This window comes from Pseudomonas sp. rhizo66, assembly GCF_031931925.1.
Taxonomy (GTDB): domain Bacteria; phylum Pseudomonadota; class Gammaproteobacteria; order Pseudomonadales; family Pseudomonadaceae; genus Aquipseudomonas.
In genome coordinates this window covers 225298-330351 of sequence record NZ_JAUJWZ010000005.1, presented here as the reverse complement: position 1 = coordinate 330351, position 105054 = coordinate 225298, and the positions used below count along the sequence as shown (strand labels likewise).

The 105054-nt window shown below is 59.3% G+C and carries 96 protein-coding genes, 4 tRNA genes and 1 pseudogene (1 of these 101 only partly in view); 47 read left to right on the top strand and 54 right to left on the bottom strand.

Annotated elements, in window-relative coordinates:
- Positions 1-104: 104 nt before the first annotated feature.
- The 6 genes from msrQ to QZR14_RS08860 all read right to left on the bottom strand — a co-directional run bounded on the left by msrQ (position 105) and on the right by QZR14_RS08860 (position 6092).
- On the bottom strand, positions 105-728 hold the full coding sequence (gene msrQ, locus QZR14_RS08885; protein ID WP_311996348.1) for a protein-methionine-sulfoxide reductase heme-binding subunit MsrQ: 624 nt from the start codon (positions 726-728) through the stop codon (positions 105-107).
- Complete coding sequence (gene msrP / locus QZR14_RS08880; RefSeq protein ID WP_311996347.1) at positions 728-1741, bottom strand: protein-methionine-sulfoxide reductase catalytic subunit MsrP; 1014 nt, start codon at positions 1739-1741, stop codon at positions 728-730. Before msrP ends, msrQ begins: the two co-directional genes overlap by 1 nt.
- 63 nt (positions 1742-1804) lie before the next feature.
- On the bottom strand, positions 1805-2662 hold the full coding sequence (gene pssA, locus QZR14_RS08875; protein WP_016983477.1) for a CDP-diacylglycerol--serine O-phosphatidyltransferase: 858 nt from the start codon (positions 2660-2662) through the stop codon (positions 1805-1807).
- Positions 2663-2808: 146 nt separating this feature from the next.
- Positions 2809-3825 carry a ketol-acid reductoisomerase gene (gene ilvC / locus QZR14_RS08870; protein ID WP_007909969.1) on the bottom strand — a complete coding sequence of 339 codons (1017 nt, stop codon included), beginning with the start codon at positions 3823-3825 and terminating at the stop codon, positions 2809-2811.
- 48 nt (positions 3826-3873) lie between these two features.
- The gene (ilvN, locus tag QZR14_RS08865; RefSeq protein WP_003205610.1) at positions 3874-4365 is read right to left on the bottom strand and encodes an acetolactate synthase small subunit; all 492 of its coding nucleotides are present in this window, start codon (positions 4363-4365) and stop codon (positions 3874-3876) included.
- Positions 4366-4367: 2 nt separating this feature from the next.
- Positions 4368-6092: an acetolactate synthase 3 large subunit gene (locus QZR14_RS08860; RefSeq protein WP_123449640.1), complete on the bottom strand. Its 1725-nt coding sequence runs from the start codon at positions 6090-6092 to the stop codon at positions 4368-4370.
- Between the two features lie 400 nt (positions 6093-6492).
- Between QZR14_RS08860 and QZR14_RS08855 the strand changes: the two genes are divergently transcribed.
- Positions 6493-6909 (top strand): DUF4124 domain-containing protein, encoded by a 417-nt coding sequence (locus tag QZR14_RS08855; protein ID WP_311996346.1) that lies wholly within the window; start codon positions 6493-6495, stop codon positions 6907-6909.
- Between the two features lie 105 nt (positions 6910-7014).
- On the opposite strand, the gene QZR14_RS08850 is transcribed toward QZR14_RS08855, so the two are convergent.
- The 3 genes from QZR14_RS08850 to mrcB are packed head-to-tail and all read right to left on the bottom strand — an operon-like array spanning position 7015 to position 10440.
- Positions 7015-7350, bottom strand: coding sequence for a YqcC family protein (locus QZR14_RS08850; RefSeq protein ID WP_311996345.1), 336 nt, complete (start codon positions 7348-7350; stop codon positions 7015-7017).
- Positions 7350-8099: a hypothetical protein gene (locus QZR14_RS08845; protein ID WP_250607111.1), complete on the bottom strand. Its 750-nt coding sequence runs from the start codon at positions 8097-8099 to the stop codon at positions 7350-7352. Before QZR14_RS08845 ends, QZR14_RS08850 begins: the two co-directional genes overlap by 1 nt.
- Positions 8100-8115: 16 nt before the next feature.
- Positions 8116-10440: a penicillin-binding protein 1B gene (gene mrcB, locus QZR14_RS08840; protein ID WP_311996344.1), complete on the bottom strand. Its 2325-nt coding sequence runs from the start codon at positions 10438-10440 to the stop codon at positions 8116-8118.
- 118 nt (positions 10441-10558) lie between these two features.
- On the opposite strand from mrcB, the gene QZR14_RS08835 reads away from it, so the two are divergent.
- From QZR14_RS08835 to QZR14_RS08820, 4 genes are all read left to right on the top strand, one after another.
- On the top strand, positions 10559-12115 hold the full coding sequence (locus tag QZR14_RS08835; protein ID WP_250607113.1) for a bifunctional aminoglycoside phosphotransferase/ATP-binding protein: 1557 nt from the start codon (positions 10559-10561) through the stop codon (positions 12113-12115).
- Positions 12116-12205: 90 nt separating this feature from the next.
- Positions 12206-12550, top strand: coding sequence for a pentapeptide repeat-containing protein (locus QZR14_RS08830; RefSeq protein ID WP_250607114.1), 345 nt, complete (start codon positions 12206-12208; stop codon positions 12548-12550).
- A gap of 285 nt (positions 12551-12835) precedes the next feature.
- A complete protein-coding gene (locus tag QZR14_RS08825; protein WP_003228231.1) occupies positions 12836-13108 on the top strand; it encodes a TfoX/Sxy family protein in 273 nt (90 codons plus the stop codon).
- A 16-nt stretch (positions 13109-13124) separates the two neighbouring features.
- Positions 13125-13913, top strand: a complete 789-nt coding sequence (locus QZR14_RS08820; protein ID WP_311996343.1) for a Crp/Fnr family transcriptional regulator — start codon at positions 13125-13127, stop codon at positions 13911-13913.
- Positions 13914-14154: 241 nt separating this feature from the next.
- On the opposite strand, the gene QZR14_RS08815 is transcribed toward QZR14_RS08820, so the two are convergent.
- From QZR14_RS08815 to QZR14_RS08800, 4 genes are read right to left on the bottom strand one after another with little or no spacing between them, the layout of a single operon-like run.
- Positions 14155-15006, bottom strand: a complete 852-nt coding sequence (locus QZR14_RS08815) for a ChaN family lipoprotein (RefSeq protein WP_311996342.1) — start codon at positions 15004-15006, stop codon at positions 14155-14157.
- Positions 15007-15027: 21 nt separating this feature from the next.
- Positions 15028-15795 carry a heme ABC transporter ATP-binding protein gene (locus QZR14_RS08810; protein ID WP_311996341.1) on the bottom strand — a complete coding sequence of 256 codons (768 nt, stop codon included), beginning with the start codon at positions 15793-15795 and terminating at the stop codon, positions 15028-15030.
- Entirely contained in the window at positions 15795-16832 is a 1038-nt protein-coding gene (locus QZR14_RS08805; protein ID WP_250607118.1) for a FecCD family ABC transporter permease, read from the bottom strand. Before QZR14_RS08805 ends, QZR14_RS08810 begins: the two co-directional genes overlap by 1 nt.
- Positions 16829-17701, bottom strand: a complete 873-nt coding sequence (locus QZR14_RS08800) for a heme/hemin ABC transporter substrate-binding protein (protein ID WP_250607119.1) — start codon at positions 17699-17701, stop codon at positions 16829-16831. Before QZR14_RS08800 ends, QZR14_RS08805 begins: the two co-directional genes overlap by 4 nt.
- Before the next feature lie 164 nt (positions 17702-17865).
- Here QZR14_RS08800 and QZR14_RS08795 point away from each other — a divergent pair, with 164 nt between their 5' ends.
- Positions 17866-18183: a Rieske (2Fe-2S) protein gene (locus QZR14_RS08795; protein ID WP_311996340.1), complete on the top strand. Its 318-nt coding sequence runs from the start codon at positions 17866-17868 to the stop codon at positions 18181-18183.
- Here the strand turns inward: QZR14_RS08795 and sfsA are convergent.
- Together sfsA and QZR14_RS08785 are read right to left on the bottom strand one after the other, a co-directional pair.
- Positions 18180-18893, bottom strand: a complete 714-nt coding sequence (sfsA, locus tag QZR14_RS08790; protein ID WP_311996339.1) for a DNA/RNA nuclease SfsA — start codon at positions 18891-18893, stop codon at positions 18180-18182. The genes QZR14_RS08795 and sfsA overlap by 4 nt on opposite strands.
- The gene (locus QZR14_RS08785) at positions 18893-20065 is read right to left on the bottom strand and encodes a pyridoxal phosphate-dependent aminotransferase (protein WP_311996338.1); all 1173 of its coding nucleotides are present in this window, start codon (positions 20063-20065) and stop codon (positions 18893-18895) included. The genes sfsA and QZR14_RS08785 overlap by 1 nt, the downstream gene beginning before the upstream one ends.
- Before the next feature lie 334 nt (positions 20066-20399).
- On the opposite strand from QZR14_RS08785, the gene dksA reads away from it, so the two are divergent.
- The 15 genes from dksA (at position 20400) to QZR14_RS08710 (ending at position 41053) form a co-directional block, all read left to right on the top strand.
- Positions 20400-20843: an RNA polymerase-binding protein DksA gene (dksA, locus tag QZR14_RS08780; protein WP_064118688.1), complete on the top strand. Its 444-nt coding sequence runs from the start codon at positions 20400-20402 to the stop codon at positions 20841-20843.
- 143 nt (positions 20844-20986) lie between these two features.
- Entirely contained in the window at positions 20987-21883 is an 897-nt protein-coding gene (gluQRS, locus tag QZR14_RS08775; protein ID WP_311996337.1) for a tRNA glutamyl-Q(34) synthetase GluQRS, read from the top strand.
- A gap of 77 nt (positions 21884-21960) precedes the next feature.
- On the top strand, positions 21961-22137 hold the full coding sequence (locus QZR14_RS08770; protein WP_003176118.1) for a hypothetical protein: 177 nt from the start codon (positions 21961-21963) through the stop codon (positions 22135-22137).
- Entirely contained in the window at positions 22121-25075 is a 2955-nt protein-coding gene (locus QZR14_RS08765; protein WP_250607124.1) for a sensor histidine kinase, read from the top strand. Before QZR14_RS08770 ends, QZR14_RS08765 begins: the two co-directional genes overlap by 17 nt.
- Positions 25076-25097: 22 nt before the next feature.
- Positions 25098-26534, top strand: coding sequence for a sigma-54-dependent transcriptional regulator (locus QZR14_RS08760; RefSeq protein ID WP_250607125.1), 1437 nt, complete (start codon positions 25098-25100; stop codon positions 26532-26534).
- 735 nt (positions 26535-27269) lie between these two features.
- Positions 27270-28670, top strand: a complete 1401-nt coding sequence (locus QZR14_RS08755; RefSeq protein WP_250607126.1) for a polynucleotide adenylyltransferase PcnB — start codon at positions 27270-27272, stop codon at positions 28668-28670.
- Between the two features lie 4 nt (positions 28671-28674).
- Positions 28675-29160: a 2-amino-4-hydroxy-6-hydroxymethyldihydropteridine diphosphokinase gene (gene folK / locus QZR14_RS08750; protein ID WP_250607127.1), complete on the top strand. Its 486-nt coding sequence runs from the start codon at positions 28675-28677 to the stop codon at positions 29158-29160.
- A 389-nt stretch (positions 29161-29549) separates the two neighbouring features.
- Positions 29550-30350, top strand: a complete 801-nt coding sequence (panB, locus tag QZR14_RS08745; protein WP_250607128.1) for a 3-methyl-2-oxobutanoate hydroxymethyltransferase — start codon at positions 29550-29552, stop codon at positions 30348-30350.
- Complete coding sequence (gene panC / locus QZR14_RS08740) at positions 30347-31207, top strand: pantoate--beta-alanine ligase (protein ID WP_250607129.1); 861 nt, start codon at positions 30347-30349, stop codon at positions 31205-31207. Before panB ends, panC begins: the two co-directional genes overlap by 4 nt.
- Before the next feature lie 379 nt (positions 31208-31586).
- Positions 31587-33251: a glucose-6-phosphate isomerase gene (pgi, locus tag QZR14_RS08735; protein WP_250607130.1), complete on the top strand. Its 1665-nt coding sequence runs from the start codon at positions 31587-31589 to the stop codon at positions 33249-33251.
- Positions 33252-33588: 337 nt separating this feature from the next.
- The gene (gene acs / locus QZR14_RS08730; protein ID WP_311996336.1) at positions 33589-35526 is read left to right on the top strand and encodes an acetate--CoA ligase; all 1938 of its coding nucleotides are present in this window, start codon (positions 33589-33591) and stop codon (positions 35524-35526) included.
- Positions 35527-35577: 51 nt separating this feature from the next.
- Positions 35578-36450, top strand: a complete 873-nt coding sequence (locus tag QZR14_RS08725; protein ID WP_311996335.1) for an oxygenase MpaB family protein — start codon at positions 35578-35580, stop codon at positions 36448-36450.
- 139 nt (positions 36451-36589) lie between these two features.
- Positions 36590-37606: a class I SAM-dependent rRNA methyltransferase gene (locus QZR14_RS08720; protein ID WP_311996334.1), complete on the top strand. Its 1017-nt coding sequence runs from the start codon at positions 36590-36592 to the stop codon at positions 37604-37606.
- A gap of 199 nt (positions 37607-37805) precedes the next feature.
- A complete protein-coding gene (locus QZR14_RS08715; protein WP_311996333.1) occupies positions 37806-40757 on the top strand; it encodes a DUF748 domain-containing protein in 2952 nt (983 codons plus the stop codon).
- The gene (locus QZR14_RS08710; RefSeq protein WP_311996332.1) at positions 40757-41053 is read left to right on the top strand and encodes a DUF2845 domain-containing protein; all 297 of its coding nucleotides are present in this window, start codon (positions 40757-40759) and stop codon (positions 41051-41053) included. The genes QZR14_RS08715 and QZR14_RS08710 overlap by 1 nt, the downstream gene beginning before the upstream one ends.
- A gap of 235 nt (positions 41054-41288) precedes the next feature.
- Here QZR14_RS08710 and QZR14_RS08705 read toward each other — a convergent pair whose 3' ends face one another.
- Both QZR14_RS08705 and QZR14_RS08700 read right to left on the bottom strand, forming a co-directional pair.
- On the bottom strand, positions 41289-41645 hold the full coding sequence (locus QZR14_RS08705) for a BON domain-containing protein (RefSeq protein ID WP_047600285.1): 357 nt from the start codon (positions 41643-41645) through the stop codon (positions 41289-41291).
- Between the two features lie 294 nt (positions 41646-41939).
- Positions 41940-42371 (bottom strand): pilin, encoded by a 432-nt coding sequence (locus tag QZR14_RS08700; RefSeq protein WP_250607137.1) that lies wholly within the window; start codon positions 42369-42371, stop codon positions 41940-41942.
- Between the two features lie 226 nt (positions 42372-42597).
- Here QZR14_RS08700 and pilB point away from each other — a divergent pair, with 226 nt between their 5' ends.
- From pilB to yacG, 5 genes are read left to right on the top strand one after another with little or no spacing between them, the layout of a single operon-like run.
- Complete coding sequence (pilB, locus tag QZR14_RS08695; RefSeq protein WP_250607138.1) at positions 42598-44298, top strand: type IV-A pilus assembly ATPase PilB; 1701 nt, start codon at positions 42598-42600, stop codon at positions 44296-44298.
- A 2-nt stretch (positions 44299-44300) separates the two neighbouring features.
- Positions 44301-45518, top strand: coding sequence for a type II secretion system F family protein (locus QZR14_RS08690; protein ID WP_311996331.1), 1218 nt, complete (start codon positions 44301-44303; stop codon positions 45516-45518).
- A gap of 1 nt (position 45519) precedes the next feature.
- The gene (locus QZR14_RS08685; protein ID WP_250607140.1) at positions 45520-46392 is read left to right on the top strand and encodes a prepilin peptidase; all 873 of its coding nucleotides are present in this window, start codon (positions 45520-45522) and stop codon (positions 46390-46392) included.
- The gene (gene coaE / locus QZR14_RS08680; protein WP_038369046.1) at positions 46389-47012 is read left to right on the top strand and encodes a dephospho-CoA kinase; all 624 of its coding nucleotides are present in this window, start codon (positions 46389-46391) and stop codon (positions 47010-47012) included. Before QZR14_RS08685 ends, coaE begins: the two co-directional genes overlap by 4 nt.
- Positions 47009-47209, top strand: coding sequence for a DNA gyrase inhibitor YacG (yacG, locus tag QZR14_RS08675; RefSeq protein ID WP_123464066.1), 201 nt, complete (start codon positions 47009-47011; stop codon positions 47207-47209). The genes coaE and yacG overlap by 4 nt, the downstream gene beginning before the upstream one ends.
- A gap of 6 nt (positions 47210-47215) precedes the next feature.
- On the opposite strand, the gene QZR14_RS08670 is transcribed toward yacG, so the two are convergent.
- The 3 genes from QZR14_RS08670 to QZR14_RS08660 form a co-directional block, all read right to left on the bottom strand.
- Entirely contained in the window at positions 47216-47431 is a 216-nt protein-coding gene (locus tag QZR14_RS08670) for a hypothetical protein (RefSeq protein ID WP_208939726.1), read from the bottom strand.
- A 65-nt stretch (positions 47432-47496) separates the two neighbouring features.
- Positions 47497-48186, bottom strand: a complete 690-nt coding sequence (locus tag QZR14_RS08665) for an energy-coupling factor ABC transporter permease (RefSeq protein WP_311996330.1) — start codon at positions 48184-48186, stop codon at positions 47497-47499.
- The gene (locus QZR14_RS08660; protein WP_311996329.1) at positions 48183-48650 is read right to left on the bottom strand and encodes an FAD/FMN-containing dehydrogenase; all 468 of its coding nucleotides are present in this window, start codon (positions 48648-48650) and stop codon (positions 48183-48185) included. The genes QZR14_RS08665 and QZR14_RS08660 overlap by 4 nt, the downstream gene beginning before the upstream one ends.
- Before the next feature lie 129 nt (positions 48651-48779).
- Between QZR14_RS08660 and QZR14_RS08655 the strand changes: the two genes are divergently transcribed.
- The 5 genes from QZR14_RS08655 to QZR14_RS08635 all read left to right on the top strand — a co-directional run bounded on the left by QZR14_RS08655 (position 48780) and on the right by QZR14_RS08635 (position 52211).
- Complete coding sequence (locus QZR14_RS08655) at positions 48780-49406, top strand: DUF1780 domain-containing protein (RefSeq protein WP_007909887.1); 627 nt, start codon at positions 48780-48782, stop codon at positions 49404-49406.
- Positions 49403-49930: an MOSC domain-containing protein gene (locus QZR14_RS08650; RefSeq protein WP_311996328.1), complete on the top strand. Its 528-nt coding sequence runs from the start codon at positions 49403-49405 to the stop codon at positions 49928-49930. Before QZR14_RS08655 ends, QZR14_RS08650 begins: the two co-directional genes overlap by 4 nt.
- Positions 49931-49981: 51 nt before the next feature.
- Positions 49982-50155: a DUF3094 domain-containing protein gene (locus tag QZR14_RS08645; RefSeq protein ID WP_250607144.1), complete on the top strand. Its 174-nt coding sequence runs from the start codon at positions 49982-49984 to the stop codon at positions 50153-50155.
- Between the two features lie 63 nt (positions 50156-50218).
- Positions 50219-51517, top strand: coding sequence for an NAD(P)/FAD-dependent oxidoreductase (locus QZR14_RS08640; RefSeq protein WP_311996327.1), 1299 nt, complete (start codon positions 50219-50221; stop codon positions 51515-51517).
- Between the two features lie 286 nt (positions 51518-51803).
- Positions 51804-52211, top strand: a complete 408-nt coding sequence (locus QZR14_RS08635; RefSeq protein WP_311996326.1) for an HvfA family oxazolone/thioamide-modified RiPP metallophore — start codon at positions 51804-51806, stop codon at positions 52209-52211.
- Between the two features lie 60 nt (positions 52212-52271).
- Here the strand turns inward: QZR14_RS08635 and QZR14_RS28025 are convergent, their stop codons facing one another.
- From QZR14_RS28025 to rluD, 9 genes and pseudogenes are all read right to left on the bottom strand, one after another.
- Positions 52272-53135 carry a methyl-accepting chemotaxis protein gene (locus QZR14_RS28025; protein WP_371044025.1) on the bottom strand — a complete coding sequence of 288 codons (864 nt, stop codon included), beginning with the start codon at positions 53133-53135 and terminating at the stop codon, positions 52272-52274.
- A pseudogene (locus QZR14_RS28020) lies at positions 53127-53897 on the bottom strand (MCP four helix bundle domain-containing protein); the annotation flags it as partial. The gene QZR14_RS28025 and the pseudogene QZR14_RS28020, both read right to left, overlap by 9 nt.
- Positions 53898-54061: 164 nt before the next feature.
- A tRNA-Pro gene (locus tag QZR14_RS08625) sits at positions 54062-54138 on the bottom strand.
- A gap of 97 nt (positions 54139-54235) precedes the next feature.
- A tRNA-Lys gene (locus QZR14_RS08620) sits at positions 54236-54311 on the bottom strand.
- Between the two features lie 5 nt (positions 54312-54316).
- Positions 54317-54393, bottom strand: a tRNA-Pro gene (locus QZR14_RS08615).
- Between the two features lie 9 nt (positions 54394-54402).
- Positions 54403-54478 (bottom strand) — tRNA-Asn (locus QZR14_RS08610).
- Positions 54479-54776: 298 nt separating this feature from the next.
- The gene (gene clpB / locus QZR14_RS08605; RefSeq protein ID WP_250607148.1) at positions 54777-57341 is read right to left on the bottom strand and encodes an ATP-dependent chaperone ClpB; all 2565 of its coding nucleotides are present in this window, start codon (positions 57339-57341) and stop codon (positions 54777-54779) included.
- Positions 57342-57472: 131 nt separating this feature from the next.
- Complete coding sequence (gene pgeF, locus QZR14_RS08600; RefSeq protein ID WP_311996324.1) at positions 57473-58195, bottom strand: peptidoglycan editing factor PgeF; 723 nt, start codon at positions 58193-58195, stop codon at positions 57473-57475.
- Complete coding sequence (rluD, locus tag QZR14_RS08595) at positions 58192-59154, bottom strand: 23S rRNA pseudouridine(1911/1915/1917) synthase RluD (RefSeq protein WP_250607150.1); 963 nt, start codon at positions 59152-59154, stop codon at positions 58192-58194. Before rluD ends, pgeF begins: the two co-directional genes overlap by 4 nt.
- Positions 59155-59305: 151 nt before the next feature.
- On the opposite strand from rluD, the gene QZR14_RS08590 reads away from it, so the two are divergent.
- The 4 genes from QZR14_RS08590 to QZR14_RS08575 all read left to right on the top strand — a co-directional run bounded on the left by QZR14_RS08590 (position 59306) and on the right by QZR14_RS08575 (position 63613).
- Complete coding sequence (locus QZR14_RS08590; protein ID WP_007909854.1) at positions 59306-60322, top strand: outer membrane protein assembly factor BamD; 1017 nt, start codon at positions 59306-59308, stop codon at positions 60320-60322.
- A 126-nt stretch (positions 60323-60448) separates the two neighbouring features.
- Positions 60449-60691 carry a PP0621 family protein gene (locus QZR14_RS08585; RefSeq protein WP_093434843.1) on the top strand — a complete coding sequence of 81 codons (243 nt, stop codon included), beginning with the start codon at positions 60449-60451 and terminating at the stop codon, positions 60689-60691.
- The gene (locus QZR14_RS08580; protein ID WP_250607151.1) at positions 60681-62270 is read left to right on the top strand and encodes a sensor histidine kinase; all 1590 of its coding nucleotides are present in this window, start codon (positions 60681-60683) and stop codon (positions 62268-62270) included. The genes QZR14_RS08585 and QZR14_RS08580 overlap by 11 nt, the downstream gene beginning before the upstream one ends.
- Complete coding sequence (locus QZR14_RS08575) at positions 62267-63613, top strand: sigma-54-dependent transcriptional regulator (protein ID WP_311996323.1); 1347 nt, start codon at positions 62267-62269, stop codon at positions 63611-63613. The genes QZR14_RS08580 and QZR14_RS08575 overlap by 4 nt, the downstream gene beginning before the upstream one ends.
- A 115-nt stretch (positions 63614-63728) precedes the next feature.
- On the opposite strand, the gene thiO is transcribed toward QZR14_RS08575, so the two are convergent.
- Genes thiO through QZR14_RS08540 form a run of 7 tightly spaced genes read right to left on the bottom strand, consistent with a single transcriptional unit; the run spans position 63729 to position 70499 of the window.
- A complete protein-coding gene (gene thiO, locus QZR14_RS08570; protein WP_311996322.1) occupies positions 63729-64829 on the bottom strand; it encodes a glycine oxidase ThiO in 1101 nt (366 codons plus the stop codon).
- Positions 64830-64886: 57 nt separating this feature from the next.
- On the bottom strand, positions 64887-65288 hold the full coding sequence (locus QZR14_RS08565) for a type IV pilin protein (protein WP_311996321.1): 402 nt from the start codon (positions 65286-65288) through the stop codon (positions 64887-64889).
- A gap of 15 nt (positions 65289-65303) precedes the next feature.
- Complete coding sequence (locus QZR14_RS08560; RefSeq protein ID WP_311996320.1) at positions 65304-68393, bottom strand: pilus assembly protein; 3090 nt, start codon at positions 68391-68393, stop codon at positions 65304-65306.
- Positions 68380-68859 carry a pilus assembly PilX family protein gene (locus tag QZR14_RS08555; protein WP_311996319.1) on the bottom strand — a complete coding sequence of 160 codons (480 nt, stop codon included), beginning with the start codon at positions 68857-68859 and terminating at the stop codon, positions 68380-68382. Before QZR14_RS08555 ends, QZR14_RS08560 begins: the two co-directional genes overlap by 14 nt.
- 10 nt (positions 68860-68869) lie before the next feature.
- Entirely contained in the window at positions 68870-69583 is a 714-nt protein-coding gene (locus QZR14_RS08550) for a PilW family protein (protein ID WP_311996318.1), read from the bottom strand.
- Positions 69580-70029, bottom strand: coding sequence for a type IV pilus modification protein PilV (gene pilV, locus QZR14_RS08545; protein WP_250607158.1), 450 nt, complete (start codon positions 70027-70029; stop codon positions 69580-69582). The genes QZR14_RS08550 and pilV overlap by 4 nt, the downstream gene beginning before the upstream one ends.
- Positions 70026-70499, bottom strand: coding sequence for a GspH/FimT family pseudopilin (locus QZR14_RS08540; protein WP_194934833.1), 474 nt, complete (start codon positions 70497-70499; stop codon positions 70026-70028). Before QZR14_RS08540 ends, pilV begins: the two co-directional genes overlap by 4 nt.
- 130 nt (positions 70500-70629) lie before the next feature.
- Here QZR14_RS08540 and QZR14_RS08535 point away from each other — a divergent pair, with 130 nt between their 5' ends.
- Positions 70630-71184 carry a GspH/FimT family pseudopilin gene (locus QZR14_RS08535; RefSeq protein ID WP_311996317.1) on the top strand — a complete coding sequence of 185 codons (555 nt, stop codon included), beginning with the start codon at positions 70630-70632 and terminating at the stop codon, positions 71182-71184.
- Here QZR14_RS08535 and ispH read toward each other — a convergent pair.
- The 6 genes from ispH to murJ form a co-directional block, all read right to left on the bottom strand.
- The gene (gene ispH, locus QZR14_RS08530) at positions 71156-72100 is read right to left on the bottom strand and encodes a 4-hydroxy-3-methylbut-2-enyl diphosphate reductase (protein WP_250607160.1); all 945 of its coding nucleotides are present in this window, start codon (positions 72098-72100) and stop codon (positions 71156-71158) included. The genes QZR14_RS08535 and ispH overlap by 29 nt on opposite strands.
- A 74-nt stretch (positions 72101-72174) precedes the next feature.
- Positions 72175-72612 (bottom strand): FKBP-type peptidyl-prolyl cis-trans isomerase, encoded by a 438-nt coding sequence (gene fkpB / locus QZR14_RS08525; RefSeq protein WP_250607201.1) that lies wholly within the window; start codon positions 72610-72612, stop codon positions 72175-72177.
- Positions 72613-72619: 7 nt separating this feature from the next.
- The gene (gene lspA, locus QZR14_RS08520; RefSeq protein WP_250607161.1) at positions 72620-73132 is read right to left on the bottom strand and encodes a signal peptidase II; all 513 of its coding nucleotides are present in this window, start codon (positions 73130-73132) and stop codon (positions 72620-72622) included.
- Positions 73125-75956 (bottom strand): isoleucine--tRNA ligase, encoded by a 2832-nt coding sequence (gene ileS, locus QZR14_RS08515; protein WP_311996316.1) that lies wholly within the window; start codon positions 75954-75956, stop codon positions 73125-73127. Before ileS ends, lspA begins: the two co-directional genes overlap by 8 nt.
- Positions 75957-75969: 13 nt before the next feature.
- Positions 75970-76908 carry a bifunctional riboflavin kinase/FAD synthetase gene (ribF, locus tag QZR14_RS08510; protein ID WP_042561145.1) on the bottom strand — a complete coding sequence of 313 codons (939 nt, stop codon included), beginning with the start codon at positions 76906-76908 and terminating at the stop codon, positions 75970-75972.
- Between the two features lie 129 nt (positions 76909-77037).
- Positions 77038-78576, bottom strand: coding sequence for a murein biosynthesis integral membrane protein MurJ (gene murJ, locus QZR14_RS08505; RefSeq protein WP_311996315.1), 1539 nt, complete (start codon positions 78574-78576; stop codon positions 77038-77040).
- Between the two features lie 252 nt (positions 78577-78828).
- Between murJ and rpsT the strand changes: the two genes are divergently transcribed.
- Positions 78829-79101: a 30S ribosomal protein S20 gene (gene rpsT, locus QZR14_RS08500; protein ID WP_003228351.1), complete on the top strand. Its 273-nt coding sequence runs from the start codon at positions 78829-78831 to the stop codon at positions 79099-79101.
- A gap of 180 nt (positions 79102-79281) precedes the next feature.
- Here the strand turns inward: rpsT and QZR14_RS08495 are convergent, their stop codons facing one another.
- The 5 genes from QZR14_RS08495 to rplU form a co-directional block, all read right to left on the bottom strand.
- A complete protein-coding gene (locus QZR14_RS08495) occupies positions 79282-79749 on the bottom strand; it encodes a CreA family protein (RefSeq protein WP_007909822.1) in 468 nt (155 codons plus the stop codon).
- A 10-nt stretch (positions 79750-79759) separates the two neighbouring features.
- Positions 79760-80878: a glutamate 5-kinase gene (gene proB, locus QZR14_RS08490; RefSeq protein ID WP_311996314.1), complete on the bottom strand. Its 1119-nt coding sequence runs from the start codon at positions 80876-80878 to the stop codon at positions 79760-79762.
- Between the two features lie 220 nt (positions 80879-81098).
- Positions 81099-82322, bottom strand: coding sequence for an Obg family GTPase CgtA (gene cgtA, locus QZR14_RS08485; RefSeq protein ID WP_122599737.1), 1224 nt, complete (start codon positions 82320-82322; stop codon positions 81099-81101).
- A 193-nt stretch (positions 82323-82515) separates the two neighbouring features.
- Positions 82516-82773: a 50S ribosomal protein L27 gene (gene rpmA, locus QZR14_RS08480; RefSeq protein WP_007909818.1), complete on the bottom strand. Its 258-nt coding sequence runs from the start codon at positions 82771-82773 to the stop codon at positions 82516-82518.
- Between the two features lie 34 nt (positions 82774-82807).
- On the bottom strand, positions 82808-83122 hold the full coding sequence (gene rplU, locus QZR14_RS08475) for a 50S ribosomal protein L21 (protein WP_007950961.1): 315 nt from the start codon (positions 83120-83122) through the stop codon (positions 82808-82810).
- Between the two features lie 239 nt (positions 83123-83361).
- Between rplU and QZR14_RS08470 the strand changes: the two genes are divergently transcribed.
- The 3 genes from QZR14_RS08470 (at position 83362) to QZR14_RS08460 (ending at position 85283) form a co-directional block, all read left to right on the top strand.
- A complete protein-coding gene (locus QZR14_RS08470; RefSeq protein WP_093434797.1) occupies positions 83362-84330 on the top strand; it encodes a polyprenyl synthetase family protein in 969 nt (322 codons plus the stop codon).
- Positions 84331-84477: 147 nt separating this feature from the next.
- The gene (locus QZR14_RS08465) at positions 84478-84819 is read left to right on the top strand and encodes a zinc ribbon domain-containing protein YjdM (RefSeq protein ID WP_016986200.1); all 342 of its coding nucleotides are present in this window, start codon (positions 84478-84480) and stop codon (positions 84817-84819) included.
- Between the two features lie 206 nt (positions 84820-85025).
- Positions 85026-85283 carry a PA4570 family protein gene (locus tag QZR14_RS08460; protein ID WP_250607165.1) on the top strand — a complete coding sequence of 86 codons (258 nt, stop codon included), beginning with the start codon at positions 85026-85028 and terminating at the stop codon, positions 85281-85283.
- Between the two features lie 131 nt (positions 85284-85414).
- On the opposite strand, the gene QZR14_RS08455 is transcribed toward QZR14_RS08460, so the two are convergent.
- The 3 genes from QZR14_RS08455 to QZR14_RS08445 all read right to left on the bottom strand — a co-directional run bounded on the left by QZR14_RS08455 (position 85415) and on the right by QZR14_RS08445 (position 87120).
- The gene (locus QZR14_RS08455) at positions 85415-86032 is read right to left on the bottom strand and encodes an FKBP-type peptidyl-prolyl cis-trans isomerase (RefSeq protein WP_039761705.1); all 618 of its coding nucleotides are present in this window, start codon (positions 86030-86032) and stop codon (positions 85415-85417) included.
- A 122-nt stretch (positions 86033-86154) separates the two neighbouring features.
- Positions 86155-86457 (bottom strand): DUF6482 family protein, encoded by a 303-nt coding sequence (locus QZR14_RS08450; protein WP_311996313.1) that lies wholly within the window; start codon positions 86455-86457, stop codon positions 86155-86157.
- A gap of 174 nt (positions 86458-86631) precedes the next feature.
- The gene (locus QZR14_RS08445) at positions 86632-87120 is read right to left on the bottom strand and encodes a TIGR00645 family protein (protein ID WP_016773116.1); all 489 of its coding nucleotides are present in this window, start codon (positions 87118-87120) and stop codon (positions 86632-86634) included.
- A gap of 161 nt (positions 87121-87281) precedes the next feature.
- Here QZR14_RS08445 and QZR14_RS08440 point away from each other — a divergent pair, with 161 nt between their 5' ends.
- A complete protein-coding gene (locus QZR14_RS08440; protein ID WP_311996312.1) occupies positions 87282-89111 on the top strand; it encodes a hypothetical protein in 1830 nt (609 codons plus the stop codon).
- A gap of 36 nt (positions 89112-89147) precedes the next feature.
- Here the strand turns inward: QZR14_RS08440 and QZR14_RS08435 are convergent, their stop codons facing one another.
- A complete protein-coding gene (locus tag QZR14_RS08435) occupies positions 89148-89462 on the bottom strand; it encodes a PA4575 family protein (protein WP_007909799.1) in 315 nt (104 codons plus the stop codon).
- Between the two features lie 312 nt (positions 89463-89774).
- Positions 89775-92213, bottom strand: coding sequence for a Lon protease family protein (locus QZR14_RS08430; RefSeq protein ID WP_095048709.1), 2439 nt, complete (start codon positions 92211-92213; stop codon positions 89775-89777).
- A gap of 277 nt (positions 92214-92490) precedes the next feature.
- Between QZR14_RS08430 and QZR14_RS08425 the strand changes: the two genes are divergently transcribed.
- From QZR14_RS08425 to QZR14_RS08410, 4 genes are all read left to right on the top strand, one after another.
- Positions 92491-92979: a DUF3015 domain-containing protein gene (locus QZR14_RS08425; protein WP_007909797.1), complete on the top strand. Its 489-nt coding sequence runs from the start codon at positions 92491-92493 to the stop codon at positions 92977-92979.
- 94 nt (positions 92980-93073) lie between these two features.
- Positions 93074-94927: an Lnb N-terminal periplasmic domain-containing protein gene (locus QZR14_RS08420; RefSeq protein ID WP_311996311.1), complete on the top strand. Its 1854-nt coding sequence runs from the start codon at positions 93074-93076 to the stop codon at positions 94925-94927.
- Positions 94928-95082: 155 nt separating this feature from the next.
- Positions 95083-95439: a hypothetical protein gene (locus QZR14_RS08415; RefSeq protein WP_034153839.1), complete on the top strand. Its 357-nt coding sequence runs from the start codon at positions 95083-95085 to the stop codon at positions 95437-95439.
- 70 nt (positions 95440-95509) lie between these two features.
- The gene (locus tag QZR14_RS08410; RefSeq protein WP_250607170.1) at positions 95510-96004 is read left to right on the top strand and encodes a GreA/GreB family elongation factor; all 495 of its coding nucleotides are present in this window, start codon (positions 95510-95512) and stop codon (positions 96002-96004) included.
- Here the strand turns inward: QZR14_RS08410 and gdhA are convergent.
- Together gdhA and ettA are read right to left on the bottom strand one after the other, a co-directional pair.
- Complete coding sequence (gene gdhA / locus QZR14_RS08405; RefSeq protein ID WP_311996310.1) at positions 96001-97338, bottom strand: NADP-specific glutamate dehydrogenase; 1338 nt, start codon at positions 97336-97338, stop codon at positions 96001-96003. The two genes, QZR14_RS08410 and gdhA, sit on opposite strands and share 4 nt — an antisense overlap.
- A 368-nt stretch (positions 97339-97706) precedes the next feature.
- Positions 97707-99371 carry an energy-dependent translational throttle protein EttA gene (ettA, locus tag QZR14_RS08400; RefSeq protein ID WP_025108770.1) on the bottom strand — a complete coding sequence of 555 codons (1665 nt, stop codon included), beginning with the start codon at positions 99369-99371 and terminating at the stop codon, positions 97707-97709.
- Between the two features lie 425 nt (positions 99372-99796).
- Between ettA and morA the strand changes: the two genes are divergently transcribed.
- Entirely contained in the window at positions 99797-103645 is a 3849-nt protein-coding gene (gene morA / locus QZR14_RS08395) for a cyclic di-GMP receptor MorA (RefSeq protein ID WP_250607172.1), read from the top strand.
- A gap of 252 nt (positions 103646-103897) precedes the next feature.
- A protein-coding gene (gene glyA / locus QZR14_RS08390; protein WP_123463984.1) for a serine hydroxymethyltransferase crosses the window boundary here: on the top strand, positions 103898-105054 show its 5' portion. It continues 97 nt past the right edge of the window; the window shows 1157 of its 1254 coding nt (coding positions 1-1157); the start codon lies at positions 103898-103900; its stop codon lies beyond the right edge, outside the window.

The following is a 105054-nucleotide window of genomic DNA, read 5'->3' as shown; positions in this document are numbered from 1 at the left end:
TTGCTATCGAAACCTACGCAACTCATTGAATCTCAAGGAGTTTTCCGTTTCGACTGCGCCGGAAGTGGGGCGAATTATAGACATCCTGAATCTGCCGTCAACCGTTAATTTCGCTTTTCTCGCAAAACCTGCTTTTTAGCCAACAAACGCGGAATCCGACGCATCACTGGCGGAATACGCAGCACCAGAAGCACCGCGCCTACAAAGGCATAGATCGCCCACTCCTCCAGATCAGCGCGCACGATCCACAACATATGCAGCAACCCCAGCCCCAGAATCACGTACACCAACCGATGCAGCTTCTTCCAGCGCGAACCTAAACGACGCTGACTGTAGCGATTTGACGTCACCGCCAGCGCCAGCAGTCCAAGAAAACCCAATGCCCCCACTATTATGTAGGGCCGCTTGCGTAACTCGACCGCCAGTTGCGACCAATCGAAGCCGAGAATAAATGCCATATAGCTGCACAGGTGCAAAACCACATACGCAAAACACCAGAGGCCCAGCTGTCGGCGCACTGCAATCCACCCTGCCCACCCGGTTAGCTTTTGCATCGGTGTCATGCTCAGGGTGATCAACAACAACACCAACGTTCCCAAGCCCAGCCGATCCACCAGCACTTTGCCAGGATCAGGCCCGAGCAAATCCCCGAGCGCCTGGTACAACCACAGCATCGGCCAGACTGCCGCCGCAATGAAAACGCCTATACGCCAATACGGGAATCGCATCAGTAGTTCTTCCGCAAATCCAGCCCTGTATATAAAGAAGCGACTTCATCCGAGTAGCCGTTGAACATCTGCGTATCCCGCACATTTGGCTTGAACAGACTGTTTGGCAATCGCCGCTCCCGCGCTTGGGTCCAGCGCGGGTGATCAACCGTCGGGTTCACGTTCGCGTAGAAGCCGTACTCATCCGCAGCAATGCTTTGCCAGGTTGTCTTCGGCTGCTCGCTGACCAGACTGATACGGACGATGGACTTAACGCTCTTGAAGCCATACTTCCACGGCACCACCAAGCGCAGAGGTGCGCCGTTCTGATTCGTCAGCTCGCGGCCATACATGCCCACCGCCAGAATCGCTAAAGGATTCATTGCTTCATCCAGTCGCAAGCCTTCTACATAAGGCCAATCGATCAGGGCAAACCCGGAACGCTGGCCGGGCATGCTCTTGGGATCCTGCAAGGTTTCAAAACGGATGTATTTGGCCTTGGACGTTGGCTCCACCTGCTTGAGCAGCGCTGAGATTGGAAAGCCGATCCACGGAATGACCATCGACCACGCCTCGACACAGCGCAAACGATAGATACGCTCTTCCAGTTGGTACGGCTTCATGAAGTCTTCCAGCGCATAGCGTCCTGGCTTACCGACCTCCCCGTCCACCACGACACTCCACGGTTCGGTTTTCAGCGAGCCGGCATTTGCCGCTGGATCGCCCTTGTTGGTACCGAACTCGTAGAAGTTGTTGTAGTGAGTGGCGTCCTTATAAGGCGTGATCGCCTCATCCTTGACGTTGACGGCGCCCCATTTAGTAGAAGGAAGTTTCTCGGCGAACCATGCGGGAGCCTTGCCCGGCTCGACATCGGCATACCGCGCCGCATCGTCGGCGTTGGCCCAGCGCGGCAGGCTACTGACGGCGATACCGGCAGCAGTGGCCCCCAGCAATTGGCGGCGAGAGAGATAAATGGATTCAGGCGTAACATCCGACTCGTGGCAGTCGGACGCTTTGGGGACTTTGATCAACATGGCAACTCCGCAGCTTTGGAGGACAGATGCACCCATAGACTGCGGAGTATGCGGGAAATTACATCACTCGGCTTTTTTGTGCCGACGAAGATGCAACAGGTACTGAACCGGACCGGATGCCGCGTAAGCGAGGAATACCAGCAGCAGAATGCGCGGTGGATCGCTGAACACCACGGCGAACACCAACACCACCGCAAGGATGGCCACGAACGGCACGCGCCCTTTCAGATCCAGCTCTTTGAAGCTGTTGTACTTGATGTTGCTGACCATCAGCATGCCGGCAGCCGCCACCATCAACGCGACCAGGAACGACATCTTCGAACCCTGAATCCCGTAATCGCTGAATGCCCAGACAATCCCTGCCACCACACCAGCAGCCGCCGGACTGGCCAGACCAATGAAATAGCGCTTGTCCGCCGTACCGACCTGGGTGTTGAAACGCGCCAGACGCAACGCTGCGCCTGCCACATAGATAAAGGCGACCATCCAGCCAACCTTGCCCATGTCGCCCAATGCCCAACCAAAGGCCAGTAACGCCGGCGCGACACCGAAAGCAACCATGTCCGACAGCGAGTCGTACTCGGCACCGAAGGCACTTTGCGTATTGGTCATGCGCGCGACACGGCCGTCGAGACCATCGAGCACCATGGCGACAAAAATCGCGATCGCGGCGAACGCGAAATACTTGCTCGCGTTCGCCGAATCGCCGGCGCTCAACGCGGCCTGGGCGCTCATCGAGTTGATGATGGAGTAAAACCCTGCGAACAGGTTCGCAGTGGTGAACAGATTCGGCAGCAGATAGATACCACGATGCCGGACTTTACGACCTTCTGCGTCGTGCCCTTCCTCGATGTGTTCATCGATGGGCAGCAGGCTTTCGGCGTCAGAAGCCTTGTTCGGCTCTTCGGGACGTTCGCTCATGGACATTACCTTGCAACGGTTTGGAGAAAATTCGACAGAGGCTTGAGGACGACAGTTCGGCCACAAACGATGCAGCTTTATACCAGAACCACCGCCTCAAACGAAAAAACGCGGCCGAGGCCGCGTTTTTTCGTACAAGGGACGACTTAGTTTTTGGCTTTGTCGACGATCTTGTTGGCACCGATCCACGGCATCATGGAGCGCAGTTGCTCGCCGATGACTTCGATACCGTGAGCGGCGTTGTTACGACGCTTGGCGGTCATCGAAGGGTAGCCGGTTGCGCCTTCGCTGATGAACATTTTGGCGTATTCACCGTCCTGAATACGTTTCAGGGCGTTGCGCATGGCCTGACGGGATTCGGCGTTGATGACTTCCGGGCCGGTCACGTACTCGCCGTACTCGGCGTTGTTGGAGATCGAGTAGTTCATGTTGGCGATACCGCCTTCGTACATGAGGTCAACGATCAGCTTCAGTTCGTGCAAGCACTCGAAGTAGGCCATTTCTGGCGCGTAGCCAGCTTCAACCAGGGTTTCGAAACCGGCTTTTACCAGCTCAACAGTACCGCCACACAGAACGGCTTGTTCGCCGAACAGGTCGGTTTCGGTCTCGTCCTTGAAGGTGGTTTCGATGATGCCGGTACGACCGCCACCAACGCCAGCAGCGTAGGACAGTGCAACGTTTTTGGCGTTGCCCGAGGCGTCCTGGTAGATCGCGATCAGGTCAGGGATACCGCCGCCCTTCACGAACTCGGAACGTACGGTGTGGCCCGGGGCTTTCGGCGCGATCATGATCACGTCGAGGTCGGCACGCGGAACAACCTGGTTGTAGTGAATCGCGAAGCCGTGGGAGAAGGCCAGGGTGGCGCCTTTCTTGATGTTCGGCTCGATTTCGTTCTTGTACAGCGAGGACTGGAACTCGTCCGGGGTCAGGATCATGACCAGGTCGGCAGCCGCAACAGCGGAAGCAACGTCGGTCACTTTCAGGCCGTGAGCTTCAGCTTTGGCAACGGTAGCCGAACCTTTACGCAGACCAACGGTAACGTCGACACCGGAGTCTTTCAGGTTGCACGCTTGGGCGTGGCCCTGGGAACCGTAACCGATGATGGCAACTTTCTTGCCCTGGATGATCGACAGGTCGCAGTCTTTATCGTAGAAAACTTTCATGAATTTCCCCTATATATCCAGGCCGTTCAGGCCATTCGCTAATTTGGTTTAGATGCTGAGTACTTTGTCGCCGCGGGCAATGCCGGTCACGCCGCTACGGACGGTTTCCAGAATCGATGCGGTGCCGATGGACTGAATGAAGCTGTCGAGCTTGTCGCTGGTACCGGTCAACTGAACGGTATACACGCTGGCACTGACATCGACGATCTGTCCACGGTAAATATCGGTGGTGCGTTTGATCTCGGCGCGCTGGGCGCCAGTGGCCTTGACCTTGACCAGCATCAGTTCGCGCTCGATGTGAGCACTTTCCGAGAGGTCCACCAGCTTGACCACTTCGATCAGCTTGTTCAGGTTTTTGGTGATCTGCTCGATGATTTCATCGTGGCCAACGGTGGTCAGCGTCAGACGCGACAGGGTCGGGTCTTCGGTCGGGGCCACGGTCAGGCTTTCGATGTTGTAGTTGCGCTGCGAGAACAGGCCGACTACGCGAGACAAAGCGCCGGGTTCGTTTTCCAGAAGCAAGGAAATAATGTGCCGCATGATTAAGTACGCTCCGTCTTGCTCAGCCACATATCGCGCATCGAGCCGTCTTTGATCTGCATCGGATAGACGTGCTCGCTGGTGTCGACCGAAATATCGATCACGACCAGGCGATCCTTCATGGCGAACGCTTCTGCCATCTTCGACTTCAAATCTTTCGATTCGGTGATGCGTACGCCAACGTGGCCGTAGGCTTCAGCCAACTTGACGAAGTCAGGCAGCGATTCCATGTAGGAGTGCGAGTGACGGCTGCCGTAGCTCATGTCCTGCCACTGACGAACCATCCCCAGAACACCGTTGTTCAGGATGACGATTTTTACTGGCAAGCCATATTGCAGGCAGGTCGACAGTTCCTGGATGTTCATCTGGATACTGCCTTCGCCGGTGACGCAGGCAACGTCGTCATCCGGGAAGCTCAACTTGATGCCCATGGCCGCCGGGAAACCGAAGCCCATGGTGCCCAGACCACCGGAGTTGATCCAGCGATTCGGCTTGTTGAACGTGTAGTACTGCGCAGCGAACATCTGGTGCTGGCCCACATCGGAAGTGATAAAGGCATCGCCCTTGGTCACTTCGCAGAGGGTTTCGATCACGGTCTGCGGTTTGATCATGCTGCCGTCGCCCTTTTCATAAGGGAACAGGCCGCGATCACCGCGCCACTCATCAACCTGCTTCCACCAACTGGCCACGGACTCCTTGTTCGGGGTCTCGCCGATTTCCTTGAGGATCGCAACCATTTCGGTCAGGACGCTCTCGACCGGACCCACGATTGGCACGTCAGCCTTGATGGTCTTGGAAATCGAAGCCGGGTCGATGTCGATGTGAATGATCTTGGCATTCGGGCAGAACTTCGCCGCGCCGTTGATCACGCGATCGTCGAAACGCGCGCCAACCGCGAGGATCACGTCAGCATGGTGCATCGCCAGGTTGGCGGTGTAGCTGCCATGCATGCCGAGCATGCCGATGAACTGACGATCAGTACCCGGGAAACCGCCCAGGCCCATCAGCGTGTTGGTCACGGGCAGGTTGAGCATCTTCGCCAGTTCGGTCAGCGGTGCGGAACCGTTGCCGAGGATTACGCCGCCACCCGAATAGAGCACTGGACGCTTGGCCGCCAGGAGCATTTCTGCCGCCTTGCGGATTTGCCCGGAGTGACCGCGAACGGCCGGGCTGTAGGAACGCAGCTTGGCTTTCTTCGGGAAGATGTATTCGAACTTCTCGGCCGGGTTGGTCATGTCTTTCGGGATATCGACCACGACCGGGCCCGGACGACCGGATTGCGCCAGGTAGAAGGCCTTCTTCATGACTTCCGGGATTTCCGAGGCGTGCTTGATCATGAAGCTGTGCTTCACGATCGGCCGGGAGATACCGATCATGTCGGTTTCCTGGAACGCGTCGGTGCCGACCATGGTGCTTGGCACCTGACCGGAAATGATCACCATCGGAATCGAATCCATATAGGCCGTGGCGATACCGGTGATGGCGTTTGTGGCGCCTGGACCGGAAGTCACCAATACCACGCCGGCTTTACCGGTGGCACGGGCGTAGCCGTCAGCCATATGGGTTGCCGCTTGTTCGTGACGAACCAGGATGTGAGTCACTTCCGGTTCTTTGAACAGGGCATCGTAAACATGCAGGAGAGCACCACCCGGGTACCCGTAGATATATTTGACGCCTTCGTCACGCAAAAAGCGGACGAGCATCTCACCGCCAGATAAAAGCTCCACGTTGTTCACCTCTAAAACGCCAGAATACCGCCCACGAAAAATGGGACGGGTCTTAATAGGTTTACTTCTCGGCAGAGCATGAGCGACGGTGGTCGCCGACTACGTCAGCACTGACTGAGCAAGTATTGGGATCGTCCCAAGTGTTGCGGGCCTTTCCCACCCAGCGCGAGGTAACGCGTTGCGGGTGTAACAGGTCGGCGCGGATGTGCGCCTCATGATCTACCGAGTGGGTCTGCTTCTGGCAGTCCCTCTACAGCGGACTTTGGATTCTTCTGTTTCGCCCTCTCCAAGTCAAGCCGTCTATGTGGTTAATTGTGGGTAAGCACATGAGAACGCAAGAAAAAACCTGAAAACCGCTACTCTGTTAGTGTCAATTGCGCACTTTTGCCAAGGATTCAGCATGCGAACGCTCCTTCTTACTCTGCTGATCGGCCTCAGCCCCTGGTGTTCGGCCGCTCAAATTTACAAATGGGTCGATGCCCAAGGTGTCACGCACTTCGATGCGCACCCGCCACAAGGTCAGCCGGCCACCACGGTGCAAACGCCCTCCTCGCCCGCGCCGAAACCTGCAGCGATGCCTGGCAGCGGCGCACTGGGCGATCAGAAAGCTATCGACGACAAGGTGAAGAAACAGGTAGCCGAGCAGCAGGCGCAGCTCAAGGCGTTTTGCGAGCAGGCACGGACGAACCTTGCGCAATTGCAAAACAATCCGCGTCTGAGGGAGGAAGTGGAGGGACAGTTGCGGAGGCTGGATGATGCCCAGCGACAGGAACGCATTGTCGAGGCGCAGAAACAGATAGCCGAGAATTGCCAATAGGCATCTGCAGGACTGTGGGAGCTGTCGAGTGAAACGAGGCTGCGCTCTTTTGACTTCAAAGATCAAAAGAGCGCAGCCTTCGGCAACTCCTACACAGAATCGGTACTAGCGCGAGGCAGTGATCAGCAGGTCAAACTCTTTGAGCAGCACCTGAAGCTGACGATCCTTGCCACCCAGATTGCGCTGGGCGAAGACCATTTCTGCCATTTCCTGAATACCCGAGGCACTCGGCAACGGCAGATCCTGCTCAAGAATCATCTTCATGCGTGGCAGGAAGATCCATTGCAGCCATTGCTCGAAGTCGAGCGTATCGACCGAAAACGGCTCGACACTGTTCAACGCTTCCGCCGACGGCTGCACTTCGTCCCACCAGCCTTGCGTACGCAGTTCACGCTCGATCAGCAATAGCTGGTCGGCGATTTGCGGGAAACGGGCATCCATCACAGCGAAACCCTGGCCTTCTGACGGGCCTGAGCGGCGCCGGCGGAATCGCCTTGTTTCTCGCGGGACTGGGCGATGATTTCCCACAGGTTGGCTTGCAGGTCCGGGCGGCCGTTGGCCATGGTCAGCGCACGACGGGCGAACTGCTCGGCTTGCGGCGCGTCACCTTGAGCCATGCGCACCTGCGCCAGACGATAAAGCACTTGCGGCTCACGTGGCGCGACACGCTGGGCACGCTCCAGGCTGGACGACGCACCGTTCAGGTCGCCACCGGCCTGTTGCTGTTGCGCGGTGGTCAACAAAGCGAGGACCGGACCGTCCAGTTGCTCATCGGCCGACAGACCGCCGCCACTGCTGGCCGAAGGAATGCCGCTCGGCGTCGATGGCATGCTGTAGCTGCCGGAGTTGATCGGTGCCGACTCAACTGCCGAAGGGTTGTAAGGCCCCGGAGTAATGCCGCCGGACGCCGGACCCGGCACGATTGGCGAAGTACTGATCGGCGCGGAAGTCGTCGCGCCGCCACCCGGCACCATCACCACCACGCCAGTGTCACCTTGCGGAATCGCCTGAGTCTGGCCCTGCGCAGGACGCTTGACCGTCGTTTGACGGAAACCGCCATTGGCCGAAATACGTTCGCTGTTGGACACCGCAGTACCGGAATCGACCACCGGGATCGAACCACGTTGTACGGTAGAGCAGCCGCTGAGCAAAGCCACGGCGGTCACCGCTGGAATCAACCACTTGTTCACTTGAAACCCTCTTTGCTTAATTCATCCAGCCCTTGACCCAATCCATCACCGACTCGCCGGAGGCAGGCGTTTCGCCCGCACACGCGGCGCCGGGTGGCGGTTCGCTGCCGCGAATATACGGCATCTGCACCGCCCCTGGGCAGTTGGCATCGGAGCCCTGCCCGGTACGCGAATCGACCCATGCCTGCACGACGTTGTCCGGTTGCGGCATGTCCAGCGGCAGCGGATCGGCCTTGCGCATGAAACTGGTCCAGACCTGCAGCGCACCGGTGGCACCGGTGAAGGGTGTCTTGCCGTTGTCATCACGACCCAGCCAGACCACCGCCAGCAGATCCTGGCTGAAACCGGCAAACCAGCTGTCACGGGAATCGTTACTGGTACCGGTCTTGCCCGCCAGCGTCAGAGTCTTGGGCAACACGTTATAAACCGAGCTGCCGGTACCTTCACGCATCACGCGCTGCATGGCGTTCTGGATCAGATAGATGGACGCCGGATCGAAACGCTGCTCGATCTGGAACGGATAACGCTTGAGCGGTTCGCCCTCGGCTGTCAGTACGCTGCGAATGCCGCGCATCGGCGTATTGAAACCACCATTGGCCAGCGTCTGGTACATGGTCGCCACTTCGATCGGCGTCATGCCGCCGGCACCGAGCAACATCGATGGAAATGCCGGAAATTCGCGAGTCACACCCAGACGACCCAAGGTCTTGAGCACATTCGGCACGCCCACCTCCAGACCCAGTCGCGAAGTCGACAGGTTGTAGGAATGTGCCAGCCCCTGATAGAGGAACACAGTGCCGTGGGAGCGGCGATCGTAGTTCTGCGGCTTCCACACCTGACCGTTCCCGCCTTTGACCGACAAAGGGTCGTCCGACAGCCAACTGGTCAGGGTGTACTGGCTCGGTTTCTCCAGTGCGGTCAGATACACCGCCGGCTTGATCAACGAGCCGATCGGGCGCACGGCATCCAGCGCACGGTTGAACCCGGCATAACTGGCCTGACGGCTGCCGATCATCGCCTGGACTTCGCCGGTTTCCGGATTGGTCACGACCATCGCCGCTTCCACATCATCAGAACCTTTGCGCCCGGCCAGACGTTTGAAGGTGTCGTTGACCGACGCTTCAGCCTTCATCTGCAGGATCGGGTCGAAACTGGTGAAGATGCGCAGGCCTTCTTCGGTCAAGTCTTCGTCGCGGTAATCTTCACGCAACTGGCGTTTGACCAGATCGATAAAGCCCGGGAAGGAACTGTCGGCGAGCTTGCCGCGCGTGGTCACACCCAATGGCATTTTCTTCGCCGCTTCGACCTGTTCGGCCGTCGCCACGCCCTGCTGCTCAAGCACGTCGAGCACCAGGTTACGCCGCTCCAGCGCACGCTCCGGGTTGCGACGCGGGTTGTAGTAGGACGGGCCTTTGACCATACCTACCAGCATCGCCACCTGATGCAGTTTCAGCTCGGACAATGGCTGACCGAAGAAGAACTGGCTGGCCAGACCGAAACCGTGCACCGCACGCTGACCGTCCTGCCCGACAAAGACTTCGTTGAGGTAGGCCTCAAGGATTTCCTTTTTGTCGTAATGCAGTTCCAGCAGCATCGCCATCATCGCTTCGGTGAGCTTGCGGGTCAGGCTGCGTTCGTTGGTCAGGTAGAAGTTTTTCACCAATTGCTGGGTCAGCGTACTGCCGCCCTGCGTCATCTTGCCGCCCGAGGTGTTGACCCAGATAGCCCGGGCAATCGACTTCGGCGACACGCCCCAGTGGCTGTAGTAATCGCGATCCTCAACAGCGACCAGGGTTTCGAGCAGATACGGTGGCACCTGATCGAGCTTGATCAGAATGCGGTCTTCGAGGTTCTTCGGATAAATACCGCCGATCATCAGCGGCTCGAGGCGCACCACGGACAATTTCGAACCGTTGGTCGCCGACAGCTCAGCCACATAATCGCCAGAGAAACGCACGCGCACCGGCTGCGGTTTCTCCAGGCCTTCATAGAACTGGAAGCCACGAGTGTTCAGATCGACGGTATTGCCGTTCACCGCTGCGGCACCGGGGCCATTGCTCACGGCTTCGCGGCGATAGCCGAGGGCATCGAGCTCGGTAAGGAAATCGTCCTTGCTGAGCTTTTGTCCGACGAACAGCTCGAGCGGGCGCGCGTAAACCTTGGCCGGGATGGTCCAGCGCTTGCCGGAGAACTTCTCCTGCACCACGGCATCGAGGTAAACGGCGAAGCCGGCCAGCACGACAAGGCCGACCAGACTGAGTTTAATGGCCCAGCTCAACCATGGGCTGAGGCCCTTGGAGGGTGGTTTTTTCTTGGTACGGGGAGATCGAGTTCGAGTCATGGCGGCGGATTATACGCACTTTATTCATCCTCAACAGGAGCGCTCCGAGGTTTGCGTCAGGCTGGCGAGCGGCCATAATGGCCACCTCGAATTTCCCCCAGTCTCTGAAGGATCGCCCGTGAGCCAGTCACTGATCGCTGCCCTGCAAAACCCGGCCCTCTACCCGCACCCTGTCGAAGGGTTTCAGGTCATCGAAACCCATATCTCGTGGGTGATCCTCACCGGTCCCTTCGCTTATAAAGTGAAGAAGCCGGTCAATTTCGGCTTCCTCGACTTCACCGGCCTTGAGTCGCGCGCACATTTCTGCGCGGAAGAGCTGCGTTTGAACCAGCGTCTGACCGATGATTTGTATCTGGAAGTGTTGCCAGTCACCGGCAGCGTTGAAGCACCGCAACTGGGTGGCGAAGGTCCGGCCATCGAATACGTACTGAAAATGCGCCAGTTCCCGCAGAGCGGTTTGCTCAGCACCTTGCAAGCCAACGGCGAGCTGACGACTCAGCACATCGACGAGATGGCCGAGCAGATCGCACGCTTCCACCTCAGCGCGCCAAAAGTCCCGGCCGAACACGATGCCGGCACCCCGGACAGTGTGATGGCGCCGGTCTCGCAAAATTTCGAACAGATCCTGCCGTTCCTCAGCGACAAAAACGATTTGCTGCAACTCGAAGCATTGAAAGCCTGGGCCGAAAGCAGCTTCGAACGTCTCAAGCCGCTGTTCGCCAAGCGCAAGAGCGAAGGTTTCACCCGTGAATGCCACGGCGATATCCACTTGGGCAACGCCACCGTCATCGACGGCAAAGTGGTGATCTTCGACTGCATCGAGTTCAACGAACCGTTCCGCTTCACCGACGTCTGGGCCGACACCGGGTTCCTCGCGATGGACCTGGAAGACCGTGGCCTGAAATCCCTGGCGCGCCGCTTCATCAGCCAGTACCTGGAACTGACCGGCGACTATCAAGGCCTGGAAGTGCTCAACTTCTATAAAGCCTACCGCGCCCTGGTACGCGCCAAGGTTGCCCTGTTCAGCATGCCGGCGGACGCGACCCCGGTGCAGCGCGCCACCACCCTGCGCCAGTACCGCAACTACGCCAACCTGGCCGAAAGCTACAGCACCATTCCATCGCGCTTCATGGCAATCACCCACGGCGTTTCCGCTGTCGGCAAGAGCCACGTGGCCATGCGTCTGGTCGAAGCACTGGGCGCGATCCGCCTGCGCTCGGATGTCGAGCGCAAGCGCCTGTTCGGTGAGCAAACCGTCGCCAACGACGTGCAGGCCGGCATTTACAGTGCCGACGCCAGCGCTGCGACCTATGCACGCCTGCATGAAATCGCCGAAGTGATCCTGCACGCTGGTTTCCCGGTGGTGATCGACGCGACTTACCTCAAACGCGAGCAACGCGACAACGCGGCGACCGTCGCCGAAGCCACCGGCACGCCATTCCTGATCCTCGACTGCAACGCACCACAAGCGGTGATCGAGAGCTGGCTGGCGATCCGTCAGGCCGACCAAAAGGATCCGTCCGACGCCACCCTGGCCGTGATCGAAGCGCAACAGGCCAATCGTGAAGCGCTGACGCCGGAAGAAATCCTGCGCAGCAAACGCGTACAGACCAATGAATCCGGCACGCTGGACACCGTGGTTGCGCAGATCCGTCAGCGCCTGCCAGGCCTGTAAGAAACTATTTCGGCCGTGAAGCCCTCGCTTGCTTCACGGCCGTCAAATAGTGGCACTATACTGGCGTCATAAAACCAACGGTGATATGACATGAGCCAGCCGAAACTTCTCGACACCCCGCTGTATGCCTTGCTGCACAAAGACGACATCGCAGGCTTTAACAAAGAACGCCCACAGGATGGCCCAATCGACATGGTCGGCGGTGATTTCCGTGGTCTGGATTTGCGTGAACTGAATGCCGATGGCGTGGATTTCCGGGACGCGTACTTCCGTTCCGCCGATTTGCGTGGCATCGATTTCCGCAACGCGTCGCTGGAAGGCGCGAGCCTGGCGCACGCACAGATTTCCGGGGCGTACTTCCCGCCGGAGCTGAGTGCTGACGAGATTCTGATGTCGATGAATTTCGGTACGCGCCTGCGTTATCGCACTCGCTGACAGTTCTTTTGCCTCTCTGACACAACGCCCCCCTCCTGTGGGGCTTGCCCGCGAAGGCGGAGTGTCAGTGACCCTGATCGTGAAAGTCATACCGCTTTCGCGAGCAGGCTCGCTCCCACATTTGCTATGTGTTCTCTCCCGCCTTTCTGCCTTCGCAGGCCTTTCAAGCGCCCTTTCTTAGAAGCGTTTGCGTTGAATCCGACCAAACAACCACGCTTTTCCTACTGATGGCTACACTCCTGAGAAGCTCGCCAACGCACCATTCGGCCGTCGCAAGGAGGCTTGATGAATGATGAACTGCAACACCTGAAGAATCTTGGCAAGACGTCGGCGCAATGGCTGCATGCCGTGGGCATCCACAGCGCCTCGGACTTGCGTCGCCTGGGCGCGGTGGACGCCTACCGGGCCGTGCGCACCCGCGGTTTTCGCGCATCGAAGGTGTTGTTGTATGCGATCGAGGGCGCACTGATGGATGTGCACTGGAATGACATCCCCGCCGAACGCAAAGACGCCCTGAACAAACAGCTCGAAGCCATTTCCTCGCGCCACAAGAATTGAACGGGCACAGACCGTCATGTATTTACTGGGGGAACAATCGGCCTGGGCCGATGCCTTGATCAACCGTTTGCAGAGCTTGCCCGCCCTGTGGCTGCGCGATTTGACGCCTTGCGGGCCGGTGCTGGAACTGCAAGCGGCGGATGATTTGCTGGCGCAGTTACCTGCCGACCAGTTGTTTCTGCTCAATGAAGGGGTGATCAACGGCTGTCTCGGCGCCCGTCCGCTGTTTTATTGGCAGGACGGCGATTTGATCGGCCTTCAGCGAGGTGAGGACTGGGCCGATTGCCGGTTGTGCAGTGACGGTACGTTACTGCTGACGCCCTATCGGCGCCGTGAGGTTTTCCAGCATGTGTATGCCGACGCGCATCGGGCGGACCAGTTTCTGGAGTATCTGCTGGGGCAGATGGCAATCCTCGCCCATGCCGTCGCGGAACTGAAACCGCGCGAGTTTCGCAGCACCAATGGCTTCAAACGGGTCGAGGCGGGTGAAACCCTGATCAACCAGGGGGACGCAGCTGATCACGTGTTCGTGATCATCGACGGGCATGCCGAAGCGTTTGTCGACGGGCATAAGGTGGGAGATGTGGCCAAGGACGAAATCTTCGGGGCGATGGCCGTGTTTACCGGCGAGCCGCGCAATGCCACGGTAATCGCCCGCGAACCGAGCACGGTGATGCTGATTCCCGGTGATCAATTTTTAAGCATGACACGCACCAATCCGAAGATAGCCCACAGCCTCATCGAGAGCATGGCGCGGCGGATCGGCCAGTTGAATCGGCAGATCACGCAAATGACGCTCGACTGAACGCCGAGATTAAAAGCCTTTGTTTGCGGGGCGTGCCGGCCATTTTCCAGGCGATTTCACAGAAATAGGAAATCAATGGTTGACGCGGTAATGAGAATCGCTATGATTATCACAACTGGTCGCGAGATCAGTCGATATTCTGAAAAGCCCTTGGTTCGGACTCTCAGATTATCTCCTCATCAGGCTAATCACGGTTATTTGACCCGGTTTTTACCGGGTCTTTTTTTTGCCTGTGAAAAAGTCATTTGCCGAACTGTTTACGCATCTGCTCGCAGTAATCCTGCTTTGGCATGGCAGGCGTGTACCAAACGTAGTCGGCCATCGCAGCAGTCACTTCGGCGCCCTGCTCTGCCAGCATCAGCACGGTGGGTGCCTGGACGGCGCCCAGATCCACAACATGCAGCGGCACGCCAACATCTTTACGCGCATGCCACGCACCGGCCAACAGGATTGAAGGTGAAGGCGCCACCAACAGACGCTCTGCCATGCGCCGATCACGTTGTTGCTGAACGGCCAGCATCGCCGGCATCTGTGATTCGGGCAGCAGGCCACAGTGGGAATCGCTGATCTGCTCCAGCAAAACGGCTTTCACGGATTCCGTATTGCTGCGCGTCCCCTTTAACACCGGCGGATCGCGATAGAAGGTGCGGATTTCAGCGCTATCCAGATTCGCCGCCAGCAGTGGATACGGCTGAGTCAGCGCGAAGCGGACAATCGGCCCATAGAGATTCCAGTCCCAGCCGTCCTCCCAGGCCAATGCGCCGGGCACGTCCGCGGGCAGCGTAGTCGCCTGGCGCAATTGATCAACCCGAGGCTGCTGATCCGGTGTGAGCATTTCCAGTAGCAGACTGCCCTGCGGCCGCTGCCCAGCGAGCGAGCGCAACAGCCACAATTGCGCGGTGTGATGATCGGCGTTGTCATGCTGCTCACCGATGATCAGCCGCTCAGGCTCGGCAAGACGCGTCAGTAACTGCTGCGCCGTCAGCACCTGACCGCTGGCCAGGTCGCGAATCTCGCCACTGATCGGCGGTGGCGCCGCAACATGCTGACACCCCGCAAGCAACATCACCGCCAACAGCAACACCCCACGCATGCCATCACCTCAATGATCCTGTCAGCGGGCGATGATCAACGGATGCCCGCGCTCCGGGTGCGGCTGCACCAACACTTCGAGACCGAACACGGCCTGGAGTGTTTCCGGACGCAAAACCTGCTGCGGTGTATCCAGCGCCACCGGGCGCCCGCCTTCCAGCAGCAGAATGCGATCACAATAACGCGCCGCCAGATTCAGATCATGCAGGATCACCAACACCGCCGCGCCACGATCGGCAAACTCGCGCACGGCCTGCAACGTGGTGTGCTGATGCAGCGGATCAAGCATCGACGTCGGTTCATCCAGCAGCAACGTTTGCCCAGCCTGTCCCGGCCAGAGTTGCGCGAGCACCCGCGCCAGATGCACACGCTGACGCTCGCCCCCGGACAGCGCCAAATAGCTGCGACCGCTCAAGTGCCCGGCATCCGCCGCCGCCAACGCCGCCGCGATGATTTCCTCATCCCGCACCTGCCCGCTGTGCCAAGGCAAGCGGCTCATGCCGACCACTTCTTCAACGCGAAAAGCAAAATCCAGGGTCGACACCTGAGGCAACACCGCCAGTCGTTGCGCGCGCTGCGGGCCAGTCCAGTGGCTCAACGCTTGGCCGTCGAGCAAAACCCCGCCCGCGCTCGCTGCCAGCTCACCGCACAAGGCACCCAGCAAGGTACTTTTACCCGCACCGTTCGGCCCGAGCACACCGAGCACTTCACCCGGTTCGAGCTGCAACGAGACATCGCTGAGCACAGCCTTGCGCCCCCGATGGATGTGCAGATTCTGCGCACGCAACATCAGGCACGCCCTCGCAGCAGCAAATAAAGGAAGAACGGCGCGCCGATAAATGCGGTAACAATGCCGATCGGCAACTCTGCCGGCGCCAGCGCCAAACGCGCGACCAGATCAGCCAGCAGCAACAGGCTGCCCCCCGCCAGAACCGAGGCCGGTAGCAACACTTTGTGATCCGGCCCGGCCAGCAAACGCACCAGATGCGGCACCACCAGCCCGACAAAACCGATCATCCCGGCTGCCGCCACTGCCGCGCCGACACCCAGCGCTGTGCAAAACACCAATTCACGCTTGAGCCGTTCGACATCAATCCCCAAATGCCCGGCCTCGGATTCCCCGAGCAACAAGGCATTCAGCGCCTTGGCCCGACGTGGTAACCACATCGAGACAGCGGCGCTGATGATCAGTAATGGCCACAAGCGCGCGTAACTGGCGCCATTGAGGCTGCCGAGGTTCCAGAAGGTCAGCGTACGCAGCGTTGCGTCATCTGCCAGATAAGTGAACAGGCCCACCGCCGAACTGGCCAGCGCCGTCAGCGCGATGCCCGCCAGTAACATGGTCGCAACATGGGTCTGGCCATTGCGACGGCCAAGTCGATAGACCAGCGCCGTCACGCCGAGGCCGCCGAGAAACGCACAGACCGACAGCAGATACGGCCCGAACCATTCCGGCAAACCACCGAAGAATGAACCGCCGACAATCGCGATCGCTGCGCCCAATGCCGCGCCGCTGGAAACTCCCACCAGGCCCGGATCCGCCAGTGGATTGCGAAACAGGCCCTGCATCGCCACACCGGACAACGCCAGCACGCCGCCAACGGCCAGTCCCAGCAACGTTCGAGGCAAACGAATCTGCCCGAGAATCAGCTCCGCCTGCTCCAGACCGTCCGCCGCCAGCGGCACACCGAGCATACGCAATGCTGCACGCAAGGTGTCGAACAGCGGCAGGCTGACCGGCCCGAGTGCCAGCGACAGCCAGATCGCCAGTAAACACAGGAGCGTCAGGCCAATAAACAAGGCACGGGGTTTTACCAAGGTGGTCATTGGCCGCTCTTGGCCGGGTAGAAACCGTCAGTCAGGCTTTTCAGCGCCGCAGGCAAACGTGGCCCAAGCCCGCCGACCAGCAAAGTCGGATCGAGCTCCTGCACCCGCCCGGCCTTGGCCGCGCGGCTTGAATTGAGAATCGGGTTTTCCTTGAACAGCGCTGCTTTCGCCGCTTCACCGGTCAAGGCACGGTCGGCGAACACCAGCACTTGCGGATCGAGGCTGGCGAGGGATTCCACGGAAAAAGGCTTGTAACCTGTGTGCGTCGCCAGGTTATGCCCACCGGCCTGTCGCAGCAGCCAGTCGGCGGCAGTGTCCTTGCCGGCGATCAACGGTTTGCCCCCGGCATGGCCGAGCAACAGCAACACGCCCGGCGCCTTTTGTTTGCTCTGCACTTGTACAACCCGAGCCTTCTGCGCATCGAGTTGCTGTTGATAACTTTGCAGCAACTGCGCAGCTTGCGGTTCGGCACCCAGTAACCGGCCCAAGTGAGTCACGGTTTTCTGAAGCGTCGGCAGATCCGGCTGCGCCGAGAACAACGCCACCTGAACCTTGGCCGCTTTGACTTGCGCCAGCACCGGTGGCGGGCCCATTTCTTCGGTGCCAATCAAGATATCCGGACGCAGACTGAGGATGCCCTCAGCCGAAAGACTGCGCTGATAACCAATGCTTGGCAGCGCCTTCAGCGACTCCGGATGCTGGCTGGTGGTGTCGACGCCAACCAGTTTCGACTCGCCACCCAACGCACTCACCCACTCCGACAGCGCACCGCCAGCACTGACCCAACGTTGCGGCAAATCAGCCGCTGCAGCCTGGTGGCTGACCAGAAGTCCGACACACAGCATGGCAACGCGGGTACTCAGGCGCATACACAGCATCCTTGAACAGGTTTTCCCGGGCGTCCGGCTGACAAGCCAAGTATCCTCGACGTCTGCCTGCCGCCCTGCGGACGAAGGCCGCCATTTGATAATTGTTTGCATTTAAACGTCAAGCTCGGACATATCCAGACACGAGCGGACACTAGAGGATAGCCATGAAGTTTCTCTGCGCCGGCGCCGAACTCGCCGAAGCCGCCAGCCGTGGTTTTGAAGTCAACGGGGAAAAGCTGTTCGCCGTGCGCCGCAACGGGCAGGCATTTGTCTATTTCAACCGCTGCCCACACCGTGGAGTGGGCCTGGAATGGCAAACCGACCAGTTTCTCGACCCGAGCAACAGCCTGATCCAGTGCGCCACCCACGGCGCACTCTTTCTGATCGAGGACGGTGAATGCGTCGCCGGGCCTTGCGCCGGGCAGTCACTGACCGCCATTCCTTGCCGGGAAGATGCCCAAGGCCTGTGGATCGATGTTTAACCGTTGAGCAACACGTCGAGACGCCGGTCGATGACCATCTCTTTATGGTCCAGCCGCACGCCGTACGCCAGAACCTCAACACCACAAGCCACCGCTTCAAGAAGCGCATCGGCGTAGGCCGAATCGATTTCCTTCGCCGGCCGCACCGCTTCAATCCCGGTCAGATTGACGCAATACAACTGCACCGCCCGAATCCCGTCCCGCGCCAGATGCGCCAACTCCCGCAGATGCTTGGCACCGCGCTGGGTCACCGCATCGGGAAACGCCGCCACCGCAGTGCCATCGAAACCCAGCGTGACACTTTTCACTTCCACGTACGCCGGACCATTCGGGTACTCGAGGCGAAAATCGATGCGGCTCTTTTCCTGCCCGTACGCCACTTCGCGCTTCAACGCGGTAAATCCGTTTAACTCGGTGATGACGCCCGCCTGCAGTGCTTCTTCGACCAAGCCGTTGGCCCGCCCGGTATTTACACAAAACAAGCGGCCCTGCGGGGTTTCACCAATTTCCCAGGTGCCGGGCAACTTGCGTTTCGGGTCGTTGGAGCGACTGAACCACACCTGCCCGCCTTCAACCTGGCAGTTGAGCATCGAACCAGTGTTCGGACAGTGAATGGTCAGCAACTCGCCGCTAACGGTTTCGATATCGGCGAGAAAACGCTTGTAGCGGCGGATCAGACGCGCTTCTTCAAGTTCTGGATAAAAGCGCATCAGCCTTGCCAGCTCTTCAAGCCGCGGGCGATTCGCTCCACCGCTTCCTGTAAGCGAGGGAGGTTTTGGGTGTAGGCAAAACGCACATGATGGCTGGCCTGATAACGACCGAAATCCAGACCCGGGGTGAAGGCAACGTGTTCGGTTTCGAGGAAATGTCGGCAGAACGCGAAGGCATCGCCGCCGAACTGGCTGATATCGGCGTAAAGATAGAAGGCGCCTTCAGGCTCCACGGCGATGTTGAAACCCAACTCGCGCAACGCCGGCAAAAGGAAATCACGACGACGAGCAAATTCGGCGCGGCGCTCTTCCAGAATGGCGATGGTGTCCGGTTCGAAACACGCCAACGCCGCATATTGCGCCATGCTCGGTGCGCTGATGTAGAGGTTCTGCGCCAGTTTTTCCAGCTCACTGACGGCGGCGTCCGGCGCCACCAGCCAGCCAAGCCGCCAGCCGGTCATGCCGAAATACTTGGAGAAACTGTTCAGTACAAAAGCGCTGTCATCGACCTCCAGCACGCTGGCGGCATCGGTGCCGTAGGTAAGGCCGTGGTAGATCTCGTCTACCACCAGATGCCCGTGTTTAGCCTTGATGGCTGTGGATAACGCGGCCAGTTCGTCGCGGGTCAGGAGGGTGCCGGTCGGGTTGGCTGGTGAAGCGACCAGTGCACCGACGCTGTCATGATCCCAGTGGCGCTCGACCAGATCCGGGGTCAGTTGATAGCGCACCTCCGGCCCTACAGGAACAAGCTGCGCCGCACCTTCCACCAGACGCAGGAAGTGTCGGTTGCATGGGTAGCCGGGATCCGCCAATAGCCAGTGCTTGCCGGGATCGACCAGCAACGCGCTGGCCAGCAGCAGCGCACCGGAACCGCCCGGCGTGATCAGAATCCGCCGTGGATCGATGTTCAAGCCGTAGCGCGATTGATAAAAACCGGAAATCGCCTCGCGCAGCTCAGGAATGCCGCGTGCAGCGGTGTAACGGGTCTTGCCCGCCGTCAGCGCAGCCTGCCCGGCACGGATGATCGGTTCGGCCGTGGTGAAGTCAGGTTCACCGATCTCCAGATGGATGACATCGTGGCCTTCAGCCTGTAATTCATTGGCCCGCGCCAGCAGCGCCATCACATGGAACGGTTCGATCGCACGACTGCGCGCACTGTAGGGCTGAGCCATTGGTTTTCCTTCGGCAGGGAAAAAGAGACGATTCTACCCATCTGCCGGAACGAGCGAGAACCCGCAGCGGTCACAGCCTCAAGAACGCTGGACTGTAACGATACGCACGTACGCTCCAGGATTGACTAAAATCAGTGATTGAACAGGTCTTCAACACCACCAGACACGGCTTGCCAAACATTTGCAAGCGCCACCCGCCGGGGCCTCGACATCCGGGAGTAGCGCAGGCCGAATTGATCTGGTAAGTTCGCCCGCTTGCAGCCGCAGGGCCGGCAGGTGTCGGTGATGGAGCAATCCTGCGCAATGGATTACAAGAGTAGAGGCGGTCCATTTCATGCCCACCCAAGCAAAGCAACAGCAGCAAACGACGATCAGCGGTTTCGAACCTTACGTTCCGAAGGCCGGTGAAGAGTACATGGGCGCCCCGATGCGAGCGCACTTCACCAAGATCCTGAACAAGTGGAAACAGGACTTGATGCAGGAAGTCGACCGTACTGTTGACCACATGAAAGACGAAGCGGCCAACTTCCCTGACCCGGCCGACCGTGCCAGTCAGGAAGAAGAATTCGCCCTCGAGCTGCGCGCCCGCGACCGCGAGCGCAAGTTGATCAAGAAGATCGACAAGACGCTGGAGCTGATTCAGGACGAAGAATACGGCTGGTGCGAGTCCTGCGGCATCGAGATCGGCGTCAAGCGCCTCGAAGCCCGTCCTACCGCGGATCTGTGCATCGACTGCAAGACCCTGGCGGAAATCAAGGAAAAGCAGGTCGGCAAGTAATCTCGACCTGAACGAAAAACGGAGCGTGCGAACGCTCCGTTTTTGTTTCTGCATTTTGCCTTTTGCCCTTGCCTTTTGTAGGAGTGAGCCTGCTCACTCCTACAGGTTGACCTGCGTATAGCCTGAAAAGTAGTTTCGTTTCCATGACTGCCAAAACATCCCCCGCCTACATCGGCCGCTTCGCCCCGACGCCCAGTGGCCACTTGCACTTCGGTTCGCTGGTCGCCGCCCTTGCCTCTTACCTCGACGCGCGCTCGGTCGGTGGTCGCTGGCTGGTGCGCATGGAAGACCTTGATCCGCCCCGCGAAGAGCCCGGTGCGCAAGCGGCGATCCTGAAGGCGCTGGAAAGTTATGGCTTCGAATGGGACGGCGACATGGTGCGCCAGAGCGATCGGCATGATGCCTATGCTGACGTGCTCAACAGTCTGTTCAATCACGGCCTCGCTTACGCCTGCACCTGTTCGCGCAAACAGCTCGAAGCGTACAACGGTATTTATCCGGGCCTGTGCCGCAATGCCGGCCACGACCAGCGGGACGCTGCGATTCGACTGCGCGTACCCGAACTGGAATACCACTTCATCGACCGCGTGCAGGGCGAATATCGCCAGCATCTGGGCCGCGACGTCGGCGATTTCGTGATCCGCCGACGCGACGGCCTCTATGCCTATCAACTCGCCGTGGTGCTGGATGACGCCTGGCAAGGTATCACCGACATCGTGCGCGGTGCCGACCTGCTCGACTCGACGCCGCGCCAGCTCTATCTGCAAGAGTTGCTGGGCTTGCGCCAGCCGCGCTATCTGCACCTGCCGCTGATTACTCAACCGGACGGCAACAAGCTCGGCAAGTCCTATCGCTCGCCGCCGCTGGAGGCCGATCAAGCGACACCGTTGCTGCTGCGAGCCCTGCGTGCACTGGGGCAAAACCCTAGCGCCGAACTGGCCCATGCGTCACCGCAAGAATTACTCAAGTGGGGCAGCACGCACTGGGATGCCACGAAGATCCCGCGCACACTGACCCTGCCCGAGGCGCAACTGCTATGACGGCACTTGCAGTCGTGCGCCCATCCGTTACCATCGCCGCACGTTTTCGGGCACGCGCATAAAAAAGAGAGGCCGGGATGTACATCTATCGCTTGGTCCTGCTTTTAGTCGTGGGGATCTATCTGTTTTCCCCCGCCATCATGGATTGGTGGATCGACGCTACGGGCGCCTGGTATCGCCCCTATCTGCTTTGGCTGATCCTCATAGTCGTGACCTTCATCCTGCAGAGCCAAAAAGATGCCGATGAGCTTTAGCCTGACCCAGATGATCCTGATCAGCGCCGCGTACCTGGCGGTGCTGTTCGGCGTTGCCTGGATCAGCGAACGGGGCATGATCCCGCGGGCGATCATTCGCCACCCGCTGACCTACACGTTGTCGCTGGGGGTTTACGCCAGTGCGTGGGCGTTTTACGGCACGGTCGGCCTCGCCTATCAGTACGGCTACGGCTTTCTTTCCAGTTACCTCGGCGTGTCCGGCGCGTTTCTGCTGGCGCCGGTGCTGCTCTATCCGATCCTGAAAATCACCCGCACCTATCAACTGTCGTCGCTGGCCGATCTGTTCGCGTTCCGCTTTCGCAGCACTTGGGCCGGCGCGCTGACCACGATTTTCATGCTGATCGGGGTTTTACCGCTGTTGGCGCTGCAGATTCAGGCGGTGGCCGACTCCATTGGCATTCTGACCGGCGAGCCGGTCCAGAGCCGCGTGGCGTTGGCGTTCTGTGCGCTGATCATTCTGTTCACGATTTTCTTCGGCTCCCGGCATATCGCCACGCGTGAGAAGCACGAGGGATTGGTGTTCGCGATTGCCTTCGAATCGGTGATCAAACTGATCGCCCTCGGTGGCGTCGGCCTTTACGCGCTGTACGGTGTGTTCGACGGCCCGCAGCAACTTGAACTATGGCTGCTGCAAAACCAGACCGCCCTCGCCGCTTTGCACACGCCGTTGCAGGAAGGCCCCTGGCGCACGCTTCTGCTGGTGTTTTTCGCCTCGGCGATCGTGATGCCACACATGTATCACATGACCTTTACCGAAAACCTCAACCCGCGCTCGCTGGTCAGTGCGAGCTGGGGCTTGCCGCTGTTCCTGCTGCTGATGAGCCTGGCAGTGCCGCTGATTCTCTGGGCCGGCCTCAAACTCGGCGCCACAACCAATCCGGAATACTTCACCCTCGGCATCGGCATCGCCGCCAACAGCAAACCGCTGGCGTTACTCGCGTATGTCGGCGGTTTATCGGCGGCCAGCGGTCTGATCATCGTCACCACCCTGGCGCTGTCGGGCATGGCGCTGAACCACCTGGTCTTGCCGCTCTACCAGCCGCCAGCCGAAGGCAACATCTACCGCTGGCTGAAGTGGACCCGTCGGGCGCTGATCGTTGCGATCATCATGGCCGGTTTCGGCTTCTACCTGATGCTCGGCGCCGAACAGGATCTGGCCAACCTCGGCATCGTCGCGTTTGTTGCGACCCTGCAATTCCTGCCCGGCGTGTTGTCGGTGCTGTACTGGCCGACCGCCAACCGTCGCGGTTTTATTGCCGGGCTGCTGGCAGGGATTCTGGTCTGGGTAGTCACCATGCTGCTGCCGTTGGTCGGCAATCTGCAGGGTTTCTACATCCCGCTGCTGAACATGATTTACGTGCTCGATGACACCAGTTGGCACATGGCGGCCATTGCTTCGCTCGCCGCCAACGTGTTGATGTTCACCCTGATCTCGCTGTTCACCAACGCCAGTCCCGAAGAAGCCAGCGCTGCCGAAGCTTGCGCGGTGGATAACGTCCGTCGTCCGCAGCGCCGTGAGCTGCACGCCGCTTCGCCACAGGAATTCGCCACACAACTGGCGAAACCGCTGGGTGCCAAGGCTGCACAGAAAGAAGTCGAGCAAGCCCTGCGTGACCTTTATCTGCCGTTCGACGAGCGCCGCCCGTATGCACTGCGCCGTTTGCGTGACCGCATCGAAGCCAACCTCTCCGGCCTGATGGGCCCGAGCGTGGCGCAGGACATGGTGGAAACCTTTCTGCCGTACAAGGCTGGCGGCGAAAACTATGTGACCGAAGACATTCACTTCATTGAAAGCCGTCTCGAGGATTACCACTCGCGTCTCACAGGTCTGGCTGCCGAGCTCGATGCTCTGCGCCGTTATCACCGCCAGACCTTGCAGGAACTGCCGATGGGCGTCTGCTCGCTGGCCAAGGATCAAGAGATCCTGATGTGGAACAAGGCCATGGAAGAACTCACCGGGATCGCCGCGCAACGCGTGGTTGGTTCGCGCCTGAGTACCATCGGCGAGCCGTGGAAGGAATTGCTGCAGGGCTTCATCAACCTTCCCGACGAACATTTGCACAAACAGCACCTGGCCCTCGACGGCCAGACGCGCTGGCTCAACCTGCACAAGGCGGCGATTGACGAGCCGCTGGCACCGGGTAACAGCGGCCTGGTGCTGCTGGTCGAAGATTTGACCGAAACGCAGATGCTCGAAGACAAACTGGTGCACTCCGAGCGTCTGGCCAGCATCGGTCGTCTCGCCGCCGGCGTAGCCCATGAAATCGGCAACCCGATCACCGGCATCGCCTGTCTGGCGCAAAACCTGCGCGAAGAACGTGAAGATGACGGCGAACTGACGGAAATCAGCGGACAGATTCTCGAACAGACCAAACGTGTATCACGCATCGTCCAGTCGCTGATGAGCTTCGCCCACGCCGGCAGCCATCAACACAGCGACGAGCCCGTTTGTCTGGCAGAGGTCGCTCAAGATGCGATTGGCCTGCTGGCGCTGAACCGACGCAATTTCGAAGTGCAGTTCTACAACCTCTGCGATCCCGATCACTGGGTCGAAGGCGACCCGCAGCGACTCGCCCAGGTATTGATCAATTTGCTCTCCAACGCCCGCGACGCCTCGCCGCCGCACAGTGCGGTACGGGTCAAGAGCGAAGCCGGCGAACACACGGTCGATCTGATCGTCGAAGACGAAGGCAGCGGTATTCCGAAGAACATCATGGACCGATTGTTCGAACCCTTCTTCACCACCAAGGATCCTGGCGAAGGCACCGGTCTGGGCCTTGCACTGGTCTATTCCATCGTTGAAGAGCATTATGGACAAATCACCATCGACAGCCCGGCTGATGTACAAAGCCAACGCGGCACCCGTATCCGGGTGACCTTACCGCGTCATGTCGAAGCGACGTCCGCTGTGAACTGAGACCGTCGAGAGTATCGAATCAATGCCGCACATTTTGATCGTCGAAGACGAAACAATTATCCGCTCCGCCTTGCGCCGCCTGCTGGAACGCAACCAGTACCAGGTCAGCGAAGCCGGTTCAGTGCAGGAAGCACAAGAACGCTTCACCATTCCTGCGTTCGATCTGATCGTCAGCGATCTGCGTTTGCCGGGCGCGCCGGGCACCGAGCTGATCAAGCTGGGCCAGGGCACGCCGGTGCTGATCATGACCAGTTACGCCAGCCTGCGCTCGGCGGTCGACTCGATGAAGATGGGCGCGGTGGACTACATCGCCAAGCCTTTCGACCACGATGAAATGCTTCAGGCTGTGGCGCGAATCCTGCGTGATCGCCAATCAGCACCGGCTGCCGGCGAAGCGGTTGCCAGCAAACCGGCCAATGGCAACGGCAAATCTGCCGTCGACAACAGCAACGGCGAGATCGGCATCATCGGCTCCTGCCCACCGATGCAGGACCTGTACAGCAAGATCCGCAAAGTTGCGCCGACCGATTCCAATGTGTTGATCCAGGGCGAGTCCGGCACCGGTAAAGAACTGGTGGCCCGCGCCCTGCACAACCTGTCGAAACGCGCCAAGGCGCCGATGATTTCGGTGAACTGCGCAGCCATTCCGGAAAGCCTGATCGAGTCGGAACTGTTCGGCCACGAGAAAGGTGCGTTCACCGGCGCCAGCGCCGGGCGTGCCGGTCTGGTCGAAGCAGCGGATGGCGGCACGTTGTTCCTCGACGAAATCGGTGAGTTGCCACTGGAAGCTCAGGCCCGCCTGCTGCGCGTGTTGCAGGAAGGCGAGATTCGCCGGGTCGGTTCGGTGCAGTCGCAGAAAGTCGATGTGCGCCTGATCGCGGCGACTCACCGGGACCTGAAGAGCCTGGCGAAAATCGGCCAGTTCCGTGAAGACCTTTATTATCGTCTGCACGTGATCGCGTTAAAACTGCCGGCCCTGCGCGAGCGCGGCGCTGACGTCAACGAGATCGCCAATGCGTTTCTCGCTCGCCAAAGTGCGCGCATCAACCGTACCGACCTGAAATTTGCCGCCGATGCCGAACAGGCGATCCGGCATTATTCCTGGCCGGGTAACGTGCGTGAACTGGAGAACGCGGTCGAGCGCGCAGTGATTCTGAGCGAAAGCCCGGAGATTTCCGCCGACCTGCTGGGCATCGACATCGAGCTGAGCGATCTGGAAGACGACGAATTCATCGGTCTGCCCCCGCAAACAGCGGGTAACGCCAGCAACAGCAGCCATGAGCCGACCGAAGACTTGTCACTGGAAGACTACTTCCAGCACTTCGTGCTCGAGCATCAGGACCACATGACCGAGACCGAACTGGCGCGCAAACTGGGCGTCAGCCGTAAATGTCTGTGGGAACGCCGTCAGCGTCTGGGCATCCCACGGCGCAAGACCGGGGTCGCCAGCGAAAGCTGAACGTTACCTGTGGAGCGTGCGGGTAACGCTTGAGGATGTGAAAAAACTGTTACCTCAGTCCTTTCACGTAACAGAAGCCGGGGTTATCGGTAACGAAACCCCGGCTTTTTTTCGCGCCGAGCAAACGGTTATATCGACCTAACCCCTTGTTTTATTGGACTTCACAAAAGTTGGCACGCCCCCTGCTATATGTTTGGTACAAGAACAATAACAAGCAATGCACAAGACAATAAAAATAAGACGAATCGACTCACGCACAATAAAAACAAGACGGCGAGAGGCGCAGCTAACTGATTCTTTTGGAGAGGCGTTGTATTTGGGGCTTGCCCCACGACCAGGCCGAGAACAACAAAAACTGTCCTAAGACAGAGCCTGTACTGGTTGGATCGAGAGATCACTGCAATTCAGCGACCAAAGCAATCCGTTTGCTCTTGGCTCCCGATTGGGAGGGTCACGAAGGAAACACTTCGTGGCGAGGGCACTTAACAAAAACAAAAAGCCCGAATCAATAATAAAAAGAGCACGCAACTACTTCTTGGGGAGCTTCGGCTCCCCTTGTAGTTTCTCCCTTCTGTAAAAAATCCTCCGCTCTACCCCCGCTTCACCCTTGTAGCTTGCGGCTTTCAGCTCGAATCTGCTGTCTCCTACACCATCCCCCGACTAAATGCTAGAATCTGCGCCCATCATGCGGTCATTCTTTGGTATGGCCGAACATTCCTTCAAACAGTGCATCCCATGCTGAAGAAGTTGTTCCAGTCATTCCGAACTCCCGTGCGTCGTACGCAACACATCCGCAGCACCCCTGAAGTGCTTAACAGCGGCCAACACTCGCTGCAGAAAACGCAATTCAGCCGCTATGCGGTGAATATCGTCGAACGCCTGCAAGGTGCCGGCTACCAGGCTTATCTGGTCGGTGGTTGCGTGCGTGACATGCTGCTGGGCATCACGCCCAAGGATTTCGACGTCGCCACCAGCGCCACCCCCGAGCAAGTCCGTGCCGAATTCCGCAATGCGCGGATCATTGGCCGTCGCTTCAAACTGGTGCACATCCATTTCGGTCGCGAAATCATTGAAGTCGCGACCTTCCGCGCCAACCACCCGGTCAACGAAGACGACGAAGACAGCAACCAGTCTTCGCGTAACGAGAGCGGGCGGATTCTGCGCGATAACGTTTACGGCACGCTGGAAGAAGACGCGCAACGCCGCGACTTCACCATCAACGCCCTGTATTACGATCCGGTCAGCGAACGCATTCTCGATTACGCCAACGGCGTGCACGACATTCGCAATCACCTGATCCGCCTGATCGGCGATCCGAAGCAGCGCTACCAGGAAGACCCGGTGCGCATGCTGCGCGCGGTGCGTTTCGCCGCCAAGCTCAACTTCGGTATCGAGAAGCACACCGTGCAACCGATTCGCGAACTGGCGCCGATGCTGCGCGAGATTCCGTCGGCGCGCCTGTTCGAGGAAGTGCTCAAGCTGTTCCTCTCCGGCCACGGCGCGATCACCTTCGAAATGCTGGTCGATCTGCAACTGTTCTCGCCGCTGTTCCCGGCCAGTGCCGATGCGCTGGAATACAATCCGGAATACACCCACACGCTGATCAGCGAAGCACTGACCAACACCGACCTGCGCATCAAGCAGAACAAACCGGTGACACCGGCGTTCCTCTTTGCTGCGCTGTTGTGGCCGGCCCTGCCAGCCCGCGTGTTGCGTCTGCAAGAGCGTGGCATGCCGCCAATTCCGGCGATGCAGGAAGCCGCTCACGAACTGATCGCCGAACAGTGCCAGCGCATTGCGATTCCAAAACGCTTCACCATGCCGATCCGCGAGATCTGGGACATGCAGGAGCGCCTGCCGCGCCGCAGTGGCAAACGCGCCGACCTGTTGCTGGACAACCCACGTTTCCGCGCCGGTTACGACTTCCTGCTGTTGCGTGAAAGCGCGGGCGAAGAAACGGACGGCCTGGGCGAATGGTGGACGGATTATCAGGACGCCAACGACAGCGAACGCCGCGACATGATTCGCGACCTCAGCGGCAAGGGCGATGACGCCAGCGGTGCTCCGCGCAAACGTCGCCGCAGCAGCGGATCCAAGCGCAAACGCGCCGGCGCCCCGAGCGCGACAGGCGAGTAAGGCAATGGAACGCATCTACATCGGCATGGGCAGCAACCTCGCTGACCCGGCCGAGCAATTACGCAGCGCCGTCGAGGCGCTGGGGCACTTGCCGCAGACCACACTCGCTGGCGTTTCCGCCTTCTATCAAAGCGACTCCTTGCTGCCAGGCCAACCGCGTTACACCAACGCGGTCGCGGCGCTCGACAGCTTGCTCGCACCGCTTGAACTGCTCGATGCCTTGCAAGCCATCGAAAACGATCAGGGCCGCGAACGTCTGGAACGCTGGGGCCCGCGTACGCTGGATCTGGACATCCTGCTGTTCGGTGACCGACTGATCGACGAACCACGCCTGAAAGTGCCGCATTACCAGATTCAGGAACGCGCGTTCGTTCTGTATCCTCTCGCGGAATTGGCTCCGCAGGATCTGCGTCTGGCCGATGGCCGCAGCCTGCCCGACTTGCTGGCCGCGTGCCCGTTCGTCGGCCTGGAACGCCTCCCCCACGCCTGACACAAATCCCTTGTAGGAGCTGCGGAACGCTGCGATCTTTTGATCTTCAAAATCAAGATCAAAAGATCGCAGCGTTCCGCAGCTCCTACTGGAATAGCTTTCCATATCCAGATTTATTGTCGGACAAAAACCCCGCGAATCAGCCCCGCCGCGCCGCTGAATCGCATCAGTAACGCCGGTAACACTCCCCTCGTAACAATGCGGTAACACACGCAATTGACTTCCTGTTGGCTCATCACGACTATAGGCGTCCCGCTGCCGCCAACCCGGCACATACGGGCGCAATCCAGGCCTTATAAGCACGACAAAAGAGCGTGCGCCTGAGTAGATGAAGAATCACGCGCGTTACTCGCAGTAGTTTCCAGAGCGCCTGAACGAGGATTTTTTACATGCCAGCCATCACCCTGACCACGCTCCAGAGCCTCAAGCAGAAAGGTGAAAAGATCACCATGCTGACCTGCTATGACGCGACCTTCGCCCACGCCTGCAATGAGGCCGGTGTTGAAGTGCTGCTGGTGGGCGACTCCCTCGGCATGGTCCTGCAGGGTCACGACAGCACGTTGCCGGTGACCACCGCAGAAATGGCCTACCACACCGCTTGCGTCAAACGCGGCAACAGCGATGCCCTGATCCTCGCCGACCTGCCGTTCATGGCCAATGCCACCCTTGAACAAACCATGACTAACAGCGCCATGCTGATGCAGGCCGGTGCGCACATGGTCAAGGTCGAAGGTCAGCTGTGGCTGGCCGAGTCGATTCGTCTGCTCGCCGAGCGTGGTGTGCCGGTTTGCGCGCACATGGGCCTGACCCCGCAAGCGGTGAACATTCTTGGCGGCTATAAAGTGCAGGGCCGCAACGAGAACCAGGCGCGGCAGATGCGCGCTGACGCAATCTCGCTGGAACAGGCCGGTGCCGCCATGCTGCTACTGGAATGCGTACCGAGCGAACTGGCTGCCGAAATCAGCCAGGCGGTGAAGATCCCGGTCATCGGCATCGGCGCCGGTAACGCCACCGACGGTCAGGTGTTGGTGCTGCACGACATGCTCGGCCTGTCGATCACTGGCCGCGTACCTAAATTCGTCAAGAACTTCATGCTCGGTCAGGACAGCATCCAGTCTGCGCTGAAGGCTTACGTCAACGAAGTCAAAGCCACCACGTTCCCTGGCATCGAACACGGATTCTCTGCATGAACACCGTTAAAACCGTACGCGAACTGCGCGCCGCTGTGGCCCGCGCCCGCAGCGAAGGCAAGCGCATCGGCTTTGTGCCGACCATGGGCAACCTGCACAGCGGTCACGTCGCGCTGATCACCAAAGCCACCCAACGCGTGGACTTCGTGGTCGCGAGCATTTTCGTCAATCCGCTGCAGTTCGGCGCCGGCGAAGACCTCGACAAGTACCCACGCACGCTGGCGGCGGATCAGGAAAAGCTGCTCGAAGCCGGCTGCTCGCTGCTCTTCGCCCCGACCGTTGAGGAAATGTACCCCGACGGCATGGCCGGGCAGACTCGGGTCAGCGTGCCGCAATTGTCCGAAGGCCTGTGCGGCGCCAGCCGTCCGGGGCACTTCGAAGGCGTGGCGACCGTCGTCAGCAAGCTGTTCAACATGGTCCAGCCGGATCTGGCGATTTTCGGCCAGAAGGACTACCAGCAACTGGCGGTGATTCGCGCGCTGGTGCATGACCTGAACATGCCGATCCAGATCATCGGCGAACCGACCGTGCGTGCAGCCGACGGCCTGGCGCTGTCATCGCGCAATGGATTTCTCAGCGAAGAACAGCGCGCAGTGGCACCGGTGGTCTATCGCAGCCTGAGCGCGATTGCCGAGTCGATCCAGCAAGGTGAGCGCGACTTCCCGGCGCTGATCAGCGCTCAGTTGCAACAGCTGGAAGCCGCAGGCCTGCGCCCGGATTACCTGGAAATCCGCCACGCCCTGACCTTGCGTCCGGCGACAGCGCAAGATCGTGATTTGGTGATTCTGGTAGCCGCGTTCCTCGGCACCACGCGGTTGATCGACAACTTGCACCTCAATCTCGATAGCCCTGGCTGAAAAACCCGGCATCACCCTGTGGGAGCGAGACTGCTCGCGAATGCAATCTGTCAGCGACTGCAATGTCGACTGACACGACGCTTTCGTGAGCAGGCTCGCTCCCACAGGTCTTTTCGGTACTGCACAAACCAGCTGCCAGCATGCCGGAGGGGTGAAAGTCTTCCAGGCACCTCCGTTTGTCGGCCAGATTCCTCTGCGAATGTTAAAAAAGTACAGGGATCTGGTCAGACAAAGTCAAGACAGAACGCAGCGCGAGGTTTACTGTATTCGCCCTGTGTCCGGAAATCGTGCCGACGCAGTTGATCCCATGCCCAAACATGGCGTGCCGGGTCTGTTCAGTGTTCAAAAGGCCGTTCAAGTAAAAAGGAAAACCGCAGCGATGGCGTATTACCTCACTCCTCAAGACGTTACCGCTCTGCCCGCCTGGCAAGCGTTGAAAGATCACCGCCAAGCCATGCAGGATTTCAGCATGCGCGAAGCCTTCAACGCCGATCCGCAGCGCTTCAACCAGTTCACCCTCAGCAGCTGCGGACTGTTTCTCGATTATTCGAAGAATTTGATCAACGCCCAGACCCGCAACCTGCTGGTCGGTCTGGCCAATGAAGTCGATCTCAAAGGCGCCATCAAAGCGCTGTTTGAAGGCGAAATCGTCAACACTTCCGAAGGCCGCCCGGCGCTGCACACCGCCCTGCGTCGCCCGGTGGGCGACAAGCTGTCGGTCAATGGCGTCAACGTGATGCCGGAAGTCCACAAGGTTTTGAACCAGATCACCGATCTGGTTGGCCGCATTCACGATGGCCTGTGGCGTGGCTACACCGAGAAGCCGATCACCGACGTGGTGAACATCGGTATCGGCGGCTCGTTCCTCGGCCCTGAGCTGGTCTCCGAAGCGCTGCTGTCCTACGCGCAGAAAGGCGTGCGTTGCCACTATCTGGCGAACATCGATGGCAGCGAATTCCACGAGCTGACGCAGAAACTGCGCGCCGAGACCACGCTGTTCATCGTTTCGTCGAAGTCCTTCAACACTCTGGAAACCCTGAAAAACGCTCAGGCTGCTCGCGCCTGGTACCTGGCGCAGGGCGGTTCGGAAGCCGAGCTGTATCGTCACTTCATCGCCGTATCGAGCAACAACGCGGCAGCTGTGGCATTCGGTATCCGCGAAGAAAACATCTTCCCGATGTGGGACTGGGTCGGTGGGCGTTACTCGCTGTGGTCGGCCATCGGTTTGCCGATTGCCCTGGCCATCGGCATGTCCAACTTCAAGGAACTGCTGTCCGGCGCCTACACCATGGACCAGCACTTCCAGACCGCACCATTCGAACAGAATATGCCGGTGCTGCTGGCCCTGCTCGGCGTCTGGTACGGCAACTTCTGGGGCGCGCAAAGCCACGCGATCCTGCCGTACGACCACTATCTGCGTAACATCACCAAACACTTGCAACAGCTGGACATGGAATCCAACGGCAAGAGCGTGCGCCAGGACGGCACCGCGGTCTCGACCGATACCGGCCCAGTGATCTGGGGCGGCGTCGGCTGCAACGGTCAGCACGCTTACCACCAGTTGCTGCACCAAGGTACCCAACTGATCCCGGCCGACTTCATCGTGCCGATCGTCAGCTTCAACCCGGTTTCCGACCACCATCAGTGGCTGTACGCCAACTGTCTGTCGCAGAGCCAGGCGCTGATGCTCGGCAAGACCTTGCCGGAAGCCGAGCAGGAACTGCGCGACAAGGGCATTAGCGAAGAGCAGGTGCACCAACTCGCGCCGCACAAGGTGATCCCGGGCAACCGCCCGAGCAACACCCTCGTGGTTGAACGCATCAGCCCGCGGCGTCTCGGCGCACTGGTGGCGATGTATGAGCACAAAGTGTTCGTGCAAAGCGTGGTCTGGGGCATCAACGCCTTTGACCAGTGGGGCGTGGAACTGGGCAAGGAACTGGGCAAAGGCGTTTACAACCGCTTGGTTGGCAGCGATGAAACCCTTGCCGATGACCCTTCCACTCAGGGCCTGATCAACTACTTCCGCGGTCGTCACCGCGGTTGATCAGTCGCTTGATAGAGAGCCCCTGAAGTTCAGGGGCTTTTTTTCGTCTGGCGTTTGGCGTGGATTTCGCGGTGACAGCCAAATCGTTTCCCCCTCACCCCTGCCCTCTCCCCCAAGGGGCGAGGGGGAAAGGGAGCCGATTTTCACGTTTTCGATACTTGAGTTCGACTCCGGAATTTCAAGTCGATGTATCAAGCCACCTCACCCTAACCCTCTCCCTTTGGGAGAGGGTTAGGGTGAGGGGCTCTTCGCGGTGGAGAACCGTCTGCCGGCCTTGAACCATTGCCCCCATCGGCGCATCTTTATTCCTGTCGCACCACAAGAATAAGGAACCGTCATGTTCGATATCAGCACGTTCCCCAAAGCCGATGCCGTCCGCCGGGCTGCTCAGTTGAGTCAGGATGACTATCGGCGTATGTACCGCGAATCCATTGAACACCCCAGTACCTTTTGGGCCGAACAGGCCACGCGTTTCCTCGACTGGAGCACGCCGTGGCAGACCGTTCAGCGCTACGACCTGAAAACCGGAGAAGCCGCCTGGTTTATCGGGGGCAAACTGAACGTCAGTTACAACTGCATCGACCGCCACCTGGCAAAGCGCGGCGATCAGACCGCCCTGCTCTGGGAAGGCGACGACCCCGCCGAATCGGCGCAAATCACTTACAAAAAACTCCATCACCACGTCTGCCGACTGGCCAATGTGCTGAAAAGCCGTGGCGTGAAGAAAGGCGATCGGGTGTGCATCTACATGCCGATGATCCCCGAAGCCGCTTACGCCATGCTCGCCTGTTCGCGGATCGGCGCGATCCATTCGGTGGTATTTGGCGGTTTCTCCCCGGACTCCCTGCGAGACCGTATCCTCGATGCCGATTGCCGCACCGTGATCACCGCCGACGAGGGCGTGCGCGGTGGCAAGTTCGTGCCGCTGAAACAGAACGTCGACAAAGCCCTGCAAAGTTGCCCCGACGTCAGCACCGTCGTGGTAGTCGAGCGCAGCCAAGGCAAGGTCGATTGGGTCGAGGGTCGTGACCTCTGGTATCACCAGGCCGTGCGCGAGGTCAGCGACGACTGCCCGCCGGAGCCGATGGACGCCGAAGACCCGCTGTTCATCCTCTACACCTCCGGCAGCACCGGCAAACCCAAAGGCGTGCTGCACACCACCGGCGGCTACCTGCTGCAAGCGGCGATGACCTTCAAGTACGTGCTCGATTACCGCGACGGCGAAGTGTTCTGGTGCACCGCTGACGTCGGCTGGGTCACCGGCCACAGCTACATCGTCTACGGCCCGCTGGCCAACGGTGCGACCACGCTGATGTTCGAAGGCGTGCCGAGCTATCCGAACAGTTCTCGCTTCTGGCAGGTGATTGATAAACACAAGGTCAACATTTTCTACACCGCGCCGACCGCCCTGCGCGCGTTGATGCGCGAAGGCGCCGAGCCATTGAAGGAAACCTCGCGCGCCAGCCTCAGATTACTCGGCAGCGTCGGTGAGCCGATCAACCCGGAAGCGTGGGAATGGTATTTCAACGTCGTCGGAGAACAGCGCTGCCCCATCGTCGATACCTGGTGGCAGACCGAAACCGGCGGCATCATGCTCAGTCCACTGGTCAGCGCCCAGCGAATCAAGCCTGGCTGCGCCACACAACCGATGTTTGGCGTGCAACCGGTGCTGCTCGATGAGCACGGCAAGGAAATCAAAGGCGCCGGCAGCGGCGTGCTGGCGATCAAGTCCAGTTGGCCCGCGCAGATCCGCAGCGTCTATGGCGACCCGCAGCGAATGGTCGACACCTATTTCAAACCCTACCCCGGCTACTACTTCACCGGCGACGGCGCGCGTCGCGATGAGGATGGCGACTACTGGATCACCGGACGCATCGACGACGTGATCAACGTCTCCGGTCATCGCATCGGCACCGCCGAAGTGGAAAGCGCACTGGTGTTGCACGACAGCATCGCCGAAGCCGCCGTGGTCGGTTACCCCCACGACGTCAAAGGTCAGGGCATCTACGCCTTCGTCACGCCCATGAACGGCACCGAACCGAATGACGAACTGAAGAAAGAACTGCTGGCCCACGTCAGCAAGGAAATCGGCAGCTTCGCCAAACCCGATCTGATCCAATGGGCGCCGGCCTTGCCGAAAACCCGTTCAGGCAAGATCATGCGGCGCATCCTGCGCAAGATCGCCTGCAACGAACTCGACAGCCTCGGTGATACCTCGACCCTGGCCGATCCGAGTGTGGTGCAAGGCCTGATCGACAAGCGCCTCAATCAGTAACATCCCGGGCGCGGTCAACCGGTCGCGCCAGGCCTTTCTCACTGAGTGGTCATGGAATTCATCCGCAGCCGTATCGAACAGCAACTCATGAGCCTGACCGGGCTGTCGCTCGGTCAGCTCGACCTGGAAAACCCCAAAGGCGATCCCGGCCTGTTCGGGCCGGACTCGATCAGTTGGCAGGTGCACGGCGACTTCAGCAGCATGTTGATCGGCGGCATCAGCGCGCTGTTGCTGCAAGCGTTGCATCCGTTGGCGCTGGCCGGGGTTTGGGATCATTCGAACTTTCGTGAAGACATGCTCGGGCGCTTGCGACGTACCAGTCAGTTTGTTTCCGGCACTACGTTTGGCTCAAGAAAAGACGCCGACTGGCTGATCGAGAAAGTGCGCACCATTCACTTGCAGGTGGTCGGTACAGCGCCGGATGGCCGGCCTTACGCAGCCAGCGATGCGGATTTGCTGACCTGGGTACATGTGGCGGAAGTGAGTAACTTTCTCGCGGCGCATTTGCGCTATCGCAATCCGCAGTTGTCAGGGGCGGATCAGGATCGTTATTACGCGGAAATCGCCGTGATTGCCGAGCGTCTGGGCGCACGGGATGTACCGAAATCGCGGCAAGCTGTAGCTGATTATCTGCAACGCATGCGCCCGCAGTTACTGTGCGATGAGCGCAGTCGCGAGGTGTTGCGCTTGTTGCTCGACGCACCGGCACCCAGTGTTCTGGCGCGACCGTTTGGCGATCTGATGATGAAGGCCGGTATCGACCTGTTGCCGGACTGGGCCAGCGACATGCTCGACGTCCGCCAGAGTTCGCTGCAACGGCAACTGATTCGCGCCAGCGTCAGACGCAGCGCACCGATGCTGCGCTGGGCGATGCGTAACGGCTCGGTGCAACGGGCCAAACGGCGTATGGGCCTGTTGACCTAAAAAGCTTCGCGAGCAGGCTCGCTCCCACATTTGGAATGCATTCCCATGTGGGAGCGAGCCTGCTCGCGAAGGGCGCAACTCGATTGCCCGCCAAGCTGCTAAACTCCCGCGCCCCAATTCTCACCAGCAAGGCGCCCGCATGTCTTCCTTGAATCAGGCGCTGCGCGCCGCCCTCGATCAACGCCAGGCCTTGCTCGCTGAGTTGCACAGCCAGGGCACCGATTGCTATCGGCTGTTCCACGGCAGCCAGGAAGGCGCCGGCGGCCTGACCATCGACCGCTACGGCCCGCAACTGCTGGTGCAAAGCTTTCACCAGACACTGGAACGCGACGACCTGCTGCAACTGCACGCCATGGTCAATCAGACACTGGGCTTCGAAACCCTGCTGGTCTACAACGATCGTTCCCGTGGCAACTCGCGTATTGATCGCGAGGACAGCGTCTACAAAGCCGATGACGCAGCGCTGGCCGATCTGGTCGGCCACGAATGGGGCCTCAACTACCGGGTGCGCGGCCGCCATGCCGGGCAGGATCCGCTGCTGTTCCTCGATCTGCGCAACACCCGTGGCTGGGTCAAGGATCACTCCCAAGGCAAATCCGTGCTCAACTTGTTCGCCTACACTTGCGGCGTCGGCCTTAGTGCAGCCGCTGGCGGCGCGCGTGAAGTGTGCAACCTGGATTTCGCCGAGGGCAATCTGGCGGTCGGTCGCGAAAACGGTCAGCTCAACCCGCAGTTGCCCGAGATGCAATTCATCCAGTCCGATTACTTTCCGGCCATACGCCAATTAGCCGGTCTGCCGATCAGCCAGCGGCGCGGGCAGAAACTGCCGAGCTATCAGCGCCTCGATCAGCGTCAATTCGATCTGGTCCTGCTCGATCCGCCCGCTTGGGCCAAGAGCGCATTCGGCACCGTCGACTTGCTGCGCGACTATCAAAGCCTGCTCAAGCCAGCCCTGCTGACCACTGCCGACAACGGCGTACTGATCTGCTGCAACAACCTGGCAAAAGTCAGCATGGACGACTGGCGCGAGCAGGTGCTGCGCTGCGCCGAGAAGGCCGGGCGACCGGTGCGAGACTGGCAAGTGATGACCCCGGGCGCCGACTTCCCGTCGCTGGATCAGCAACCGCCGCTGAAAACCCTGATCCTGCAGCTATAAACAACCCTGTGGGAGCTGGCTTGCCAGCGATTGCGGTGGGTCAGTCAACAAAGTTGTCGACTGGTATTCCCTCATCGCTGGCAAGCCAGCTCCCACAGGGGTTCTGTGTTTTGAGACAAATCTGAACAATCCTGCCCCACGCGAGGTACTTCGGAACCAGAATCGCGTGCCATACTCCAAGGCACTCCGATTCAGACAGATGAAGCCGCACATGCCCAAAGGATTGATTCGCGCGATTGGCGCCCTGTTGACTGCTCTGGCCCTCTACAGCCTGCTGGGGTTTCTGATTTTGCCGGGCATCGCTCTGCGCGTGGCCAATCAGCAACTGGCCAACTACGCGACAGTGCCGGCGCATATCCAGCGTATCGAACTCAACCCGTTCAGCCTTGAAGTCACCCTGTGGGGACTGGTGATCGGCGAACCGGGCAAGGAGCAGGTCGGTTTCGATCGCCTGTACGCCGACTTGCAAATCGACAGTCTGTGGACCAAAGCCCTGCATCTGGCGAACATCGAGCTGGACAAACCGAAGACCGAAATTCTTTTCGCCAAAGACGGCAAGCTCAACCTGCTCGGCCTGTTCAATGTGCCGGCCAGCGAGCCGACACCGGCCGACCCGGACGCCAAGCCCTTTCCGCTGCGCATCGACAACATCAAACTGGCCAGCGGCGTCGTGCACTTTGAGGACGTGCGCCCGAGCGAACCGATCGAATTTCTCTACGACGACCTCAGCTTCGAACTGAAAAACCTCAGCACCTTGCCCGAAGACAGCGCCGACATGACTCTGGTCGCCATCGGCCCGGCCGGTGGGCGAATCGACTGGAGCGGTAATTTCAGCCTGATCCCGTTCACCTCCGAAGGCACCCTGAAAGTCACCGACGGCAAGATGAAAGCCTTCTGGCCCTACGTGCGTGACTCGGTGCCATTGGTGCTCGAAGACGGCGTGATCAGCCTCAGCACCGACTACAAACTCAATCTGTCGAAAGAAACCGAACTGCTGCTGAACAACGTCGCCGTGAGCATCGCGCCATTCGCCATCAAGGCGCCGGACGGGCGGCCACTGGCGAAACTCGAGCGTCTCGACGTCAGCGAAACCTCGGTCGATCTGGCCAAACAGCAAGTCGTGGTCGGCAAGATCCGCAGCAACAAACTGGAAACCTGGGCGGCGCTCGAAGCCGATGGCCAACTGGACTGGCAGAAACTGTTTGCCAGCCAGCCATCGAAACCCGCCGCCAAAGCCGCCGCCGAACCTGCAAGCACGCCGGCCGCCGCAGACTCGCCGAAGCCGGATTCCACTGCGCCGAGCAAGCCATGGCAAGTGCTGCTCAAAGACGTGCAATTGCGCAACTACACTGTGCACCTTGCCGACCGCTCGGCCACACCAGCCGTCGCCCTGGATATCACCCCGCTCAATGTCGATCTGCAGGATTTCGACAGCCTCAACGGCTCGCCCTTCAAGCTCAAGCTCGACAGCGGCGTGGGCAAGCAAGGCAAGATCACGGCCGACGGCACCGTCAATCTCGCCCCGGTCAACGCCCAGCTCAACGTGAAAACCCAGGACATCGACCTGCGTGTCGCACAGTCCTACATCAATCCGTTCATCCGCCTGGAACTGCGCAGCGGCATGCTCGGTAGCGATCTGAAGGTCAACCTCAAGAGCACCGAACCGCTGGCCCTCAACGTCACCGGCCGCGCGCAGATCGATCAACTGCACACCCTCGACACCCTGAAAACCCGCGACTTCCTCAAGTGGCAGCAAGTGGTAGTGGAAGGCCTGAACTATCAGCACGGCGACAGCCTGTCGATCGACAGGATCAACCTGTTCCAGCCGTATGCGCGGTTCATGATCAACGACGATCGCACCACCAACATCGATGACCTGCTGATCCCGCAGCCCGCCGACAGCGGCACCAAAACCACCGCGGCGAAACCGGCCAGCAACGAAAAACCGCTGGGCATTCACATTGGGGGCATCGCCATCAACGATGGTTCGGCGAACTTCGCCGACTTCAGCCTGACACCGAACTTCGCCACCGCCGTGCAACAACTCAACGGCCAGATCGGCACCATAGACAGCCGTCAGGCGAAACCGGCCAGCGTCGACATCAAAGGCAAGGTCGACCGCTATGCACCGGTGACCATCAAGGGTGCGGTCAATCCGTTCGACCCGATGGCCAGCCTCGACATCGCCACCAGTTTCAAACGCGTCGAGCTGACCACGCTGACGCCCTACTCCGGCAAATTCGCCGGTTACCGCATCCGCAAGGGCCGGCTCAACCTCGACCTGCATTACCTGATCACCAAGGGCCAGCTCAAAGCCGAGAACAAAGTGGTGGTCGAGCAATTGCAGCTCGGCGAAAAAGTCGACAGCCCGGATGCCGTGAGCCTGCCGCTGAAACTGGCGATTGCCCTGCTCAAGGACGTCGACGGCAAGATCTCCATCGAGTTGCCGGTGACCGGCGACCTGAATAACCCGCAATTCAGCGTGATGCCAATTGTCTGGCAAACCCTGCGCAACCTGATCGTCAAAGCCGCTGCCGCGCCGTTCAAAATGATTGGTGGGCTGATCAGTGGTGGCGGTTCGCAAGACCTTGGCACCGTATCGTTCGCGCCGGGTTCCAGCGAGTTGAGCAAGGATGCCGAAGCCGCGCTGATCAAACTGTCTCAGGCACTCAAAGAACGCCCGGCTCTGCGTCTTGAAATCGAAGGCACTGCCGCGCAGAGCAGCGATGGTCCATTGCTCGCCGAGCAACGTCTGGAGCGTGAATACCAGTACAACTACTACAAGATGCTCCAGCGTCGCGGCGATAAAGTCCCGGCGCAGGCGTCATTGCTGCAAGTGCCGGACAGCGAAAAAGGTCCACTGCTCGAAGGCATTTACCGCACCCGTCTGAAAACCCAGCCACCGGCAGAATGGAAGGATCTGGGCAAGGAAGAACGCACGGCGAAGATGCGCGAAGGCGTGATCAAGTTCTGGAGTGGCAGCGACGTGCTGTTGCGCCAGTTGGGTCAGGACCGTGCCAGCAGCATCAAGGATTATCTGGTTGATAAAGGCCAACTGGCAGACGACCGCGTGTACTTCATCGACGCCAATCTCGGTGAAGCCGAGAGCGATGGCCGCGTGGTGACGCAAATGCATCTGGATGCCGAATGATGAAACTGCAGTGGCTGGCCTTGATCGCAATGACCTTCGCGGCCAGCCACGCCTGGGCGTCCGATACCTTGCGTTGCGGCAGCCAGTTGATCAGCCTTGGCGACCGCTCAAGCGAAGTCCTGCAAAAGTGCGGCGAACCGGTCAGCCGTGATGTGCTGGGTTACAAGCGCAGCGCCAACCGCCGGGAAGAGTTTCAGGTCGAGGAATGGGCCTACGGCCCGAACAACGGCATGTATCAATACTTGCGCTTCGAAGGCAATCGCCTGCGGCAGATCACCAGCAAACGCGGCAACTGAAAAAGCAAAAGATCGCAGCCTTCGGCAGCTCCTACAGGGAAATGCATTCCAGATTGTAGGAGCTGCCGAAGGCTGCGATCTTTTGCTTCTAAAAATAGAACAGGCCCCGACACAAGTGGCGGGGCCTGTAATGGTCACATCCGTGTGACCGTTCGCATGAACTCTAAAGTTGCGGCAGACGTATTGCTCGGCCCGTCTGTCGCGTCTTCTCCCGGTCCAGGCGAGAAGTCATGCCTTACTCGGCTTTCAGGCCGTCAGCGGAGACCGCTTTAACGCCTTTGATTTTCTTGGCGATCGCAACAGCAACGTCTTTCTGCGATTCAGTTACAGCAGTAGTCGACGACAGCGATACAACGCCTTTGTTGGTTTCTACTTTGATGTCAGTACCTGGAATGCCTTTTTCGGTGACCAGGTCAGCTTTGACTTTGGTAGTGATCCAAGTGTCGGAAGTAGCTTCTTTAGCCTGGGTGACTTCACCGGCAGCCAGAGTCATAGGAGCCTGGGTAGCCTGAGTGGATTGTGCAAATGCACCGGAAGCCATGGTCAGGGTCAGCGCGGTAGCAGCAGCGGCAGTGATAGCGAACTTCTTCATACGAGTAACTCCTGTTTTTCTGGAAAGTCTGCTGGTTGTCTTGTCAGCAGGGTTACCAAGGTAGTTGCGAACGCTGTGCCAACTTTTTAGACCGAACAATATTCTTAAAAATCAATAACTTACTGATATCACCAATTTCCGGAATCATGCAATTTGCATGAACCGGCCAATGTTCGCATGCAAGTTGCGGTTTTTTGGAAAGTTCCTAAGACGCTGAAATTATTGAAGCTTTTGAGAAGTGTGGACAAATAAAAATGCCCCGCATCGCGGGGCATTTGGCAGTCCATCAACCACTCAGGTACCGCTGGCAGTACAGCCTTTTGGCGAATAGTCCGGTGCAACGGTCGTACCGCAAGTCCATACGCCCGCACCGGTTCCGGAGGAACGAGTGAGCGTGATGGTTTTATCCAGCACCGGGCCTGGCGCGTTTTTAATGGTGCAGACAATTGTCCCGGCACCCGTGGACGCGGTACCCGACGCAGTGACAGCGCAATTGGAGGTCGTGACAGTCGCAGCACCCGCAACAAGTGTCAGTGTCGGATCTGTGCCCTGATTGATGGTGTCCTCGAACGGCACTTTCAACGCACTGATTTCAGCGAGCCCCGCCGTCACCTTCGACCGCGCCTGATACTTGGAATATTGCGGCAAGGCGATGGTCGCCAGAATCCCGATGATCGCCACCACGATCAGCAACTCGATCAGGGTAAAACCTTGTTGTTTTTTCATAGACACGCTCCATGCATGAGTCGAATTCTCATGATCTGAAAGGGACGCAGCATAGGCCATGCCAATGCCTTCAAGACCTCGCTCATTGGGCGCGAAGCGCTTGCAACGCTATTTCCTACAACCTGCAACCGCACTATCTGACACTTTTTGTCACCTGCACCCGCCGCGTTTGGCGCTGTCACTTGACTAGGCTATAAGTCATGAACGGCAAGCGCGCGGACTCCCCATGAATGACATCGCTCTGAGCGGTCTGGCCAAGCAATTGGTGCAGGCCGAACTGCTCACGGAAAAAGGCGCTCAGCAAGCCTGGCAACAGGCTCAGCGCAATCGTCTGTCGCTGGTCAGCTATCTGGTGCAGAACAAACTGGTCAAAAGCTCACAGGTCGCCGAGATCGCCTCCGAGCATTTCGGCATGGCCTTGCTTGATCTCAATTGCCTGGACAAGGAAACCCAGCCTAAAGGCCTGGTCAGCGAAAAACTCGTGCGCCAGCATCACGCCCTGCCCTTGTGGCGGCGTGGCAACAAGCTGTTCGTGGGCATTTCCGACCCGAGCAACCATCAAGCAATCAACGACATTCAATTCAGCACCGGGCTGAGCACCGAAGCCATTCTGGTCGAGGACGACAAACTTACCGATGCCATCGAGAAATTCTTCGACACCCACACCAGTGGTCTCGAGGACATGGCCGATGTCGATCTCGACGGGGTCGATGTCGAATCCATCGACGACAGCAAACAGGACGCCGTCGGCGGCTTCGACGCCGACGATGCGCCGGTAGTGCGCTTCGTGCACAAGATGCTGCTCGACGCGATCAAGAGTGGTTCTTCCGACTTGCACTTCGAGCCTTACGAAAAGAATTACCGGGTGCGGGTGCGCACCGACGGCATTCTGCGCGAGGTTGCCAAGCCACCGATTCAACTGGCCGGGCGCATCGCCGCGCGCCTGAAAGTCATGGCCAGCCTGGATATTTCGGAACGACGCAAACCCCAGGACGGGCGAATCAAGATGCGCCTGTCGAAAAGCAAGTCGATCGACTTCCGGGTCAACACCCTGCCGACCCTGTGGGGCGAAAAAGTGGTGATCCGGATCCTCGACCCGTCCAGTGCGCAGATCGGTATCGATGCCCTCGGCTATGAGCCCGAGCAGAAAGACTTGTACATGGCCGCGCTCAAGCAGCCACAAGGGATGATTCTGGTCACCGGCCCCACCGGTTCGGGGAAAACCGTGTCGCTGTACACTGGCCTGAACATCCTCAACACCGTCGACATCAACATCTCCACCGCCGAAGACCCGGTGGAGATCAACATGGAAGGCATCAACCAGGTCAACGTCAATCCCAAACAAGGGCTCGACTTTGCCCAGGCACTGCGCTCGTTTCTGCGTCAGGACCCGGACGTGATCATGGTCGGCGAGATCCGCGATCTGGAAACCGCCGAGATCGCGATCAAAGCCGCGCAGACCGGCCACCTGGTGCTCTCGACCCTGCACACCAACAGTGCCGCGGAAACCCTGACCCGCCTGCACAACATGGGCATTCCCGGCTTCAACATCGCCACCTCGGTCAGCCTGATCATCGCCCAGCGCCTGGCGCGCAAACTGTGCAGCCACTGCAAAAAAGCCATCGAGATCCCGCGCGAAACCTTGCTCAAGGAAGGTTTCCCCGAGGAACGCATCGGCCATTTCACGATCTACGAGCCGGTCGGTTGCGATCACTGCAACGGCGGTTACAAGGGACGCGTGGGGATTTATGAAGTGGTGAAAAACACACCGGAGCTGCAACGCTTGATCATGGCCGAAGGCAATTCGCTGGAAATCGATTTGCAGATGCGCCGCGACGGCTTCGACGACCTGCGCACCTCCGGGCTGCACAAGGCCATGCAAGGCATCACCAGCCTTGAAGAAATCAACCGGGTCACCAAGGACTGAACATGGCGGTCAAGGCAGCGAAAATCAGTATCTACGCTTGGGAAGGTACGGACAGAAAAGGCAGCAAAGTCACCGGTGAGTTGAGCGGACAGAACCCGGCACTGATCAAGGCACAACTGCGCAAACAGGGGATCAATCCCGGCAAGGTGCGCAAGAAGTCCACGTCATTGCTGAGCTTTGGCAAACGCATCAAGGCCCGGGACATCGCCCTGTTCACCCGGCAGATGGCGACCATGATGAAAGCTGGTGTGCCGCTGCTGCAGTCGTTCGACATCATCGGTGAAGGATTTGAAAATCCGGCCATGCGCAAGCTGGTGGACGAAGTGAAACAGGAGGTCGCGGCCGGTAACAGCTTCGCCGCAGCCCTGCGCAAGAAACCGCAGTATTTCGACGAGTTGTACTGCAACCTGGTCGATGCCGGCGAGCAGTCCGGCGCCCTCGACACCCTGCTCGAACGCGTCGCGACCTACAAGGAAAAAAGCGAAAGCCTCAAAGCCAAGATCAAGAAAGCCATGACCTACCCCACCGCTGTGGTGCTGGTGGCGGCCGTGGTAACCGGGATCCTGCTGGTCAAAGTGGTGCCACAGTTTCAGTCAGTGTTTTCCGGTTTCGGCGCCGAACTGCCGGCGTTCACCCTGATGGTGATCAGCCTGTCGGAATTCATGCAGCAATGGTGGTGGGCGATTCTCGCTGCACTGGTCGCGGCGATTTTTGGCACTCGCCATGCTCTGAAAACCTCCCAGGCCTTGCGCGATCGCAAAGACACCTGGCTGCTGAAACTGCCCTTGGTGGGCACGCTGATGTACAAGTCTGCGGTGGCGCGATTCGCCCGAACCTTGTCGACCACGTTTGCCGCCGGTGTGCCGCTGGTGGAAGCCCTCGACTCAGTGGCCGGCGCCACCGGCAACGTGGTCTTCAAGCGAGCCGTGCTGCGTATTCGCCAGGACGTGTCCACCGGTATGCAGCTGAATTTCTCGATGCGCAGCACCGGGGTCTTTCCCAGCATGGCCGTGCAAATGACCGCGATTGGCGAAGAGTCCGGCGCACTCGATGACATGCTCGACAAGGTTGCCGGCTTTTACGAGGAAGAAGTGGATAACATGGTCGACAACCTCACCAGCCTCATGGAGCCGTTCATCATGGTCGTGCTGGGGGTGATCGTCGGCGGGCTGGTGGTGGCCATGTACCTGCCGATCTTCCAACTCGGCTCAGCGATCTGACATGCCTATCGACGAACTGTTTGCCGTGTATCCGCTGACGTTTGTCGGCACCGCCCTGCTGCTCGGTCTGGTGGTCGGCAGTTTCCTTAACGTGCTGATCTGGCGTCTGCCGAAAATGCTCGAACGCGATTGGCGCCAGCAGGCCCACGACGTGCTCGGTTTGCCCGGCGAAACGCCGCAACCCACCTACAACCTGATGCTGCCGCACTCCGAATGCCCACATTGCGCCCACCGGATTCGCCCGTGGGAGAACGTTCCCCTGCTCAGTTATCTGTGGCTGCGCGGGCGTTGTTCAGCGTGCGCCGCGCCGATCAGCAAGCGTTATCCGTTGACCGAGCTGGCCTGTGGACTGCTCTCGGCTTTCATCGCCTGGCACTTGGGTTTCGGTTGGCCGGCGTGTCTGCTGATCGTCCTCACCTGGGGTCTGCTGGCGATGAGCCTGATCGACACCGAACATCAACTGCTGCCCGATGTGCTGGTGCTGCCGTTGCTGTGGCTGGGGTTGATCGTCAACAGTTTCGGCCTGTTCGTGTCGTTGAACGATGCGCTGTGGGGCGCGGTGGCCGGTTACCTGGCGCTGTGGTCGGTGTTCTGGCTGTTCAAACTGCTGACCGGCAAGGACGGCATCGGTCACGGTGATTTCAAGCTATTGGCACTGCTCGGCGCCTGGGGCGGCTGGCAGATTCTGCCGCTGACGATTCTGTTGTCATCACTGGTGGGCGCCATTATCGGGGTGGTTTTACTGCGCTTGCGCAATGAAAAAACCTCCACGCCGATCCCCTTCGGCCCCTACCTGGCAATTGCTGGCTGGATTGCCTTGCTCTGGGGTGGTCAAATAACCGGCTTCTATTGGCAGTTTGTCGGTTTGAAATGAATACCCCTGTGGAAAAACCCTGGATTCTCGGCCTCACCGGCGGCATTGGCAGCGGCAAAAGCGCAGCGGCTCAGCACTTCATTGATCTGGGTGTCCACGTGGTGGATGCCGATCACGCGGCACGCTGGGTGGTTGAGCCGGGGCGTCCGGCGCTGGCAAAGATTGCCGAACACTTCGGCCCTGGCGTGCTGCAGGCCGATGGCACGCTGGACCGCGCCGCCCTGCGCAAACTGATCTTCGAAGTGCCGGAGCAACGTCGCTGGCTCGAAGCGCTGCTGCATCCGTTGATCGCCGAAGAAATCGCTCATCATCTGGCGCTGGCAAAATCGCCTTACGCGATTCTGGTGTCGCCGTTGTTGATCGAATCCGGGCAATACGCGATGACCCAGCGCATTCTGGTGATCGACGCTCCGCAACAATTGCAGATCGAACGCACCTTGCAGCGTGACCAGACCAGCGAGCAGCAGGTTCAGGCGATCCTCAAGGCTCAGTCGAGCCGCGAAGACCGTGTGAGCCGCGCCGACGACGTGGTGGTCAATGACCGCGACCTCGCCTGGCTGCACAGCGAGGTCGAACGCCTGCATCACTTTTACCTGACTTTATCCGGAGGCCAAGCATGAGCCAGATCCCAACCGTTGACTGTCCGACCTGCGGCGCCCCCGTAGAATTCACCCCCGAAAACAAGTTTCGGCCGTTCTGCTCCGATCGCTGCAAACTGATCGACCTCGGCGCCTGGGCGTCGGAAGAACACAAGATTCCGGTCGCTCCGGATGCCGAGGACGAATTGTTTTCCGGCGACTTCGATCCGCGCCACTGATCCCGATCAGGGGCGCATAAAGCCGTAGTCCTGTTCGTCGTCGAGGTTTTCTGCCAGAAAGCGCAACTCGTCGGCCAGGTCTTCGGCGTTGCGCACGGCCTTGCTCTGTTGCACCACGGCACTGAGCAAGGCGCGCAAACTCAATCCCGGGTCGAAACCGACTTCCTGCGCCATTTCCAGACTCTGCCGGGTTTCCTGCCTGGCCCACTCGTAAACACTCATGCCGCTGCTCCTGAAGGGATTTGCGCGAGCATGAAATTTCCCGCGCGGGGCGGGTTTGATGTGGATCAAGACTTCGGATCGTCGTCCTTCCAGGGCGCCGAAAGGTAGCGCGTGCGGTTGAAGGTCTCCAGCCATTCCGGGCTGAATACCACCAGCGCACTGACGATCATGCCGTTGATGAACGCCTCGGGAAAAATGATCAGCCACAGGTAACCGATGAAGTCCTCCAGCCATTCCGGCATGGCGAAGAGGCCGTCGTACCACAGCAGCGTCAGGCTCAGGATCAGGCACAACAAGGCCGACAACGCGGCAGCAAAAAATCCGCAACAGAAGATGTACACGAACGGATTGCGCGGCTGCGCACGCTCGACGGCGATCGCCACGCACTCGGTGACCAGCACCGGCAGCAAAATGAACAAGGCGCCATTGACCCCCATCGCCGCGAGATCCTGACGCCCGAGCAACACCAGGCCGATTTGCGCCACCAGCCCGCCAACGATCGCCAGCGGCCAGTCCAGCAACAGCGTTACCGCCGTCATGCCGAGGAAGTGATACGACACGCCCGTGTCGAAATCCCTGCGCATCAACCACAACAGAAACAACGCGAACACGGTGCCGAACAGCAGATGCTGACGCCGGCTGTCGCTGAACAACTCGACCCACGGCGCCCGCACGATCGCCCAGAGCAGCACCGGCAGATAAATCAGCCAGCCCAGCAGCAGACTTTCATTTGCCAGCACCTCGACGCCGATCATGGGCGCGCCTTCTCCAGTGCCTCGCGCAGGTCGCTCGCGTTGGCGTACTCACGTTGCGAGAGCAATCGACCGTCCTTGAGTTGCAACCACAACACCTGACCTTCCGCGCCGGGGTAGCGCGACGCAACCCGCCCCTCTCGATCAAGCATGACCCGGTAGTGATAGTCGCGCATGGCCGGTACGGCAAACATTTTGGCAATCAGCGCCGGCATGCGCTGGATATCGGCAACAAACACCGCGTGACGGGCCTCCAGATAGCCCTTGGGCTGATCCTTCAACGCTTCCTTGATCAGCTTGGCGCCGTCCATATCCCGCGCCACCAGCAGCGTGGTGGTGCTGTTGTCGAGGGTGAAGGACTGGTCATACTGATCGAGCAGCGTCCAGGGAGCCAGACGCTCACCGGTTTCGAGTGCATGGGCAAACAACGGAAAAACAGCAAACAGCAGCAGCCAGCGAAATTTCACGATGAGTCCTCACGGTTTGGGCAAATGATCGATTTCCATGAGTCTACACCGCCCTTCTCCACTGCCCACTGATGCACTTTGCCGCGTAACGCTTTCAGCTTGTCGCATTTGGACGCTAAGCTTGGGCTTATGGATGACTCAGATTATTTACGCCTGCTGACCATCGCGGCCGAGCAGGCCAACGCCTTTCTGTCCAATGCCCGCAAATGGGAGCGTGAGCGTTGGGTTTGCCAGCGCCTGCTGCAAGGCCTGAACATTCCCTACCGCGCCGACGAGTTCGCGCCGGCCGGCGAACCGCCGGACGTACTGTTTCGCGATGCCAATTTCGAGGTGTTCTTCGTGCTCGACGAGGGGCGCCGGCTCAACGACGAATGGCGTGACGAATTACAGCGACGACGCAGCGCCTTTTCCCTCAGCCAACTGGTGCGCCGCGAGGCCAAACCCAAACGTATCCCGGCCAACGAATTCCTGCTGCGATTGGCGCCGACCTTGCGCAAGAAAGCGCACAACTACAAAGAACGCGGTATGGATCTGGGCGAACTGGACATCATCGCCTTCGCCAGCCTCAAACGAGAAGTACTGGACTTGAACAGCCATTTTCCACCACCTACCGAATATTTGCGTCAGGGCTGGCGCTCGCTGTCACTGGTCGGCCCGACCTTCGCCCGCGTGCTTTTCGCCCACCCGGATGCACCGGACTTCCTGCGCAGCAACCTCGGTCGCAGCATTGTCTTTGATGTGGGAATCAGCCTGTGACGCCACTTCAGCAATTGATCGCCGATGTGCCGCAGTCTGGGCGTGTGCGCTGGATCGGCGTACGCCCCGATTCGCGCGGGCCGATGATCGAACTCGATGCCGTGGAGGCGCGGCTGGAAGCGGGATTGACTGGCGACCACGCGCGCCCCGGTGTGCGTAACGCGCGGCAGGTGACCCTGATTCAGTGGGAACATCTGGCGGTGATCAGCGCGTTGATGGGTCGCCCTGATGATCAACCGGTCAAGCCTGAAGATCTGCGGCGCAATCTGGTTATCAGCGGTATCAATTTGTTTAGTCTCAAGGGTCGGCGCTTTCGCATCGGTCAGGCAATATTCGAAACCACGGGCTGGTGTCAGCCCTGCGCACGCCTGCAAAACAACCTTGGCCCCGGCACTTTTCAAGCGGTGCGCGGGCATGGCGGAATTACCGCACGGGTGTTACAAAGCGGAATCATTCGCCTCGAAGACCGGGTCAGCGTCGAGCCGGTTCCGGACAGCGGCTATGCTGCGTTCAACCCCGGATAAAAACCGCTGTAGCTTCTGCCCATTCAGCAACGTCTACCTGACGAGGCAAATATGACCAGCCGCCTGAACCCCGAAGACCAGAAACATGTCGAAGAGTACCTGCAACTGTCCCAACACCGAGTCGAGCGCCGGCCTTTCCGGCCGTGGATGCTCCTCGTGATGGTGCTGGCAGTGACCATTGGTCTGGGCTTGTTGAGCCGATTTATCAGTTACCTGACGCTATGAGCAGCTTGGCGCTCGCTTGGGTAACCGCACCGATTTCCTTTAAAAACCTTGCGAGTTATCCCCATGTCCCATCGTATTGTTATTGTCGGCGGCGGCGCCGGCGGTCTGGAGTTGGCTACCCGTCTGGGTAAGACTCTGGGCAAGCGCGGCACGGCCAGCGTGATGCTGGTCGACGCCAACCTGACGCACATCTGGAAGCCTCTGCTGCACGAAGTGGCCGCCGGATCGCTGAACTCTTCCGAAGACGAACTCAACTATGTTGCCCAGGCAAAATGGAACCACTTCGAGTTCCAGCTGGGGCGCATGAGCGGGCTTGATCGCGCACAGAAGAAAATCCAGCTGGCCGCCACCTACGACGAAAACGGCGTAGAACTGGTGCCGGCGCGTGAAGTGCAGTACGACTCGCTGGTGATCAGCGTCGGCAGCACCACTAACGATTTCGGCACGCAGGGCGCGGCGCAGCACTGCCTGTTTCTCGACACCCGCAAACAGGCTGAGCGCTTCCATCAGCAACTGCTTAATCACTATCTGCGTGCACACGCCGGGCAAACCGATGTGGTCGAGCAGATCAGCGTGGCCATCGTCGGCGCTGGCGCCACGGGCGTCGAACTGGCAGCAGAGCTGCACAACGCCGCCCATGAACTGGCGGCCTATGGTCTGGACCGGATCAAACCGGAAAACATGCACATCACCCTGATCGAAGCCGGGCCACGGGTGTTACCTGCCCTGCCGGAGCGCATCAGCGGGCCGGTGCACAAGACCCTGGAAAAGCTCGGGGTCAATGTGATGACCAACGCTGCGGTCAGCGAAGTGACCGCCGACAGTCTGATCACCGCCGATGGCAACGAGATCAGGGCCAGTCTGAAGGTCTGGGCAGCGGGTATTCGGGCACCGGGTTTTCTCAAGGACATCGATGGCCTGGAAACCAACCGCATCAATCAACTGCAAGTGTTGCCGACGCTGCAAACCACGCGCGATGAAAACATCTTCGCCTTCGGCGATTGCGCCGCGTGCCCGCAACCGGGTACCGATCGCAACGTGCCGCCACGGGCGCAAGCGGCGCACCAACAGGCCTCGTTGCTGGCCAAATCGCTGAAATTGCGCATCGAAGGCAAGACCCTGCCGGAGTACAAGTACACCGACTACGGCTCGCTGATCTCGCTGTCGCGTTTTTCGGCTGTGGGTAACTTGATGGGTAACCTGACCGGCAGCGTGATGCTTGAAGGCTGGCTGGCGCGGATGTTTTACGTGTCGCTGTACCGCATGCACCAGATGGCGCTGTACGGGCCGTTCCGCACGGCGATGCTGATGCTGGGTAGCAAGATTGGCCGTGGCACTGAACCGCGTTTGAAACTGCACTAAAAAAACCTGTGGGAGCGAGCCTGCTCGCGAATGCGTTCTGCAGTCAATGTTAATGCGACTGACCCGACGCTTTCGCGAGCAGGCTCGCTCCCACAATGTTTTGTGTTGATGGAGATATCTGTTTCGTACTGTATCCCCGCCCCGCATTTCCCACCTTCGCTTACAAACTCCCCGCCTGGCGACACAGTCGCGATACACCGCCACCGCTTAATGGCCGCACCCGAGCGCACCTGCTCAGGCTTTTGTCCTTAACGTGTGGTTGCGTTGTGCAGCCAGGAGAATGTAAATGTCCCGTACTTCGACCCTCGGTAAACAATCCATTGGCCTGATTGGCGCAGCCCTGGCTGGCGGCCTGATGCTGTCCGGCTCGGTATTCGCCGCTCAGCCACTGGCGCAGGGCTACATGGTTGCCTCGGCGGAAACCTCGGTGAAAGCGCCAGAAGGCAAATGCGGTGAAGGCAAATGTGGCGACGCCTCGATGGCCAAGACCGACAGCGATGGTGACGGCAAGGTCTCACGCGCCGAATTCCTCAAAGTCGCGCCGAAGTCCGACTTTGACAAGATCGACATCAACCATGACGGCTTCATCGACGAGCAAGAGGCCTACAACAACGTGAAGGCCAACTTTGAAGCCAACGGCAAGAAAATGCCGAAAGGCCTCTTCGAGCACCTGAAAGACCAAGACGGCGCCTGATCGGCAGAAAAAAGCCGCGCTTCTCAATGTGAGAAGCGCGGCTTTTTTATATGTGGTTGTTTACAGCTGAAAGCGCCGCACCATGCCCTGCAAGGCGTTGGCCAGTTGCGACAATTCGTGGCTGGAAGCACTGGTCTGGTCAGCGCCTGCGGCAGAGCGTACTGACAAATCACGAATGTTCACCAGATTGCGGTCTACTTCCCGCGCAACTTGCGCTTGTTCTTCCGCAGCGCTGGCAATGACCAGGTTGCGCTCATGGATCTCATGCACCGATGCGGTAATGGTTTGCAGCGCCTCACCGGCGCGCTCAGCCAGCGCCAGCGTGGTCGTCGCCCGCGCCGTGCTGGCCTGCATCGAGTCCAGCGCCAGGCTCGAACCGCTGCGCATACCCTGAACCATCTGCTCGATCTCCTGCGTCGATTGCTGCGTGCGATAGGCCAGCGCCCGCACTTCATCAGCGACCACAGCAAAGCCTCGCCCGCTCTCACCGGCCCGCGCCGCTTCAATTGCCGCGTTGAGCGCCAGCAGGTTGGTCTGCTCGGCAATCGCCCGAATCACGTCGAGCACTTTGCCGATGTCCTGCGATTGGTTGGCCAGTGATTGCACCAGCTCGCCAGTCTGTTGCACATCGCTGGCCAGGGCGTTGATAGCGGTGGCGGTCTCACTGACGCGCACCTGCCCCAGATGCGCCGACTCACTGGACTGACGGGTCGCGTCAGATGTCGACACCGCATTGCGTGCGACCTCTTCCACTGCGGCCGTCATCTGATTAACAGCCGTCGCGGCCTGTTCGATCTCGTTGTTCTGTTGTTGCAGCCCCTGCGTACTGTCGAGTGTCACTGCATTGAGTTCATCGGCAGCGGTCGCCAGTTGCGTGGCCGAGCCGCTGATGCCCTGCAGCGTTTCGCGCAGGTTTTGCTGCATGGTCGCCAAGGCTTTGAGCAAACGACTGACTTCATCGTTGCCCTGGGTTTCGATCGGCCGGGTCAGATCGCCCTGCGCGACACTTTCTGCTGCGCTCACGGCGCTGCTCAGCGGCCGGACGATACTGCGAGTGAGCATCATCGCCAGTGCCACGGTGGCCAGTGCGGCCAAGGCAATAAACAAACTGACAATCGTGCGCGAATTTTCGTAGTGCGCAGCGGACTTCTGGCTTTCGTCGGCGACCTGTCTGGCGAACAGGTCCGCCAGGTCGTTGAGTTGTTTGCCGGAGCCATCGACGACGGTTTTCATGTCGACCAGTAACAACCGGGTCAGCTCGTCACGCTTGCCTTGCTCAGCGAGGGCGAAGGATTGAGCGATGCCGCTGCGATACGCGGCGAAGGTCTTTTTGAATTGGTCGTATAGCTGCTGGCCTTCCGGAGTCTCGACCAGTTTGTCGTAGGCGGCGATCTTCTCGCTCAGCTCCTTGTCGCGGGTGTCCATCTGGCTGCGGTAGGTGGCGATATTATTCGCATCCTGATCCAGCGCCATGCGCAATGAGATGGTGCGGATGCGCAGCATGATCTCGCGAATCTCGTCACCGCCACGAATGCTCGGCAGCCACTGATTTTCTACCGCGACTTCACTGTCGCGAATACTCGACATCTGCCCCAGCGCAAACACGCCGAGCAATGCCACCAGCACCGCGATCAGGGCGAACCCCAGGGCCGCCCGGGGAGCAATATTCAACTGACGAAGCAACATGACGAACGCCCTTATTTTTGTATTGGCCAGATTCAAGGGGCGAAAGCCATGGCAGTCCCCTCGTGTTAGCGGGCTATCGGCCAGTTGTACGATGACTTGAAGGGAATTGTCTTTTCGCAGGACAAAAAAAATCCCCGTATCTTTCGATACGAGGATTTTTAATATGGTCGGGGTAAGGGGATTCGAACTCCTGACATCCTGCTCCCAAAGCAGGCGCGCTACCGGACTGCGCTATACCCCGGTAAAAAAAAGGCGACCTTTCAAAGATCGCCTTCTTCGATCAGCGCTTTTGGCCTCTGATCTTAAGATTCGATCCCAGCGCAAACTGGTTTCAAAAATGGTGGGTCGTGTGGGATTCGAACCTACGACCAATTGGTTAAAAGCCAACTGCTCTACCAACTGAGCTAACGACCCAAAAATGGTCGGGGTAAGGGGATTCGAACTCCTGACATCCTGCTCCCAAAGCAGGCGCGCTACCGGACTGCGCTATACCCCGGTTTGAAATTGGCTCCGTGACCAGGACTCGAACCTGGGACCCAATGATTAACAGTCATTTGCTCTACCGACTGAGCTATCACGGAACTACACATTTCAATTTACAACTGTGAAACCTGAAGCTTCTCGACACCGTTTTCGCATCGCTGCGTTCGTGTGTCTGAGGCGCGCTATTCTACAACCTAGAACACCTCTGTCAACCCCCTAAATTGCTTTCAAGTTAATGATTTGCAACTTATTTCAGTTTTCAATCCAGAGGATTGAAACGCTGCCGGTGACTGACTGCGGGGCGCACTTTACAAGCCTTTTCCTTTGAGTTCAACAGCCTAACGAAAAAAAAGGCCCCACAATGTGGGGCCCTCCTTTTTTCCCTGGCGCTTTGGCTCAGTTGAAAACGATTTCGTCGTTCTCGACCGTGCCGGTCGCCGTATCGCCCGGCATGAAGTGACCCGAGAGGATCAACTGTGCCAGCGGGTTTTCGATCCAGCGCTGAATCGCTCGTTTCAAAGGACGTGCGCCATACACCGGGTCGTAACCAACGGCGATCAGCTTGTCCATCGCCTCCGGACTCAGCTCCAGCCTCAGCTCGCGCTCGGCCAGACGGCTGCGCAGACGGCCCAACTGGATCTCGGTAATGCCCGCGATCTGATCCCGTGCCAGAGGCTCGAAGATCACCACTTCGTCGACCCGGTTGATGAACTCCGGACGGAAGTGCGACGTCAGCGCATCCATCACCGCAGCACGCTGCGCCTCGCGATCACCGACCAGCTCCTGAATCTGCACAGAGCCAAGGTTCGAGGTCATGACGATCACGGTATTGCGGAAATCCACCGTACGGCCATGGCTGTCAGTCAGACGCCCATCCTCAAGCACTTGCAGGAGGATGTTGAACACATCCGGGTGCGCCTTCTCGACCTCGTCCAGCAGGATCACCGAGTAAGGCTTGCGACGCACAGCCTCGGTCAGGTAACCGCCCTCTTCGTAACCGACGTATCCCGGTGGTGCACCGATCAGGCGAGCCACGGAATGTTTCTCCATGAACTCGGACATGTCGATCCGCACCATCGCCTCTTCAGTATCAAAGAGGAATTCGGCCAACGCCTTGCACAGCTCGGTTTTACCGACACCGGTCGGGCCGAGGAACATGAACGAACCGCTCGGACGATTCGGGTCGGACAACCCGGCACGCGAACGGCGCACTGCGTTGGCGACGGCGACCACTGCTTCGTCCTGACCGATCACACGTTGGTGCAACAGGCTTTCCATCTTCATCAGCTTGTCGCGCTCGCCTTCGAGCATTTTCGACACAGGGATGCCGGTCCACTTCGACACGACTTCAGCGATTTCTTCTTCAGTCACCTTGCTGCGCAGCAACTGGTTTTCGCTCTTGCCATGCTGATCGACCATTTGCAGACTGCGCTCCAGATCCGGGATAACCCCGTACTGCAACTCGGCCATGCGGTTCAGGTCGCCCTTACGGCGCGCCGCTTCCAGTTCCTGACGCGACTGCTCGATCTTCTGCTGAATCTGCGCAGAACCCTGCACCTCGGCTTTTTCCGAGTTCCAGATTTCTTCCAGATCCGAATACTCCCGCTCGTGACGCTCGATTTCTTCCTGGAGTTTTTCCAGGCGTTTCTTCGCCGCGTCGTCGCTTTCTTTCTTCAGCGCCTGGGATTCCACCTTCAACTGAATCAGGCGACGTTCCAGACGATCCAGTACTTCCGGCTTGGAATCGATTTCCATGCGAATGCGGCTGGCGGCTTCGTCGATCAGGTCGATGGCCTTGTCCGGCAACTGCCGATCCGTGATGTAGCGATGGCTGAGCTTGGCCGCCGCGATGATCGCGCCGTCGGTGATCGCCACTTTGTGGTGAACCTCATAACGCTCTTTGAGGCCACGCAGGATGGCGATGGTGTCTTCTTCGCTCGGCTCATCCACCAAGACTTTCTGGAAGCGTCGCTCAAGCGCTGCGTCCTTCTCTATATATTGGCGGTACTCGTTGAGCGTGGTCGCGCCGACGCAGTGCAACTCACCGCGCGCCAGCGCAGGCTTGAGCATGTTGCCGGCATCCATCGAGCCTTCGCCTTTACCGGCGCCGACCATGGTGTGCAGTTCGTCGATGAACAGAATGATCTGCCCTTCCTGCTTCGACAGCTCGTTGAGCAGCGACTTCAGGCGCTCTTCGAACTCGCCGCGATACTTGGCACCGGCAATCAGCGCCCCCATGTCCAGCGAGAGCAGACGCTTGCCTTTGAGGCCGTCCGGCACTTCGCCGTTGATGATGCGCTGGGCCAGACCTTCGGCAATCGCGGTTTTACCCACGCCTGGCTCACCGATCAACACCGGGTTGTTCTTGGTGCGGCGTTGCAGAACCTGAATGGTGCGACGAATTTCGTCATCACGACCGATCACCGGATCGAGCTTGCCTTCTTCGGCGCGCTTGGTCAGGTCGACGGTGTACTTGTCCAACGCCTGCCGCGACTCCTCGTGGTTGGCGTCGTTTACCGCTTCGCCGCCACGCAGGTTGTTGATCGCGTTTTCCAGGGCTTTCTTGCTCACGCCCTGGCCGAGCAGCAATTTGCCGAGCTTGCTGTTCTCGTCCATCGCCGCGAGCAGCACCAGTTCGCTGGAAATGAACTGATCGCCCTTCTGCTGGGCCAGACGGTCAGCTTGATTAAGCAGGCGCGCCAGATCCTGCGACATGTTGACGTCGCCAGTCGGGTTCTGGATTTTCGGTAACTGGTCGAGCTCTTTGGTCAGCTCTTTACGCAAGCTGTTGACGTCGAAGCCCACCTGCATCAGCAGAGGTTTGATCGAACCACCCTGCTGTTCAAGCATGGCTTGCATCAAGTGCGCCGGCTCAATCGCCGGATGATCGTGGCCGACAGCCAACGACTGGGCGTCGGACAAGGCCAACTGTAATTTGCTGGTTAAACGGTCTATACGCATGGGGTCACCTTCCTTTTGAGCAGGCCGGACCTGAAAACCATCCTGAATAAAGAAACCTGCCAGATACCACTGTAGATGCGGTCGATTCTGGGAGATTCAAGCGTCGGAGAGTTGATGTAAGTCAGACAAGTCTAGCGGGCGAGCCAAACGAGGGAGGCAAAGCGACCGGTGCGCGACGCACGGCGATAAGAAAAGAAGCGTGGATCGGTCACGGTGCAGAAACCGCCACCATAAACAGCGGTGACACCCCGCTCAGCCAGACGCAGGCGCGCCAGCAGATAGATGTCCGCCATGAACTTGCCGGCATTGTCGCTCGGCGCGAAGGCTTTTGCCGCTTCGGGCAGTTGATTGACGAAGACTTCCCGTACTTCGGGGCCGACTTCAAAGGCTTTTGGGCCAATGGCCGGGCCGAGCCAGACCAGCACCTCTGCAGCCGGAACATCGAGACTGTCGAGGGTTGCCTCAAGCACGCCCGCCGCCAGACCACGCCAACCGGCGTGAGCCGCCGCGACGCGAGTACCGGCACGATCACAGAACAATGCCGGCAGACAATCCGCCGTCATCGCCGTGCAGGCAATACCCGGCGTTGCCGTCCAGCTCGCATCTGCAGTCGCAACGATCCCCGGATCAGCGTGCGCCACGGCAATCCCGTGCACTTGCTGCAACCAGGCAGGCTGTATAGAGAAGTGCTCGGTCAGACGCCGACGGTTCTCGGCGACGGCCTCAGGACGATCATCGACATGATCGCCCAGATTGAGGCTGTCGAACGGCGCCTCGCTGACACCGCCCTCGCGGGTGGTGACGCAGGCTTTGACGCAGGCCGGCGCAGGCCAGTCCGGCGTCAGCCAGTTCATCCGACGAAAGCCTCGCGATCCTGCTTGAGCAGGGTCAGCAGCCAGACGAAATCCTCCGGCAGCGGCGATTCCCAGCTCATGCGCTCGCCGCTCGTCGGGTGATCGAGTTCCAGGAAGCGTGCATGCAGCGCCTGACGCGGGAAGTGCTTGAGGGATTCAACCATAGTCGGGTTAGCGGCTGGCGGAATGCGGAAACGACCGCCGTACGCCGGGTCGCCGACCAACGGGAAGTTGATGTGCGCCATGTGCACGCGGATCTGGTGCGTACGACCGGTTTCCAGTTTCACCCGTACATGGGTGTGGGAACGGAAACGCTCGAGCACGCGGTAGTGGCTGACGGCAGGCTTGCCGCCCTCCATCACCGCCATGCGCTGGCGCTGCTGGCCGTGGCGACCAATCGGGGCGTTGATCTTGCCCCCGGCGGTGACCACGCCAATCACGATGCACTCGTAGATCCGGCTGACGCTGCGGCTCTGCAATTGCGTAACCAGCTTGGTCTGCGCCTGAATGGTCTTGGCCACCACCATCAGACCGGTGGTGTCCTTGTCCAGACGATGCACGATACCGGCGCGCGGGACATTGATGATGTCCGGCACATGGTGCAACAAAGCGTTGAGCAGCGTGCCATCGGCGTGACCGGCAGCCGGGTGCACCACCAGGCCCGCAGGCTTGTTGATCACCAGGATGTCGTCGTCTTCATAGACGATGTCGAGCTCGATGTCCTGGGCGATCCACTCGCCCTGGGCTTCCTGCTCGGCAGTCAGCTCAAGGATGGCACCGCCGTGCACGATGTCGCGAGGGCGGATGACCGCCCCGTCCACAGTCAGGCGACCTTCTTTGATCCAGGCGGAAAGGCGCGAGCGTGAGTGCTCAGCGAAGAGTTGGGCGGCGACTTGATCGAGGCGTTGGCCGCCCAAATCGGACGGCACCTCTGCGCGAAGTTCAATTTTATCGGACATGCTCTGACTGGGCGTCGGCACAGCCTTTGGTTTCGGCTGCGCGCTTGTGGTTAAATACGGCGTCTTTTGCCCCGAGGCTTTTCAACGGGGCGCTCATCATAACAGGACGGCCCCGCCCAAGACAGCGGCCGTCATAGGGACGCAAGCCGCCATGCAAGTGAAACACCTGCTGCTGATCGCCATCCTCGCATTGACCGCTGCTTGCTCATCGAAGGAAGTCGTAGACGAAAACCTCAGCGAAGCCGAGCTGTATCAGCAGGCTCAGACTGACCTGGACAACAACAGCTACACCAGCGCTACAGCCAAGCTGAAGGCTCTGGAGTCGCGTTATCCGTTCGGTCGCTACGCCGATCAGGCACAGCTGGAACTGATCTACGCCAACTATAAGAACGCCGAGCCGGAAGCTGCAAAGTCTGCCGCCGAGCGTTTCATTCGTTTGCATCCGCAGCATCCGAACGTGGATTACGCGTACTACCTGAAAGGCCTGACTTCGTTCGACCAGGACGTTGGCCTGCTGGCGCGCTTCCTGCCGCTGGACATGACCAAGCGTGACCCGGGCGCCGCGCGCGACTCGTACAACGAGTTCGCCCAGCTGACCAGCCGATACCCGAACAGCCGCTACGCGCCGGACGCCAAGCAGCGCATGATCTACCTGCGCAACCTGCTGGCCGCCTATGAAATCCACGTGGCCGACTACTACCTGACCCGTCAGGCTTATGTAGCCGCTGCCAACCGTGGTCGTTATGTCGTGGAAAACTTCCAGGAAACCCCATCGGTCGGTGACGGCCTGGCGGTAATGACTGAAGCCTACCAGCGTCTGCACCTGGACGAACTGGCGGCGACCAGCCTGGAGACCCTGAAGCTCAACTACCCGAACCACCCGAGCCTGCAAGACGGCCAGTTCGTGCCACGGGTTGCTGAAGCCGACAACCGCTCGTTCCTGAGCAAGGCGACTTTGGGTCTGATCGAATCGCGTCCACCGCTGCCGCCGGGAGAAACCCGCGCCAACCAGGACGTGCAGAAGCAGTTCCAGGATGCGAAAGACGCGATCCCGAACGAGCTCAAGCCTAAGGACGAAAACGGCGACGTGATCGAAGAGCCGGAGCCCGAGTCGAGCAACACCGACCGTTCGTGGTTCAGCTACATGACCTTCGGCGTGTTCGACTGATCACACCGGATGTACAGAAAAGGGAGATCTGCGGATCTCCCTTTTTCATTTCTGCGCTTTAATCCGCTGTGCGCTCGTCAGGTCCTTGGCTAAACTGCCGGATCATCAGTCGAAAAGCCGCTCATCATGCTTCGTTTATTGTTCTGGATCGTCGTGATTTTCGCCGCGATATGGTTGTGGCGTAAATTCAAGGCGCCTGCCGCGTCCAATCAATCCAACCGTGCCCCTCGCGAACAGGATGCTCCACCGATGGTGCGCTGCGCCCATTGCGGCGTGCACCTGCCGCGCGATCGCGCGCTGAGCGTGCAACAACAGTGGTATTGCAGCCAGGCTCACCTTGAGCAAGGCCCGGGTACCCGTGATCGCTGAGGCCACCCACGCCGACAGCAAACAGGCGCAGCGCCTGCTGCGCCTTTATCATCTCTACCGCTTGAGTATCGGCATCACGCTGGTGCTGCTGATCTCCAGCAACATGGACAACCGCCTGCTGACGTCGGCCAATGACGAATTGCTGCGCGGCGGTAGCTGGCTGTACCTGATCCTCAATATTCTGTTGGTGGTGTTCCTGGAGAACACCCGACGGCCGGCGCAACTGTTCAGCCTGGCCCTCGTCGATGTCCTGCTTTTATGCGGTTTGTTCTTTGCGGCGGGCGGTGTCGGTAGTGCCCTGGGCAATTTGCTGATTGTCTCCGTGGCGATCAGCAACACCCTGCTACGGCGGCGCATCGGCCTGTTGATCGCGGCCATCGGCGCGCTGGGCATCGTCGGCTCGAGTTTCCTGCTCGGCTTCAACCACCCCCTGAGCGCCAATGAATACTTGCAGGCCGGCACCCTCGGTGCCCTGTGCTTTGCCGCGTCGCTGCTGGTGCAGGGACTGATCCGCCGCCTCGAAGTCAGCGAAACCCTCGCCGAGCAACGTGCCAGCGAAGTGGTCAGTCTCGAAGCCCTCAACGCGTTGATCCTGCAACGCATGCGCACCGGCATTCTGGTGCTCGACGAGGCGCGCCGGGTGCAGTTGGCCAACCACAGCGCACAAACCCTGCTCGCGCAGTCGCACCTTCAGGGGCATTTGATCGATGACTATTCCACGGCGCTGGTCGATCGCCTGCAACTGTGGATGAACAACCCAACCTTGCGCCCGCAGAGCCTGAAAATCCCCGGCAATGGCCTGGAACTGCAACCAAGCTTCATCGCCCTCGAACAAAGCCCGAACCAGCAAACCCTGGTGTTTCTTGAAGACCTCGCGCAAATCGCCCAGCAAGCTCAGCAACTGAAACTGGCCGCGCTTGGCCGCCTGACCGCCGGCATCGCCCACGAGATCCGCAATCCGCTGGGTGCCATCAGTCACGCCGCACAGCTATTGGCTGAGTCCGAGGAACTCGACCGCGCGGATCGGCGTCTGACGCAGATTATTCAAGACCACTCCCAACGCATGAACCGAGTCATCGAAAACGTCCTGCAACTGTCCCGCCGCCAACAAAGCGCGCCGCAACGCCTGGATCTCAAGCCATGGCTGGAAAACTTCGTTGCCGAAAGCCGTGAACAGGCCAGCGAACGCCAGCAGATTCACCTGCGGATCAATTCGGGAGATTTCACCACGCTGATGGACCCGAACCAGCTCACGCAAATTCTCGACAATCTGTTACGCAACGGCTGGCGCCACAGCGCCCTGCTGCATGATCAGGCCGAAGTCTGGCTATCGTTGTTCAGCGATCCCGACAGCCAGTTGGCAGTCCTCGAAGTGCAGGACAACGGTCCCGGCGTGCCTGCCGATGAACAAACACATCTGTTCGAACCCTTCTTCACCACCAGCAGCCAGGGCACCGGCCTTGGGCTTTATCTGTCCCGTGAGCTGTGCGAAAGCAACCAAGCGCGCCTAGACTTCCAGTCACGCCAAGACGGCGGCTGCTTTCGCATCACCTTTGCTCACGGACGGAAACAAAGTTGAACACGAGCCCACGGCAAAAAATCCTCATCGTCGACGACGAACCGGATATCCGCGAACTCCTGGAAATCACCCTGGGACGGATGAAACTCGACACCTACAGCGCGCGTAATCTGGCTGAAGCCCAGGCGTTGTTGAACCGCGAGAACTTTGACCTGTGCCTGACCGACATGCGCTTGCCCGACGGTACGGGGCTGGAACTGGTGCAGCACATGCAGCAACGTTATCCACAATTGCCGGTGGCGATGATCACTGCCTATGGCAGCCTGGAAACGGCGATCAACGCCTTGAAAGCAGGAGCTTTCGACTTTCTCACCAAACCGGTGGACCTTACCCGCTTGCGCGAACTGGTCGGCACCGCCCTGCGCATGCCGGCGGCGGGAGGCAGCCTGACCTCCATCGATCGGCGCTTGCTCGGCGACTCACCGCCCATGCGTAGTCTGCGCAAGCAAATCGACAAACTCGCGCGCAGTCAGGCGCCGGTTTACATCAGTGGCGAGTCCGGCAGTGGCAAGGAACTGGTTGCGCGTCTGATCCACGAGCAAGGGCCGCGCGCTGGTCAGCCGTTCGTGCCGGTGAACTGTGGAGCGATCCCGTCGGAACTGATGGAAAGCGAGTTTTTTGGCCATCGCAAAGGCAGTTTCACCGGCGCGGTCGAGGACAAGCCGGGGCTGTTTCAGGCAGCTCATGGCGGCACGTTATTCCTCGATGAAGTGGCCGACTTGCCGCTGTCGATGCAGGTCAAACTGCTGCGGGCGATTCAGGAAAAAGCCGTGCGCAGTGTCGGCGGCCAGCAGGAAAGCGTGGTTGATGTGCGGATTCTCTGCGCCACGCACAAGGATCTCGATGCAGAGGTCGCGGCCGAACGCTTTCGTCAGGATCTTTATTACCGCTTGAACGTGATCGAACTGCGCGTGCCGCCCTTGCGAGAGCGGCGCGATGACATCGAAGTGTTGGCGGCGCACATGCTCAAGCGTTTGGCCAAGGACACCGGCCAACCGGCAGCGCGTTTACATCCTCAGGCGTTGGAAGCGCTGAAGAATTACCGGTTTCCGGGGAACGTGCGGGAGTTGGAAAACGTGCTTGAGCGGGCACACACCTTGTGTGAAAACCGCACGATCGAGGCTGAAGATTTACGTCTGAGCGAAGGCAACTGCGCGGCGGACGGCGGGATTGCCGATCTGACGCAGATCGACAATCTGGAAGATTATCTGGAGAACGTCGAGAGGAAGCTGATCTTGCAGGCGCTGGAAGAAACACGCTGGAATCGCACGGCGGCGGCGCAGCGGTTGAGCCTTTCGTTTCGGTCGATGCGTTATCGCCTGAAGAAATTGGGCCTGGATTGAGGGCCCCTTCGCGAGCAGGCTCGCTCCCACATTGGATTTTGTGACCGACAAAGATCAACTGTGGGAGCGAGCCTGCTCGCGAAAGCGATCTGCCAGGATACAGAGAAATATCAGACTAAATGCGGCCTTCCGGCGCATACGGCGCCGGATCAATAATCGGCGACCGCCCCAGCATCACATCGGCAAACAACTGACACGACGCCGGCGCCAGCACCAGCCCATTGCGGTAATGCCCGCAGTTCAACCACAACCCGGTAAACCCCGGCACCCGGCCAATGTACGGAATGCCCTCTGGTGAACCCGGACGCAGCCCGGCCCAGTGCCCGACCACTTCGGCATCGGCCAACGCCGGCAGCAACTCCACCGCAGAAGCCTTGAGGCTTTCCAGCGCCACATCCGTCGGCGTCTTGTCGTAACCCTCGTGCTCCAGCGTGCTGCCGATCAGGATATGCCCGTCGCGACGTGGAATCGCATAACGGCCCTTGGCCAAGACCATGCTTGGCAAAAAGTCCGCTGCGCACTTGTAGAGAATCATCTGGCCTTTGACTGGTTCGACCGGCAGCGTCAGGTCCAGCGTCTTCAGCAGATCACCGCTCCACGCCCCTGCCGTCAGCACGATCTGATCGCCCTTGATCACACCCTTCGATGTCTCGACGCCAATAACCTGCTCACCCTCGCGGACAAACCCGCTGACTTCGCATTGTTCGTGAATGGTCACGTTCGGCAGTGCCTGCAACGCCGCTTTCAGCGACTTCACCAGACGCGGATTGCGCACGTTGGCGACATCGGCCATATAGATCGCCCGGGAAAAACCGCCCCCGAGCACCGGCACCGCATCATGCGCTGCCGAGATATCCACAGCTCGCAGCGGACGGTTTTCCCGCTCAGCCCAGGCCAGCGCTTCGGCTTCGTCATCCAGATCCAGCCAGTACAGGCCCGTGGTGTGCACTTCAGGATCGACCCCGGTATCGGCAAACAGTCGCGCGCCGAGCTGTGGATAAAAATCCTGCGACCAGTGCGCCAGCGCGGTGACTGCCGGGCTATAGCGCCATGGATACAAAGGCGAAACGATGCCGCCGCCGGCCCAGGACGATTCCTGGCCGAGGTTTGAACGATCGAGCAGCACCACGCTGCGTACTTCGGAGGCGAGATTGTAGGCGGTCAGCAGGCCAATCACCCCGCCACCGACAATCACCACTTGCTGTTGCCTGGTCATGTTTGATCCAACCGTAAAAAAGACAGTGGGCGCAAAAGGCACCCGAAAGAAAGCGCCTCAGCGCCCCCAGCAATCCTTGGTGGTCAGCCCGGTAGTCGCGTTGTTCATACTGCGGACACCGGTGTTGGTCAGGGTGAAATCCCCGCACTTGTCGGTGGCCATGGCCGTGCCCGTTTTACGGGTGGCGGTCAGCAGGAAGGTCTGGTCAGCGATGGTCGGGGTGATCGTGTAGAAATCAGTGCCGGTGCTGAGCCCGGTAACGTTGGTGTAGGTATTGTTCTTGGTGTAGAAGCGCTCGAGAGTCTGCGCCTGCTCCGAAAGTAGCGAAACCACTTCGGCGCGGCGACCCTTTTTCACGTATTCGGTGAGGCTCGGATAGCCGATGGTGATGACGATCCCGATGATCGCAATCACGATCATGATTTCGATCAGGGTGAAGCCTCGGTTGGATCTGCGCATGCCTCAAACTCTCGCTTACTGTATTTGTCGCCACATGATGCGACGGCTGCCGCCGCCGCCCTTTTCCTTGATTATCGTGAGCTTTCCACTGGTGTCATGCACTCCCTTTTCCTCACCACGCGGGGTTATAAACGTCAGGTTCGGAATACCATCAGCGAAACTCACGCCGCTGGAGATTGAGTCATTACTGTCAACCAACCTATCGCCACCAGTATCAATCACCGCATAGTTGAGCATCTTACCGCTGAACGCCTCGAGTTCGACCAACTTGCCCGTACCAAAACTCGCACAAGGATCGGTGGTATCGACAATGGCCGTGGTGAAGACAATACGGCCAAGCACGATATTCGCTTGATTGATCACCCGTTCGCCGGTCAACACGTTGTTGTACACCAATGGCAGGAACCAGCCCTTCTCCCCCGGATATGTCGTGTCATTTTGCGTCGTAGTCAGAAACTGCCCGGAGCTGCCAGAAAATGATCCGGTAATCGCCTGTGCCTGCAAACTGCTGACAGTGGTGTTTCCGGAGCCGCCATCGGCATCCCATACCGAATAGAACGCCTGCAAATCCTTGTTGGTCTTGTCGGCCGTTTCGTTGAACTTACCAGTGCCGACAAAGATCTGTTTGCCGCCCAATGCGTTGTCCGCCAGCAGCGGCTGCGCGGTAATCGGCTGTGTCGCCCCGCCCGCCGTGGTGAACAGCGGTTTACCGGAAAACGCCACTCCCCAGCTGTCGGTCGATGTCGCGCTCAGATCGAATTTCCACAGGCGCCCCTTCAAGTCGCCACCGTAAGCAGCTTGCACCACATTCTGCGAATTGACCTTGAGTTTCACCGAGGACAAACCGTTGGTGGTTTCAGTGCTGTCGATCACGATTTTCTTGATCAGGGAACCGTCAAGCGCGTCCAGCACGTAAAGGGCCGCTACGCCTGAATTGCTGCCGTAGCCATTGGCAATGAAGGTAGCCCAACGCCCATTGGCCAAGCGTGCCACTTCCGGGCGGGCGTAGGCATAACCCAGATCATTGAAAACGTTTGTAGTACTGGCGGTGGCAGGCGCGCTGACCTCCCACAAAGCCTTGATCACGTTGCCCGCAGAGGCATCAAACAGCTGCAGCCCATAAAAGGTTTTACCACCGGCACCGGTGCCGCCAATGGCGAGAGTTTTCCAGGCCGTGCCGGATTGCGCGTCGAACACCCCAACTTGACCGTCCACCAAAAACTTGTGGCTGACACCGTTGATGTACAAGGGATCGGCAATCAACCGCAAAGACGGCAATACGCTGGAAGGCATGTAGGCGTAGCGGCGTGTGCCGTTGGACGAATTGATAACGCTGACGAAGCCGTCGTTGGCATTCACCACCAGACTGGGGTTCATGTTCGCCGCTTTAGTGGTCAGGTAAGAGGTGTAAGTGCTATCGCCGGACAAATCGGAAGCGGTTTTATCTGAAGGCGACGCCAACACGAGTGGAGAGTTGATGATATCGCCGAGCAAAACACTGCGTACCTTAAGCCCGGTTTTATTGGTGCCTTTGCTCCACTCCACCAGGTCATTGCCTGTAATTCCCGTGGGCAGACTCTGGCTGAGCGTCGTCTGCTGCGCAGGGGAAAAGTTGCCGTAAGCCAGCGTCACGGCGGCGCTGCTCGTGGTGTTCCATGATTGGTACGTCGGCGCGGTCGCCCCCGGCACGATGGTTGTGTCAGTTGTCCAGAGTGCGGTCGAAGTATTCACAACCCCGGCCGACGTAAAACCGAAAGACTTGATAGTGCCTCGCCAATCTTTGGGATCATAAGTGGTTTGGTAAAAACTGCTGGCACTGGTGAATGAGCCAGCGCTGGCAACAGCTGCGCCGCCGGAGCCAGCCTTGGAGGTGATGTCACTCAACGCCGATGATAAGACTGCGTTAAGGCCCGTGCTGTCGGTCGCCTGGTAATACTTGCCCTGCCCATAATTGGCGGCGTCGGACAACATGTCGTTATCCGCCGCAAAACCCACTGTATAGGTATTCATGTTCTGCCTGGGAAAATCCACCGCGTTCCAGCCCTTGCCCGCTGCGTCGGTGCCGGTCCAACGCATGTCGATGTCGAAAGCAAATTTGGCGATGTCATCCAGATACAACGTGTCCCCTTCATTGTCGCCATTGAGGTTGTTGCCGTCATTATTGACACCGTCCCAGTTCGGCAAGCGGCTGCCGCCCAGCGGGTCGTTGGTCGGGAAGGTTCGGTCGAACGTAGGCAAACCGTCGGTAATGACCACGCCGTAGTTTTTCTGACAGCGATACTGAATCGGGCTGGTATAGGTCGCCGGAGTGCTGTTGTAGTAAGGCGCCATGCCGCGCATGTAGCGGGTGATTTCGTAGTAGGTTTCTGCCAACGGTGTGTTGGCCACTGCGCTCAGACCGTTGATCGAGGAGATCAGCGCGTTGTAGTTAGCGTCGGCCTGAGCTTGAGTCACGCTACCGGACACCGGCGACAGATCGCTGATCGTACGGGCGATGAAACCGCCATTGCCGGAGTTGGTGCTGGTGGCCGGGTTGAAGGTCGACAGGCCGATACGCAACGTGCGGTTGCTGCTGACCAAGGCCGTAGAGACGTTACGCGCGACGTTGATGCGGTAGTCGTTGGGAATCGCACCAGTGGTGAAGTCACGGGTGCCGTTGCTCGTGGCCAGGCCGACGATATAAGAAATGTAATCGGCGGAATATCGGGTGTTTTCATTGCCTACGGGGTCGGGCAATTTCAGGCATAACGGCGCCACGCTGTTGTTGTAGAACGCATAGGCGCCCCCCGAGCAACCGGAGTTCGGCAGGCTCGATAGAAACACCGTGTCGCCGGTGATCTGCGGAGCATTCAGCGCAGAGCACAATCCCAGGAAGGCATTGCACTGCCGGGCGGGTGTACGGTTGATGTTCGGATCAAATCCAGCGGCGTAAATAATGCTGTTCATACTCCCCGAGTCGTCGATCAGCAACATCACATTCGGTGGCACCGCTGCAGCACTCAACAGCGGCGAATCGGAGGGCGTGAATGCATAGACGGGCGTCGCCAGATACAAGCTCAGCAGCAGGCCGAGCAGCAGCGATGTGCAGCGTTCAATACTTCGCATAGACACTCTCCACCACACTGCGCGAGCTGCCGGCAATGCCGACAGCGGTGACGCGATACAACGTCGCCGAGGTGTTGCTCGGCACGTTGACGGCGGTCAGTGTGGTGCCAATGTTCTGCACACCATAGAAACCATTACCGGTCGCAATCCAGGTCACACCCGAGGTCGAGTTGAACCCCGCCGCACTGACCACCGACGACTCCGCCGGCGGTGCGCATTGGGTGGTGCCACTGCACACGGCGAGTGAATAACTGTCCAGTTGCACAGCGCTTTCGCCGACGCGTAAAGCCGCCTCGGCAGTCTGGAACGACTGATTGCGCAGACTCACGCTGCCGGCCATTTTTTCCTGCAGGTTGGCACTCTGCATCGACGACAATCCGATCAAGGTCAGCAACAACAGGAACACCAGACTGACCAGCAGCACCATGCCGTGCTGCGCCTGACGGGTGTGGAGAGAGATCCTCATCGCTGCCCCCTCACTGCAAGCGGTTGCGCAAAGCGGCAACCACATTGAAGGTTTGATTGGCGACCCGATTGCTCGGGTCAGCGAGGGTCAGGCTCAGGCGCACACTGCGGATGCGCGCCGGGTCGCTGGGGTTGGCGCTATACGTCGAGGCCGCCACATCCGTCGCGGAACTGGCCAGACCGAAGGTGACGTTGAACGCACTGACATTGTTCACCAGCACCTGCTGGGTCGGCGTGCCGCTGCCGGTGCCCATGAGAATCTGATTGTTGCTGAAGCTGTAGATCAGACGCCGGATCGGGAACGCGATTTGCCCGCTCGCCGGGGAGCGCAAGCCGGTATAGGCCGTTGCGCTATTGCGGCAATCGGAGAGCACCGTCCAGGTTGGCGTGCCTCCACCACTGCCAATATCGGCGGTCACCAGTGTCAGTTTGAGATTGGCGTTGTCCCAATTGATCGGCGTGACCTGTGCAGCGTAGAAGTCGCCCGCGGAGCTCGAATCGAGGACAGTGCCCAGACAACCGAACATCCCGACCATGCGAATTTCCTGAATCATTTTGCTCAACACAAAACGCGCGTCTTCCTGCATCGCGGCGGCGCTGTTCTGGCTGACATAAGTGTTTTTTGCCGCGATAAAAATCTGCACCACGCCCAGTACTACGATGAGGCCCAGTGCCAGGGCGATGAGCATTTCGATCAGGCCGAAACCACGTTGATGGCGCCTCATGGTGTGGCCACCGGATCGACTGCGGCGCGACTGCTCAGGACAAAACTGCGCTGGGCGCTGACAGTGTTGGCTGCCCGCGCATCGCTCCAGTTGATCGTGATGGTGTAAACGCGCTGATTGAGGGTGATGCTACCGGTCGCCGTCGGCCCGCCGAAATTGCTGATATTGGTGGAGAAATCGTAGAGGTCCTGATCGCGGGCAACGCTCGGATTGGCCGAGGTCGGAGGCGTGACGGTGTAGTCGGCGCCGGAGTTGGCACGGATGCGGTCCATCATGTCGTAGGCAATGAAACTGGCCTGGCTGGTCATCCGTGAGCTGTCGGTGTACTTCAGCGCATTCAGCTGCACTGCCGCCGCGCCCAGCAGCCCGACCGTCAGAATCAGCAACGCGACCAGTACCTCGATCAGCGTCATGCCCTGCTGTGCGTGTTGACTCCCTGCCCTCATCCGCAAGTTCCACCCAATTGAATTCGTCCGTTCAAACACACGTTCAGCGTCCTGCTTTGCGTTCCCAGCGTGTAACTTATGGCCACCGCCGTCGACGGTGCCGCCAGACCGCCAAGGTTGTTGAAATCCAGTGCGGTCACTCCTGAGGGTAGCGTCAGAGTCGCGCCGCTGCTCATCGCGGGAACAACCCGCAACACATTGGCCGGATTGCCAGTACTGTCGTAGACCGCCAGCTCACCGGTCCAGACGCTGCCACCAGCGGTTGGACGCAAGCGCAGCGTCGTACCACGGTCGATGGCCTCGAGCCTGGCGAAATTGATCGCCCGCTGCAGGTCGCCCATTTCGGTGTCGGCCTTGCTGCCCTGTATCGAACGGGTAAACGCCGGCACTGCCAGGGTAATCAGGATCACGAAGATCGCGATCGCGACCAACAACTCGATCAGCGTGAAACCTTTTGTACGAAGATCCATCGATGCCCTCCGTTGCCGTCGGCTATACCTGCTTCTACACGCTAGAACATTCAACCGGCCCGCGTCGGTTGATTTGCCCTGCCCGGCGCACGGAGCGCGCCGCTCATCACACTCCACGGAGGGAGTTTTCATGCCGCAACAGGGTTTCAGCCTGATCGAACTGCTTATGGGACTGGCGATTGGCGCAATTGTTCTGCTGCTGGTCAGTCCGGCGTTTGCCGCGCTCAGAGAATCGAACCATCGGGATCAGGCGGCGCAATCCCTGCTCGATGGCCTTCGCAACGCCCGCACACTGGCCATCACGCGCAATCAGAGCGTGGTGATTCATGGCATCAACGGCGACTGGAGTCAGGGCTGGCGGATCATTCTGGATATCAGCGGCAAAGGGCCGAAGGACAGCAGCAATCCGCTGCTGCAAGAGCGTGCGAGCGACACGCAGGTGCCGATTGTCGGCAATTGGTCAGTGAGTCGGTACGTACGTTTCAGCGGTTTGGGGCAACCGCTGATGCCCGGGCGGGCATTTCAGGCAGGGACATTACATGTTTGCTCCGTTCGCGAGCCGGTCAGTCAGCGCCAGATCGTGCTGGCGGCGACTGGCCGGGTGCGCCTGAACAGTAAAGAGGCTGAGCAGGCGCTGTGTCAAAAAGCCAATAGCGTCAGATCGAACGCACGCGCAGCTCTTTAGGCATCGAGAACGTGATGTTCTCTTCACGCCCGGCCAGCTCATCGGCACCGATAGCGCCCCAGGCCTGCAATTGCTGAATCACGCCGCGCACCAGTACTTCCGGCGCGGAGGCACCGGCGGTGATGCCGATACGCTCAACGCCATCGAACCAGCTCTTTTGCAGGTCTTCGGCGCCGTCGATCAGGTAGGCCGGTGTGGCCATGCGCTCGGCGAGTTCACGCAGACGATTGGAGTTGGAGCTGTTCGGGCTGCCCACCACCAACACCACGTCGCACTCGTCAGCCAATTGCTTGACCGCGTCCTGACGGTTTTGTGTGGCGTAGCAGATGTCGTCCTTGCGCGGGCCACCGATGGCCGGGAAGCGCGTACGCAGCGCATCGATGACACGACTGGTGTCGTCCATCGACAGCGTGGTCTGGGTCACGAAAGCCAGTTTGTCCGGGTTATGCACCTGCAATTCGGCAACGTCTTTCTCGTCTTCGACGAGGTAAATCGCGCCGCCATTGCTGCCGTCGTACTGGCCCATGGTGCCTTCGACTTCCGGGTGACCGGCGTGGCCGATCAGGATGCACTCGCGACCGTCGCGGCTGTATTTCGCCACTTCGATGTGCACCTTGGTCACCAATGGGCAAGTTGCGTCGAACACTTTCAGGCCACGGCCGGCGGCTTCGGTACGCACGGCTTGGGAAACACCGTGGGCACTGAAGATCACGATGACGTCGTCCGGCACCTGATCCAGCTCTTCGACGAAGATCGCCCCGCGGCTGCGCAGGTCTTCAACGACGAACTTGTTGTGCACTACTTCGTGACGCACGTAGATCGGCGGCCCGAAGACTTCCAGGGCGCGGTTGACGATTTCGATCGCCCGGTCCACGCCAGCGCAGAAGCCACGGGGGTTGGCGAGTTTGATTTGCATGCTGTGCCTCGTGTCTTGCGCGCGAAAACAATGAATTACCAACTGTGGGAGCGAGCAGGCTCGCCCCCACAGTTTCAGATCGCTTTGACGGAAATGATTTCCACATCAAAGGTCAGCGTCTTGCCCGATAGCGGGTGGTTGAAGTCGATGGTCACTTGCGTGTCGTCGAACTCTTTCACCACACCCGGCAGCTCAGTATTGGCCGCATCGTTGAAGATCACCAGCAAACCCGGCGACAACTCCATGTCGACGAACTGCGAACGCGGGATGATCTGCACATTCTGCGGGTTCGGCTGGCCGAAGGCGTTTTCCGGCTCGACAGTCAGCGTGCGCTTGTCGCCGGCCTTGAAGCCGAACAGCGCAGCTTCGAAACCCGGCAGCAGGTTGCCGTCGCCGACCTTGAAGGTCGCCGGGGCTTTGTCGAACGTACTGTCGACGGTGTCGCCGTTCTCCAGGCGCAGTGCAAAGTGCAAAGTGACTTCCGTGTTCTGGCCGATGCGTTGCTCAGCCAATACCTGTTCAGTCATGAACGGCGTCTCCGGTCTTTTTACTTTTGAACATATCCAGTGCCAGCATCACCGCGCCAACGGTAATGGCGCTGTCGGCGAAGTTGAACGCCGGGAAGTACCAGCGGTTCTGCCAGTGCACCAGAATGAAGTCGATCACATGGCCCAGGGCAATGCGGTCATACAGATTGCCCAGTGCGCCGCCCAATACCAGCGCCAGCGCGACGGCCAGCCAGGTTTCGTTGCGGCCCAGGCGTTTGAGCCAGACCACCAGCACCGCACTGACCACAATCGCGATCAAGGCGAACAGCCAGCGCTGCCAGCCGGAGCTGTCAGCCAAAAAGCTGAAGGCAGCGCCGGTGTTGTAGGCCAGGGTCCAGCTGAAGTAATCGGGAATGATCACGATCTGCTGGAACATTTCGAGCTTGCCTTCGAAGTAGAACTTGCTGGCCTGGTCAATGACCAGAACCAGCAAACTCAACCACAGCCAGCTCAACCGTCCAAAACGGCCAACGGCATTAGGCATAGTGACGAACCTCGCCGGCGCCGCTGATGTTGTCGACGCAACGACCGCAGATTTCCGGATGCTCCGGGTTCACGCCGACGTCTTCGCGGCAATGCCAGCAACGGGCGCATTTCGGGAAGGCCGACTTGACGATCTTCAACTTCAGGCCGCTGACTTCGGTGGTTACCGCGTCAGCCGGTGCCTGAACAAAAGGCGCCACGCTGGCTGTCGAGGTGATCAACACAAAGCGCAGTTCGTTGCTCAGCTTGGCCAGATCGGCGCTCAGGGCGTCTTCGGCGTACAGCGTCACTTCGGCTTGCAGGTTGCCACCGACGGCTTTCGCCGCACGCTGGATTTCCATCTCTTTGTTGACCGCTACTTTGACCGCCATTACGCGTTCCCAGTAGTCGCGGCCCAGCTCAACGTCTGCCGGCAGTTCGGTCAGACCTTCGTACCAGGTGTTGAGCATCACCGACTCGTTACGCTCGCCCGGCAGGTATTCCCACAACTCGTCAGCAGTGAAGGCGAGGATCGGCGCGATCCAGCGCACCAGCGCTTCGGAGATGTGGAACAGCGCGGTTTGCGCCGAACGGCGGGCCTTGCTGTTGGCGCCAGTGGTGTACTGACGGTCCTTGATGATGTCGAGGTAGAAACCACCCAGCTCCTGCACGCAGAAGTTGTGGATCTTCGAGTAGACGTTCCAGAAACGGTATTCGCCGTAGTGCTCTTGCAACTCGCGTTGCAGCAGCAAGGTGCGGTCGACCGCCCAACGATCCAGCGCGAGCATTTCTTCGGCCGGCAAGATGTCGGTAGCCGGATTGAAACCACTCAGGTTCGAGAGCAGGAAACGCGCGGTGTTACGGATACGACGATAGGCGTCCGCACTGCGTGTCAGGATCTGATCCGATACCGCGATCTCGCCCGAATAATCTGTCGAAGCGACCCATAGACGCATGATGTCAGCGCCCAATGTGTCGTTGATCTTTTTCGGCTCGATCACGTTTTTCAGCGACTTCGACATCTTGCGACCAGACTCGTCAACGGTAAAACCGTGGGTCAGCAGTTCGCGGTACGGCGCGTGATTGTCGATGGCGCAACCGGTCAGCAGCGACGAGTGGAACCAGCCACGGTGTTGGTCGGAACCCTCCAGGTACAGATCGGCGCGCGGGCCGCTCTCGTGACCCATCGGGTGCGAACCGCGCAGGACGTGCCAGTGCGTGGTGCCCGAATCGAACCAGACGTCGAGGGTGTCGCTGATCTTGTCGTACAGCGGCGCTTCGTCGCCGAGCAACTCAGCAGCGTCCATCTTGAACCAGGCTTCGATGCCTTCGACTTCAACGCGCTTGGCGACTTCTTCCATCAGCTCGACGGTGCGCGGGTGCAGTTCGCCGCTTTCCTTGTTGAGGAAGAACGGGATCGGCACGCCCCAGTTGCGCTGACGCGAGATGCACCAGTCCGGACGGTTGGCAATCATCGAGTGCAGACGCGCCTGACCCCAGGCCGGAACGAACTTGGTGTCTTCGATGGCTTTGAGCGAGCGCACACGCAGGGTGTCGCCGCTGGTTGGCTCTTTGTCCATGCCGATGAACCACTGCGCGGTGGCGCGGTAGATCAGCGGAGTCTTGTGGCGCCAGCAGTGCATGTAGCTGTGTTCGATGACGGTGGTGTGCATGAGCGCACCGACTTCGGTCAGCTTGTCGACGATGGCCGGGTTGGCCTTCCAGATGAACTGGCCGCCGAAGAATTCCAGCGACGGCACGTACACGCCATTGCTCTGCACTGGATTGAGGATGTCGTCGTTGACCATGCCGTATTTCTTGCAGGTTACGAAGTCGTCCACGCCATAGGCAGGAGCGGAGTGAACCACGCCCGTGCCGGCGCCCAGTTCAACGTAGTCAGCCAGGTACACCGGCGACAGACGGTCATAGAATGGGTGACGGAAATTGATCAGCTCCAGCTCTTTACCGGTGGTGGTCGCGATGACCGAGCCTTCCAGGCTGTAGCGCGCCAGGCAGGCTTCGACCAGTTCTTCAGCCAATACCAGCAGCTTGTCGCCGACATCAACCAGCGCGTAGTTGAATTCCGGGTGAACGTTCAGCGCCTGGTTGGCCGGGATGGTCCACGGGGTGGTGGTCCAGATCACGATCGAGGCAGGTTTGCCCAGCGACGGCAGACCGAACGCGGCAGCCAGTTTGGCTTCGTCAGCGATCGGGAAGGCCACGTCGATGGTCGAGGACTTTTTGGTCTCGTACTCGACTTCCGCTTCAGCCAAGGCCGAACCGCAGTCGAAGCACCAGTTCACCGGCTTGAGGCCTTTGAACACGAAACCGCCCTTGACGATTTCGGCGAGGGCGCGGATTTCACCGGCCTCGTTCTTGAAATCCATGGTCTTGTACGGGTTGGCCCAGTCGCCCAGCACGCCGAGACGGATGAATTCGGACTTCTGCCCTTCGATCTGCTCGGTGGCGTAGGCACGGCACAGCTCGCGGGTCTTGTCCGCGCCCAGGTTCTTACCGTGGGTCACTTCAACCTTGTGCTCGATCGGCAGGCCGTGGCAGTCCCAACCCGGAACATACGGCGCGTCGAAACCCGACAGGGTCTTCGAGCGGATGATCATGTCCTTGAGAATCTTGTTCAGTGCGTGACCGATGTGGATCGTGCCGTTGGCATACGGAGGGCCGTCATGCAGAACGAACTTCGGACGATCCTTGCCAATCTCGCGCAACTTTCCGTACAGGCCAATACTGTCCCAGCGCTGCAGGATCTGCGGTTCGCGCTGTGGCAGGCCGGCCTTCATTGGGAAGGCGGTGTCCGGAAGGTTTAGCGTGGCTTTATAGTCGGTCATTTAAGGCTCTTCATTAGCGATGGGCGCTAGGTGCGGCTAGTGCACGGGCGGTGGCGACATCCGCATTGATCGCCGTTTTCAATGCCTCCAGGGAGGCGAAGCGCTGCTCTTCACGCAGCTTTTGGTGGAAAACCACCGTCAAACGCCGGTCATACAGATCGCCGGCAAAATCTAGAAGATGGACTTCAAGGTGGGCCTTGCCATCACCTTGCACCGTGGGCCGTACGCCGATATTGGCGACGCCGGGCCAGGTCTTGCCGTCGATATCGACATCCACCAGATACACCCCGGTAAACGGCACGCGACGACGCTTGAGTTGAATATTGGCTGTGGGCGTACCCAGTTGCCGGGCCAGCTTCTGGCCATGCAGCACGCGACCGGCGATGCGGTACGGGCGACCGAGCAAACGTTCGGCCAAGGCAAAATCGGCGGCGGCCAACGCGTTGCGCACCTGGGTGCTGCTAACGCGAATGCCGTCCAGCTCGACGGTTTGCGCCGCTTCGACGGTAAAACCGTGAACCTGCCCGGCTTGCAGCAGGAAGTCGAAATCGCCGAGGCGGTCGCAACCGAAGCGGAAATCGTCACCGACTTCCAGGTGCTGCACACCGAGGCCATCGACGAGGATGGTGTCGACGAACTCACTGGCGCTGAGCTTGCTCAAGCGCTGGTTGAAGGCCAGGCACAAAACCCGGTCAACGCCTTCGGCGGCCAGCAGTTGCAGCTTGTCGCGCAACCGCGCCAGACGCGCCGGCGCGGTCTCGGGAGCGAAGAATTCCCGTGGCTGCGGTTCGAAAATCACCACGCAGCTGGGTACGCCCAACTCGAGCGCACGCTCACGCAGTCGGGCCAGGATAGCCTGGTGACCACGGTGAACACCGTCAAAGTTGCCAATAGTGGCGACGCAGCCCCGATGCTGGGGGCGCAAGTTGTGGAGGCCTCGAACCAGCTGCATAACGCGCTTCTTGCTCATAAAGTGGTCGATTATAACCACACCCGACGGTCGACGACAGGCAACACCGTAACGCAAAGTGAACGAGCCGACAAAACTGCCGGCCCGCGCCCATCCATAAAGGGTAAAACCTTAGCTCAAGGCCTTGCGATTGAAGTCGCGCAGGCGGAAACCCAGCAGCAGCAACATACCGAAATACGCCAATACGCCGGCAGCCACCAAAGCGCCCAGACGCAGGAAGCGCTCAAGCATGTGGCCCTGATCCCACGCTGGCATAAAGTGCATGCCGATCAGCAATACCGCCGACATCACGGTCACTGCGACGACCAGTTTGAAAGCGAACTTCCCCCACCCCGGCTGCGGCTCATACATCTTCTGCTTGCGCAGTTGATAGAACAGCAGCCCGGCGTTGAGGCACGCACCAGCACTGATCGCCAAGGCCAGCCCGGCGTGGGCCAGCGGACCGATCAACGCCAGGTTGAACAATTGAGTGCACACCAGTGTGAAGATTGCGATTTTCACTGGCGTACGGATGTTCTGTTGCGCGTAGAAACCCGGCGCCAACACCTTGATCACGATAATCCCGAGCAGACCGACAGAATAGGCAACCAGTGCGCGCTGGGTCATTTCGGCGTCGAAGCCACTGAATTGACCGTACTGGAACAGCGAAACAGTCAGCGGTTCGGCGAGAATCCCCAGCGCCAGCGCACACGGCAACACCAGCACGAAGCACAGGCGCAGGCCCCAATCGAGAATTCGCGAATATTCGTGACGATCCTTGCTCGCGTATGTTTTCGCCAGGGTCGGCAGCAGAATCGTCCCCAGCGCCACACCCAGTACGCCGGATGGCAGTTCCATCAAGCGGTCGGCGTAATACATCCACGACACCGAGCCTGCGACCAGAAACGAGGCGAAGATGGTGTTGATGATCAGCGAAATCTGGCTGACCGAGACACCAAGAATCGCCGGCAGCATCTGCTTCATGACGCGCCAGACGCCGGTGTCACGCAGATTCAGGCGCGGCAGTACCAGCATGCCGATCTTTTTCAGGTGCGGCAGTTGATAGAGCAACTGCGCCAGTCCACCGACCAGTACTGCCCAGCCCAGTGCCATGACCGGCGGATCGAAGTACGGCGTGAGGAACAGCGAAAACACGATCATGCTGACGTTGAGCAAGGTCGGCACAAAGGCCGGTACCGAGAAGCGGTTCCAGGTATTGAGGATCGCCCCGGCCAGCGAGGACAGGGAGATCAGCAATATATAAGGGAACGTCACCCGCAACAGATCGGAGGTGAGCTGGAATTTTTCCGGCGTATCGGTAAAGCCCGGTGCCGTGGCCCAGATCACCCAGGGCGCGGCGATCATGCCCAGCGCCGTCACCACTGCCAGTACCAGGGTCAGCAGGCCTGAAACGTAAGCAATGAAGGTACGGGTCGCCTCGTCGCCCTGCTGGCTTTTGTATTCCGCGAGAATCGGCACGAAGGCCTGAGAGAACGCACCCTCGGCGAAGATACGCCGCAGCAGATTGGGCAGTTTGAAGGCAATGAAGAAGGCATCCGTCGCCATCCCGGCGCCGAATGTACGGGCAATCAGCGTGTCACGAACAAAGCCCAGAATCCGGGAAAGCATCGTGATAGAGCTGACGGCGGCCAACGATTTGAGCAGATTCATTGAGGGAATTTGTGCCTGTCGATAAACAGCAGGCGAACAAAGCGCCTACTTGTGCGATACTCCGCGCCGCAGCAGCACAGAGCCAAAGCTCGCGAGTTTACAGGTCAAGCGCCGGAAATAAATATCCCGCCTCTTTATACCTACCACTTAGCGGAACGTTTCAAGTGCCCTTGACAAGACTTCAACTCATCGGCATGATTCGCGGCCTATTTTGTTTGCTATTTCCTAAAAAGTCTTTCGAGGAGCTCGACGGTGGCCAACTCACCTTCCGCCAAAAAACGTGCAAAACAGGCTGAGAAGCGTCGCAGCCACAACGCCAGCCTGCGTTCCATGGTTCGCACCTACATCAAGAATGTAGTTAAAGCCATCGACGCAAAAGACGCTGAAAAAGCTCAAGCTGCATACGTTCTGGCTGTGCCAGTTATCGACCGTATGGCCGATAAAGGCATCATCCACAAGAACAAGGCTGCTCGCCATAAGAGCCGCCTGAATGGCCACGTCAAAGCGCTGAAAGAAGCCGCTTAATCGACGTAGTCATTAAAAACCGACCTTAGGGTCGGTTTTTTATTGCCTGTGATTTAGTAAATCCAGCGCAAAAAAATGTAGGAGTGAACCTGCTCGCGATAGCGGTGCGTCAGTCAGCAAATGCATATCTGACTAACCTCCATCGCGAGCAGGCTCACTCCTACAGTTGTTTCTGCGGCGTTATTGCTGAACCGGCACCCAAGGCAGGATCGGAATCGCGGTCACGGCATTCTGCGGACTGCCTTCGATCAAGCGATCGCTGTAGACCAGATACACCAGCGTATTGCGCTTCTTGTCGAGGAAACGCACCACCTGCATGGTTTTGAATACCAGCGAAGTGCGCTCCTTGAACACCTCATCACCATCCTTCAGATCACCCTTGAACTTGATCGGGCCGACCTGACGGCACGCGATCGACGCCTCTGCGCGATCTTCAGCCAGACCCAGACCACCCTTCACTCCGCCCGTCTTGGCACGCGACAGGTAGCAGGTCACCCCCTCAACTTTCGGATCATCGAATGCCTCGACCACAATACGGTCGTTCGGGCCGACAAACTTGAACACCGTCGATACCTGACCGATTTCCTCGGCCGAGGCCAGCAATGGCATCGCCATCAGCAAGCCCAACAATCCTTTCGCTAAACGCATGGAATTTTCCTTAGACCAGAATCAGGTTGTCACGGTGAACCAATTCAGGCTCCGCCATGTAACCGAGCAAACCGACAATCGCATCCGACGACTGACCGATGATTTTTTGTGCTTCCAGCGCACTGTAGTTGGCCAGGCCACGGGCAATCTCACGACCATCGGGCGCCACGCAGACCACCATCTCGCCACGACGGAAACTGCCCTGCACCAATTTCACACCGACAGGCAGCAGGCTTTTGTTGCCCTTGGACAACGCCGACACCGCACCCTCGTCCAACACCAGCGTACCGCGAGTCTGCAGATGCCCGGCCAGCCACTGCTTGCGCGCCGCGAGCATGCCGCGCTCAGGCGACAGCAACGTACCGATTCGCTCGCCGGCCTTGAGGCGATCAAGCACACGCTCAAGACGCCCACCGACAATGATGGTGTGCGCACCGGAACGCGCAGCCAGTCGCGCAGCTCGCAGCTTGGTCTGCATACCGCCACGCCCCAGCGCACCGCCCGTGCCGCCCGCCACCGCATCGAGGCTCGGATCATCGGCACGCGCGTCATAAATCAGCTGCGCCTCGGGATTGTTGCGCGGATCGGCGTCGAACATACCATCGCGATCAGTGAGGATCACCAGCAGGTCCGCTTCGACCAGGTTAGCCACCAGCGCCGCCAGGGTATCGTTATCGCCGAAACGGATTTCGTCAGTGACCACGGTGTCGTTTTCATTGATGACCGGGATGACTTTCAGCTCGACCAATGCACGCAGGGTGCTGCGAGCGTTCAGGTAGCGCTTGCGATCGGACAGGTCGTCGTGAGTCAGGAGAATCTGCGCAGTGTGCCGACCATGCTCGGCGAAGCTCGACTCCCACGCCTGCACCAGACCCATCTGACCAATTGCAGCGGCCGCCTGGAGCTCGTGCATCGCACTGGGTCGTGCGGTCCAGCCCAAACGACTCATGCCGGCCGCCACCGCCCCGGAGGACACCAGCACCAACTCGACGCCAGCCTCATGCAAGGCCACCATCTGCTCGACCCAGACACTCATTGCCGCGCGATCCAGCCCTTTGCCATCAGCTGTCAGCAAAGCGCTGCCGATCTTCACGACCCAACGCTGCGCACCTGTCACCTTGCTCCGCATCATCTTCAACCTTAGCTTGAGGGCAGCACGACCCAGCGCCGCCCATGACGTTATTTGTGACTTGCGATTTCCAGATACTAAAACGCCGCTCGATTGAGCGGCGCCTTAAAAAAACGGCTTGCAGCGATGATAACACCGCCCTGAGATGAAGACTCAGCAGACACCAGCGATCTTCTGAAGGTCAAAAGATCGCAGCCTGCGACAGCTCCTACCCAACGAATCAGTCACGCACGTAAATGATTTCCGGACCGTCTTCGTCATCCACATCTTCTTCGTCCCAATCATCGTCACCGATGTCATGGACCGACTTCACGCCGCTGCGACGCAGGGCACGCTTGTCATCCAGCGCCTGCAGTTGCGCACGCGCCTCGTCTTCGATGCGCTGATCGAGATCAGCCAGCTCTTCCTTGTACGCCGGGTCTGCAGCCAGACGGTCGGCACGGTCTTCCATATAACGCATGATGTCGTGGCACAGACGCTCGGTACCAATCTTGGCAATCGCCGAGATCACATAAACCGGACCGGTCCACTCCAGGCGATCAACGATTTCCTTGACGCGCTCATCGTGCTCTTCTTCAAGGATCTGGTCGCACTTGTTCAGCACCAGCCAACGATCACGCTCCGCCAGGGACGGGCTGAACTTGATCAGTTCGTTGACGATCACTTCAGCGGCATCCGGCGCACTGCTGTCATCCAGCGGCGCCATGTCGACGAGATGCAGCAGCAGACGCGTACGCGCCAAGTGCTTGAGGAAGCGAATCCCCAGACCGGCACCGTCGGAAGCACCTTCGATCAGACCCGGAATATCAGCAATGACGAAGCTCTTCCAGCGATCGACGCTGACCACACCCAGGTTCGGCACCAGCGTGGTGAACGGGTAGTCAGCGACTTTCGGCTTGGCGGCCGAAACGGAACGTATAAAGGTACTTTTACCGGCGTTCGGCAAGCCCAGCAGACCGACGTCAGCCAGCACCTTCATTTCCAGCTTCAGGTCGCGCTGCTCACCCGGCTTGCCCGGCGTGGTCTGACGCGGCGCACGGTTGGTACTGGATTTGAAACGGGTGTTACCCAGACCGTGCCAACCGCCCTGCACTACCATCAGTTTCTGGCCAGCCTTGGTCAGGTCGCCGATCACTTCCTGGGTAGCAGAGTCGATCACCGTGGTGCCGACCGGCACGCGCAGAATCAGGTCTTCACCCTTCTTGCCGGTGCAGTCGGTGCTACCGCCGTTGGAGCCACGCTCGGCATCGAAGTGCCGGGTGTAACGGTAGTCGACCAGGGTGTTGAGGTTTTCGTCAGCCATCATGTAGATGGAACCGCCATCACCGCCATCACCGCCGTTCGGGCCACCGTTTTCGATGAATTTTTCCCGACGGAAACTCATGGCGCCATTGCCGCCGTCACCAGCCTTTACGCGAATCGATACTTCATCAACAAACTTCATAACCAACGCCTCTCGCCGTACGGACGAGCCGAAAAACAATCAAGACATAAGACTCTTGCAAAAATGAGCGCAGCGACCCCAAAACACGACACGTATCGCACGCCGACAGCCCATACAAACAGTTTTGCAAGAGACTCACCCCACAAACGAAAAAGCCCCGTCGCAAGACAGGGCTCTTCCAGCGATCTCGCGATTAAGCCGCGATTACGCTCACGTAACGGCGGTTGAAAGCGCCTTTTACTTCAAACTTGATCACGCCTTCGATTTTCGCGAAGAGGGTGTGATCTTTACCCATGCCAACGCCGTAGCCAGCGTGGAATTGGGTGCCGCGCTGACGCACGATGATGTTGCCGGCCTTGATGACCTGGCCGCCATACATCTTCACGCCAAGGCGTTTGGCTTCTGAGTCGCGACCGTTACGGGTACTACCACCAGCTTTTTTGTGTGCCATGAGTCAATTCTCCTAGTGAGGAATTAGGCTGAAATTAAGCCTGAATACCGGTGATTTTGATCTCGGTGTACCACTGGCGGTGGCCCATACGCTTCATGTGGTGCTTACGACGACGGAACTTGATGATGCGGACTTTATCGTGACGACCTTGGGAGATCACTTCAGCCACAACGGTAGCGCCAGCAACAACTGGAGCGCCGATATTCACGTCGTCGCCATTGGCAACCAACAGAACGCGATCAAAGGTAACGGATTCGCCGGTAGCGACTTCCAGTTTTTCGATCTTCAGGTATTCACCTGGGGCGACTTTGTACTGCTTGCCGCCAGTAACGATTACTGCATAAGACATGGTATTTCTCCGATAATCCTGCTCACCCAGCTCTTTATAAGAAGAGGTATTGGCTGGCATGGCTGCATAAGGCTGGAAGGCCCGTTGCAATTGCGTAAGGCAGGTGCTGCCCAGGAAGTTCAGGGTGCGCGATTGTACGCAAGGTGCCGCAGGCTTGCAAGTAGCCGTCTATCGCGCCTTGACAGGTCTGGATGGGGGTCCTAGCATGCCGCGCAACCCTTCTGGAGCGACTCTCGCTGATGCAACCCCAAGCTTTCTACCGCGCGGTGGCGGACGATTTTAGCGCCGTCGACGGCATCATCAAGAAGCAGCTGACTTCCCGAGTACCGCTGGTATCGAAAATCGGCGATTACATTACCTCGGCCGGCGGCAAACGTCTGCGTCCTTTATTAGTGTTGCTGTGTGGCAAAGCCTTGGGTCGCGAAGGCGACGACATGCGTCTGCTGGCCGCCACCATCGAATTCCTGCACACCGCCACCCTGTTGCATGACGACGTAGTCGACATGTCCGGCATGCGCCGTGGCCGCTCGACCGCCAACGCCATGTGGGGCAACGCCCCGAGCGTGCTGGTCGGCGACTTCCTGTACTCGCGCTCGTTCGAAATGATGGTCGAACTGGGCTCGATGCCGGTGATGAAGATCCTGTCCCAGGCCACGCGCATCATCGCTGAAGGCGAAGTGTTGCAGCTGTCCAAGGTGCGCGACGCCAGCACCACCGAAGAAACCTACATGGAAGTGATCCGCGGCAAAACCGCGATGCTCTTCGAAGCCTCGACCCATAGCGCTGCTGCATTGGCCGGTGCGACTGCCGAGCAGAGCGAAGCCCTGCGCACTTTCGGTGACCACCTGGGTGTGGCGTTCCAGTTGGTCGACGACCTGCTCGACTACAAAGGCGACGCCGAGACCCTGGGCAAGAACGTCGGTGACGATCTGGCCGAAGGCAAACCGACCCTGCCGCTGATCTATACCATGCGCGAAGGTACGGCTGAACAGGCCGCCCTGGTGCGTCAGGCGATTCAGAAAGGCGGGATCGAAGACCTCGAAAGCATCCGCATTGCCGTGGAGGCTTCCGGTTCGCTGGAGTACACCGCACAACTGGCCCGTGATTATGTGGCCCGTGCGATCAAGTGCCTCGACGCCCTGCCGGCCAGTGAATACCGTGATGCGCTGGTTGAACTGAGCGAGTTTGCAGTCGCCCGCACGCACTGATATCGCTGAAGCAAGATCAAAAGATCGCAGCCTTCGGCAGCTCCAACAGGGGTTGTCGACACTGCGATCTTTTGCTTTTGACTGCCTGAAAAGCTAAAACCCTATACAATGTGCGACTTTTAGCGATCCACATCCCAAGGAGCCTTAGTGAGCACGTTGCCACCCTGCCCGAAATGCAATTCCGAATACACCTACGAAGATGGCACCCAACTGGTATGCCCTGAGTGCGCCCACGAGTGGTCCGCCAGCGGCGAAGCCGAAGTGGCGTCCGATGATGCCGTGAAGAAAGATTCGGTCGGCAACGTCCTGCAGGACGGCGACACCATCACCGTCATCAAGGACCTCAAGGTCAAGGGCACCTCACTGGTGGTCAAAGTCGGCACCAAGGTCAAGAACATCCGCCTGTGCGATGGCGACCACGACATCGACTGCAAGATCGACGGCATCGGTCCGATGAAACTCAAATCCGAGTTCGTCAGAAAAGTCTGAATCCGCTGTATTCCATCCCGCGCCAGCCGTGGGATGGAGCTTCGCCCTCCTCGATTCGCTCCAGTAAAACCACGCAATAGCCAAACGCCAGCCGTTTTGACCTTACGCAATCTTTACCCGGAAAAAATCAGAATCTGCCAATAGGCGCTTGCTATTTAGATAATAAGAATTATTCTCATCAAACACCTTCAATGGAGATGAGAACCATGACTTATCTGATCGACGCCTGGCTGGATCGCCCACACCCTTACCTCAGAATCCTCCATCGGGAAACCGGTGAAGTCTGTGCGGTGCTTGAAGAAGAAGCCCTGCATGAACTGCAGGATCAAGGCGATCTGGACGTCAGCAGCCTGAATTCCAGCGAGCCATTGGTGCTCAAGGAACTGGTGCGCAATCTGTTCCTGTTCTGCTACGCCCGGGCCTTGCGCCCGACCAGTGAACTGCATAACAAGATCGAACTATGAGCAGCACCCAAAAAATTGTGGGAGCCAGTCTGCTGACGATGGTATCAACGCGGTCCTGAAGCAAAACCCGGTCGACCCTATCGCCAGCAGGCTGGCTCCCACATTAGCCCACCATCAAGGCAGGCCCGGTCTTACAGAACGTCCAGCAGCTCGACGTCGAATACCAGAACGCTGTGCGGCGGGATGCTGCCAACGCCTTGAGCGCCGTAAGCCAGTTCGCTCGGCACGTACAGACGCCATTTGCTGCCGGCGTTCATCAGTTGCAGGGCTTCGGTCCAGCCAGCGATCACGCCGCCAACCGGGAATTCTGCAGGCTGGCCACGCTCGTAGGAGCTGTCGAACACAGTGCCGTCGATCAGTGTGCCGTGGTAGTGAGTACGCACCTGGTCTTCACGGGTTGGCTTGGCGCCTTCGCCCTGAGTCAGCACTTCGAATTGCAGGCCGGAAGCCAGGGTGGTGATGCCGTCACGCTTGGCGTTTTCAGCCAGGAACGCCAGGCCTTCGCCTGCAGCGGCTTCAGCTTTGGCTGCGGCTTCGGCTTGCATGATTTCGCGGATAACCTTGAAGCTGGCGGACATTTCTTCCTGACCCACGCGGCTTGGCTTGCCGGCGAATGCGTCGGTCAGGCCAGCCAGGATCGCGTCCAGGCTAACACCTGGTGGCGGGTTGTCGCGCAGCTGGTCACCCAACTGACGGCCGATACCGTAGCTGACGCGGGTTTCGTCGGTGGACAGATTTACTTCGGACATGACACTGCTCCGCTGTGCGGACGGCCACAAGACTTGCCGTGCGTGCACAGCGCGTCCCGGCGCGCCCGGAACCAAAAGGGCGAGCAGACTAGCACAGATGTTCCGGCGATGGCGCGCAACGCCTACAGGGCGGAACGCCAGCCGAGCGGCACCTTCAGGCTTTCATCGATACTGCCCAGGCCGCACATTTCATCATGCACCGAAGTGTGTACAAGGTTGAACGGCAACTCCGGAAAGTTATGCAGCAAATCCCGCGCATGCTCCACCGAGCGCAATGTCAGCATCCCGCCCTTGAGATCACTCAACGGATACGCCGCCCCGTGCATCCGTGCTTCGAGCAGATAAATCCCGCCTTCCATGGAAATCAGGTTCAGCTCATCGACCTTCTTGGCGATGGCAAACGCATTCAGCTCTTGCAGGTTCATGAACGCACCTCACGCAGTGGCGAATCAGGACCTCTACAGGGATATGCCCGCGCGTAACAAAGCACAAGCCACAAACGACACCGCCCGTCTGTTTCGCAACAGACGGGCGGTGTTTTTGTGTTGCGAGGGGGATCGCTACGCGATCCAGCGGGAGCAAGCTCCCTCCCCACATGATCAGTGCTTGGTGACCTTGTCCAGGTAACCCATGGCGAACGCCGAGACCACGAAGGTCATGTGGATGATTACGTACCACATCAGGTGCTCGGGATCGACGTTCTTGGCATCCATGAAGATGCGCAGCAAGTGGATCGAGGAAATCGCCACGATCGAGGCGGCCACTTTCATCTTCAGCGACGAAGAGTCCATGGTGCCCAGCCAGCTGAGCTTTTCCTTGCCCTCGTCGATGTCCAGTTGCGAGACGAAGTTCTCATAGCCGGAAATCATCACCATTACCAGCAGACCACCAACCAGCGCCATGTCGATCAGCGACAGCAGCACCAGAATCAGATCCGACTCGGCCATCGCGAACACGTTGGGCAGGATATGAATGATTTCCTGGAAAAACTTCAGTGCCAGCGCCAACAGACCGAGGGACAGGCCGATATAGATCGGCGCCAACAGCCAGCGGGTGGCGTACATTGCATTTTCGATAAAGCGTTCCATTGAATCTCACACAGGGGGGACTGGAAATGGTGGCGAGTATACCAGCCCCCTGTGACAGCCAGAAACTGCCGGTAAATCCGCCACCTGCGCGTGTGGATGATTTTTTTCTGCTAGTGTCGAAACCATTGACAGCCCAGTGACTGCAGACAGGACGTGTGGAAATGGATGTGCGATTACCGATAACGACGGCCGGAATTTGCCTTGCTCTGTTGATCAGCGGTTGCTCGCCCGGCGACGAAAAACACGCCGCCAGCCTTGAAGAAAAAACGGCAAAGTTCGAACAGTCACTGGACGCCATCACCGACACCAAACTCAAAGACGCCGTCACCGAACTCGGCGGCTCACTGCTGTTGCTCGAACGCGCGCAAATCAAGCTCAACGACAATCCACCGCGCACCGAATACGGTGAAGACGCGCTCGCCGTGCTCAAGCACTACCCTGCCCCACAGACGCTGGTCGACACCTTCATCAACGGCCTGTTCGTGCTGCACAAGGACGCCAGCTCCGATTACCTCACCGATCTGCAACCGGTGTTCCCGTTCAACCTGAACATTCCCGGCGGTTTCCTGTTCCCCCATGGCGTGGAATGGCAGTCGGTGACGTTGAGCAACAAACGCGTGATCGCCTATCAGCCAGAATGGTCGGAAACCGATCCGGGCATTCAGCTCAGCCCCTCCAGCTCCAACGTCACCAACCCCGATGACCTGACCGTGACCTACCCGTTCATTGACGGACTGGACGTGGACAAGAAATCCCTGCCGCAACCGGTCAGCCTGCAAGGCCAGATCGAAGTCATCGCACCGCGCCGCTTGTACAGCTTCGACCTGACGCAAAAGGACGTCGGCCAGACCCGCAGCAATGACAACCTCAGCGTCAAACTGCTGAAGCTTGAAAGCAACTACGCCGAAGTCGAATTCAGCAACAACCTGCCACTGGCTGCGGAAGTCGCAGAGACGCAACTCAATCCGCTGATCGTCCAGGCCCGCGACAAGACCGGGCAATACCTGATACGCGCCGGCTCGATCAACGAGAGCCCGGAGCAAGTGGCCTTCTACGAAAAACAGCTGGCCTACCTGCAACAGCAGAAGAGCTGGAGCGATGCGCTGGAAAAGCAACTCACACAAGAGCAGCAGGCATTCGAGGAACAGCACCCGCGTCGCTACAACAAAGTCTATTTCAATGGCCCGATCGACACGCTGGAAGTCAGCGTGCTCGACTTCTCCTCGGCGACGGTGACGCGTAAAACGCTGGATCTGCCGATTCGCACGTTCAACCAGCACACCACGCAGAAAGCCATCCAGCCGCTGGACCTGCCGGTAACGGTCTACGACGATCTGGCAGCCAACTGGCTCAAGGGCGCGAGCCTGACCGAGGAACAGTTGAAGGCTGGCATTCGCATTCATCAATCCGTGGAAGAACCGAGCGCCGCGCGCATCGAGTTTTCCCATCGCCGTACGTTCAACGATGAATTGCTCGGCGATGACTTCAGCCCGGGGGTCAGTCCTGTCACGTTCTTCACCGAAAAACGCAGTGGCAAGCTCGATGAACCGATTGAATTGCCGCCCGAGGCGTATCAGGTCGATCCTCTGCGCGCGACGATCACTTACGACCTGAACCTGTTTCCGGAAACCCCGGCGATTGCCGTCGGCTCAATGCCGCTGTTTCTCGCCACGGTGGCCAAGCAGACTTATGACGCCAAATCCCTGCCCAAAGGCCTGGAGATCAAGAACAACCAACTGGTGGTGGACCTGAAACTGTTTCCGCCCAATGAGTGGCGCTTCTTCGTCAAGGACGACAGCGGCAACTACCTCAAGCAGATTCTCTCGGTCAGCCACGATGCGAGCGCTGAAGGCCCGGCCCTGTTTGGCGTGCATTATTTCTATGGCCGTCCGACCCACGTGGAAACCTATCAGCGAACCGACCTCGCCACCGTGCAATACGGCTTTGAGGTCAAACTCGACAAGGCGCATGTGCCTGATACTGCCCCTTGAACAGCAAGATCAAAAGACCGCAGCCAGCGGCAGCTCCTAAAGGGCGCGACCTCGGCCACCGTTGATCTGCCGCAACTGCGCTTGCAGGTGCAGGCTCCAGATCTGCGGATCGTCGGCCAGTTCATAGCCATGCAGAGTCAGGCTTTCGACGATGGTGTCGAGTATCGATTCGGCGGCGACCGGCCCATGAAACGGGCCTTGGGCCTTGATGGCGGAAGGTTGTTCACCGGCCATGCCGGCGGCAAAGAGTAGCGTCCACATGCCGTTATCGCCGGCCAACGGCTTGATGGCGCATTCGATTCGGGTCACAAGACCCAGGCATTGACGGGTGAGGCAGAGGTTGCGCGACATGGCGGCGACCCTCGGTGAAGCCGGTATTCAGCCCCCACGGGAGGACTGGCTCGATCCAGTGATACTGTCGATATCCTTGAGCTGAGAATAGAAGAAAAGTTCGCCGCGCAAGCCGAATGAAACCAGAAGGCGCCGAATGGTCATTGTGTGAATATTGGCGCCAGAGTAGTGGCGAATTTTCGATGGATTCACACAAGACAAATGTGGGAGCGAGCCTGCTCGCGAATGCGTAGTGTCAGGCAACTAATTCGTCGTCTGATACAGCGCTTTCGCGAGCAGGCTCGCTCCCACAGTTTTAGACCGCGTTTAGGTTCAGGCCGGTTTGGCTTCGGCCAGCGCTTCCTGGGCCAACTCCTTCTCGGCCTCTTTAAGGTCTTCTTCGCTGATCATCTCGGCGATGTCACGCAAGCGCTCGACCACCCGGGCGTTGATGCTGCCTTCCGGAAATTCACCATCGGCATTCGGCTCACCGGCCGGCTCGCCCACCAGCAGGCTCAACGCCTCGTCGGCCTGACGCACCGCGTACACGTGGAACTGCCCGGCACGCACCGCCGCCAACACTTTCTCATCAAGCATCAGCGTGGCCACGTTGGCCTGCGGAATGATGGCGCCCTGCTCGCCGGTCAACCCGCGCGCTTCACAGAGACGGAAGAAGCCTTCGATCTTCTCGTTGACCCCGCCCACCGCTTGCACTTCACCGAACTGATTGATCGAGCCGGTGATCGCGAAGCACTGCTTGAGCGGGGTTTTCGACAGCGCCGAAATCAGCGTGCACGCCTCGCCCAGCGACGCACTGTCGCCATCGACGTAACCGTACGACTGCTCCAGCGCGATGCTCGCGGAAATCGCCAGCGGGAATTCCTGGGCATAACGGCTGCCCAGATACCCGGTGAGGATCATCACGCCTTTGGAGTGAATCGGCTGACCGAGGTTGACCTCACGCTCGATGTCGACAATGCCGCTGCCACCCGGGTACACCGTGGCGGAAATCCGCGCCGGCACACCGAACGCCGAGTCGCCGACTTCAAGCACGGTGAGACCGTTGCACTTGCCGACTGCCGCGCCATCGGTGTCGATCAGGATAATCCCGGCGAGCATGTCGTCGAGAATCCGCGCCGACACTCGACCAGTCCGTGTGGCTTTGGCTTTCAGCGCACGTTCGATATGCCCGGCGTCGGTCATTTCATCGCCGGCCAGATGCCGGATGAAATCCGCTTCGCTGACCAGTTGAAACAGATCACCGATGCGCGCCGACAAGCGCCCCTGATGCTCGGCCAGTCGTGCGCTGTAGGTCGCCAGACGCGCCACCGCATCGGCGGTCAGCGGCGCCATGCCTTCTTCCGACGTGCGGGTTTTCAACAACTGGGCGAACTGTTCCAGGCTCTCGTCGACCATCGGGATGTCTTCGTCGAAGTCGACCAGAACGCGGAACATCTCCTGGAAGTCCGGATCGAGGTCTTGCAGCGTGTAGTACAGCGACCGCGCACCGATGATGATGACTTTGACCTGCAACGGAATGTGCTGCGGGTTGAGGGTCACGGTGGCGAAACGGCCCATCTCGCCCAGCGGCGATTCCATTTTCAGCTTGCGCGATTGCAGGGCGCGTTTCAGCGCATCCCACACGAACGGCTCACTGAGCATTTTCTCCGCTTCAAGGATCAGGAAACCGCCGTTGGCGCGGTGCAAGGCACCCGGGCGCAACTGACGATACGTGGTGTAGAGCGCGCCCTGATCGGTGGTGTATTCGATGCGACCGAAGAGGTTTTCGTAAGTCGGGTGCGGCTCGAAAACGACCGGCGCCCCGCCGCTGGACGGATGACCGACCACCAGGCTTGGCGCGTATTGCTCTTCCAGCAGCTTGCGCGCGACGGCGTCGGTCTTGCTGTCGTCGACCAGTTGCTCGACCACGGTTTTCAGCAGATACACCTGCATCGCTTGCAGGTAACCGCACACCGCAGCGTTTTCCGCGTACTTCTCCGACAACGGCGACAGCAGCGGCTGCAAGGCCAGGGTGATGGTCTCTTCGTTAAGCGAACGCAGTTGATTGTTCGACTCGCGCTTCCACTGCGGCAGGCTGGCGAGTTCTTCGTTCAGGCGCTCTTCGAGGCCGGAAATGTCATCGTGAAAGCGTTCACGATCGGCTTCCGGCAACTGGGCGAATTCGGCTTCGTCCAGCGCTTTGCCGTCGAGCATCGGTGTGAAGGCGATGTTGCTGCTGTCGCGATACAGGGCGACGTCTTTTTCCAGGGCCAGACGCTCGATGATGTCGAGGGCTTTGTCGTAGCGCTGGTTGAAGGCGCGGTCGATGGCACTTTTCTTTTGCTGGTAGGACGGGTGCTCGAACACTGCCGGAAACGTCGCCAGCAGGTTGTCGATCAAACCGTTGATGTCACCGATGAAGGCGCCGGCAGTGCCTGACGGCAACTCCAGGGCGCGGGGTTCGCGCGGCTCATCGAAATTGTTGACGTAGACCCAGTCCGCCGGGGTCTGCAGGCGTTTGCCTTCGGCCTTCAGGTAGCGTTTGACGAACGAGAAACGGCCGGTGCCGGGCTCGCCCATGACGAATACGTTGTAACCGGGGCGTGGCATGGCCACACCGAACTGCAAGGCTTCGACCGCACGTTCCTGGCCGAGCACACCGCGAAAGGGCTCCAGATCATTGGTGGTAGTGAAGCTGAACTGTTCAGCGGAAAACGGACGGGTCAGCGCTTCAGGCGCGAGACGCAAGCTGGCAGCAACAGGATCAGGCATCGGGCTTCCTTAACAATCAGGCGGGGCGGATAGCGGCATTCTGGCGCTGCCCATGCCCCACTGGCAAGGCGCGCCACACGACAAAGCATAGACAACCAGCAGCCCATGTCCCGGCGCCCATGAAATCGGGGTTATCGCCAAATCTTTTGTAAAAACTCACGGAACCCCAGGAACGTGCCTAAACTCCAAACTGCGCGGCTGGAACTAATACTGGCCCACTGGCACCGTCAGGTGTCAGAACCCTGTCCATTGGTATGCACACAAAGAGAACAAAGATATGAAACGGATTCTTCTCGGTACTCTCTTCACCGCTGTATCCATCAACGCAATGGCGCAAGCTCCGGGCGGCCCGGATTGCGGTTGGGGCAACATGCTGTTCGAAGGTCAGCGTGGCACCCCGGCGCACTTCCTCGCTTCCACCACCAACGGTACTTCCGGTAACGCCACCTTCGGGATGACGTCCGGCACCAACGGCTGCTCGACCAACGCATCGCTGACCTACGGCGGCAAATCCTGGTTTGCCATGAATGGCATGATGAACGAGCTGTCCGAAGACATGGCCAAAGGCAACGGCGAAGCGCTGACGACTTATGCCGTGGTACTGGGCGTGGCACCGGAAGACCGTGCGCACTTCGCTGCTGTGACTCACGAGCACTTCCAGCAGATCTTCAGCAAGGCTGACGTGACCGCTGAAGACGTGCATACCAACACCCTGGCCGTACTGAAATCGGACCCACGTCTGGCCAAGTACGCAACTCAGGCTTAAGCTCGACCCCACCCGCTTCCTTCGGGAGGCGGGTTTTGTTTTTTTGGCCCGCCCTCTCTGGGTCTTCATTTCTTTCCTGTTCAAGTTGCCGACTATGCTCAAACGCCTTGCCTGGCTGGCGCTCTGTGTCTGCGCCCCGCTGTCCGCCGCGCCCCACATCGACCCTCAACGTTTGCAGCAACTGGCCAACGACCGCTTCTGGATTTCCCTCGGTCACTACGAAACCGCCAAGCTTGGCGGCTGGCGCAGCTATGTCAGCGACAAGAAATTCTTTCTGGCGCCCGATGGCAATGAACATCCCGACCGCGAACTGGCCGCCACCGTGCAAGCGCTGTACGCCCCGGCGAGCCTCGGCGAGCAACATGCGCAATGTGTTTATCCGGCCCGCACCCGCTGGTTGAAGGCACAGCTCAATCTCAGCGATCTGCCGACACCCGAGTGCGCCGAATACAAGAAATGGTTCAAGGACGTCTCGCCGCACAGCGCGGTGATGATCTTTCCGGCAGCCTATCTGAATAGCCCGTCATCGATGTTCGGCCACACCCTGCTGCGCATCGATCAGGCCGATGTGCAGGCCGACAAGACGTCGCTGCTCAGTTACGCGATCAACTTCGGCGCCTACATCGAAGGCTCGGACAACAGCATTCTTTACGCCTGGAAAGGTTTGATGGGCGGCTATCCCGGGTTGTTCGCGCTGGTGCCGTATCAGGAAAAACTCTCGGAATACCGCAGCCTGGAAAACCGCGACCTGTGGGAATACCGGCTCAACCTGACCCAGGAAGAAACCGCGCGCATGGTCGAGCATGTGTGGGAGCTGAAGCAGATCCAGTTCGACTACTTCTTCTTCGACGAAAACTGCTCGTATCGCCTGCTTGAGCTGCTACAGGTGGCACGGCCGAGCTTGCGCCTGACCGAACAATTCCCGCTGACCGCCATTCCCACCGACACCGTCAAAGCGGTGAAGGAAGCCGGGTTGGTGGAAAATATCGAATACCGCCCGTCCCGCGAGCGCGAATTGCTCAGCCGTGCCGAGCCTTTGAACAGTGACGAACAGCAATGGGTGCTGAACGTCAGCGCCGATCAGCAGCAGTTGCAGGATCCGGCGTTCAAAGCCCTGCCCCGTGACCGGCAAGCGTTGATCATCGACGCGGCGTATCGTCTGGAGCGCTACCGCGCCAACGGCCAGGAACGCGATCCACAACGGGCGCAGCGCAGTTTCGAACTGCTGCGAGCGATCAACAAGAACCCGGCGCCGGAGCTGGAGATTCCGCAACCGGGCTTGCCCGAAGACGGCCACGAATCGCGCACCTGGCAGGCCGGTCTCGGCACCCGTGGCGACCGCGCGTTCGGTGAGTACGGCTTGCGCATGGCCTATCACGATCTCAACGACAACGCCGAAAGTTTTCCGCTCGGCGCGCAGATCGAGATCCTGCAGATGAAACTGCGCCAGTACGAAGGCAATCACTGGCAGTTGCAGCAACTGGATCTGGCGACGATTCGTTCGCTGACGCCGCGCAATGAGCTACTGCAGCCGCTGTCATGGCAGGTCACGGGTGGCCTTGAGCGGGTTCCGGGCAAGCATGATGACGAAACGCTGGTCAGCCATGTGAATGGCGGCGGTGGCGGTACTTGGGCGTTGGCTGATGACGTATTGGGTTTTGCCCTCGGCACCGTGCGCGTTGAACACAACAATGATTTCGCCGAGTTCGTCTCCCCGGCCGGCGGTTTCAATACCGGCGTGCTGTGGAAAAACCCGCTGGGCAATCTCAGCCTGGAAGCCAAGGGCGATTACTTCTTCAATGGCGAAGTGCGCCGTAGCCTGAGTTTGAATCAGCAGTGGGAGTTGTCGCGCAACCTCGGCTTGCGCCTGAGTGCGCAGCGCGAGTTCAGCCACCTCGCGACGCCGGAAACAGAGGTCATGCTCGAAGTGAAGTGGTATCACTATTAAAAGATCGCAGCCTTCGGCAGTTCCTACATTTGGAATGTGTTTCACCTCTAGGAGCTGCCGCAGGCTGCGATTTTTTGATCTTTCTTTCACACCCCACCAACGAATCCCCTTCTAGACTTTCCCCGTAAGCCGGACAACCGGCGCGGGAGAGTGCGATGTGGCGGTGTGCGGGGTTGTTGGGTGTTGTGCTGTTACTGGGCGGTTGCCAGACCACCCACGAAGATCTGATCGCCAAGGGTTATCCACCGGCCTTTGCCGACGGCTTCGATGACGGTTGTATCAGTGGCCGCCAGGCCGCCGGTTCGATCAGCGGCGAGTTTCGCAAGAACGTGCCGCGCTACCTCAAGGACAAGCAATACGCCGAAGGCTGGACCGACGGCTTTCGCCAGTGTCAGGCGATGCTGGAAAACAAGGATCGCGAACAGTATCGCAACGAACATTGGGACGAACGCGAACGCGCCTGGCAGCAGCAGAAAGATCAGGACGCCGGGCGGGCGTATCGCTCGCCATAGGTCGTTTCCAGACATCCAGTGAAACCAAATGCCTGCAAGCATGGCCCAAACCTCATACGAGGAGGACACCATGAGTCGCGCATTCGTCAACGAAGACAACGCCGCCGCGCAAGCCGATCAGCCGGTCGAACGACAGGTCAGCACGCAGCCCAATTACGTCACGCCGCAAGGGCTGGCGCAGTTGCAGGCGAAAGTCGCCGATCTGCAAACCCTGCATGCCGAACAATCGGCCAAGGGTGAGCAGGCCGACAAGCAGCGTCTGGCCGATCTGCAAAGGGATTTGCGTTATTTCAATCAACGCCTGAGTAGCGCACAAGTGGCGGTTGCCGCGACCTCCACCGACAAAGTGCAGATCGGCAGTTGGGTGACCTACGCCGACGAACACGATACCGAACGCCGGGTGCAACTGGTCGGCGAAGATCAGGCCGATGCCGGCAAAGGCCTGATCAATTGGGCTTCACCCTTGGGCCGGGCGCTGCTCGGCGCCCGACTCAACGACGAGGTGCTGTGGCAGCGCCCCGCCGGCGATCAAATGATCGAAGTGATCCGCATCGAACCGGCTTAAACCACGCCCTGCGCCAGCATCGCGTCGGCGACTTTGACGAAGCCGGCGATGTTCGCGCCTTTGACGTAGTTGATCCGCCCGTTCTCTTCGCCGTAATGCACGCAAGCGTGGTGGATCGACTGCATGATCGCGTGCAACTTGCTGTCAACCTCACCCGCTGTCCACAGCAGGCGCATGGCGTTCTGCGACATCTCCAGACCGCTCACCGCCACGCCGCCAGCGTTGGACGCTTTGCCCGGCGCAAACAGAATGCCGGCCTCGATAAAGATATCCACAGCGGCAAGCGTAGTCGGCATGTTCGCGCCTTCGGCCACGCACACACAGCCATTGCGCAGTAGCGTGCGCGCGGCTTCCGCGTCGAGTTCGTTCTGCGTGGCGCACGGCAGCGCGATGTCGCACGGCAACGACCACGGCAACTGACCGGCACGGAATTCCAGGCCGAATGCCGCCGCCAATTCACTGATGCGTCCGCGTTTGACGTTTTTCAGTTCCAGCAGCGCCAGCCACTGTTCTTCGCTCAAACCGGTCTCGCAGTACAGCGTGCCTTCGGAGTCGGACAGCGAAATCACTTTGCCGCCCAGGTCCATGACCTTGCGTGCTGCGTATTGCGCGACGTTGCCGGAACCGGAAATCGCCACGCGCTGGCCTTCGACGCTCAGTTCGCGGCGCTTGAGCATTTCTTCGGCGAAGTAGACGCAGCCGAAACCGGTGGCTTCCGGACGAATCAGGCTACCGCCGTAGGTCATGCCTTTGCCGGTCAGCACACTGGTGAACTGGTTGCTCAGGCGCTTGTACTGGCCAAACAGGAAACCGATCTCGCGCGCGCCGACGCCGATGTCACCGGCCGGCACGTCAACGTCAGCGCCGATGTGGCGATACAACTCGCTCATGAACGCCTGACAGAAACGCATGACTTCAGCGTCGCTCTTGCCCTTCGGATCGAAGTCCGAGCCGCCCTTGCCGCCGCCCATGGGCAGCGAGGTCAGCGAGTTCTTGAAGGTCTGTTCGAAGGCGAGGAATTTCAGCACGCCCATGTTCACCGAAGGATGGAAACGCAAGCCGCCCTTGTACGGGCCGATGGCGCTGTTCATCTGGATGCGGAACCCGCGATTGACCTGGACCTTGCCCTGATCGTCGACCCACGACACGCGAAATACCACCGCACGCTCCGGCTCGCACATACGCTCCAGAATCCCCGAGGTCAGGTAATGCGGATTGGCTTCGAGAAACGGCCACAGACTGCGCAGGACTTCTTCGACGGCCTGGTGGAATTCGGGTTGATCCGGGTCGCGTTTTTTCAGGCGAGCGAGGAAGGATTCGACGGATTCGATCATGGGAAAAGTCTCGGCAAATTTATTGTCGTTGGAGGAGATTGGGCCGGACTGTAACAAACGGATCGCGCACAGGAACAGAGCAAAATGTCGCAGTTATGAAATTAAATGGTGCACAGGATATAAATCAGAGGCGTTTTTGGCATTTTTTGCCCCCTAATGGTGAGGTCAGATATTAGGTTTGCACCAACAGTGAAACCGCCATCGCTGGCAAGCCAGCTCCCACAGTGTCAGAGGTGATTACATATTCCATGCATGACAAAAATCCTGTGGGAGCTGGCTTGCCAGCGATGAATCCAACTCGGTATCCCTGAAAAACCAGGCAAAAAAAACGGAGCCCGAAGGCTCCGCTCTTATGTAACCAACCCGAATCAGGCCAGTTTCTTGTGACGTACCCGGTGTGGCTGGGCAGCCGCTTCGCCGAGACGCTTCTTACGATCGGCTTCGTACTCGGTGTAGTTACCTTCGAAGAACACCGCTTGCGAGTCGTCTTCGTACGCCAGGATGTGTGTCGCCACACGGTCCAGGAACCAGCGATCGTGAGAGATCACAATGGCGGCGCCCGGGAAGTCCAGCAGGGCTTCTTCCAGGGAACGCAGGGTTTCAACGTCGAGGTCGTTGGACGGTTCGTCGAGCAGCAGGACGTTGCCGCCCTCCTTCAGGGTCAGCGCCAGGTGCAGACGACCGCGTTCACCACCGGACAGGTCCTTGACGAACTTCTGCTGATCGCCGCCCTTGAAGTTGAAGCGGCCGACATAGGTGCGCGACGGGATCTCGTAGTTGCCGATGCGGATCTGGTCGGAACCGTCGGAAATCTGCTGGAACACAGTCTTGCTGCCGTCCAGATCTTCGCGGCTCTGATCGACGCAGGCCAGTTGCACGGTTTCGCCGACTTCGATGCTGCCCGAATCCGGCGTTTCCTTGCCCATCAGCATGCGGAACAGGGTCGACTTACCGGCACCGTTACCGCCGATCACGCCGACGATGGCGCCTTTCGGCATGGAGAACGACAGGTTGTCGATCAGCACGCGATCGCCGTAGCCCTTGGTGACGTTCTTGAATTCGATGACCTTGTCGCCCAGGCGCGGACCGGCCGGGATGTAGATCTCGTTGGTTTCCGAACGCTTCTGGAATTCCTGCGATTGCATTTCTTCGAAGCGTTGCAGACGTGCCTTGGATTTCGACTGGCGGGCTTTCGCGCCTTTGCGCACCCACTCCAGTTCTTCCTTCATGGCTTTTTCGTGAGCCGACTGCTGCTTGGATTCGGCGGCCAGACGATCGGACTTGGCTTCAAGCCAACCCGAGTAGTTGCCTTCGTACGGAATGCCCGCGCCGCGGTCGAGCTCGAGAATCCAGCCAGCGACGTTATCGAGGAAGTAACGGTCGTGCGTGATCGCTACCACAGTGCCCGGGAAGTCGTGCAGGAAGTGCTCCAGCCACGCCACCGAATCGGCGTCCAAGTGGTTAGTCGGTTCGTCGAGCAGCAGCATGTCCGGGGCGGACAGCAGCAAACGGCACAGGGCCACACGGCGCTTTTCACCACCGGACAGGTGTTCGACCTTGGCGTCCCAGGCCGGCAGACGCAGCGCATCGGCGGCGACTTCAAGTTGGCGCTCAAGGTTGTGACCATCGCTGGCCTGCAGGATCGCTTCGAGTTTGGCTTGCTCGGCGGCCAGCTTGTCGAAGTCGGCATCAGGATCGGCGTAAGCGGCGTAAACCTCATCCAGACGCGCTTGCGCATCCTTGATCACGCTGACGGCTTCCTCGACCACTTCACGCACGGTCTTGGTCGGATCAAGTTGTGGCTCTTGCGGCAGATAACCGATGTTCAGGTCCGGCATCGGACGGGCTTCGCCCTCGAACTCGGTGTCGACGCCAGCCATGATTTTCAGCAGCGTGGACTTACCCGAACCGTTGAGGCCGAGCACGCCGATCTTGGCGCCAGGGAAGAAGGACAGCGAAATGTTTTTGAGAATTTCCCGCTTCGGCGGAACAACTTTGCCCAGCCGATGCATGGTGAAGACGTATTGAGCCATGGAGAACCTTGGGTCAGTGACAGATGAATGATTGCAGCGCAGGCGAAGCCCGGCCAGACCATGCGCGTCGTTCACTTGATGGTTATCAATGCGTGCGCGCTGAAAAAGTCTGAGTCTAGGAGCTGGACCAGACGCTGTTAAAACGTAACGAGCGAAGGAAAGACAAGGCGAAAACAGGCGAGGACGCGGAGTTTACGGGTTGTAAATGAGCAGTCCGAGCCTGTTTTCAACGCAGTATTTCCGAGCGCAGTAGTTTTAACAGTGTCTGGGCTCCCGCGTAACCGGCAAAGCTACCTTAATGACCGGTGGCAGTCCAGCCGCGCGGGGCTGGCACTTAGCCACGACTCAAGGCATGCTAGCCGCCCTTTGGGCGTCCGGCTTATAGTGCACGTCGCGCCAGTCCAGCCAAATCGCAGGATCACAGCTTGTCCAATGTCACTCCGCCAGCTTCTGTGAGCAGCACCCCACCGGCGCCCGGCTCGTCCCTGCGCGGTACATTAAAGGGTGCGCTGGCGACACTCGTGCTTTTATTGCTCGCGTTGCTGTTCTGGCAACTGCTCGATCAACTGCGCGAAACCCAGAAAAACCAGCGTCAGTACACCATCGATTACACCGCCGACCTCGCCTCGCAGGTCAGCCTGAACATGGCGCTGAACGCGCAAATCGCCCTCAATCTGCTACCGATCGTCGAACAGCCGCAATCAGCCGACGAACAGCAGGCGCTGCTGCGCAAGCTTCAGCAATCGCTGCCCGATCTGCGCAGCCTGGCATTGCTCAGCCCCTCCGGGCGGATCATCAACGACAGCGCCGCCGACAGCCACGACGCCGAGTACCTCACCGAACTGGTGCGCCGCAGCCGCGCGCAGGCGCATTACTTCAGCAACGCCGACGACGGTTCTGTGGTGCATCTGTTATTGCATCAGGCCAGCGGCAGCACGCGCGGTTATTGGGCCTTGCGCCTGACTCCGACGTTCTTCGACTCGCTGACCAAACAGGGCGAAACCGGCATCCGCCCGCTGTGGCTGGTGGAAAACCGCCTCAATCATCAGATCATCAGCCGCGACGAAGCGCAGCCTTCGGCCAGGCCTGGCGTCTTGAGTCCGGACGACATGGCCAACACGGTGTTGACCGTGCCGCTGAGCAGCAGCGACTGGCAGTTGCGTGGTCTGTTCGACCGCCAGCGCGTGCTCGAAGAACTGCTGCCGGCGTTTATCGGCAAATGCCTGTTGGGCCTGGCGTTCTCGATGCTGCCGGTAATTGCGCTGTTAAACATGCGCCGGCGTCAGCGCCAGTTGCACGAAGGTCGCCGACGTTATCAGGACATTTTCGAAGGCACCGGCGTGGCCCTGTGTGTGCTGGACCTGTCCGGCCTCAAGCAGGTGTTCGACAAGGCGCAGATCCAGACCAGCGACCAGCTCAAGGCCTGGCTCGACCAACCGGCGCAACGCCAGCAACTCTTGCAGGAATTGCGCGTCACCGAGGTCAACCAGGTCGCGCTGCAACTGCTCAATGTCAATTCCTGCGAGCATGCCTGGCAACTGTTGATCGACGGCCATCCACACCGCCAGTGCGCCATCGGCAATCAAGTGCTCGATGCCGTGCTGCAGCAACAAAAGCAGCTGGAACTGGAAATCAAACTGCCGGACATCAATGGCCGCGACCAGCACCTGTGGATGGTGTTGCGCCTGCCGACCGAGCAGCACGACTACAAAGCGGTGATCCTCAGCATCAACGACATCACCAGCCGCAAGCTGATCGAACTGTCGCTGCTCGAACGCGAAGGTTTCTGGTCGGACGTGGTGCGCACCGTGCCGGATCACCTGTATGTGCAGGACGTGATCAGCCAGCGGATGATTTTCAGCAACCACCACCTCGGTCAGACCCTCGGCTACAACCGCACCGAACTGCACCAGATGGGCGAGTATTTCTGGGAAATCCTCCTGCACCCGGAGGATGCCGACTACTACCATCGCTCGCGGCAGATGCAGCGCCACGCCGGCTACAGTCAGTTGCTCCAGTGCCAATTGCGTTTCCGCCATCGCGACGGCAAATGGCGGCGTTTCGATATTCGCGAACAGGCGCTGGCCCGCGACAAACACGATCAGGTCACGCGAATCATCGGCGTGGCCAAGGACATCACCGAACAGATCGAAGCCAGCGAATCCTTGCGTGACAGCGAGCAGCGCTACCGCATGCTCGCCGAAAGCATCAGCGACGTGATTTTCTCCACCGACAGCAAGCTCTCGCTGAACTATGTCAGCCCGTCGGTGCAGGCCGTGCTGGGTTACGACGCCGAGTGGATTTTCCAGAACGGCTGGCAATCGACCATCGCCAACCCGCAGCAACTGAGTGGCATCTATACGCTGATGGACCGGGTCAGCAAGGCGCTGGACAAACCCGAGCAACTGGCGGTGTTGCGCAATCAGGTGCAGACGCAGTTGTTCCTGTTCGACTGCCTGCGCGCCGATGGCCGCAAGATCCCGATCGAGCTGCGTCTGGTGCTGGTGTGGGACGAGCATGGCGCGTTCGAAGGCGTGCTCGGTGTCGGTCGCGATATCAGCCAGCAGCGCCGCGCCGAGAAAGACCTGCGCATGGCTGCCACGGTATTCGAACACTCGACGTCGGCGATCCTGATCACCGACCCGGCCGGTTACATCGTTCAGGCCAACGAAGCTTTCAGTCGTGTCAGCGGTTACGCAGTGAGCGAAGTGCTCGACCAGTTGCCGAACATGCTCACCGTTGATGAGCAACAGGACGCCCACCTGCGCTACGTGCTTAAACAACTGCATCAGCACAGCACCTGGGAAGGCGAAGTCTGGCTCAAGCGTCGTAATGGCGAGCATTACCCGGCGTGGGTCGGCATCACCGCCGTGCTCGATGACGAAGGCGATCTGGCCAGTTACGTGTGTTTCTTCAGTGACATCAGCGAGCGCAAGGCCAGCGAGCAGCGGATTCACCGCCTCGCCTACTACGACGCCCTGACTCATCTGCCGAACCGCACGCTGTTTCAGGATCGTCTGCACACCGCGCTGCAATCGGCCGAGCGGCAGAAGTCATGGGTGGTGCTGATGTTCCTCGACCTCGACCGTTTCAAACCGATCAACGACTCCCTCGGCCACGCCGCCGGCGACCGCATGCTGAAAGACATGGCCACGCGCCTGTTGGCCTGCGTCGACGATGACGACACCGTGGCGCGCATGGGCGGCGACGAGTTCACCTTGCTGCTGCAACACCGCTCCAGCCGCGAGCTGGCGCTGAACCGGGCGATTCATGTGGCCGAACAGATCCTCGGCAGCCTCGTCCGGCCGTTCGTGCTTGAAGGGCGCGAGTTCTTCGTCACCGCCAGTATCGGCATCGCCCTGAGCCCGCAGGACGGCAACGAACTCAGCCAGTTGATGAAAAACGCTGATACGGCGATGTACCACGCCAAAGAACGCGGCAAGAACAACTTCCAGTTCTATCAGGCCGACATGAACGCCAGTGCGCTGGAGCGTCTGGAGCTGGAAAGCGACCTGCGCCATGCCCTGGAACAAAACGAATTCGTCCTGTATTACCAACCGCAATTCAGCGGCGACGGCAAACGCCTGACCGGCGCCGAAGCGCTGTTGCGCTGGCGCCATCCGCGCCGTGGACTGGTGCCGCCGGGGGATTTCATTCCGGTGCTGGAAGAGCTGGGTCTGGTGGTGGACGTCGGCGACTGGGTGATCAGCGAGGCGTGCCGTCAGTTGAAGACCTGGCACCAGAATCGTGTACGCGTGCCGAAGGTGTCGGTGAACATCTCCGCGCGACAGTTCTCCGATGGCCAGCTCGGCACGCGGATCGCCACGATCCTGCGCGAAACCGGCCTGCCGCCGGCGTGTCTGGAGCTGGAGCTGACCGAAAGTATCCTGATGCGCGAAGTCAGCGAAGCGATGCAGATTCTCGCCGGGCTGAAAAACCTTGGCCTGAGCATCGCGGTCGACGACTTCGGCACCGGTTACTCATCGCTGAACTACCTCAAACAATTCCCGATCGACGTGCTGAAAATCGACCGCACCTTTGTCGATGGCCTGCCGTCCGGTGAGCAGGACGCGCAGATCGCCCGCGCAATCATCGCCATGGCGCACAGCCTGAATCTGGCGGTGATTGCCGAGGGTGTGGAAACCCACGAACAGCTGGACTTCCTGCGCGAGCATGGTTGCGATGAGGTTCAGGGGTATCTGTTCGGGCGGCCGATGCCGGCGGGGCGGTTTGAGGCGCAGTTCAGTAATGACGCGCTGTTCATGTTCGACTGAAAGCCTGTTGAGAGGCCGAAAAGATCGCAGCCTTCGGCAGCTCCTACAGGAATTGATATCGGTCACAATATGCGGGATCAGCTCCGATTACTGTAGGAGCTGCCGAAGGCTGCGATCTTTTCAGGCCGGTAAAAGCACCGCACATCTGTCATGAACGCCACTTGTCTGCGACATGATGTCGTTTCATATGCCATCCAAAACCCATTGGGTTAGAATGCCCCCCTTTTCTGCCCCCGATCCTTGAGGACCGCCATGTTCAGCCGTGATTTGACTATTGCCAAGTACGACGCCGACCTTTTTGCCGCCATGGAGCAAGAAGCTCAGCGCCAGGAAGAACACATTGAGCTGATCGCTTCGGAAAACTACACCAGCCCAGCGGTGATGGAAGCTCAAGGCTCGGTCCTGACCAACAAATACGCTGAAGGCTACCCAGGCAAGCGTTACTACGGTGGTTGCGAGTACGTTGACGTTGTTGAACAACTGGCCATCGACCGCGCCAAGGAACTGTTCGGCGCCGATTACGCCAACGTTCAGCCGCACGCCGGTTCGCAAGCCAACGCTGCTGTTTACCTGGCCCTGCTGCAAGGTGGCGACACCATTCTGGGCATGAGCCTGGCCCACGGCGGTCACCTGACCCACGGCGCCAGCGTTTCCTCCTCCGGCAAGCTGTACAACGCCGTGCAGTACGGCATCGACGCCAACGGCCTGATCGACTACGACGAAGTCGAGCGTCTGGCGGTTGAGCACAAGCCAAAAATGATCGTGGCCGGTTTCTCTGCCTACTCGCAGATTCTCGACTTCCCGCGCTTCCGTGCAATCGCTGACAAGGTTGGCGCTTACCTGTTCGTCGACATGGCTCACGTAGCCGGTCTGGTTGCCGCTGGTGTTTACCCGAACCCGGTGCCTTTCGCTGACGTCGTGACCACCACCACGCACAAGACCCTGCGCGGTCCACGTGGCGGCCTGATCCTGGCGCGCGCCAACGCCGAAATCGAGAAGAAGCTCAACTCCGCAGTATTCCCGGGCGCCCAGGGTGGCCCGCTGGAACACGTGATCGCCGCCAAAGCGATCTGCTTCAAGGAAGCACTGCAGCCTGAGTTCAAGGCCTACCAGGAACAAGTGGTGAAGAACGCCCAGGCCATGGCCGAAGTGTTCATCGCGCGCGGTTTCGACGTAGTTTCGGGCGGTACCAAGAACCACCTGTTCCTGCTGTCGCTGATCAAGCAGGACATCTCCGGTAAAGACGCCGACGCTGCTCTGGGCAAAGCGTTCATCACCGTGAACAAGAACTCCGTGCCAAACGATCCACGCTCGCCGTTCGTGACTTCCGGTCTGCGTTTCGGTACCCCGGCTGTGACCACTCGCGGCTTCAAAGAAGCAGAGTGCAAAGAGCTGGCCGGCTGGATCTG

Excerpts from the sequence above, each read along its gene's own strand:
- QZR14_RS08690 (WP_311996331.1), top strand. The coding sequence starts at position 44,301 with ATGGCGGTCAAGGCAGCGAAAATCAGTATCTACGCTTGGGAAGGTACG.
- msrQ (WP_311996348.1), bottom strand. The coding sequence starts at position 728 with ATGCGATTCCCGTATTGGCGTATAGGCGTTTTCATTGCGGCGGCAGTC.
- gluQRS (WP_311996337.1), top strand. The coding sequence starts at position 20,987 with ATGACTGCCAAAACATCCCCCGCCTACATCGGCCGCTTCGCCCCGACG.
- cgtA (WP_122599737.1), bottom strand. The coding sequence starts at position 82,322 with ATGAAGTTTGTTGATGAAGTATCGATTCGCGTAAAGGCTGGTGACGGC.
- QZR14_RS08805 (WP_250607118.1), bottom strand. The coding sequence starts at position 16,832 with ATGACCACCTTGGTAAAACCCCGTGCCTTGTTTATTGGCCTGACGCTC.
- QZR14_RS08445 (WP_016773116.1), bottom strand. The coding sequence starts at position 87,120 with ATGGAACGCTTTATCGAAAATGCAATGTACGCCACCCGCTGGCTGTTG.
- folK (WP_250607127.1), top strand. The coding sequence starts at position 28,675 with ATGGAACGCATCTACATCGGCATGGGCAGCAACCTCGCTGACCCGGCC.
- QZR14_RS08665 (WP_311996330.1), bottom strand. The coding sequence starts at position 48,186 with ATGATCGGCGTCGAGGTGCTGGCAAATGAAAGTCTGCTGCTGGGCTGG.
- QZR14_RS08560 (WP_311996320.1), bottom strand. The coding sequence starts at position 68,393 with ATGCGAAGTATTGAACGCTGCACATCGCTGCTGCTCGGCCTGCTGCTG.
- lspA (WP_250607161.1), bottom strand. The coding sequence starts at position 73,132 with ATGCCTAATGCCGTTGGCCGTTTTGGACGGTTGAGCTGGCTGTGGTTG.
- QZR14_RS08410 (WP_250607170.1), top strand. The coding sequence starts at position 95,510 with ATGAGTCGCGCATTCGTCAACGAAGACAACGCCGCCGCGCAAGCCGAT.
- QZR14_RS08705 (WP_047600285.1), bottom strand. The coding sequence starts at position 41,645 with ATGAAGAAGTTCGCTATCACTGCCGCTGCTGCTACCGCGCTGACCCTG.
- QZR14_RS08635 (WP_311996326.1), top strand. The coding sequence starts at position 51,804 with ATGTCCCGTACTTCGACCCTCGGTAAACAATCCATTGGCCTGATTGGC.
- QZR14_RS08770 (WP_003176118.1), top strand. The coding sequence starts at position 21,961 with ATGTACATCTATCGCTTGGTCCTGCTTTTAGTCGTGGGGATCTATCTG.
- ilvN (WP_003205610.1), bottom strand. The coding sequence starts at position 4,365 with ATGCGGCACATTATTTCCTTGCTTCTGGAAAACGAACCCGGCGCTTTG.
- QZR14_RS08710 (WP_311996332.1), top strand. The coding sequence starts at position 40,757 with ATGAAACTGCAGTGGCTGGCCTTGATCGCAATGACCTTCGCGGCCAGC.
- pssA (WP_016983477.1), bottom strand. The coding sequence starts at position 2,662 with ATGAGCGAACGTCCCGAAGAGCCGAACAAGGCTTCTGACGCCGAAAGC.
- pgeF (WP_311996324.1), bottom strand. The coding sequence starts at position 58,195 with ATGAACTGGCTGACGCCGGACTGGCCTGCGCCGGCCTGCGTCAAAGCC.
- gdhA (WP_311996310.1), bottom strand. The coding sequence starts at position 97,338 with ATGATCGAATCCGTCGAATCCTTCCTCGCTCGCCTGAAAAAACGCGAC.
- QZR14_RS08755 (WP_250607126.1), top strand. The coding sequence starts at position 27,270 with ATGCTGAAGAAGTTGTTCCAGTCATTCCGAACTCCCGTGCGTCGTACG.
- QZR14_RS08785 (WP_311996338.1), bottom strand. The coding sequence starts at position 20,065 with ATGGCTCAGCCCTACAGTGCGCGCAGTCGTGCGATCGAACCGTTCCAT.
- thiO (WP_311996322.1), bottom strand. The coding sequence starts at position 64,829 with ATGACCAGGCAACAGCAAGTGGTGATTGTCGGTGGCGGGGTGATTGGC.
- QZR14_RS08670 (WP_208939726.1), bottom strand. The coding sequence starts at position 47,431 with ATGAGTGTTTACGAGTGGGCCAGGCAGGAAACCCGGCAGAGTCTGGAA.
- QZR14_RS08535 (WP_311996317.1), top strand. The coding sequence starts at position 70,630 with ATGCCGCAACAGGGTTTCAGCCTGATCGAACTGCTTATGGGACTGGCG.
- coaE (WP_038369046.1), top strand. The coding sequence starts at position 46,389 with ATGAATACCCCTGTGGAAAAACCCTGGATTCTCGGCCTCACCGGCGGC.
- QZR14_RS08440 (WP_311996312.1), top strand. The coding sequence starts at position 87,282 with ATGGATGTGCGATTACCGATAACGACGGCCGGAATTTGCCTTGCTCTG.
- QZR14_RS28025 (WP_371044025.1), bottom strand. The coding sequence starts at position 53,135 with ATGCAGCAAAACCTGCGCGAAACGCTGCAGGGCATCAGCGGCTCGGCC.
- QZR14_RS08720 (WP_311996334.1), top strand. The coding sequence starts at position 36,590 with ATGTCTTCCTTGAATCAGGCGCTGCGCGCCGCCCTCGATCAACGCCAG.
- QZR14_RS08450 (WP_311996313.1), bottom strand. The coding sequence starts at position 86,457 with ATGAACCTGCAAGAGCTGAATGCGTTTGCCATCGCCAAGAAGGTCGAT.
- clpB (WP_250607148.1), bottom strand. The coding sequence starts at position 57,341 with ATGCGTATAGACCGTTTAACCAGCAAATTACAGTTGGCCTTGTCCGAC.
- dksA (WP_064118688.1), top strand. The coding sequence starts at position 20,400 with ATGCCCACCCAAGCAAAGCAACAGCAGCAAACGACGATCAGCGGTTTC.
- rpmA (WP_007909818.1), bottom strand. The coding sequence starts at position 82,773 with ATGGCACACAAAAAAGCTGGTGGTAGTACCCGTAACGGTCGCGACTCA.
- msrP (WP_311996347.1), bottom strand. The coding sequence starts at position 1,741 with ATGTTGATCAAAGTCCCCAAAGCGTCCGACTGCCACGAGTCGGATGTT.
- yacG (WP_123464066.1), top strand. The coding sequence starts at position 47,009 with ATGAGCCAGATCCCAACCGTTGACTGTCCGACCTGCGGCGCCCCCGTA.
- QZR14_RS08555 (WP_311996319.1), bottom strand. The coding sequence starts at position 68,859 with ATGAGGATCTCTCTCCACACCCGTCAGGCGCAGCACGGCATGGTGCTG.
- proB (WP_311996314.1), bottom strand. The coding sequence starts at position 80,878 with ATGCGGAGCAAGGTGACAGGTGCGCAGCGTTGGGTCGTGAAGATCGGC.
- QZR14_RS08795 (WP_311996340.1), top strand. The coding sequence starts at position 17,866 with ATGAAGTTTCTCTGCGCCGGCGCCGAACTCGCCGAAGCCGCCAGCCGT.
- QZR14_RS08810 (WP_311996341.1), bottom strand. The coding sequence starts at position 15,795 with ATGTTGCGTGCGCAGAATCTGCACATCCATCGGGGGCGCAAGGCTGTG.
- QZR14_RS08550 (WP_311996318.1), bottom strand. The coding sequence starts at position 69,583 with ATGAGGCGCCATCAACGTGGTTTCGGCCTGATCGAAATGCTCATCGCC.
- acs (WP_311996336.1), top strand. The coding sequence starts at position 33,589 with ATGTTCGATATCAGCACGTTCCCCAAAGCCGATGCCGTCCGCCGGGCT.
- QZR14_RS08820 (WP_311996343.1), top strand. The coding sequence starts at position 13,125 with ATGTATTTACTGGGGGAACAATCGGCCTGGGCCGATGCCTTGATCAAC.
- QZR14_RS08825 (WP_003228231.1), top strand. The coding sequence starts at position 12,836 with ATGAATGATGAACTGCAACACCTGAAGAATCTTGGCAAGACGTCGGCG.
- sfsA (WP_311996339.1), bottom strand. The coding sequence starts at position 18,893 with ATGCGCTTTTATCCAGAACTTGAAGAAGCGCGTCTGATCCGCCGCTAC.
- QZR14_RS08765 (WP_250607124.1), top strand. The coding sequence starts at position 22,121 with ATGCCGATGAGCTTTAGCCTGACCCAGATGATCCTGATCAGCGCCGCG.
- QZR14_RS08495 (WP_007909822.1), bottom strand. The coding sequence starts at position 79,749 with ATGCGTTTAGCGAAAGGATTGTTGGGCTTGCTGATGGCGATGCCATTG.
- ilvC (WP_007909969.1), bottom strand. The coding sequence starts at position 3,825 with ATGAAAGTTTTCTACGATAAAGACTGCGACCTGTCGATCATCCAGGGC.
- QZR14_RS08645 (WP_250607144.1), top strand. The coding sequence starts at position 49,982 with ATGACCAGCCGCCTGAACCCCGAAGACCAGAAACATGTCGAAGAGTAC.
- QZR14_RS08800 (WP_250607119.1), bottom strand. The coding sequence starts at position 17,701 with ATGCGCCTGAGTACCCGCGTTGCCATGCTGTGTGTCGGACTTCTGGTC.
- panC (WP_250607129.1), top strand. The coding sequence starts at position 30,347 with ATGAACACCGTTAAAACCGTACGCGAACTGCGCGCCGCTGTGGCCCGC.
- ileS (WP_311996316.1), bottom strand. The coding sequence starts at position 75,956 with ATGACCGACTATAAAGCCACGCTAAACCTTCCGGACACCGCCTTCCCA.
- murJ (WP_311996315.1), bottom strand. The coding sequence starts at position 78,576 with ATGAATCTGCTCAAATCGTTGGCCGCCGTCAGCTCTATCACGATGCTT.
- QZR14_RS08685 (WP_250607140.1), top strand. The coding sequence starts at position 45,520 with ATGCCTATCGACGAACTGTTTGCCGTGTATCCGCTGACGTTTGTCGGC.
- rplU (WP_007950961.1), bottom strand. The coding sequence starts at position 83,122 with ATGTCTTATGCAGTAATCGTTACTGGCGGCAAGCAGTACAAAGTCGCC.
- QZR14_RS08585 (WP_093434843.1), top strand. The coding sequence starts at position 60,449 with ATGCTTCGTTTATTGTTCTGGATCGTCGTGATTTTCGCCGCGATATGG.
- QZR14_RS08700 (WP_250607137.1), bottom strand. The coding sequence starts at position 42,371 with ATGAAAAAACAACAAGGTTTTACCCTGATCGAGTTGCTGATCGTGGTG.
- QZR14_RS08725 (WP_311996335.1), top strand. The coding sequence starts at position 35,578 with ATGGAATTCATCCGCAGCCGTATCGAACAGCAACTCATGAGCCTGACC.
- QZR14_RS08420 (WP_311996311.1), top strand. The coding sequence starts at position 93,074 with ATGCTCAAACGCCTTGCCTGGCTGGCGCTCTGTGTCTGCGCCCCGCTG.
- rluD (WP_250607150.1), bottom strand. The coding sequence starts at position 59,154 with ATGTCCGATAAAATTGAACTTCGCGCAGAGGTGCCGTCCGATTTGGGC.
- QZR14_RS08460 (WP_250607165.1), top strand. The coding sequence starts at position 85,026 with ATGACTTATCTGATCGACGCCTGGCTGGATCGCCCACACCCTTACCTC.
- QZR14_RS08470 (WP_093434797.1), top strand. The coding sequence starts at position 83,362 with ATGCAACCCCAAGCTTTCTACCGCGCGGTGGCGGACGATTTTAGCGCC.
- QZR14_RS08565 (WP_311996321.1), bottom strand. The coding sequence starts at position 65,288 with ATGCGCAGATCCAACCGAGGCTTCACCCTGATCGAAATCATGATCGTG.
- QZR14_RS08850 (WP_311996345.1), bottom strand. The coding sequence starts at position 7,350 with ATGGATGCCCGTTTCCCGCAAATCGCCGACCAGCTATTGCTGATCGAG.
- pgi (WP_250607130.1), top strand. The coding sequence starts at position 31,587 with ATGGCGTATTACCTCACTCCTCAAGACGTTACCGCTCTGCCCGCCTGG.
- ettA (WP_025108770.1), bottom strand. The coding sequence starts at position 99,371 with ATGGCTCAATACGTCTTCACCATGCATCGGCTGGGCAAAGTTGTTCCG.
- QZR14_RS08760 (WP_250607125.1), top strand. The coding sequence starts at position 25,098 with ATGCCGCACATTTTGATCGTCGAAGACGAAACAATTATCCGCTCCGCC.
- QZR14_RS08715 (WP_311996333.1), top strand. The coding sequence starts at position 37,806 with ATGAAGCCGCACATGCCCAAAGGATTGATTCGCGCGATTGGCGCCCTG.
- QZR14_RS08830 (WP_250607114.1), top strand. The coding sequence starts at position 12,206 with ATGAGCCAGCCGAAACTTCTCGACACCCCGCTGTATGCCTTGCTGCAC.
- QZR14_RS08455 (WP_039761705.1), bottom strand. The coding sequence starts at position 86,032 with ATGTCCGAAGTAAATCTGTCCACCGACGAAACCCGCGTCAGCTACGGT.
- QZR14_RS08435 (WP_007909799.1), bottom strand. The coding sequence starts at position 89,462 with ATGTCGCGCAACCTCTGCCTCACCCGTCAATGCCTGGGTCTTGTGACC.
- pilB (WP_250607138.1), top strand. The coding sequence starts at position 42,598 with ATGAATGACATCGCTCTGAGCGGTCTGGCCAAGCAATTGGTGCAGGCC.
- QZR14_RS08855 (WP_311996346.1), top strand. The coding sequence starts at position 6,493 with ATGCGAACGCTCCTTCTTACTCTGCTGATCGGCCTCAGCCCCTGGTGT.
- QZR14_RS08655 (WP_007909887.1), top strand. The coding sequence starts at position 48,780 with ATGGATGACTCAGATTATTTACGCCTGCTGACCATCGCGGCCGAGCAG.
- QZR14_RS08415 (WP_034153839.1), top strand. The coding sequence starts at position 95,083 with ATGTGGCGGTGTGCGGGGTTGTTGGGTGTTGTGCTGTTACTGGGCGGT.
- pilV (WP_250607158.1), bottom strand. The coding sequence starts at position 70,029 with ATGAGGGCAGGGAGTCAACACGCACAGCAGGGCATGACGCTGATCGAG.
- mrcB (WP_311996344.1), bottom strand. The coding sequence starts at position 10,440 with ATGACTCGAACTCGATCTCCCCGTACCAAGAAAAAACCACCCTCCAAG.
- QZR14_RS08425 (WP_007909797.1), top strand. The coding sequence starts at position 92,491 with ATGAAACGGATTCTTCTCGGTACTCTCTTCACCGCTGTATCCATCAAC.
- ribF (WP_042561145.1), bottom strand. The coding sequence starts at position 76,908 with ATGCAGCTGGTTCGAGGCCTCCACAACTTGCGCCCCCAGCATCGGGGC.
- QZR14_RS08815 (WP_311996342.1), bottom strand. The coding sequence starts at position 15,006 with ATGCGTGGGGTGTTGCTGTTGGCGGTGATGTTGCTTGCGGGGTGTCAG.
- QZR14_RS08640 (WP_311996327.1), top strand. The coding sequence starts at position 50,219 with ATGTCCCATCGTATTGTTATTGTCGGCGGCGGCGCCGGCGGTCTGGAG.
- QZR14_RS08590 (WP_007909854.1), top strand. The coding sequence starts at position 59,306 with ATGCAAGTGAAACACCTGCTGCTGATCGCCATCCTCGCATTGACCGCT.
- panB (WP_250607128.1), top strand. The coding sequence starts at position 29,550 with ATGCCAGCCATCACCCTGACCACGCTCCAGAGCCTCAAGCAGAAAGGT.
- QZR14_RS08430 (WP_095048709.1), bottom strand. The coding sequence starts at position 92,213 with ATGCCTGATCCTGTTGCTGCCAGCTTGCGTCTCGCGCCTGAAGCGCTG.
- ispH (WP_250607160.1), bottom strand. The coding sequence starts at position 72,100 with ATGCAAATCAAACTCGCCAACCCCCGTGGCTTCTGCGCTGGCGTGGAC.
- QZR14_RS08540 (WP_194934833.1), bottom strand. The coding sequence starts at position 70,499 with ATGGATCTTCGTACAAAAGGTTTCACGCTGATCGAGTTGTTGGTCGCG.